This window comes from Aerococcaceae bacterium DSM 111021 (assembly GCA_020112395.1).
Classification (GTDB): Bacteria; Bacillota; Bacilli; order Lactobacillales; family Aerococcaceae; genus Ruoffia.
This window is the reverse complement of the sequence record JACCEK010000002.1, coordinates 519,045-634,387: the sequence shown is the minus strand read 5'-3', so window position 1 is coordinate 634,387 and position 115,343 is coordinate 519,045. Positions and strand designations below refer to the sequence as shown.

At 35.4% G+C, this 115,343-nt stretch carries 113 protein-coding genes, 2 tRNA genes, 3 pseudogenes and 1 other annotated feature (2 of these 119 cut by a window edge); of the genes and pseudogenes, 74 read left to right on the top strand and 44 right to left on the bottom strand.

From position 1 onward, the window contains the following. Positions 1–694, bottom strand: partial view of a trehalose operon repressor gene (gene treR / locus HYQ40_09255; GenBank protein ID MBZ6527964.1) — the 5' portion only. It extends 32 nt beyond the left edge of the window; 694 of the gene's 726 nt are visible here — the first part of the coding sequence; its start codon is at positions 692–694; its stop codon lies beyond the left edge, outside the window. A 589-nt stretch (positions 695–1,283) separates the two neighbouring features. Between treR and mnmE the strand changes: the two genes are divergently transcribed. The 4 genes from mnmE to lepB all read left to right on the top strand — a co-directional run bounded on the left by mnmE (position 1,284) and on the right by lepB (position 5,751). Next, positions 1,284–2,663, top strand: a complete 1,380-nt coding sequence (gene mnmE, locus HYQ40_09250) for a tRNA uridine-5-carboxymethylaminomethyl(34) synthesis GTPase MnmE (GenBank protein MBZ6527963.1) — start codon at positions 1,284–1,286, stop codon at positions 2,661–2,663. Positions 2,664–2,685: 22 nt separating this feature from the next. Beyond that, positions 2,686–3,174 (top strand): 8-oxo-dGTP diphosphatase, encoded by a 489-nt coding sequence (locus HYQ40_09245; GenBank protein ID MBZ6527962.1) that lies wholly within the window; start codon positions 2,686–2,688, stop codon positions 3,172–3,174. A 13-nt stretch (positions 3,175–3,187) separates the two neighbouring features. Beyond that, complete coding sequence (mnmG, locus tag HYQ40_09240; protein ID MBZ6527961.1) at positions 3,188–5,098, top strand: tRNA uridine-5-carboxymethylaminomethyl(34) synthesis enzyme MnmG; 1,911 nt, start codon at positions 3,188–3,190, stop codon at positions 5,096–5,098. A 143-nt stretch (positions 5,099–5,241) separates the two neighbouring features. Next, entirely contained in the window at positions 5,242–5,751 is a 510-nt protein-coding gene (gene lepB / locus HYQ40_09235) for a signal peptidase I (GenBank protein ID MBZ6527960.1), read from the top strand. 90 nt (positions 5,752–5,841) lie between these two features. Here the strand turns inward: lepB and HYQ40_09230 are convergent, their stop codons facing one another. From HYQ40_09230 to HYQ40_09215, 4 genes are all read right to left on the bottom strand, one after another. Next, positions 5,842–6,792: a LysR family transcriptional regulator gene (locus HYQ40_09230; GenBank protein MBZ6527959.1), complete on the bottom strand. Its 951-nt coding sequence runs from the start codon at positions 6,790–6,792 to the stop codon at positions 5,842–5,844. 299 nt (positions 6,793–7,091) lie between these two features. Continuing rightward, on the bottom strand, positions 7,092–8,894 hold the full coding sequence (locus HYQ40_09225; GenBank protein ID MBZ6527958.1) for a hypothetical protein: 1,803 nt from the start codon (positions 8,892–8,894) through the stop codon (positions 7,092–7,094). A gap of 106 nt (positions 8,895–9,000) precedes the next feature. Beyond that, a complete protein-coding gene (locus HYQ40_09220) occupies positions 9,001–10,452 on the bottom strand; it encodes an ABC transporter permease (GenBank protein ID MBZ6527957.1) in 1,452 nt (483 codons plus the stop codon). A 24-nt stretch (positions 10,453–10,476) separates the two neighbouring features. After that, positions 10,477–11,877, bottom strand: coding sequence for an ABC transporter permease (locus tag HYQ40_09215; protein MBZ6527956.1), 1,401 nt, complete (start codon positions 11,875–11,877; stop codon positions 10,477–10,479). A 246-nt stretch (positions 11,878–12,123) separates the two neighbouring features. On the opposite strand from HYQ40_09215, the gene HYQ40_09210 reads away from it, so the two are divergent. The 3 genes from HYQ40_09210 to HYQ40_09200 all read left to right on the top strand — a co-directional run bounded on the left by HYQ40_09210 (position 12,124) and on the right by HYQ40_09200 (position 15,294). Next, entirely contained in the window at positions 12,124–13,827 is a 1,704-nt protein-coding gene (locus tag HYQ40_09210; GenBank protein ID MBZ6527955.1) for an ABC transporter ATP-binding protein, read from the top strand. A gap of 113 nt (positions 13,828–13,940) precedes the next feature. After that, positions 13,941–14,492, top strand: coding sequence for a hypothetical protein (locus HYQ40_09205; protein MBZ6527954.1), 552 nt, complete (start codon positions 13,941–13,943; stop codon positions 14,490–14,492). Positions 14,493–14,601: 109 nt separating this feature from the next. Further along, positions 14,602–15,294, top strand: a complete 693-nt coding sequence (locus tag HYQ40_09200; GenBank protein ID MBZ6527953.1) for a DNA alkylation repair protein — start codon at positions 14,602–14,604, stop codon at positions 15,292–15,294. Between the two features lie 40 nt (positions 15,295–15,334). Here the strand turns inward: HYQ40_09200 and HYQ40_09195 are convergent, their stop codons facing one another. Further along, entirely contained in the window at positions 15,335–16,081 is a 747-nt protein-coding gene (locus HYQ40_09195; protein MBZ6527952.1) for an NAD(P)-dependent oxidoreductase, read from the bottom strand. 276 nt (positions 16,082–16,357) lie between these two features. Continuing rightward, positions 16,358–17,464 carry an IS4 family transposase gene (locus HYQ40_09190; protein ID MBZ6527951.1) on the bottom strand — a complete coding sequence of 369 codons (1,107 nt, stop codon included), beginning with the start codon at positions 17,462–17,464 and terminating at the stop codon, positions 16,358–16,360. A 641-nt stretch (positions 17,465–18,105) separates the two neighbouring features. Between HYQ40_09190 and HYQ40_09185 the strand changes: the two genes are divergently transcribed. Then, positions 18,106–20,289 (top strand): PTS transporter subunit EIIC, encoded by a 2,184-nt coding sequence (locus HYQ40_09185; protein ID MBZ6527950.1) that lies wholly within the window; start codon positions 18,106–18,108, stop codon positions 20,287–20,289. A gap of 14 nt (positions 20,290–20,303) precedes the next feature. Further along, positions 20,304–21,143 carry an endonuclease/exonuclease/phosphatase family protein gene (locus tag HYQ40_09180; GenBank protein MBZ6527949.1) on the top strand — a complete coding sequence of 280 codons (840 nt, stop codon included), beginning with the start codon at positions 20,304–20,306 and terminating at the stop codon, positions 21,141–21,143. A gap of 346 nt (positions 21,144–21,489) precedes the next feature. Here HYQ40_09180 and HYQ40_09175 read toward each other — a convergent pair. After that, positions 21,490–22,596, bottom strand: a pseudogene (locus HYQ40_09175) (IS4 family transposase). Positions 22,597–22,843: 247 nt separating this feature from the next. Here HYQ40_09175 and HYQ40_09170 point away from each other — a divergent pair. After that, entirely contained in the window at positions 22,844–23,656 is an 813-nt protein-coding gene (locus HYQ40_09170; GenBank protein ID MBZ6527948.1) for an aminoglycoside 3'-phosphotransferase, read from the top strand. A 102-nt stretch (positions 23,657–23,758) separates the two neighbouring features. Here HYQ40_09170 and HYQ40_09165 read toward each other — a convergent pair whose 3' ends face one another. The 3 genes from HYQ40_09165 to HYQ40_09155 all read right to left on the bottom strand — a co-directional run bounded on the left by HYQ40_09165 (position 23,759) and on the right by HYQ40_09155 (position 26,675). Further along, on the bottom strand, positions 23,759–24,103 hold the full coding sequence (locus HYQ40_09165) for a hypothetical protein (GenBank protein MBZ6527947.1): 345 nt from the start codon (positions 24,101–24,103) through the stop codon (positions 23,759–23,761). Positions 24,104–24,657: 554 nt separating this feature from the next. Further along, complete coding sequence (locus HYQ40_09160; GenBank protein MBZ6527946.1) at positions 24,658–25,371, bottom strand: response regulator transcription factor; 714 nt, start codon at positions 25,369–25,371, stop codon at positions 24,658–24,660. A gap of 23 nt (positions 25,372–25,394) precedes the next feature. Beyond that, positions 25,395–26,675: a GHKL domain-containing protein gene (locus HYQ40_09155; GenBank protein MBZ6527945.1), complete on the bottom strand. Its 1,281-nt coding sequence runs from the start codon at positions 26,673–26,675 to the stop codon at positions 25,395–25,397. Between the two features lie 328 nt (positions 26,676–27,003). Here HYQ40_09155 and HYQ40_09150 point away from each other — a divergent pair, with 328 nt between their 5' ends. The 7 genes from HYQ40_09150 to HYQ40_09120 all read left to right on the top strand — a co-directional run bounded on the left by HYQ40_09150 (position 27,004) and on the right by HYQ40_09120 (position 32,978). Beyond that, the gene (locus tag HYQ40_09150) at positions 27,004–27,606 is read left to right on the top strand and encodes an accessory gene regulator B family protein (GenBank protein ID MBZ6527944.1); all 603 of its coding nucleotides are present in this window, start codon (positions 27,004–27,006) and stop codon (positions 27,604–27,606) included. 351 nt (positions 27,607–27,957) lie between these two features. Further along, on the top strand, positions 27,958–28,470 hold the full coding sequence (locus HYQ40_09145; protein MBZ6527943.1) for a hypothetical protein: 513 nt from the start codon (positions 27,958–27,960) through the stop codon (positions 28,468–28,470). Positions 28,471–28,484: 14 nt separating this feature from the next. Next, positions 28,485–29,048 carry a hypothetical protein gene (locus HYQ40_09140; protein ID MBZ6527942.1) on the top strand — a complete coding sequence of 188 codons (564 nt, stop codon included), beginning with the start codon at positions 28,485–28,487 and terminating at the stop codon, positions 29,046–29,048. A gap of 100 nt (positions 29,049–29,148) precedes the next feature. After that, positions 29,149–29,553, top strand: a complete 405-nt coding sequence (locus HYQ40_09135) for a hypothetical protein (GenBank protein MBZ6527941.1) — start codon at positions 29,149–29,151, stop codon at positions 29,551–29,553. A gap of 98 nt (positions 29,554–29,651) precedes the next feature. Beyond that, positions 29,652–30,674 (top strand): hypothetical protein, encoded by a 1,023-nt coding sequence (locus HYQ40_09130; protein ID MBZ6527940.1) that lies wholly within the window; start codon positions 29,652–29,654, stop codon positions 30,672–30,674. Beyond that, a complete protein-coding gene (locus tag HYQ40_09125) occupies positions 30,671–31,498 on the top strand; it encodes a hypothetical protein (GenBank protein ID MBZ6527939.1) in 828 nt (275 codons plus the stop codon). The genes HYQ40_09130 and HYQ40_09125 overlap by 4 nt, the downstream gene beginning before the upstream one ends. An 841-nt stretch (positions 31,499–32,339) precedes the next feature. After that, positions 32,340–32,978 (top strand): ATP-binding cassette domain-containing protein, encoded by a 639-nt coding sequence (locus HYQ40_09120; GenBank protein ID MBZ6527938.1) that lies wholly within the window; start codon positions 32,340–32,342, stop codon positions 32,976–32,978. Between the two features lie 113 nt (positions 32,979–33,091). Here the strand turns inward: HYQ40_09120 and HYQ40_09115 are convergent, their stop codons facing one another. The 5 genes from HYQ40_09115 to HYQ40_09095 form a co-directional block, all read right to left on the bottom strand. Further along, positions 33,092–34,234 (bottom strand): bifunctional metallophosphatase/5'-nucleotidase, encoded by a 1,143-nt coding sequence (locus HYQ40_09115; protein ID MBZ6527937.1) that lies wholly within the window; start codon positions 34,232–34,234, stop codon positions 33,092–33,094. A 14-nt stretch (positions 34,235–34,248) separates the two neighbouring features. Beyond that, positions 34,249–35,025 (bottom strand): phosphonate ABC transporter, permease protein PhnE, encoded by a 777-nt coding sequence (phnE, locus tag HYQ40_09110; protein MBZ6527936.1) that lies wholly within the window; start codon positions 35,023–35,025, stop codon positions 34,249–34,251. Beyond that, positions 35,025–35,804: a phosphonate ABC transporter, permease protein PhnE gene (gene phnE / locus HYQ40_09105; GenBank protein MBZ6527935.1), complete on the bottom strand. Its 780-nt coding sequence runs from the start codon at positions 35,802–35,804 to the stop codon at positions 35,025–35,027. Before phnE (HYQ40_09105) ends, phnE (HYQ40_09110) begins: the two co-directional genes overlap by 1 nt. Positions 35,805–35,818: 14 nt before the next feature. Then, positions 35,819–36,649, bottom strand: coding sequence for a phosphonate ABC transporter ATP-binding protein (phnC, locus tag HYQ40_09100; GenBank protein ID MBZ6527934.1), 831 nt, complete (start codon positions 36,647–36,649; stop codon positions 35,819–35,821). Between the two features lie 97 nt (positions 36,650–36,746). Continuing rightward, entirely contained in the window at positions 36,747–37,667 is a 921-nt protein-coding gene (locus tag HYQ40_09095; protein ID MBZ6527933.1) for a phosphate/phosphite/phosphonate ABC transporter substrate-binding protein, read from the bottom strand. A gap of 208 nt (positions 37,668–37,875) precedes the next feature. On the opposite strand from HYQ40_09095, the gene HYQ40_09090 reads away from it, so the two are divergent. The 7 genes from HYQ40_09090 to HYQ40_09060 all read left to right on the top strand — a co-directional run bounded on the left by HYQ40_09090 (position 37,876) and on the right by HYQ40_09060 (position 45,970). Continuing rightward, a complete protein-coding gene (locus HYQ40_09090) occupies positions 37,876–38,619 on the top strand; it encodes a TIM barrel protein (protein ID MBZ6527932.1) in 744 nt (247 codons plus the stop codon). Between the two features lie 430 nt (positions 38,620–39,049). After that, on the top strand, positions 39,050–40,222 hold the full coding sequence (locus HYQ40_09085) for a Gfo/Idh/MocA family oxidoreductase (protein MBZ6527931.1): 1,173 nt from the start codon (positions 39,050–39,052) through the stop codon (positions 40,220–40,222). Positions 40,223–40,234: 12 nt separating this feature from the next. Next, complete coding sequence (locus tag HYQ40_09080) at positions 40,235–41,236, top strand: Gfo/Idh/MocA family oxidoreductase (protein MBZ6527930.1); 1,002 nt, start codon at positions 40,235–40,237, stop codon at positions 41,234–41,236. Then, positions 41,233–42,093 carry a sugar phosphate isomerase/epimerase gene (locus HYQ40_09075; protein MBZ6527929.1) on the top strand — a complete coding sequence of 287 codons (861 nt, stop codon included), beginning with the start codon at positions 41,233–41,235 and terminating at the stop codon, positions 42,091–42,093. The genes HYQ40_09080 and HYQ40_09075 overlap by 4 nt, the downstream gene beginning before the upstream one ends. Positions 42,094–42,134: 41 nt before the next feature. After that, positions 42,135–43,217, top strand: coding sequence for a Gfo/Idh/MocA family oxidoreductase (locus HYQ40_09070; protein MBZ6527928.1), 1,083 nt, complete (start codon positions 42,135–42,137; stop codon positions 43,215–43,217). Between the two features lie 82 nt (positions 43,218–43,299). Then, positions 43,300–44,718, top strand: a complete 1,419-nt coding sequence (locus HYQ40_09065; protein MBZ6527927.1) for an MFS transporter — start codon at positions 43,300–43,302, stop codon at positions 44,716–44,718. 244 nt (positions 44,719–44,962) lie between these two features. Beyond that, positions 44,963–45,970, top strand: a complete 1,008-nt coding sequence (locus HYQ40_09060) for a sugar kinase (protein MBZ6527926.1) — start codon at positions 44,963–44,965, stop codon at positions 45,968–45,970. Between the two features lie 79 nt (positions 45,971–46,049). Here the strand turns inward: HYQ40_09060 and HYQ40_09055 are convergent, their stop codons facing one another. Beyond that, positions 46,050–47,129, bottom strand: coding sequence for an FUSC family protein (locus HYQ40_09055; protein MBZ6527925.1), 1,080 nt, complete (start codon positions 47,127–47,129; stop codon positions 46,050–46,052). Positions 47,130–47,324: 195 nt separating this feature from the next. On the opposite strand from HYQ40_09055, the gene HYQ40_09050 reads away from it, so the two are divergent. From HYQ40_09050 to HYQ40_09030, 5 genes are all read left to right on the top strand, one after another. After that, the gene (locus tag HYQ40_09050; protein ID MBZ6527924.1) at positions 47,325–48,983 is read left to right on the top strand and encodes a DUF2075 domain-containing protein; all 1,659 of its coding nucleotides are present in this window, start codon (positions 47,325–47,327) and stop codon (positions 48,981–48,983) included. Next, positions 48,976–49,299, top strand: coding sequence for a nucleotide pyrophosphohydrolase (locus HYQ40_09045; GenBank protein ID MBZ6527923.1), 324 nt, complete (start codon positions 48,976–48,978; stop codon positions 49,297–49,299). The genes HYQ40_09050 and HYQ40_09045 overlap by 8 nt, the downstream gene beginning before the upstream one ends. A 41-nt stretch (positions 49,300–49,340) precedes the next feature. Next, on the top strand, positions 49,341–49,634 hold the full coding sequence (locus tag HYQ40_09040; GenBank protein ID MBZ6527922.1) for an ATP-binding cassette domain-containing protein: 294 nt from the start codon (positions 49,341–49,343) through the stop codon (positions 49,632–49,634). A 111-nt stretch (positions 49,635–49,745) separates the two neighbouring features. Further along, the gene (locus HYQ40_09035; protein MBZ6527921.1) at positions 49,746–50,561 is read left to right on the top strand and encodes a metallophosphoesterase; all 816 of its coding nucleotides are present in this window, start codon (positions 49,746–49,748) and stop codon (positions 50,559–50,561) included. Between the two features lie 108 nt (positions 50,562–50,669). Beyond that, entirely contained in the window at positions 50,670–51,107 is a 438-nt protein-coding gene (locus tag HYQ40_09030) for a hypothetical protein (GenBank protein MBZ6527920.1), read from the top strand. Positions 51,108–51,797: 690 nt separating this feature from the next. Here HYQ40_09030 and HYQ40_09025 read toward each other — a convergent pair. Then, on the bottom strand, positions 51,798–52,538 hold the full coding sequence (locus HYQ40_09025; GenBank protein MBZ6527919.1) for a superoxide dismutase family protein: 741 nt from the start codon (positions 52,536–52,538) through the stop codon (positions 51,798–51,800). 165 nt (positions 52,539–52,703) lie between these two features. Then, a complete protein-coding gene (locus HYQ40_09020; protein ID MBZ6527918.1) occupies positions 52,704–53,330 on the bottom strand; it encodes an HD domain-containing protein in 627 nt (208 codons plus the stop codon). 91 nt (positions 53,331–53,421) lie between these two features. Between HYQ40_09020 and HYQ40_09015 the strand changes: the two genes are divergently transcribed. From HYQ40_09015 to HYQ40_09005, 3 genes are all read left to right on the top strand, one after another. Continuing rightward, the gene (locus tag HYQ40_09015) at positions 53,422–54,279 is read left to right on the top strand and encodes a GNAT family N-acetyltransferase (GenBank protein MBZ6527917.1); all 858 of its coding nucleotides are present in this window, start codon (positions 53,422–53,424) and stop codon (positions 54,277–54,279) included. A 12-nt stretch (positions 54,280–54,291) separates the two neighbouring features. Beyond that, a complete protein-coding gene (locus HYQ40_09010) occupies positions 54,292–54,798 on the top strand; it encodes an NUDIX hydrolase (GenBank protein ID MBZ6527916.1) in 507 nt (168 codons plus the stop codon). 124 nt (positions 54,799–54,922) lie between these two features. Continuing rightward, on the top strand, positions 54,923–55,834 hold the full coding sequence (locus HYQ40_09005; protein MBZ6527915.1) for a hypothetical protein: 912 nt from the start codon (positions 54,923–54,925) through the stop codon (positions 55,832–55,834). 58 nt (positions 55,835–55,892) lie between these two features. Here HYQ40_09005 and HYQ40_09000 read toward each other — a convergent pair whose 3' ends face one another. Both HYQ40_09000 and HYQ40_08995 read right to left on the bottom strand, forming a co-directional pair. Next, the gene (locus tag HYQ40_09000; protein ID MBZ6527914.1) at positions 55,893–56,549 is read right to left on the bottom strand and encodes a hypothetical protein; all 657 of its coding nucleotides are present in this window, start codon (positions 56,547–56,549) and stop codon (positions 55,893–55,895) included. After that, complete coding sequence (locus HYQ40_08995) at positions 56,542–57,174, bottom strand: hypothetical protein (protein MBZ6527913.1); 633 nt, start codon at positions 57,172–57,174, stop codon at positions 56,542–56,544. Before HYQ40_08995 ends, HYQ40_09000 begins: the two co-directional genes overlap by 8 nt. A 179-nt stretch (positions 57,175–57,353) precedes the next feature. On the opposite strand from HYQ40_08995, the gene HYQ40_08990 reads away from it, so the two are divergent. Then, positions 57,354–58,613: a GHKL domain-containing protein gene (locus tag HYQ40_08990; protein ID MBZ6527912.1), complete on the top strand. Its 1,260-nt coding sequence runs from the start codon at positions 57,354–57,356 to the stop codon at positions 58,611–58,613. Then, positions 58,613–59,362, top strand: coding sequence for a response regulator transcription factor (locus HYQ40_08985; GenBank protein ID MBZ6527911.1), 750 nt, complete (start codon positions 58,613–58,615; stop codon positions 59,360–59,362). The genes HYQ40_08990 and HYQ40_08985 overlap by 1 nt, the downstream gene beginning before the upstream one ends. 104 nt (positions 59,363–59,466) lie before the next feature. On the opposite strand, the gene HYQ40_08980 is transcribed toward HYQ40_08985, so the two are convergent. Further along, positions 59,467–59,991, bottom strand: coding sequence for a methylated-DNA--[protein]-cysteine S-methyltransferase (locus HYQ40_08980; GenBank protein ID MBZ6527910.1), 525 nt, complete (start codon positions 59,989–59,991; stop codon positions 59,467–59,469). A gap of 208 nt (positions 59,992–60,199) precedes the next feature. Here HYQ40_08980 and rsmG point away from each other — a divergent pair, with 208 nt between their 5' ends. The 13 genes from rsmG (at position 60,200) to HYQ40_08915 (ending at position 72,227) form a co-directional block, all read left to right on the top strand. Continuing rightward, the gene (gene rsmG / locus HYQ40_08975; protein ID MBZ6527909.1) at positions 60,200–60,919 is read left to right on the top strand and encodes a 16S rRNA (guanine(527)-N(7))-methyltransferase RsmG; all 720 of its coding nucleotides are present in this window, start codon (positions 60,200–60,202) and stop codon (positions 60,917–60,919) included. A 15-nt stretch (positions 60,920–60,934) separates the two neighbouring features. Continuing rightward, positions 60,935–61,699: a ParA family protein gene (locus HYQ40_08970; GenBank protein MBZ6527908.1), complete on the top strand. Its 765-nt coding sequence runs from the start codon at positions 60,935–60,937 to the stop codon at positions 61,697–61,699. Then, complete coding sequence (locus tag HYQ40_08965; protein MBZ6527907.1) at positions 61,689–62,579, top strand: ParB/RepB/Spo0J family partition protein; 891 nt, start codon at positions 61,689–61,691, stop codon at positions 62,577–62,579. The genes HYQ40_08970 and HYQ40_08965 overlap by 11 nt, the downstream gene beginning before the upstream one ends. A 12-nt stretch (positions 62,580–62,591) precedes the next feature. Continuing rightward, on the top strand, positions 62,592–62,786 hold the full coding sequence (locus HYQ40_08960) for a DUF951 domain-containing protein (protein ID MBZ6527906.1): 195 nt from the start codon (positions 62,592–62,594) through the stop codon (positions 62,784–62,786). Between the two features lie 28 nt (positions 62,787–62,814). Next, a complete protein-coding gene (gene ychF / locus HYQ40_08955) occupies positions 62,815–63,915 on the top strand; it encodes a redox-regulated ATPase YchF (protein ID MBZ6527905.1) in 1,101 nt (366 codons plus the stop codon). Between the two features lie 23 nt (positions 63,916–63,938). Then, the gene (locus tag HYQ40_08950; GenBank protein ID MBZ6527904.1) at positions 63,939–64,730 is read left to right on the top strand and encodes a DUF1129 family protein; all 792 of its coding nucleotides are present in this window, start codon (positions 63,939–63,941) and stop codon (positions 64,728–64,730) included. 172 nt (positions 64,731–64,902) lie between these two features. After that, on the top strand, positions 64,903–66,381 hold the full coding sequence (gene guaB, locus HYQ40_08945) for an IMP dehydrogenase (protein MBZ6527903.1): 1,479 nt from the start codon (positions 64,903–64,905) through the stop codon (positions 66,379–66,381). Between the two features lie 211 nt (positions 66,382–66,592). After that, on the top strand, positions 66,593–67,432 hold the full coding sequence (locus HYQ40_08940) for a LysM peptidoglycan-binding domain-containing protein (GenBank protein ID MBZ6527902.1): 840 nt from the start codon (positions 66,593–66,595) through the stop codon (positions 67,430–67,432). 473 nt (positions 67,433–67,905) lie between these two features. Then, positions 67,906–68,598: a response regulator transcription factor gene (locus tag HYQ40_08935; GenBank protein ID MBZ6527901.1), complete on the top strand. Its 693-nt coding sequence runs from the start codon at positions 67,906–67,908 to the stop codon at positions 68,596–68,598. Next, positions 68,588–69,739, top strand: a complete 1,152-nt coding sequence (locus HYQ40_08930; protein MBZ6527900.1) for a two-component sensor histidine kinase — start codon at positions 68,588–68,590, stop codon at positions 69,737–69,739. Before HYQ40_08935 ends, HYQ40_08930 begins: the two co-directional genes overlap by 11 nt. Further along, entirely contained in the window at positions 69,739–71,034 is a 1,296-nt protein-coding gene (locus tag HYQ40_08925) for a D-alanyl-D-alanine carboxypeptidase (GenBank protein MBZ6527899.1), read from the top strand. Before HYQ40_08930 ends, HYQ40_08925 begins: the two co-directional genes overlap by 1 nt. 27 nt (positions 71,035–71,061) lie before the next feature. After that, positions 71,062–71,586, top strand: coding sequence for a peptide-methionine (S)-S-oxide reductase MsrA (gene msrA, locus HYQ40_08920; GenBank protein MBZ6527898.1), 525 nt, complete (start codon positions 71,062–71,064; stop codon positions 71,584–71,586). A 131-nt stretch (positions 71,587–71,717) separates the two neighbouring features. Next, a complete protein-coding gene (locus tag HYQ40_08915) occupies positions 71,718–72,227 on the top strand; it encodes a GNAT family N-acetyltransferase (GenBank protein ID MBZ6527897.1) in 510 nt (169 codons plus the stop codon). Positions 72,228–72,281: 54 nt separating this feature from the next. Here HYQ40_08915 and HYQ40_08910 read toward each other — a convergent pair whose 3' ends face one another. Together HYQ40_08910 and HYQ40_08905 are read right to left on the bottom strand one after the other, a co-directional pair. Further along, on the bottom strand, positions 72,282–75,179 hold the full coding sequence (locus tag HYQ40_08910) for an insulinase family protein (protein ID MBZ6527896.1): 2,898 nt from the start codon (positions 75,177–75,179) through the stop codon (positions 72,282–72,284). 157 nt (positions 75,180–75,336) lie between these two features. After that, positions 75,337–77,097: a DUF2207 domain-containing protein gene (locus HYQ40_08905; GenBank protein MBZ6527895.1), complete on the bottom strand. Its 1,761-nt coding sequence runs from the start codon at positions 77,095–77,097 to the stop codon at positions 75,337–75,339. 156 nt (positions 77,098–77,253) lie between these two features. On the opposite strand from HYQ40_08905, the gene HYQ40_08900 reads away from it, so the two are divergent. From HYQ40_08900 to HYQ40_08890, 3 genes are all read left to right on the top strand, one after another. Further along, a tRNA-Lys gene (locus HYQ40_08900) sits at positions 77,254–77,326 on the top strand. Between the two features lie 41 nt (positions 77,327–77,367). After that, a tRNA-Thr gene (locus HYQ40_08895) sits at positions 77,368–77,440 on the top strand. Between the two features lie 432 nt (positions 77,441–77,872). Continuing rightward, on the top strand, positions 77,873–78,037 hold the full coding sequence (locus HYQ40_08890) for a hypothetical protein (protein ID MBZ6527894.1): 165 nt from the start codon (positions 77,873–77,875) through the stop codon (positions 78,035–78,037). A gap of 96 nt (positions 78,038–78,133) precedes the next feature. On the opposite strand, the gene HYQ40_08885 is transcribed toward HYQ40_08890, so the two are convergent. The 12 genes and pseudogenes from HYQ40_08885 to HYQ40_08830 form a co-directional block, all read right to left on the bottom strand. Continuing rightward, entirely contained in the window at positions 78,134–78,613 is a 480-nt protein-coding gene (locus tag HYQ40_08885) for a hypothetical protein (GenBank protein MBZ6527893.1), read from the bottom strand. A 226-nt stretch (positions 78,614–78,839) separates the two neighbouring features. After that, positions 78,840–79,379: a hypothetical protein gene (locus HYQ40_08880; protein ID MBZ6527892.1), complete on the bottom strand. Its 540-nt coding sequence runs from the start codon at positions 79,377–79,379 to the stop codon at positions 78,840–78,842. 760 nt (positions 79,380–80,139) lie between these two features. Further along, positions 80,140–80,337, bottom strand: a pseudogene (locus HYQ40_08875) (LysM peptidoglycan-binding domain-containing protein). Next, positions 80,311–80,454: pseudogene (locus HYQ40_08870) on the bottom strand (LysM peptidoglycan-binding domain-containing protein). Before HYQ40_08870 ends, HYQ40_08875 begins: the two co-directional pseudogenes overlap by 27 nt. Further along, positions 80,427–80,684 carry a LysM peptidoglycan-binding domain-containing protein gene (locus tag HYQ40_08865; GenBank protein MBZ6527891.1) on the bottom strand — a complete coding sequence of 86 codons (258 nt, stop codon included), beginning with the start codon at positions 80,682–80,684 and terminating at the stop codon, positions 80,427–80,429. Before HYQ40_08865 ends, HYQ40_08870 begins: the two are co-directional and overlap by 28 nt. Before the next feature lie 701 nt (positions 80,685–81,385). Further along, positions 81,386–82,078 carry a hypothetical protein gene (locus tag HYQ40_08860; GenBank protein ID MBZ6527890.1) on the bottom strand — a complete coding sequence of 231 codons (693 nt, stop codon included), beginning with the start codon at positions 82,076–82,078 and terminating at the stop codon, positions 81,386–81,388. A gap of 584 nt (positions 82,079–82,662) precedes the next feature. Next, positions 82,663–83,142 carry a hypothetical protein gene (locus HYQ40_08855; GenBank protein MBZ6527889.1) on the bottom strand — a complete coding sequence of 160 codons (480 nt, stop codon included), beginning with the start codon at positions 83,140–83,142 and terminating at the stop codon, positions 82,663–82,665. A gap of 17 nt (positions 83,143–83,159) precedes the next feature. Beyond that, positions 83,160–83,309, bottom strand: coding sequence for a hypothetical protein (locus HYQ40_08850; protein ID MBZ6527888.1), 150 nt, complete (start codon positions 83,307–83,309; stop codon positions 83,160–83,162). A 208-nt stretch (positions 83,310–83,517) separates the two neighbouring features. After that, positions 83,518–84,207, bottom strand: coding sequence for a hypothetical protein (locus HYQ40_08845; GenBank protein MBZ6527887.1), 690 nt, complete (start codon positions 84,205–84,207; stop codon positions 83,518–83,520). 167 nt (positions 84,208–84,374) lie between these two features. Then, positions 84,375–85,043 (bottom strand): hypothetical protein, encoded by a 669-nt coding sequence (locus HYQ40_08840; protein MBZ6527886.1) that lies wholly within the window; start codon positions 85,041–85,043, stop codon positions 84,375–84,377. Positions 85,044–85,081: 38 nt separating this feature from the next. Further along, a complete protein-coding gene (locus HYQ40_08835) occupies positions 85,082–85,240 on the bottom strand; it encodes a hypothetical protein (protein ID MBZ6527885.1) in 159 nt (52 codons plus the stop codon). Beyond that, a complete protein-coding gene (locus HYQ40_08830) occupies positions 85,221–85,622 on the bottom strand; it encodes a hypothetical protein (protein MBZ6527884.1) in 402 nt (133 codons plus the stop codon). The genes HYQ40_08835 and HYQ40_08830 overlap by 20 nt, the downstream gene beginning before the upstream one ends. A gap of 257 nt (positions 85,623–85,879) precedes the next feature. Continuing rightward, positions 85,880–86,116, top strand: a binding site (T-box leader). Positions 86,117–86,162: 46 nt separating this feature from the next. Here HYQ40_08830 and HYQ40_08825 point away from each other — a divergent pair. From HYQ40_08825 to HYQ40_08815, 3 genes are all read left to right on the top strand, one after another. Then, on the top strand, positions 86,163–87,404 hold the full coding sequence (locus HYQ40_08825; protein MBZ6527883.1) for an MFS transporter: 1,242 nt from the start codon (positions 86,163–86,165) through the stop codon (positions 87,402–87,404). 123 nt (positions 87,405–87,527) lie between these two features. After that, positions 87,528–88,172 (top strand): DUF937 domain-containing protein, encoded by a 645-nt coding sequence (locus tag HYQ40_08820; GenBank protein ID MBZ6527882.1) that lies wholly within the window; start codon positions 87,528–87,530, stop codon positions 88,170–88,172. Between the two features lie 449 nt (positions 88,173–88,621). Next, entirely contained in the window at positions 88,622–89,392 is a 771-nt protein-coding gene (locus tag HYQ40_08815) for a hypothetical protein (protein ID MBZ6527881.1), read from the top strand. 78 nt (positions 89,393–89,470) lie between these two features. On the opposite strand, the gene brnQ is transcribed toward HYQ40_08815, so the two are convergent. Next, entirely contained in the window at positions 89,471–90,829 is a 1,359-nt protein-coding gene (gene brnQ / locus HYQ40_08810; protein MBZ6527880.1) for a branched-chain amino acid transport system II carrier protein, read from the bottom strand. A gap of 283 nt (positions 90,830–91,112) precedes the next feature. Between brnQ and HYQ40_08805 the strand changes: the two genes are divergently transcribed. The 7 genes from HYQ40_08805 (at position 91,113) to HYQ40_08775 (ending at position 98,152) form a co-directional block, all read left to right on the top strand. Continuing rightward, the gene (locus tag HYQ40_08805) at positions 91,113–91,562 is read left to right on the top strand and encodes a hypothetical protein (protein MBZ6527879.1); all 450 of its coding nucleotides are present in this window, start codon (positions 91,113–91,115) and stop codon (positions 91,560–91,562) included. Continuing rightward, positions 91,559–92,572, top strand: a complete 1,014-nt coding sequence (locus HYQ40_08800) for a CehA/McbA family metallohydrolase (GenBank protein MBZ6527878.1) — start codon at positions 91,559–91,561, stop codon at positions 92,570–92,572. Before HYQ40_08805 ends, HYQ40_08800 begins: the two co-directional genes overlap by 4 nt. A 508-nt stretch (positions 92,573–93,080) precedes the next feature. Further along, the gene (locus tag HYQ40_08795; GenBank protein MBZ6527877.1) at positions 93,081–94,943 is read left to right on the top strand and encodes a PTS glucose transporter subunit IIA; all 1,863 of its coding nucleotides are present in this window, start codon (positions 93,081–93,083) and stop codon (positions 94,941–94,943) included. Continuing rightward, positions 94,940–96,391 carry a glycoside hydrolase family 1 protein gene (locus HYQ40_08790; GenBank protein ID MBZ6527876.1) on the top strand — a complete coding sequence of 484 codons (1,452 nt, stop codon included), beginning with the start codon at positions 94,940–94,942 and terminating at the stop codon, positions 96,389–96,391. The genes HYQ40_08795 and HYQ40_08790 overlap by 4 nt, the downstream gene beginning before the upstream one ends. A gap of 24 nt (positions 96,392–96,415) precedes the next feature. Then, complete coding sequence (locus tag HYQ40_08785) at positions 96,416–97,261, top strand: PRD domain-containing protein (GenBank protein ID MBZ6527875.1); 846 nt, start codon at positions 96,416–96,418, stop codon at positions 97,259–97,261. A gap of 184 nt (positions 97,262–97,445) precedes the next feature. Further along, on the top strand, positions 97,446–97,616 hold the full coding sequence (locus tag HYQ40_08780; protein MBZ6527874.1) for a hypothetical protein: 171 nt from the start codon (positions 97,446–97,448) through the stop codon (positions 97,614–97,616). Between the two features lie 353 nt (positions 97,617–97,969). After that, positions 97,970–98,152, top strand: coding sequence for an IS3 family transposase (locus HYQ40_08775; GenBank protein ID MBZ6527873.1), 183 nt, complete (start codon positions 97,970–97,972; stop codon positions 98,150–98,152). A 58-nt stretch (positions 98,153–98,210) separates the two neighbouring features. Here the strand turns inward: HYQ40_08775 and HYQ40_08770 are convergent, their stop codons facing one another. Continuing rightward, positions 98,211–99,626, bottom strand: coding sequence for a sodium:alanine symporter family protein (locus tag HYQ40_08770; protein MBZ6527872.1), 1,416 nt, complete (start codon positions 99,624–99,626; stop codon positions 98,211–98,213). Between the two features lie 189 nt (positions 99,627–99,815). On the opposite strand from HYQ40_08770, the gene HYQ40_08765 reads away from it, so the two are divergent. Beyond that, positions 99,816–100,097 carry a hypothetical protein gene (locus HYQ40_08765; protein ID MBZ6527871.1) on the top strand — a complete coding sequence of 94 codons (282 nt, stop codon included), beginning with the start codon at positions 99,816–99,818 and terminating at the stop codon, positions 100,095–100,097. Positions 100,098–100,253: 156 nt separating this feature from the next. Here HYQ40_08765 and HYQ40_08760 read toward each other — a convergent pair whose 3' ends face one another. Then, positions 100,254–100,577 carry a rhodanese-like domain-containing protein gene (locus HYQ40_08760; protein MBZ6527870.1) on the bottom strand — a complete coding sequence of 108 codons (324 nt, stop codon included), beginning with the start codon at positions 100,575–100,577 and terminating at the stop codon, positions 100,254–100,256. A gap of 144 nt (positions 100,578–100,721) precedes the next feature. Between HYQ40_08760 and HYQ40_08755 the strand changes: the two genes are divergently transcribed. The 8 genes from HYQ40_08755 (at position 100,722) to HYQ40_08720 (ending at position 107,527) form a co-directional block, all read left to right on the top strand. Then, positions 100,722–101,075 (top strand): hypothetical protein, encoded by a 354-nt coding sequence (locus tag HYQ40_08755; GenBank protein ID MBZ6527869.1) that lies wholly within the window; start codon positions 100,722–100,724, stop codon positions 101,073–101,075. Between the two features lie 186 nt (positions 101,076–101,261). Continuing rightward, entirely contained in the window at positions 101,262–101,777 is a 516-nt protein-coding gene (locus HYQ40_08750; protein ID MBZ6527868.1) for a GNAT family N-acetyltransferase, read from the top strand. Between the two features lie 78 nt (positions 101,778–101,855). Beyond that, positions 101,856–102,419, top strand: a complete 564-nt coding sequence (locus tag HYQ40_08745; protein MBZ6527867.1) for a GNAT family N-acetyltransferase — start codon at positions 101,856–101,858, stop codon at positions 102,417–102,419. Positions 102,420–102,429: 10 nt separating this feature from the next. Continuing rightward, positions 102,430–102,987 (top strand): GNAT family N-acetyltransferase, encoded by a 558-nt coding sequence (locus tag HYQ40_08740; GenBank protein ID MBZ6527866.1) that lies wholly within the window; start codon positions 102,430–102,432, stop codon positions 102,985–102,987. After that, positions 102,984–103,931 (top strand): nucleoside hydrolase, encoded by a 948-nt coding sequence (locus HYQ40_08735; GenBank protein ID MBZ6527865.1) that lies wholly within the window; start codon positions 102,984–102,986, stop codon positions 103,929–103,931. The genes HYQ40_08740 and HYQ40_08735 overlap by 4 nt, the downstream gene beginning before the upstream one ends. A gap of 362 nt (positions 103,932–104,293) precedes the next feature. Next, positions 104,294–105,238 (top strand): homoserine O-succinyltransferase, encoded by a 945-nt coding sequence (gene metA / locus HYQ40_08730; protein ID MBZ6527864.1) that lies wholly within the window; start codon positions 104,294–104,296, stop codon positions 105,236–105,238. After that, positions 105,222–106,313, top strand: a complete 1,092-nt coding sequence (locus HYQ40_08725; protein ID MBZ6527863.1) for an aminotransferase class I/II-fold pyridoxal phosphate-dependent enzyme — start codon at positions 105,222–105,224, stop codon at positions 106,311–106,313. The genes metA and HYQ40_08725 overlap by 17 nt, the downstream gene beginning before the upstream one ends. 38 nt (positions 106,314–106,351) lie before the next feature. Further along, the gene (locus HYQ40_08720; GenBank protein ID MBZ6527862.1) at positions 106,352–107,527 is read left to right on the top strand and encodes a pyridoxal phosphate-dependent aminotransferase; all 1,176 of its coding nucleotides are present in this window, start codon (positions 106,352–106,354) and stop codon (positions 107,525–107,527) included. A gap of 637 nt (positions 107,528–108,164) precedes the next feature. Here the strand turns inward: HYQ40_08720 and HYQ40_08715 are convergent. Continuing rightward, on the bottom strand, positions 108,165–109,064 hold the full coding sequence (locus HYQ40_08715; GenBank protein ID MBZ6527861.1) for a diacylglycerol kinase family lipid kinase: 900 nt from the start codon (positions 109,062–109,064) through the stop codon (positions 108,165–108,167). 93 nt (positions 109,065–109,157) lie between these two features. Between HYQ40_08715 and HYQ40_08710 the strand changes: the two genes are divergently transcribed. Next, positions 109,158–109,778 (top strand): sugar O-acetyltransferase, encoded by a 621-nt coding sequence (locus tag HYQ40_08710; protein ID MBZ6527860.1) that lies wholly within the window; start codon positions 109,158–109,160, stop codon positions 109,776–109,778. A 93-nt stretch (positions 109,779–109,871) separates the two neighbouring features. Here the strand turns inward: HYQ40_08710 and HYQ40_08705 are convergent, their stop codons facing one another. Further along, positions 109,872–110,516: a phosphatase PAP2 family protein gene (locus HYQ40_08705; GenBank protein ID MBZ6527859.1), complete on the bottom strand. Its 645-nt coding sequence runs from the start codon at positions 110,514–110,516 to the stop codon at positions 109,872–109,874. 17 nt (positions 110,517–110,533) lie between these two features. Then, positions 110,534–111,076 (bottom strand): GNAT family N-acetyltransferase, encoded by a 543-nt coding sequence (locus HYQ40_08700; GenBank protein ID MBZ6527858.1) that lies wholly within the window; start codon positions 111,074–111,076, stop codon positions 110,534–110,536. A gap of 148 nt (positions 111,077–111,224) precedes the next feature. On the opposite strand from HYQ40_08700, the gene HYQ40_08695 reads away from it, so the two are divergent. The 4 genes from HYQ40_08695 (at position 111,225) to HYQ40_08680 (ending at position 113,955) form a co-directional block, all read left to right on the top strand. After that, complete coding sequence (locus HYQ40_08695) at positions 111,225–111,905, top strand: DUF969 domain-containing protein (protein ID MBZ6527857.1); 681 nt, start codon at positions 111,225–111,227, stop codon at positions 111,903–111,905. Positions 111,906–111,917: 12 nt separating this feature from the next. Further along, positions 111,918–112,844, top strand: coding sequence for a DUF979 domain-containing protein (locus tag HYQ40_08690; GenBank protein ID MBZ6527856.1), 927 nt, complete (start codon positions 111,918–111,920; stop codon positions 112,842–112,844). Between the two features lie 18 nt (positions 112,845–112,862). After that, positions 112,863–113,510 carry a pyroglutamyl-peptidase I gene (pcp, locus tag HYQ40_08685; protein MBZ6527855.1) on the top strand — a complete coding sequence of 216 codons (648 nt, stop codon included), beginning with the start codon at positions 112,863–112,865 and terminating at the stop codon, positions 113,508–113,510. A 64-nt stretch (positions 113,511–113,574) separates the two neighbouring features. Further along, on the top strand, positions 113,575–113,955 hold the full coding sequence (locus HYQ40_08680) for a PH domain-containing protein (protein ID MBZ6527854.1): 381 nt from the start codon (positions 113,575–113,577) through the stop codon (positions 113,953–113,955). 95 nt (positions 113,956–114,050) lie between these two features. Here HYQ40_08680 and HYQ40_08675 read toward each other — a convergent pair whose 3' ends face one another. Further along, positions 114,051–114,995 carry a magnesium transporter CorA family protein gene (locus HYQ40_08675; GenBank protein MBZ6527853.1) on the bottom strand — a complete coding sequence of 315 codons (945 nt, stop codon included), beginning with the start codon at positions 114,993–114,995 and terminating at the stop codon, positions 114,051–114,053. A 208-nt stretch (positions 114,996–115,203) separates the two neighbouring features. After that, on the bottom strand, positions 115,204–115,343 hold the end of the coding sequence (locus HYQ40_08670) for a N(5)-(carboxyethyl)ornithine synthase (protein ID MBZ6527852.1). Its footprint extends 820 nt past the window's final position; 140 of the gene's 960 nt are visible here — the last part of the coding sequence; its start codon lies beyond the right edge, outside the window; the stop codon is at positions 115,204–115,206.

The following is a 115,343-nucleotide window of genomic DNA, read 5'->3' as shown; positions in this document are numbered from 1 at the left end:
CGAATTCTTGGAAACGAAAACGATCGATACGATGATGCGAAATGGTATATTGAAAGAAAGTTGCGTCTTTCAAAAATACTTGGCTTCTGACTGTAATCGTATATTCTTCTGGTTTAAGCTTTAAGAACTCTATATCTAAAGCATCCGCAGGCTCGCCGATAAACTCTTTTGATGCAAATCCGATGTTTAATCCCAGCTCACCTTCAATATATTGGTAGATTGAATCTTCAGCAAACTCATTTGGGATTTCGCGCACAACACTTCGACGTATATAATCTTCATCAATAATAACAACTTCCCCATCTATCGAACGCGTTCGAATCAGATGAATGAAAGTCTCCTTTGTACTCATCTTCACATCTTTCATTATAAAGTCTGGTACTGAGACAATATCATTTTTTATGACTTGAGTGGTGCTTGAAAAATTATTTTCCTCGCTTAATTCTTTATAACTTACTAAACCACTGATAGGTAAAGCGAAACGGCGATAGTCTAAAACAATGGAACCGTGACCTTGTTTTTTAAAGATATATCCACTATCTGATAACATCCGTTGCGCTTTACGAATAGTTTCACGAGAAACATTGTATTCGGTCGCCAACGAAATTTCACCTGGAAGGAGTGAACCTACCGGATAAATGTTTTCTTTAATTTTCTTTTCAATATCTAAGTATATATATTCAAACTTATTCATAAAACTCACCTCTTCTCTATTCATCCTTATTCTATCACGCTATTGATAGGAAGGTAAATGATATTCAGCTGAGAGATAGGTAAGACTTTATGAAAATCAATAATGAAAATTGACATTTTCTACGTATCTCTATATTGGAGGTGTATTATGGAATATTTAACACTAAAAATCTTTATCCACTTAATAGAAAAGTATCATCGGAACTTATTGTTATCAAACGAAGACCAGATTACTTTATCGGTGAAAAAGGTGCGCTTGCTGAAGTTATTTTAGAAATCACTCTATAGAAAGTGGCTAACACACAGTAGTCACCGAGGTGTCTACTATCATAATTTTAGTTTGCCATATAAAAAATCAAACATAATGATTAAAATGATGCCAGCTGGAGGAATATAAAACTATTCATCTATTTTCACTTTATCCATTCAAAACTATTTGCAATATTCAAATGAATCTTGTATAATGCTTAAGAAATTGAATGTAGTAGCAGTCAAAGTGCTTACGAACCGTATATTAACATGGACAAATCATGCATATAGGGGGAGTTTAGGCATTTTTTTTGTGAGCATAATTAGAAAGGAGTTATTCAATGTATACAACAGATACAATTGCAGCAATCGCGACAGCACTAGGTGAAAGTGCTATTGGGATTGTCAGATTAAGTGGAGATGAAGCAGTCGAAATTGCTAATAAAATCTTCAAAGGTAAGAATTTAACTAAAGTTGATTCGCATACAATAAACTACGGACACATCATAGATCCTCAGACAAATAAAATCATCGATGAAGTCATGGTGAGTGTATTAAAGGCGCCAAGGTCTTACACGACAGAAGACAGCGTTGAGATAAACTCACATGGTGGGATTATGGCAATCCAAAGAGTACTTGAAGCTGTTCTAGCAAATGGTGCAAGACTCGCAGAACCAGGAGAGTTTTCAAAACGTGCTTTCCTCAATGGAAGAATTGACTTATCACAAGCCGAAGCTGTTATGGATTTAATCCAAGCGAAAACAGATAAAGCAATGGATGCGTCGATGAACCAATTACAAGGAAGTTTATCAACGAAAATCCGTTCATTACGCCAAGACATGTTGAATACACTAGCGCAAGTCGAAGTAACAATTGATTATCCAGAATATGATGATGTTGAAGAAATGTCGTTGAAACAATTAAACGAAACAGCACAACATGTTAAAGAACAAATTCAAAAAATATTACATCAAGCTCAACATGGACGCTTGTTCCGAGACGGGATAAACACAGCGATTATTGGACGACCGAACGTCGGTAAATCAAGTTTACTCAACCGTTTAACAGGGTTAGAAAAAGCAATCGTAACCGATATTGAAGGAACAACACGTGATACGATTGAAGAATATGTTAACGTTCGCGGTGTACCACTGCGCTTGATTGATACAGCCGGGATTCGTCAAACTGATGAAGTTGTTGAACGAATTGGTGTCGAACGTAGCCGTAAAGTTATGGAAGAAGCAGATCTTGTTATCTTAATCTTGAACCAAGCTCAATCATTACAACCTGTTGACATTGAACTCCTTGACTTAACTAAGGATCAAAACCGTATCATCTTACTTAACAAGCAAGATTTGGATCCAGTATTAACTCACGAAAACTTAGCACCTTACATTCAAAATGCCGATCTTATAGCGACATCGATGCTTGAGGAATCAGGAATCGATGAGTTAGAAGCACAAATTGAACAGCGTTTCTTTAGTGGTGAGATTAAATCAGGTGATGTGAATTACCTACTAAATACACGACATACTGAACTACTTCGCCAAGCAATCAGCTCACTTGATGAAGTACTTGATTCCACAGACATGATGTTACCAGTTGATTTAATTCAAATGGACTTTACACGAGCGTGGGATTTACTTGGTGAAATTACTGGCGATTCAGTTCAAGACGAATTATTAACTAAATTATTCAGTCAATTCTGTTTAGGTAAGTAAACATAGAGAGGACAACGATATCATGACCAAACTATCAACAATTTGTTACATTGATAATGGATCAGACATCTTATTACTGCATCGAAATAAGAAACCCAATGACATCCATGAAGGAAAATGGATTAGTGTCGGGGGCAAATTCGAAGCAGGTGAAACACCTGAGGAATGTGCGATCCGTGAGATTAAAGAAGAGACAGGATTAACAGCAACGAAGCTTGATTTAAGAGGCTTTCTTACGTTTCCGGATTTCAAACACGATGGGGAAGATTGGTATAGTTTTGTCTATGTCGTTACAGAATTCGAAGGTGAATTACTTGAAGAGTGTGATGAAGGAACCCTGGAATGGGTACCTTATGACAAAGTAATGTCAAAACCAACGTGGGAAGGCGATTATATCTATTTAGATTGGTTAGTCAAACACACACCTTATTTTTCAGCGAAATTTACTTATGATACAAACGGAGAATTGGTAGACCATACAGTCGAATTTAAAGAAGAGAAGAATCATTAGAAAGGAGTTATTTATGCAAATTTATGAAGCAGGACAATACGATGTTATCGTTGTTGGAGCAGGACATGCCGGATCAGAGGCAGCTTTAGCAGCAGCACGTATGGGAAGTAAAACCTTATTATTAACATTAAACTTAGAAATGATTGCATTTATGCCATGTAACCCATCAATTGGTGGGCCAGCCAAAGGGGTCGTTGTTCGAGAGATTGATGCTTTAGGTGGCGAGATGGGTCGAAATATCGATAAAACTTACATTCAAATGCGTCTATTAAACACAAGTAAAGGACCAGCTGTTCAAGCTTTACGCGCGCAAGCAGACAAAGAAACATATGCTAAAAGTATTCGTGAAGTACTTGAAGAAACTGAAAATTTAACTTTACAACAAGGAATGGTTAATGAGTTATTTGTAGAAGATGGGCAAGTTAAAGGTGTTATCACAAACTCAGGTGCGAAATATTTAGCTAATGCAGTTGTTTTAACAGCTGGAACATCATCGAGAGGTAAGATTATCATTGGTGATTTAAACTATTCATCTGGACCAAATAATACATTACCATCAATTAAACTATCAGAAAACTTACTTGAATTAGGTGTAGAATTAGCACGATTCAAAACGGGAACACCACCACGTATTCATGCAGATTCAGTCAACTTTGAAGAAACTGAAGAACAACCTGGAGATACAATGCCGAATCACTTTTCATTCCTAACACCGGATGAAGATTTTAAAGAAGAAAGTGTTTCATGCTGGCTAACGCACACAAACGCTCAAACACATGAAATTATTCAAGCAAACTTACACCGTGCCCCAATGTTTAGTGGTATGGTTGAAGGTGTTGGAGCGCGTTACTGTCCTTCGATCGAAGATAAAATCGTTCGATTCAGTGATAAACCACGCCACCAAATCTTTATTGAACCAGAAGGCGCTAATACGAAAGAAATGTACGTTCAAGGACTTTCAACATCATTGCCGGAAGAAGTACAAGTTGAGATGTTACGTACTGTAAAAGGTATGGAAAATGCTAAATTAATGCGTCCAGGCTATGCAATTGAGTATGATGTTGTCGTTCCGCATCAATTAGACTTAACGCTTGAAGTAAAATCATTACCTGGTTTATTTACAGCGGGTCAAATGAACGGAACAAGTGGTTACGAAGAAGCCGCAGGGCAAGGTATTATTGCTGGAATTAACGCAGCTCTTAAAGTTCAAGGAAAAGAACCACTAATCTTAAAACGTAACGAAGCTTATATCGGTGTGATGATTGATGACTTGGTGACTAAAGGAACGACTGAACCGTATCGTTTACTTACGTCACGTGCAGAGTACCGCTTATTATTACGTCATGATAATGCGGACATGCGTCTAACTGAAATTGGCCACGAGATTGGTTTAGTCGACGAAGAACATTACGATCGATTCAAAGAAAAACAAGAACTCGTTGAATTAGAGTTAAAGCGCCTAAGTAAAGTGCGTTTGACACCTAATACAGATGGATTAGATGAGTTATTCGAACGTGTCGGATCAACGCCATTAAAAGATGGTATCTTAGCAAGTGATTTACTTAAACGACCTGAGATTCGTTACCACGACTTAATAACGTTGGTTCCACGTGAAGAAGGACCACTTAGCCGTCAAGTTGGTGAACAAGTAGAAATTCAAATTAAATACGAAGGCTACATCAATAAAGCGGTACGTAAAGTAGACAAAATGCGATCAATGGAAGAGAAACAAATTCCAGAAAATATTGATTGGGACGCGATTGGTAACCTTGCAACAGAAGCTAGAGACCGATTAAAATTAATTAACCCGTCTACATTAGGACAAGCAAGCCGTGTAAGTGGTGTAAACCCAGCGGATATTGCTATTCTGTCTGTATATATTCAACAAGGGAAAATTAAACGCGTTGGCGAACAAACTGCATAGAGATAAACGAAATACACCGACCTTTAGGGGACGGTGTATTTTTTAAGAAAACTTTAGCTTTAAGTGGAATGGTTGTTAAGTCATTTTATGAAATGTATACTATCTATACTATATATATGCGCTAGGAGATTGTCATGAATACAATAAAAAGTTTTTTAAAAGAAAATGGTTTGTTCTTATTAGTTATTATTGGGATGGTTCTACTGAGACTATTTGTTTTTACTCCCTTTAAAGTTGATGGACCTTCTATGGATTATACCTTGGATCATGAAGATCGTTTGATAGGGGCGAATATCTTTGATATTGACCGCTTTGATATTGTAATCCTCGATTCGCCTACGGAAGAAGGCAAGCAATATATCAAGCGTGTAATTGGTTTACCAGGAGATACGATATCATCCCAAGATGATATTATCTATATTAATGGTGATTCACTGGAAGAGACATATTTATCGGAAGAAACACTACAAAATAATACTGGTACAGTAGATTTTGAACCACTTACAATTCCTGACGGCGAGTACTTTGTAATGGGAGATAATCGAAATCATTCATTCGATAGTACAGAGTTTGGTCCAATCCTAGGAGAATCCATTAATGCGGAGATATTATTCAGATTTTGGCCACTAAATAGTTTTGGAACACTTGAATAAACTGATTAAAACAATTAACCACCTTCACCAGACGTGTTTAAACTGTCTAATGAAGGTGGTTAATTGTTGTTTTGTATAGATTCTAACTGATCAAATCGAGTAAATGTCCGGAGAGTGAACACTATGTAGGTTCTCGACACGGTCACATAACGATTCTTCAGCGAGTTTAAGATAAGTTTGTGCATTTTGTGATAACTCTTGGTTCTTAGGAGCAATCCAACAAATATGATGACTTTCAGAACTTTCCAGTGGGATAGAAGTGACATAAGAATCTGTAATTCGATTGGTCATAATACCAGAACCGGTTAAGTAAGCATTTGAGCCAGTGATGATATTGATTGCACTCATTCGGTCACTTACCACAACTTTTCGATTATTCGCTTGGACTTCAAGTGGATGTTCTGTTAAAAAGTCGTTTTGGTTTTCAGTTTGTTCGAATGTAATCGCAGGAAAATCCATTAAATCTTTATGTTTGATACTTTTAAATTCTGTTAATGGATGATCCTTTCGGATAAAGACGTGAGGCTGGAATTCCCACATTACATGGAATTGCAAATTTTCTTGTTCGAATAGACGTGTCAGCATCCGGCGGTTAAATTCACTTAAGTAGACAAAACCAATTTCACTTATATTTTGTGAGACATTTTTAATCACTGTGTAAGTGTCAACTTCAAAGAAGCGATAAACAAAGCGTTCACTAGGCTTATTATTAATAAACTTACTGAATGCTTCAGAAGCAAAATCATAATGCTGACTGGAAACGGAGAAGAATTGTCGTTCTGATCCGTTATTAACAAATAAATCTCGCATCACATCTAATTGACTTAATACTTGTCGAGCTTGTGTGATGAATTCATGTCCTTCATGCGTTGTTGTCATTCCACTGCTTGAACGAGTGAATAATTTCTGACCGACTTCAGATTCTAATTCTTTAAGCGAGACAGAAATCGTTGAGGGGGAGACAAATAATAATTCAGCGGCTCGGTTAATCGATCCGGTTTTTTCAATATAGTCTAAGTACTTCAATTGCTGTATATTCAATTCATCCGATCCTTTCTGAACGTTAGTATACCTTTGGTAAGTTGGTTATATATAATACGAAAAAAACACTCAGTGATTGATATAATACCGCACTTTGGAGTAAATGTTAAATGAGTTTATGAAAAATTGGATAAATAGTGAGAAATGAGCTGTTATAAACAAAACAAGCATTCGCAAGAAATGACGAATGCGTGATTAGTCTCAAACGAGCACTCGTACAAATTTCGAATAAACATTTATTTATTAAAAACCCCCGATTATTGCATATTTGCAATAATCGGGGGTTCATTTGTTATTTTCTATTCAGCTACTGAATTTAAGTAGTTAGTTCTAAATTCTTCAACTTTTGCTGGGTCTGCTACTAAAGTATTTCCAGTTTCAACTAACGGTGAGACAGTTGAGTAAGCTGGTAATTTAAGTCCTTGATATGCTGCGTTCATTTCTTCTTGATTAATTGAATATAGAATCGCTTTTCTTAAGTCTGAACTGTCACTTACAGGTCTTCCAGGTGTATTCACGTTGAATAACATGTAACTTACAGCGTTACTTGGAATTGATTGTAAGGCTAAGCTAGGTTCATTCTCAACAATTGGATAATCTACTTCACCTAATCCGTAGTATAAATCTACTTCACCGGCACGTAATGCAGATAGAGCACTACTTGAATCAGCGATGAATCGAACCGTCACTTGTTCAATATTTGCATCCGCTTCTGTATCAGGACGGTAAGCTGGGTTCTTTACAAAGTTAGCTTGGTAGTCATTTTTATCAACCATAATGTACGGACCACTTGCCCATAAGTGGTTATCATATGTTCCATCTTCTGTAACAGCACGTTGGTCTCCATAAGCGATATCTGAATTAACATCATAGGATTCGACATTGTAAGTATTAATTGCTTGAACCTGTTGCTCAGATACGATACCAGCGGATTGGTGTCCTAAGTAATTTAATACTTGAGGGAAAGGCTGAGTTGTCGTCAATTTAACAACTTGGTATTGACCTGATGCATTGTCGACTTCGTCTTCTGAAGCGACAACAGAAGCAATCGGTTGGTCTAAGCCTTCTTCTAAAGCTTCTTTAACTGATAAATCACTACCAGAAACAACTGCCTCTTCTAATTCAGCCATATCTTCAACAACCGTTACTTCACTAATATGCTCATGTAGACTGTAAGTACGGTGGTCAGGTACTGAATTAGGATCTTTAGCACGGTTTAATGAGAAGATAACATCTTCAGCTGACACTAAATCACCAGTATCAACAGCAGCACCATCTTCGATTTGAGAAAAGTTGATATCATCACGTAAGATGAAGTAATACTCAGAATTACCATCGGCAATCGCATGATTATAACTTAATGAATTCTCTGAAGTAATTTGGTCATCATCCGTTAGGTTGATTAAACGCACATACATATTCGTATTCAATTGGTTGATACTTCCGTCGTTCCCTTTAATTGGGTCTAATGAAGTCAATTGTGATGATGCTTGTGTTAAAAGTAGTGGACGTTCAGCATGTTGACTGTCATCAACATAAGAAACGGGTTCCCAAGCAAATGCACGAGACTTAGATAGACGAATTGAATCCGGGTTTAAAACTTCTTGGTTAAAAGCTTGTGCTTTTAATGATGTATATAAAGGAACAATATAAGCATTTTCAGTGACTAATTGATTTTCGAATTCTGTATAAGTTTCAACATACTCTTCGGGTGTTTGTGTTGCAGCTAATTCAATTAGTTCGTCTACTTCAGGGTTACTCATAATACTGTTGTCACCATCTGTAATAAATAGTGAACGAACGGCATAGTCAGGATTCCCTGTTACAGTTGTCCAGCTTGAGATAGCTAAGTCATAGTTACCAGCTTCTTTTTGAGCGTTGTAACTAGCATAATCAGGTTGTAGACTTGTCTCCACTTGGAAACCAGCACGCGTTAATTGATCACGTACGATATTGACATCTTGCTCTGATGAGGACTGAGCTAAGATTGTTACTGGAATTGCTTGTTGTGCGTTAACTGTTTGAACAGTTGTTGCTGCTGGAACAATGACTCCTGCTAGTAATGAACTAGCTAATAATACTTTACTTAAAAATTTCTTCATGTTAAATCTCCTTTTATTTGGGTTTGAATTTGATATTTTCATACAACAATCTTCATCTGTATTCATCGATAAACGTCACCTACTTTCGTTGTGAAATGCTTACGTGTTATTGAGTCATCTTAGGATCTAAAGCGTCACGTAAGCCGTCGCCTAAGAAGTTAAATGATAAAACTAATGCAATAATCGCTAGACCAGGGTAAATAGCTAAGTAAGGTTGTGTCTCTAAGTAATCACTACCAATACGCAAGATATTACCCCATTCAGGAATATGACTCTCGACACCTAGACCTAAGTAACTCAAACTACTCGTCGAGATAACTGCTGTTGCAACTGTTAGCGATGACCGAATAATCATCGGTGCGCTCGCATTCGGGATAACATGTTTAAGAATAATTTTTACATCATTCACACCAACGGCATGAGCTGCTTCAACATATTCTAGTTGTTTAACTTGTAGAACATTGGCACGCATTGTTCTGGCGTATCCTGGAATGCCACCAATACTTAGAGCTAAGATTAAGTTCTGAGTAGATGTACCAAAGGCTGTCACGATTGTAATCGCCAGTAAAATACCTGGAATAGCATAAAGAACATCAAGTAACCGCATAATTGTCTGATCAACGCGGTGTGAGTAATAGCCTGAGACTGCTCCAAGAAATCCACCGATTAATAATGGGGATAGGGTTGCAAGCACACCTACTAGTAAGGAGATTCGACCTCCAAAGACCATGCGTGAAAAGACGTCGCGGCCAAAATTATCCGTACCTAAAGGATACGTCATACTTGGTGACTGTAAGATGGCTGTATAATTATTTTCAACTGCATAACTATACTCGAAAGTTAAATAGCTTGTGATTGCCATGGCTAGTATGAATGTGATGACATAAAGTCCAAACACCGCAACCTCATGTCGCGCGATATTAGCAAAAATACTACGTCGTCTCTCATACGATTCACTCGTATTCTCACGCCAAAGTAACCAGGCGGCGATGAGACTGAGTAAGTTACCGCTCAAAGCTGTCAAAACGAGTAAGACTAAAACAAAATAAAGTGGTCCATTAGATAAGTTCGTTAAACGAGAACTAAACAATACAAGCGACCAATGGATAATAAGGCTCACACCAAGCAAGACAAGCCCTAGTATAAAAGTTGGGCTGACCGTTGGTTTAAAGAAGTTTAAACTTGTTGTTACAATAAGAGTTAAATCAACAAGAACAGCAAATATTAAATAAATCTGATACGATGCGATTTTCTTTAAAATTAGAAACATTCCACTAATAAAATTGAAGGGATTACCTAATAAAACAGAAAGCATCAATACATATCCAAACCAGCTATGGTAAGGATAAGCCAATTGGTTATGCTGAATTTGACGTGAGACAAAATAGCTCACTAAACTTAAAAGAACGTGAACAAGCGTGAATCCAATACTTAATGAACTCCAATTTGTTCCTAGTCTTAAGTAATTAATTAAAATAATCGCAATAGTAAAAATGAGCGATAATGATGAAGCAAAACGTAAATAGCGTTTCACAACGGATGAATATGATGGAATCAAGGTTAAACTCCTTTCTATCTATCGTTAATTTTTTAAGGTTGTTCGAATACGTGGATCAAGGATGGCATAAAGCAAGTCAACGACTAAGTTTACTAAAGAAACGATAATCGCTATATAGATGACCCCGCCTAAGACAGCTGGAATATCGGGTACAAATTGCTTTTCGACAATATAACTACCGACACCATTAATATTGAAAACTTGTTCGGTAACGGCTGAACCACCTAACATCCCACCGAATTGTAATCCAACAACAGTCACTACAGGAATCAAAGCGTTAGGAATAATATGACGCCATACGATACGCCAATTAGACATACCTTTTGACCGAGCAGTTAATAAGTAATCTTCATGAATAACTTCCAACGTCGATGCCCGCGTCATTCGCGCGACAGAAGCAGCTAAACTTGTACCTAAGACCACCGCTGGCATAAGTAATGACCAAGGGTTCTCTGGATTAAATGTTGCTGGTAACCACCTGTTACGAATCGAAAAGTTTAAAATAAAGATTAATCCTAACCAGAAAGTTGGAATGGATAAACCAATTAATGCAAGAAACATAAAGAACTGATCAAATAATGAATTCACTTTAACTGCTGCATAAATACCTGCAGGAATTGCTATAGCTAAAGAAATAGCTAGAGAGAAGAAAGTGACTTGCAGTGTAATAGGGAAACGGCGTAGCAATGCGTCTACCACCAATTCATTCCCCACATAAGTAAATCCAAGATCAAATGTAACGATACCTTTTAGCGTTCTAAAGAGCTGTACCCAATAGGAATCATCTAAACCATGAAGTACATTGAAATTCTGAATTTGTTCAGGGGTGGCTTGTACACCTAAGATGTTTTGAGCAGGGTCTGATGGTGAAAAATGCAATAACGTAAATACAATCCAAGTTACACCAAAGATAACGAAGACCATCAAGAATAACCTTTCAACAATGTACCTTAAGATTGGCATACGATAGACAATCATTAAAATATACATGGGCCAAGCTAGAATAATACTCGTTATAAACCCAACAGGTGTCATAGTCCAATCCGCGAAAATATCAGAAAGGTGAATCCTCTCTGACATATCATTGTTTTCAATAATTAATGATTGAACATAATGATTTAACCGTTGATTAACTCGTTTTTCGGTCTGTTCAGCGCTAACACTTTGCTTGAAGTAGGCTTGTTTATTTTGTTCTTCTTCTATTAGTTTCTGTCTTAACACTGTTTTTTCATCATCAGAGATTCGTTCAGCGGCTGGTTGAGATTTATATTTTGTGAAGCGTATGAGTTGAATCACGAAGAATATAATATGTAAGGGTAAACCAAGTACCCAAAGAGCTATTTTATAAGTCCATTGACGTTGCATTTGTTGATAGATTAAAGACCATCCTTTAGTTAAGGAACTATTTTGTTGAATGTGTTCCAAAAATCTCACCTCCTAAGTAAAAATTAACTTATCGAATACATGCATAAATTGTACCCATGAATTCATACTCATTTATTATAACGTTTCCACCTCAAAACGAGGTATGCGGATTTTCGAAGGCTAGCATTCGGATTTTTGAATGACGGTTGTCTAATCTACTCGCCTTTTTCAGATAGTTGCTATGTTATAATAATCGCTGTGTATTAACAGATATCAACGTATATAAAGAAGTATAGGAGTGAGTAAATGTCTGATATTTTAAAGGTCAACCAATTAGGGTTAAGTTTTGAGAGCGAAGACCAACAGCAAGAAGTATTAAATAATATCTCCTTTTCAGTAGAAGAAGGTGAAATTGTTGGAATTATAGGCGAGTCAGGTAGTGGGAAAAGTATGACGGCCCGTTCAATTACCCAACTATTACCCGATAATGCCATTATTCATTCTGATAGTGAGATTGAATTCAAAGGGCACAAACTCCTAGATATTAAACCAAAAGCCTTACGTAAAATATTGGGTGAAGATATTGGAATGATTTTCCAAGATCCATTAAGTTCATTGAACCCAACAATGACTGTTGGTGATCAAGTGGTTGAAGTGATTCGATTACATCAACGTATGAGTAAAAAACAAGCTAAGGCAAGAACAGTTGAATTGATGACCTCAATTGGAATTAAAGATGCTGATATGAGGTTTAGTCATTACCCGCATGAGTTCTCTGGGGGAATGCGTCAAAGAATTATGATTGCTATTGCCTTAGCAGCTAATCCAAGTTTACTTATTGCAGATGAGCCAACGACAGCATTAGATGTTACGATTCAAGCTCAAATTCTATCCCTTATAAAGCAATTACAAAAAGATTTAAACTTATCTGTCTTACTGATTACTCACGACTTTGGTGTGGTTGCTCAAATTTGTACACGAGTTATCGTCATGCAAGAAGGTAAAATTGTTGAACAAGGACCGATTGATGAGATATTTGCTAACCCTCAACATCCTTATACAAGATTACTACTTGAAGCTGTACCAAGAATTGAAGAAGAGAAAATCACTCAAGAAAAAGCGCAAGTTCAACCGCTAATCTCAGTAGAGCAACTAGAACAAGTCTTCGATATTGGCAAAGGGAAGCAGCTTAAAGCAGTTAATCAGGTTAATTTAGATATTTATAAAGGGGAAACCTTAGGACTTGTAGGTGAATCTGGTTCGGGAAAATCAACTTTAGGGCGCGCTATCCTTCAATTGTATAAACCAACGAGCGGACGTATTATGTTCCAAGGCTTTGATTTGCATCAATTGACTAAATCAGAGATGTTAAAAGTCCGAAAAGATATGCAGATTATCTTCCAAGACCCTTATGCTTCATTAAATCCTCGTATGAAGATTGAAGATATTATCGGAGAGGCACTCGACACGCATCAATTAGTGAAGAATGCGAAAGAACGTCGGGCGCGAGTTGAAGAATTGCTAAGTTTAGTTGAATTAGACCCAAGTTTTGCCTCACGTTTCCCCCATGAGTTCTCTGGTGGACAACGTCAACGTATAGGAATTGCACGTGCGTTAGCCGTTGAACCTGATTTTATTGTTGCGGATGAGCCTTTATCTGCCTTGGATGTTTCGATTCAAAAGCAAATTATTGAACTCTTAAAGAAACTGCAAGATAAACTAGGGTTAACGTATCTATTCATTGCTCATGATTTGGCAGTCGTGAAACAAATTAGTGACCGAGTAGCAGTCATGCAACAAGGACAAATTGTAGAAGTAGCAGAAACGAACGAATTATACTCGAATCCACTACACCCCTACACACAACAATTACTCCAAGCTGTTCCAAGCTTAGATGCACAGATGAAGTCGAAGGTGATAGACTCTAATCCGCTAAAAGCGTGGCAACCAAATAAAGAAGTTGTAACATTAAAAGAAGTCACTTCCGGACACTATGTAGCTAACTATTAACATATGGCATCCTTACTTATGAAGTAGGGATGTTTTTTATTAGGTGAATTAAACATAATCAGGTAGGATTAAGTCATAGAGACGTTGTTTAAAGTTAGAAAGGAGCTAAAGTTATGATTGAATTGTTGGAAGAGCTTGCTAGAGTAAATTACTCAGGTGCCCCTTTTCTGGTCGCTTATGGTATAACATGGTTAGTATGCGGAGTATTATGGCAAAAAATCAAATTAAACTATGCAGCCATTGCCACTCTGTTTCAGGGAATGGTTGCTTTACCAATCGCTTTACTCATTTTATATATTGTTGGAGCGTTTACCTTACGACCGGATACGGGCATTTTAAATTCATTAAGTATTATCATTGCGATGAGTCAATTGTTAGCAATACCATTGTTGATTGCTATGTTCCAAAGAGAGCACTATACTATCATTCCTTTTATATTTAGCATCGTAGGTGCGGTTCATTTTCTAATGTACGCTTGGCTTTATCAAGAAGTTGCTTATATTATTATGCCGATTGTTCTATCAGTATTATTAGCCGTTATTTATGGTAAAGGTAAAGACAATCAATTAATAATATCCGCTAAAAGTGCTGGGCTAGCTTGTTATGCGACTGGAGGACTCTTATTGATTAATGCATTATACTTACTATCAGGATACATCATTTAACTTGAGGAAGAGCAAGAAAGTGATGAGATGTGGATTTAAAAGAAAGTTCAAATCCATCCTCCAAGATTGAGAATATATCAAAAATTTGTTGAAAGGAGTACGAATCACAATGGATACTGAACAATTAATCACAGAGATGAAAGGCCACCGAACAGACGATGCCCAAGCAATGTCAGCGTACTTAAGAAATCAGTTTCCTTTTATAGGTCTTAAAAGCGTGGCACGTCGGAATATAATAAAGCCGTATTTCAAAGATGCTAAACAAGAAGCACGAGCACTGTCTAAAGTGAATCCAGATACACCTATTATCGATTGGAATTTCGTCCAAGAATGTTGGCAACAGGAGGAACGTGAATTCCAATATGTTGCCACTGACTATTTAAATGATATGCAAACGTATTTGAAAAAAGACGATATCAATCATTTGAAAAAACTTATTACAACAAAGTCCTGGTGGGATTCTGTGGATGCTTTAGTGAAAAGAGTGGGCTATCTTCAAACACAGTATCCAGAGTTAAAAGAAACAATCATTGAATGGAGTGTATCAGATGATTTATGGTTGCGACGCGTAGCGATTGTTCATCAATTAAGTATGAAGGAAGCAACCGATACTCAATTACTGACTCGAACGATTATGAATAATTTAGGAAGCGACGAATTCTTTGTTAATAAAGCCATTGGTTGGGCATTACGTGATTATGCGCGAATAAATGAAGAATGGGTCAAGAATTTTCTTAGGCAGTATCAGACTGAACTAGCTCCTTTATCAATTCGAGAAGCATCAAAACATATAAATATGTAGACAACAAAAGACGTAGATTTTCATCTACGTCTTTTGTTGATTAAAAAATATTCTTCTTCTCGAACGCATTATCTTGAGGGTCATAGCCCAAATTGACTTTTGCTTCTTCATTGGATAGACGAGTGAACGTATTATTAGAGACACCATTAACAATTAAGAAGGGTTCTTTTAATTCTGCTTCGATACAGCCATCTATAAGACGATTCATATCCTCTTTAGATAAGTACATCGCCATGCCGTACTCATCAACTTCTTCGTCTAATTCATCGTCGCTCACTTTATAATCTGCGATCCGAATCGCAATAGACTCAATGCCATTTGAATAAGCATGGTAAGCAGCTAACCCTTCTAAGTATGCTTTAGATACGCCGTATAAGTTAGCAGGACGGATTGGATCCGTGGTCTTGACTTCAACACCGTCTGGATAACCATCAACGATATGGATAGAACTAGCGACAATGATGCGCTTCAAGTCTTTCGCTTTAGTCGCTTCATTATATAAGTTATGTGGGATTTTGTAGTTTAAATCTAATAAACTGTCATAAAAATCAGCATCTTGGTCAGCTTCTCCAGCTAATTGAATGACATATTCGATGCCATCTAGTAAGCCGTTCCAATTGTCAGGATCAAGTAAATCGCGTTTAACAATGGTTGCTTTAGCTTGAATATCGTCAGGAAGGTCAGAAAAATCACGTCCGACTAAAGTAAGCGCGTGTTTAGTAATAAGATGCTTTGCTAATTCGACACCAATGGTACCTGTTGCTCCAGTTATGAGTATCTTTGCCATAGTATTGTCTCCTTTTATCATATTGTTCCTTAAGATTACGTTTATAGTGCAAAAAATACAATTAAAAACACTTGAGAAGAAAAGAATATTGTACAATTTGTTTCACTAGTGTTGCATAAAACTGAAAATCACTGTTACTTGTTTATTGTTAATTAAATCACATGTAGTTTTCGTTAAAAATTTCAAAAAAGTCAAATGCTGGCGCAGCGGATGACTTTTTCCAGAATTTTTTTGACTTATTTAGTTGTAGATAAATCGATTTGCGGCTTCTTTCACTTAGTCAGGTTCGAATATTTCCTTAAATAATTCGAACGATTCATACTGTAACGCTCGTAAATGCCTTAAAACGTGGAAAACTGTTTGTTTTAAGTCTAATTCAAGCTTGATGAGTAAGGTCAGTAAGTAGACAATCAGTGCCAGTATGACTTGATTTTCCACACCTTCTTCTGACTTTGAAAAGTAGTTTTTAATCGTCATGTGTTGCTTGATATGCTTGAAAAAGAGCTCGATTTGCCATCGTGATTGATACATTTTACTAATCTCTTCAGCTGATACATCCATGCGGTTGGTGATAATTCTTAAATTGGCTTGCTGCTTTCTTTCTATCGTCACAAGTCGAAAGAGACTCGTCAAGTAGACTTGACTGCCCAATTGAACCAACTGGTCACTGATAATACCCGTTCCTTTAGGAACGTCTAGATGGCCTTGCACATGTACCTTCGTATTCTTCTTAATCCGAGAAACGAAGAAATACCCATCCCAATGCATTTGATCGAATTGAGCGAAATCAAGATACCCACGATCAAAAACGTATGTAGCCAATGGCTCATTGATAAAGACCTCTAAGTGCTCATGATCATGTTCAGAAGCAGGAGATACTTCAAATTGTTCAGGGTGCACCCAACGTTCATTCATGAAGCAGACTTTTAAATGTAACTTTATGCTAGCTTTTGTCGGTCTAAAATGCGCCCATGGATAGGATTTCTTGCTAAATGAAAAGGTTGTGGAATCAATCAGATAGAGTTTTTCTTTCGACTTTACCTTCGTCTTTTTATGCACAAGAGAAAGTGAATGATTAAAAACCTCCAGTAATACACTTGGTTCAAGTGCCCGTAGGGCACGAGAAAGCTGAGAGTAACTGATAGAGTCTATCCCCATTACTTTTTTCAAATTCGGATTGACAAGTTGTTGGTCTAGGTGTCGTAAACTTTCGGTTTCATCGTTAATGGCATACAGAAAGAGCTTTATTGCTTTCTTAAATGTCAATTTCTTTGCATAACGATCAAATTGTTCGATGGCTTGACGAGAATCTAAGCTTAATTGTTCTAATTTAATATACGAAAACCATTTATTTATTGTCATTTTTGTTTTATACTTATCCATGCATAGATCCTTTGTATTGGTCTTGGATAAGTCATCCAAGTACTAGTATAAAGGATTTTTTTATGCCATGGAACAGGTTAATATTTTAATGCAACACTAGTGAAAAGATAGTTTCTTTATTAATTATACTGAGAAAGTATTTCTTAATGCACTGATTACGTCGCAGAATCTGAAAAAATATATTTAAAATAAATGCAACCGTTTGCGCTATTTTATAGGGTTTTAACTTACAAATACGAAAAATTGAAAGAGTATTTTTAAATTAACTTATTTTTTTAATAGAATATTTATGTAATTCATGTTATATTTCAAAGACATAAAGAGTGTTGCTAAACGTTTATAAGATGGCATCATTCTTTAAAACATTGTGGTTATACGGTAGAATAGAATTATTAATATCTTGAATAGATCTAAGAAGAACCCATCATTTATCTTACGCTATAAGTTTTATACATTACTACTAAAATGAACTATTTTATGAAAACGGTTGTCTAAAAAGTATAATAAATTGAAATCGTTTTTACTGTTTATAGTGTAGTAGTCATTATGATGGGAATAAATGAATAAGATGGAAGGTGACAATACCAGATTCACAATTTTTTTAGAAATATAAAAAATAAAAGAAGACAAGGAGAAGAAAGATGAAAAAAATATTTAATTTTGAATTTTGGCAAAAATTCGGGAAAGCCTTAATGGGCGTTATTGCTGTTATGCCAGCTGCAGGATTAATGATTAGTATTGGTGGATCACTTCCTCTAATTAATCCAGATATGCAAGCTTTGATTTCGATTGGTAGTGTGATTGAGAATATTGGTTGGGCAATTATTGGAAACTTACATATCTTATTTGCATTAGCAATCGGTGGAAGTTGGGCAAAAGATAGAGCTGGGGGTGCCTTTGCTGCCGGGATCAGTTTTATTCTAATTAACCGAATTACAGGAGCGATTTTTGGCGTAACCAGTGAAATGTTAGCTGACCCAAATGCAGTAACACAAACATTATTTGGAGCAGAAATACCAATTGATGGTTATTTTGTTAGTATTTTAGAGGCACCAGCTTTAAATATGGGGGTTTTCGTCGGTATTATTGCGGGATTTATGGGAGCGGTTGCTTACAATAAATATTATAATTTTAGAAAACTACCCGATGCCTTATCCTTCTTTAACGGAAAACGATTTGTACCATTTGTTGTTATCTTATGGTCTTTAATTGCTTCAATTGTATTAGCGATTGTTTGGCCATTTATTCAAAGTGGTATTAATAGTTTCGGTGTATGGATTGCTGGATCACAAGAATCAGCTCCAGTCTTAGCTCCATTCTTATTTGGTACATTAGAGCGTCTATTATTACCATTTGGTTTACACCACATGTTAACTATTCCAATTAACTACACACCTCTTGGAGGAACCTATGAAGTATTAACTGGTGCACAGCAGGGTGCTATGGTATTCGGTCAAGACCCGCTATGGTTAGCATGGGTAAGAGATTTAATTAACTTAGATGCTGCTGGTGATACAGCAACTTATCAAGCATTATTAAATAATGTAGTCCCTGCTCGTTTTAAAGTCGGACAAATGATTGGATCATCAGGTATCTTAATGGGTCTATCTTATGCCATGTATAAAAATGTCGATAAAGACAAACGAAAAACACATAAATCAATGTATGTATCAGCTGCTTTAGCTGTATTTTTAACAGGTGTTACAGAACCACTTGAGTTTATGTTTATGTTCGCAGCTATGCCTTTGTATATCGTTTATGCGGTAATCCAAGGAGCAGCATTTGCGATGGCTGATATCGTAAACTTACGTGTTCACTCGTTTGGTAATATTGAATTGCTTACACGTACGCCATTAGCGATTCGTGCGGGACTAGGTATGGACTTAATTAACTTTGTTTGGGTAACCCTTCTATTCGGAATATTGACTTACTTTATTGCAAACTTCTTAATTAAGAAATTCAATTATGCAACACCAGGACGTAATGGAAATTACGAAGGTGGAGAAGTAGCATCTGAAAATGGAGAGCCTGTAGATGCTACACAACAAGTGTATGATATTATTCACTTATTAGGTGGTAAAGAAAACATTGCAGATGTAGATGCTTGTATGACTCGCTTACGTGTTTCTGTTAATGATATTGATTCTGTTGGAGACGAAAACGCTTGGAAAAAAGCAGGCGCAATGGGGCTTGTGAAGAAAAATAAAGGAGTTCAAGCAGTTTATGGACCGAAAGCAGATGTCTTAAAATCTGATATTATGGATGTATTGAGCTCTAATGCACCTATTCCAGAATCTAAACTTGATGAAACACCTGAAATGGATGAAAAGGAAGTAGTGGCTACAGATTCAAAAGGACTCGCAACAGCAATTTTCCCTGTAGCAAAAGGTGACGTGCTTCCGATTACTGAAGTAAATGATGAAGTATTTGCTCAGAAAATGATGGGTGACGGCTATGCAGTGAACCCTTCATCAAATACAGTCGTCTCTCCAGTAGATGGTACAATTCAAAGTGTCTTCCCAACCAAACATGCAATTGGTATTGAAACAGCAAGTGGAATTGAAGTACTTATTCATTTAGGAATAGATACAGTTGAATTAGAAGGTGAAGGTTTTGAAATCTTTGTTGAAGAAGGTCAAGAAGTCATTGCAGGAGATAAAATAGCTGAAATGGACTTGGCTTCGATTAAAAAAGCAGAAAAAGATACCACTATCATGGTTGTTTTTACGAACTTGACAGAAAATCAAGACTTTGAGTTCATTCAAACGAATGATATCTCCGAAGATACAGAGATTGGTCGAGTGAATGAAAGAAACATTGGTTAGAATGGAGAAATAAATTGAACGTTTTAACACTGAATACGCATTCATGGATGGAAGAGGATCCAGAATTAAAATTAAGACAAATCGTTGATTATATTGCCAAAGAAGATTTTCAAATTATCGCTCTTCAGGAAATTAATCAAACGATGGAAGCGAAAGAAATTGTGGACGATTTATTTATCCAAGCTTCTGGAGAAATGTATCCTGTTGCTATAAAGGAAGATAACTTTGCATATCTCATCGTTCAGTTGCTAAAAGAGCGTGGACTTCATTACTATTGGAGTTGGACAGCCAATCATATTGGCTATGATGTGTACGATGAAGGTGTGGCTATTTTATCCAAAACACCTTTCAGTCCAGAAAGTTTCTTAGTGTCTGAAATATCGGATTATGCGAATCTCTACACCAGAAGAGTTCTAAAAGGTAATGTAAGCCTTGAAGGTAAAGAATGGGTAGTCTTTTCATGCCACTACTCTTGGTGGTTAGATCCATCAGGTGATCATTTATTCAAGTATGAATGGGATAATACGCTTCCTCATATTGAAAAAGAGAGTCAGAAGATTCATCTTTTTATGGGTGATTTTAATAACGAGGCGAGGCTTAGAGATGAAGGTTATGACTATATAAAAACGACGGCTCCTCAATTAAAAGATGCCTATGTTCAGGCAGAAGAAAAGATTGGATCTGCAACCGTTTTGAGTGCTATTGACGGATGGGAAGGCCATACGGATGAAAAAAGAATCGATTATATCTTTACGGATTACCCGGGAGAAGTTAAAAATTGCCGAGTTGTTTTTGATGGCAAAAAAGAACCCGTCGTGAGCGATCACTTTGGAGTAGCAGTTGAATTTAATTAAGTGTAATGAAGAAACCCGCCAGCAAATTTCTGCTAGCGGGTTTTTGAGTATCTATTAACTTCACTAATTATTAAATATCTAGCCAGGCACCTATAAAGAAAGTAAGGATAAGTGGGATTGGTATTAAAATTGAGTTATTAATTATAGTTAAAAAAGTTATTTATCATTTGTTTCACTAGTGTTGCATAAAACTGAAAATCACTGTTACTTGTTTATTGTTAATTAAATCACATGTAGTTTTCGTTAAAAATTTCAAAAAAGTCAAATGCTGGCGCAGCGGATGACTTTTTCCAGAATTTTTTTGACTTATTTAGTTGTAGATAAATCGATTTGCGGCTTCTTTCACTTAGTCAGGTTCGAATATTTCCTTAAATAATTCGAACGATTCATACTGTAACGCTCGTAAATGCCTTAAAACGTGGAAAACTGTTTGTTTTAAGTCTAATTCAAGCTTGATGAGTAAGGTCAGTAAGTAGACAATCAGTGCCAGTATGACTTGATTTTCCACACCTTCTTCTGACTTTGAAAAGTAGTTTTTAATCGTCATGTGTTGCTTGATATGCTTGAAAAAGAGCTCGATTTGCCATCGTGATTGATACATTTTACTAATCTCTTCAGCTGATACATCCATGCGGTTGGTGATAATTCTTAAATTGGCTTGCTGCTTTCTTTCTATCGTCACAAGTCGAAAGAGACTCGTCAAGTAGACTTGACTGCCCAATTGAACCAACTGGTCACTGATAATACCCGTTCCTTTAGGAACGTCTAGATGGCCTTGCACATGTACCTTCGTATTCTTCTTAATCCGAGAAACGAAGAAATACCCATCCCAATGCATTTGATCGAATTGAGCGAAATCAAGATACCCACGATCAAAAACGTATGTAGCCAATGGCTCATTGATAAAGACCTCTAAGTGCTCATGATCATGTTCAGAAGCAGGAGATACTTCAAATTGTTCAGGGTGCACCCAACGTTCATTCATGAAGCAGACTTTTAAATGTAACTTTATGCTAGCTTTTGTCGGTCTAAAATGCGCCCATGGATAGGATTTCTTGCTAAATGAAAAGGTTGTGGAATCAATCAGATAGAGTTTTTCTTTCGACTTTACCTTCGTCTTTTTATGCACAAGAGAAAGTAAATGATTAAAAACCTCCAGTAATACACTTGGTTCAAGTGCCCATAGGGCACGAGAAAGCTGAGAGTAACTGATAGAGTCTATCCCCATTACTTTTTTCAAATTCGGATTGACAAGTTGTTGGTCTAGGTGTCGTAAACTTTCGGTTTCATCGTTAATGGCATACAGAAAGAGCTTTATTACTTTCTTAAATGTCAATTTATTTGCATAACGATCAAATTGTTCGATGGCTTGACGAGAATCTAAGCTTAATTGTTCTAATTTAATATACGAAAACTATTTATTTATTGTCATTTTTGTTTTATACTTATCCATGCATAGATCCTTTGTATTGGTCTTGGATAAGTCATCCAAGTACTAGTATAAAGGATTTTTTTATGCCATGGAACAGGTTAATATTTTAATGCAACACTAGTGAATTTGTTTATAAAAAAGTAATGAAAGATTCGAATCCATTTGCAAAATGACTTTCATGGTGTAAAATCAAGAGTAATACAAAATGATATCGCTTTCCTATTACATGTATATAATAGAGTATTGAATAGAATTGAGGAGTGATGAGATGAATCTAGTAATACCCAAAGAAATCCGAAAATATATTGATAACCAGAATTTTCAAATTGATTTGATAGGTAAATCGAAGGCAAAGAAAATGATTTTAGATGATTGCGTTCTTAAGATAGAATCATCTTCTGATGAAGTTAAAAACGAAGTGCTAATGCTTAATTGGTGGAATAATTATCATCTACCAGTACCTGAAATTTTAGAAAATATTCAAGTAGAAGGAATAAACTACTTATTAATGGAAAAATTAAAAGGAGATCCGTCATATGAAGTCATTGTCAGACGATCAACTGAGGATTTAATTGAGTTGTTAGCTGATAGTTTAAAGTTACTTTGGAAAGTGGATATAACACATTGCCCCAGTTCACAATTGTTAGAAGACAAGTTAGCAGCAGCAAAAGAGCGAGTAGAAAAGAACTTGGTTGATGTGAATGATGCTGAGGAAGGAACGTTTGGTGAAGATGGATTCAATAGCCCAGAGGCATTATGGGATTGGTTGGATAATAATCGTCCTGAAGAAGAGAAATTAGTATTGTCTCATGGAGATTTTAGTTTACCTAATCTAATTGCTAGTGGTTCCTACTTAACAGGCTTTATTGACCTTGGGCAAAGTGGTATATCAGATATCTACCAAGATATAGCTTTATGTTACCGAAGCTTATTGGATAATCTTCGTGGTAAATTCGGTGTACTAAGAACCTATACTGAATACGAAGTTGAAAATTACGGGAAGTTGTTCTTCCAAAAAATAGGGATAGAGCCTGATTGGGATAAGATTAAGTATTATATCTTGTTGGATGAGTTGTTTTAATTAAGTTTGATAATGATGAAAATTAGTATCGGCCTAGTTTTCATCATTATACAATAAGAGTTAAAAAAGGGGCTAGTTCATCAGTACTGGCCCCTTTTTAAGTTATTTCTTAATCTTGAAGTGATCAAAATAACCTTCCTGCCATAGAATGAGTAATCCACCTAAAATCATAATGGTAAATGACGTTTGATAAAGCACAAAACTAATTGCCAAAGTAATTAAGAACCATTTTATATCTTTCTTGAAGGGATAAAAGCCCAAGTATTTAACGGTGACATTTGTTAAATAATTCAAAGTGATGTAGCGAACTGTGATGACAACAAACGGGAATAAAATTGCTTGAAAAAAATTGTGTGGCGCAATAAGAAAAAAGATAAGAGCGACAATACTATTGTAAAGCCAGAATTTTCGAGGCGTTTTTGCAATAAATTTATTAATCTTTTCCATCTGAATCACTCCTTATAATACCATTTTAGTCAATTCAAACGTGTACGACATTGGTCTAAAGTATGAAGAATGGATAAACAGGAAAAATAATACTGCATCATCTGCCATACTAAAACTAGCGAAAATTTAAAACTACTTTGGAATGTATTCATTGGGAAAAAATTAGAGTCGGATTAGGATGAGTTGTTTTTAGTAGACGAATGACTAAGCTGGTTTGAGGGGATTATAATGAGTAAAATAAGAGACTTGATAAATAAGGATATTGCTCAGAATCCGCATTTTAAAAGAAGAGTATAGAAAAGAAAGTATCAGATTAGATATCGCCGTTAAAGTTATGCAACTAAGAGAGTCACAGCATATGACACAAAAAGAATTTGCTGAAAAGACGGGGAAGATCCAATCGGTTATTGCATGAATTGAAAATGGAAACTTAAATGTCACGATTCAAACTCTCGATGAATTAGCAAAAAAGAGTGGTAAAGAGTTAGTAATTGGCTTTAAATAAAGAAAAGAAGGAAAACGAGTCATCAGTTTTCCTTCTTTTTGTCTTGGTGCTATATAAATTGCAACAAAGCTTTTTCAACCAAGTCTTTTTTATTATTGCTAATGGGAATAGACTTATTATCGGTCATTATAAGACGGGATCCTTCTCTTCTTATAATCTTATTAACATTGATAGTAAAAGATCGATGGCAAGAGACAAAGTGAGGATAATCAACAAGTCTGTTGTTTAGTGTAGTCATTTTTTCGTAAAATGAATCAGTGTGGTTTGTACTTACTAACTTAATTTTCCGATTCATGCTCTCAAAATAGAGGATGTCATCTAAGCGAATTGATTTCTTTATTCCATGTTGAGAGTACTGGAAATATACATGTTCAGAGTTCAGAAGGTTATAAACTCTTGTGAGCGTGTTGTAAAGAGCATCAAAATTAATCGGCTTAGAAATAAACCCAGAAGGACGAACTTCAAACAAATCACGTTCATAACCATTTGTACCTGTTACAAAAATAATTTCAGTTGTATAATCATTTAAAGCATTACGAATATACTTTGCTACTGATAAGCCGTCCATAGGAATCATTTCAATATCTAATAAGATAATCCGTTTTTTTGGTTGAGCATATTGCAAGTATTCGATTAGGCTTTCGCCTGTCAAAAAACTTTTAACTGTAATATTTAAGTCTTTAATAATAATTTGATCCAGTATATATTTACTTAAGCACTCTGTAATAAATTCCTGATCATCACAAATTAATATTTCGACCATAAACACCCTCCTAATTTTCAAATCTATTCAACAACAGGTTCGAATAAAAGTATTTTAATTGAAAACGAATCATGTGTGTAGTGAATATCATGCATTCCATCATATTTATTAACAATTTTTTGAACACTCGATAAGCCAAATCCATGTATATTATTATTTCTTTTCCGTGACAAAATTCGCTCGCCCTGCTTATCGACCTCACCATCAAAAGAATTGGAGATCCTTAATTTAAGCTGATTTGATTCAAATAGTAGTTTGATATCAATGAATCGATTTTCTTGGATAGTCAAGCAGCCTTCTATTGCATTATCAAGTAAATTACCTAATAGCACAGCTAAATCAATGCTATCAATTTTAATTTTCTTCGGTATCCATATTTCAGTTGTTAAATTGATACTTTCAGTAGATGCAGGTTGAAGTTTAGTGTTAATAATACTGTCTATGGCAATATGCCCTGTCTTGCTTATTGGTTCTTTAAGTGGTTCTGGAACGATATCGAAAATAATATCTTGTAATTCTCTGTTAGGGTATTGATCAACAAACCCATACAGAGGCGTTAATCGGTTAGCCAAATCATGACGAAATTCACGCCATTCTTCATCATGAGACTTTATCATCTTTAATTGATTAGCGTAATCTAATTGTTCTTGTTTGAAATTTTGTTGTTCGCTTAATAAATTAAAACTTCTTGAAAGAGCATCATATAATTCAAATAAAATGACATTAATTAATATAAAAAATAGAGCTAAGGTAATGAATTGAAATTCGGAAATAGAGGAATCTTTAATAAAGATAAGGAAAACAATAGTTGTTAATAATGGAATGACTAATTGGCTAAAAGAAAGTAAACGATTATTATAAATTGAAATAAAATTATATTTTCTTCGAATTAAGTATTTTACTAATACGTATTCTATTAAGTAGCTTAAGACTAGAGATGTGATATTTTGAAAATTATACTGTTTTATTAAAGTAGGTGTTGGATTATTAAAAAGTGAAACAACTAATATTTCGATGCTTAATAAACAAGACACCAAAATAAAAACAGATAATATTTTTTTTGATAAAACACCCTTAAACAAACTCAAAATTAAGCTAAAACTAGCTAGATTAGTTATAAGAGTGATATACGGTATTTGAATAAATAAGAAAGAAAAAGTAATAGCTAAATATGAAATCAACCAAATTAATAACTTATTGCTTATTGTCGCACTACTTTTACCGAACCATACAGTAAAGTATAACCATAATATGTAAAGATAAAAGGGATTAACAATTGCATAAAAAATATTAAAAAAATCCAAGTAGCACCACCTAATTAGTTTATGAATTCAACTCTCATTAGAATAAAATTAAGTATAACATTTAAAATTCAAAAAATGATATTAAATATGATAAGACACAATAAAACTTTTCTATTACAATTTATAGGGTTTTCATTACAACTTTACTGATTATTGATAAAAGTATTATATAGTGAAATAGAGGGAGGAATGATAGTTGGTTAATTTCAAAAAAAATTCGGTAAGTTATTGTATAACTCACTAATAGGATTAGTGAGTTGGAATGTAGTGAGTCAAAGAAGTTTGATGTTTATTTATCAATTCAAAGCGAGTCAGGATATAAGAGACTATGTTAAAAAGAAAAATTATCAACAAGACAATATTAATGATTGAGAATGCTTATAGGTTATCAGATATTGAAAAAGAATGTATTGATTTTGGAATGAATGTAGTAATACATCAAATTATATGCTTCATAATAGCTGGGTTAATTGCTATTGTGTTTGGCGTATTAATAGAATTAATGTTTGTTATTACCTTTTTCATTCCTCTAAGAATTTATGGTGGTGGATATCATGCAAGCAGACCAAGTTATTGTTTGTTTTATTCAGGAGTGATGTTTACATTAATGTCGATTTGTCTAAAGTTTTTCGAATTGGATTACTCAACCCTTCATTGGATTTTTATTATATCTTTCTTAGTAGTGTTTGGAATTGTACATCAATGGATAAAAATATTTGTTAAGAATCTCGTTTTTATCGAGAATACTAATCAAATTAAAATCATTCTATTAGTTATGTTAATTATTTATGTAATTGCTTTTTTTATAGGTAAGAAACATATCATGCAATATATAACATTAGCACTGAATGCCAATGTAATATTACTAGTTATGGGAATTAGAAATCAAATTCTGAATTTATTTAAGGAAAAGCGGACTGCTAGATTTTAAAGTTAAGTTAATATATAAAATTAAATTTAGTGATCAGAATTATTCTTCCATAAGTGAATTATCTCAAACGTATTTAATTAGGAATCATGGGAGTCAAACAGTTATATCAAATAAAAATTTAATAACCTCTTTGATGGAATTTAAGTTTATTGAAACTTCTTTCAAAAGCGTAAGAGCGAATTGACTGTTTAGAAGTAACGTTTATATTACGTTGGATTTTGTGCTATGATAATAGTTTATTTTTTGAATTGTTGAGAAAATATAATTAAATATCCCCTAAATAAATAACTGTTTAGATTTCTATAACTAATTTTAGCTAAAATAAAGTAAAAAAACGAGAGGACAAAATATATGTATAATAAGCAAAATTTTATAAAAGGAACTTTTTTTCTTTCGCTCTTGATCTTTTTATTAGGTACATTGATTACATCGCAGAAAGTACATGCACATGATATTGCTCATGATTTTGAGCATTTAGAGTCTACAAGTGAATTTATAGAAGCGAGAAGTACAACACAAGATTACTTTGGAGATAACTTTACGATATTATATGACGATGGTTCTGATATTACACCATTTGCGATTGGAGCTTGTCCGTATGGTAATGGAATTTGTGATGCAATAAAAAGAGGAGCTGCTAAGGTATACAATAGTGCAGGAACATTTTTATTTCATGGATCTGCATGGCAATGTACAAAATGTGGACAAGCTTATATAACTGAATTTGATCTTGGTCTTCCAGTAGGGAGATGGGGTTCTACACCTGCCCAAGGTACTCTTTCATTAATGACAATCTATTATACAGATTCACCAGGATATACAAGTGCCTATGAAATACCAGGTATCCAAAGACGGTATCAGTAAATGAGGTGTTAGTAGTGAAAAGTAAAAAAATAGTTAGTGTAGTCATTCTTTTGATAGCAATGGCAATACCTCTAACAAATAGTACAGTAAAAACAATTGAAAAAGATTTTATTGAAGCAACGTATAACATTACATATAAAGAAGCTAAAGAATTTGCTCAAATTCTAGAATTAGAAGCGATTGCTATGAATGAAAGCCAACAAGATTCTGAAGGTGAGAACTCACCAACTTCATATTCTTATGATAGTGAACAACTAATTAAATTAATGAATGAAAAGTACATTGAATTAGTCGAAAGTAACTATTTAGAAAAAATGTTAATAAATGGAGACCTAACTGAGATGTATTACTTATCTTTAGAAAGCGAAAAAGATTATTTGGTTGAAAATCTAGAGTTAGTAAAAGAAGAAGAAAATAAAGATACTATTAAACAGAATTGGATATTTACTCTCATAGAAAAAAAGCCAGACAATGATTTAAAGTATAATGATTGGAAAGTAAAAGCAACAATATACAAATCAAAATCGATAAATAAAATTACATATTTTAATTTACAAGATAAATCATATTATGATTAATAGCACTACACTAAAACGATGTGTAAGTATGTTGTTTTTTATTAACTAATATTATAGCCACATAATATAAAAAATATAAGACGAGAAGGAAGATTTTATTATGAAAAACAAATCAAAATTAATTTTTCTATTTATATTATCTTTAACAGGCATATTTATGCCTGGAGAAGAAGTATTAGCTCAAGATAGAACGCCATTTACGGTTAATGTTACTGCGGGAGGTTATAGAGATAGTGGTGGATATAGAAAAAAATACGATTATGCTTCAGCAGCAGTTACACCAAACTCTGGTATTTATGGTGGAATATACGTAACTTTTAGAGTGAGATTCGCAACAGGCGGAGGGATAGCGACTGATTATAGGGACTATTCTGGGCACTATCGTCAATATCTTCCATATTATAGTGGATTAGGAACGGCTGGAACTGACTACTATTTAGCAGCTTCAATGGATGCTGGTCAACCTAGAAGTAGTGCAACAGTTAAAGGATTTTGGGCACCTTAATAAAGTATTATGAAATCTTATTTGCTACATAGCGATTTTTTCTGAGAGATTAGACTGCTATGTAGTTTTTTTCATATCATAAGATAAGGAGAAAGTTTATGAATAAATTGTTGAAGTTATTTACTAGTTTGTTAGGATTGATGATTATGGTGAATATTAACTTAAGCACTGTCACTGCACAAGGTGAGTATTCAGTTAGTGATGAACTTATACATGATGAATATCCTGAAGAAAGTTTTAAATATGAAATAATACAACAAGATGTGAATGACTTTTTAGAAGGAGTGGCGGAATATCATAATCTGGAAGTTGCAGATTTTGAACATAGTTCAATACCAGAACTAACAATGGAACGGTATTCTTTCGAGAATGAGTCTTATATATTGAGCGTTGCTCAAGTGGAGAACAGCATTGCTTATGGATATACCAGAAGTGAAGGTTTTGTGTATTATGATGTTCAGAATGTAGTTAAAGAGAATGGACTTGAAGTGTCGACGGAGGATGATTTATCTTTTGCGACTAGAGAGGAAATTACGCAAGAAATTGATACTTTAATACATAGTTTAGGTATTGAATTAGACTATTCAATTGAGTTACAAAGTATTACAGCGAATGAGATGAGTGTATTATTAAAAGAATACTTTAACGTTGAAGGTGGCGATGAGGAGATTAGTCAGACTGCGACTGATTTATACATGGCTTCAGTTAAATTTTTTATAGAAGATATCCCTATTAATGATTTTGCAATGGGAGATTATGAAGCAGGTATTGTTGCTGAAGATACTGTGTTTCAATTAACTTTTTCTGAAAATGGTCTAGAAAATTCAGATCTTAGGGGTTATAACAAAGTTGGTGAAAGATTAAATCAAATTAATTTGAATGCTGAAGAAATAATTTCATTAATTGAAAATAAATATGAGAATATAATTATTCTTAACGATACTAAATTATCATCCTTGGAACTAGTGTATCTGCATTTGTTAGGCTCTAAAACGAGTGAAGAATCAGACATATATATCCCTGTGTGGTTAGGAGTTATTGAACAGGAAGTAGATGGAGTGACTTATCCTACATATATATTTATTGATGCTGAAACTAAAAAGGAGTTAACATTACATTGATTAAGTATATTACTTCTGAACTAAGGAACAATATTCTAACTTCATATTTTTTGTTGATAATATTAGGTTATATTTTATTTTTGATTATACCGTTCTATCAAGAGTTACTTTTTGAGCGTACACATGAAGTAAATATAGCCTATATATGGACCGTTAGTACTAATCATACGTCGATATCATTGGCATTATCGACGATTGTAAATCTATTTGTCGCTGACTTTATTGCACGAGACATAAGACAAGGCGTTTTACAATATACCTTACCCAGGATGGGGAAAAGTAAGTACTTTTTGAGTAAAATATTTATATGTATTTCTTGTTCATTCTTAATTGTTGGACTAAGCAATGCGATAGTAATATATCTTTTATCTTTGAACTTTCCTTTGATTACAAATCCTATTGAAAGTAATTCTAACATTCTATATGGACTATCCAATGGTTTCTTAATAAGAGAACACTCGGCTATATGGTTTTATGGATGGTTAATATTTAAACAATCAGCTGAGATGACCTGCATGTCTTTAATCAGTTTAGTTGTTAGTTTTTTTAGCCAGAACAAACTTGTTCTATTTACTGTCCCCTTAACATCAAATGTTGTGATTATCTTTTTAGATAAAGTAAAAATATTGCCATTTCTATTAGATCCTCGCAAAGTTTTTTCAATGTATAATTCTCTAGGTTTGTACTTTGGAGAAGGGGATATTGAAAATAATATTGGGATATCAACAATCTATCCTATTTTATATCTAATAACAGTAGTAGTTATTATTTTTCTACTCATTATATTTTTATATAAAAAGAAGTTTGAAGGAGGATATCGATGAGGCAAATCTTTCAAATGATCTGGATTCATCTCGTTACAAATTATACTCAAAAAAGAGTTCTATTTGCTTTAATACTGCAATGGTTATATATGTATTCAATTTTAAATCCAATTCTTGCTTTTGCTGATGAATTTAATTTAGATTTACACATATCTCTTTATCCTTTTTTACACACAGATCCAATTTTTATAATTGTCATAACACTATCTTTTTTGCTTATACTATCGAATATTCCTATGAATAATGAGATGCAGTCCTATCTGATTCACAGAACTTCTACGAGTAAATGGATTACATCACAAATATTGTATATAATCTTTAGTATTTTTATATATATAATAAATATTATGCTTAGTTATATTATTATTTCGCTTTCATATATTACTTTTCATTCTAATGACTGGGGAAAGTTGATAGGATCACTTAATTATTATCCAGATATTATTAATCAATACGAAATTGCTATAAATATTCCTTCGACATTAATGGTTAATTACACACCCCTGCAACTTTTTATAATGACTGTAATAATGATGATTTTAATATTCTTCTTTTCAGGATTAATGTTGATGCTATTCAATATAATTAGACCAGGACTTGGACTGGTATTATACTCTGTATTCATATTCTTATATCTGGCAATCAGACACTTTAATAAATTTTATGGCTTTTATATTTCTGTCTTTTCTTGGATTTCTTTGTCAAATATTTCGACATCTCAACTTGACGGATACCCTACACTGAGCTTTGCCATAACAATTTTAGTTGTAGGAATAATAATAATGATTACTGCAATTTATTATATTGCTTATAACGACAAATTAAGGAGAAAACTAATTTTATGGAACAACTAATAGTTAAGAATGTGAGTCAGAAATTTAAAGATAAAGAGTTATTTTCAGATGTTAATTTAGAACTTTCCTCCGGACATATATATGGGTTAGTTGGGGATAATGGTAGCGGAAAAACAATTTTAATGAAATCGATTCTAGGTCTTATACCATTAAATACCGGTGAAATATGGATGGATTCCGATAGAATTGGAAAAGACATTGAATTCTCTTTAAACACTGGTTTTTTAATCGAGATACCTTCTTTTATTCTAGATTATAATCAATATCAGAACTTAAAATTACTCTCAGATATAAATGGGAAGATTGAAAAACAAGGTATTCTTAATGCGATAGAATCTGTTGGCTTAGATCCAAATAATAAAGAGAAAGTTAGAAACTTTTCTTTAGGAATGAAGCAGAGGCTAGGTGTGGCACAAGCAATTATGGAAAATCCAGAATTACTGATTTTAGATGAGCCCATGAATAGCCTTGATAAAAGCGGTGTTATTTTAATTAGGGAACTTATTATGAGTTTAAAGCAAGAAGGTAGAATAATTTTAATAACATCACATAATTCAGAAGATATTGATTACTTATGTGATTATGTCTTTGAAATAAAAGAGGGAAGTATTCAACAATCATTTTAATCTACAATTATATTACGAGGATAAAGGATTCCATTTTGTATTGTATATAATCATTTAATAAAGATAATAAAAGAAGCCAGTACTGATGTGAGCATATCAGTACTGGCTTCTTATTAATACGCTTGATATTTAACAATTTCATCAAACAATGGAATTAAATACTGCTCTCGAATACGATAATCAGGTAATATTCCTGGAGAGGCTATGACGTTATAATTTTTAGAAGTATCAATGATACCTTCTAAATCCAAGTGATCAGCTAATTCTTCTCCTGATAAATAATAACGACTTAATGGGAAAGGACCTTGAGTATCAGCGATTAAATCATCTAAAGTTTGAGCTGTATAATTTAAAATATGAAAGTCAGCTGGAAAATTTTCCGTAATATATTCAGCCACTTTTGCTAAATCCACTGGTGTCTCTATCCAATCTTCATAATCAGAGCGGGTATCAAAAGACATCTTCTGAGCATTCAGTTGAATGATTTTATTATCTACAATTGTCACTGATTTTTCGTCAGCAAAGCTAAATTCTTGATAACCAGCCACTTTACCTTGTGTACCAGGTTGAATCAATGCAATATTACTTGGGTGGATACCAACATTTACAAAATGTTGATGGCCACAAATTAAACTATTGATATCTGGAAATTGTTCCATAAGCTGATACGCTTCATCTTCTCGAGAAGGATAAGTCCAAAGGTCTCCGGTCGACGGATGATTCGTTAATCCGCCATGATAAGCAACAATAATAAGATCAGACTCTTGTTTAACTTGGGTGATTAAACTATTCAATTCATTGATCGGTGGTTTAACCACCACATCTAATACTGACGAATGTGTAGCTAATTGACTGCATGCACCAGTAAGAAGTCCTATGACAGCAATCTTTACACCGTTAATCGTCTTGGTTGTATAGGGTTTAAATATTAACTGACCTTGATTATCATATAAATTAGCACATACATATTCAGCATCAAGTTTACTCACTTGTTTAAGCAGCCATTCTAAACCAAAATCTAAATCATGATTACCTGGAATCATAATGTCATAACCTATCTCATTAGCTAGTTCTACTAAAGGAGTATATTCACTTTGCCTGTAGCCATAAGTAGCTAAAGAACTACCAATAAGAAAGTCTCCATTATCGATGAGTAAGCTTGCTTTCAAATCTTCCCTAACTTGTTTAAGATTCGCTAAGCCTTCATCAACATATCCATGTACATCCGTTGTTGCGAGTATTGATACATTCTTCATTACTCCACCACTTTCTAACGTAATTTCTTTCGAATAGCTGTACTGAATAAATCAATCAATACGACAACCATTATAATTCCAATTAATATAATACTAACACGTGCCCAATTACGTTGTTGTAGGGCGAATATAATTGGGGCTCCGATACCTCCGGCACCAACTAATCCAAGTGTCGTAGCGCTTCGAACATTGATTTCAAAGTGGTTGAGAATATGAGAAGCTGCGATTGGTACGACTTGTGGCAGTCTTGCATATTGAAAGGACTGCATATTCGTCGAACCAGCAGCTACAACCGCTTCAACAGGAGTTTCGTCTACTCGGTCTAATTCTTCACTCACTAATTTACCAAGCATACCAATTAATTGAACACCTAAAGCCAACGCTCCAGCAAATGGACCTGGTCCAACTACTCTTACGAATAGGATAGCATAGATTAAAGCTGGAATTGAGCGGAGTAAATTCAATAATCCTCGACTCAACGTTGGAATTATTTGGAATCGCCCCCAAATAGACTTGGCACTCAGTAAGATAAATGGTAGAGATAGAACCGATCCTAAAATGGTTCCATAAAAAGCAATCACAACGGTTTCAAACATTAGATGGATTAAATCTTCGCTTGAGCCATCATATACATAGCTTATATCTGGTTGCAGTAAACTAATAAAGATATTCCAAACATGATTAAACTGTAAGTTAACAATATTTGAGTAGTCTAAACGTATGAATGAGTAAACGACCAGGAGAACAAGGATAATCAGTAGACTATAATTAATCAGTTTCTTTTTAGTCATTAGATAACCTCCCGTCGAATATATTCACTAATCCAATTTGTTGCTGACACTAAAACTAGAATAATAATGATGATTAAACTCACTCGACCAAACTGCATAAAGCTTAAAGCAGTATTTAACATCACACCAATACCTCCAGCACCAACGTAACCCAAGACAACAGAAGCGCGTATATTCACTTCAAAGGCATACAAGGCGTATGCATAGACACTTTGTGATACTTGGGGCCAAATAGAGTTCACGGCGATTTGGAAACGCGTTGCACCAATAGATTCATCTGCTTCAATCGGTCCATCATCAATGGTTTCAATATTTGCAAAAATCAATTGGGACACCATCCCAAATGTAAACACCGCAATCGTTAAGACCCCAGTTAATTCACCTATACCAATAATCGCAACAAATAAAGCGGCTAAAAGTAAGTTGGGTACCGTTCGGATGAGACTAAAGAATGAACGGAAGATATAAGTAATAATATAGTTTCGTGTGACAATATAAGTGCCTAAAAAGGCTGCAGGAATCGCAAAGACAACGCCTAAGAATGTCCCTGAAACTGACATTAATATAGTCTCAATCATCGGTTCAACCAACTGATTAATGTAACTCCACTCAGGTTGTAAGAACCCCTGAAGAAAAATCGTTGCTTGTCGGTGATTCTCCATCACTTCAGTCCAATCAGCATCAATGACTGTTCCAGCACCTAAAAAGAGAATAATAATCAAGAATGTTAAGCCCATGTGTTTGAACAAATTATCATGAATGGTTTGTTTTAATTTCATGTTCGACCTCCATTCTATATGTTTGTTTCTTCTTGAATTTCTTGTTGAACGTCGCTTTCAATACGTGCCTCTATTGCTTCTTGACGAGCTTCTTTTTCAGTTTCAAAGATAGCTTTACCATAGATTTCACTAAGTTTAGCATCGGTAGCTTCTGAAGCGGGTCCATCAAAGACAATCTCGCCGTCTCGCATCCCAATAATACGTGAAGCATATTTACGAGCTAAGGGCACTGAGTGGATATTAATAATGATTGTGCGATTTGATTCTTCGTTTAAGCGCTTGAAGTCATTCATGACTGTTTCAGACGTAACAGGATCTAAGGCAGATACAGGTTCATCTGCTAGAATTAGTTCAGCTTCTTGGACAATTGTTCTAGCGATGGATACACGTTGTTGTTGCCCTCCACTTAAGGAATCGCTACGAACTTTTAGTTTATCAGCTAACCCGACTTTTTCTAAAGCTTTCTCAGTTCGATCATAATCTTCTTTAGAGAAGAGACCAAGTAGAGTTTGCCAGTTATTGTAGTAGCCCAATCTACCTGAAATAACATTCTTTTGAACGGTATTTTTACGTACTAAGTTAAATTGTTGGAAAATCATACCGATATTCCTGCGCATCTTACGTAAATCTTTTGCATTGGCTTGTGTGATGGATTCTCCATTAATAGAGATATCACCTTGAGTAATGTTGTTTAACCGATTTAAACTCCGCAGTAAAGTGCTTTTCCCTGCGCCACTTAAACCAATAATACAAACAAATTCTCCACTATCAATTGTTAGATTAATAGTGTTTAATCCAACAACACCATTGTCGAATACTTTTGACACATTTTTAAATTCTATCATCGAATACCTCCGTTATTATAAAAATTAAAAACAGCTACCTTTCAACAATAACGCAACGTGTGAAAGGTAGCTATCTTAAATGTAAGGTTTAGAAAAATTATTGAGCAGCAATTTCAGTGTATTCTGCGATTTGATCATAGACTGACTCATCCACTTCAGTATAGCCTTGGTGGCCCCATAGTGACATAATTTCAAGACCTTCTTCTGAATCTGCCATTGTTAAGAAAGCTTCTTTGATTGCTTCGCGTAGTTCTTCATCCATATCGGGTTGAACAGCGATTGCATCGTTAGGAATCTCACCGTCAGTTAAGTAAAGAACTTTTAATTCTTCCATTAAGTCGTTATCTGGGAAAGCACCACCGAATACAACACGCGCACCTTCGAATACGAATGCGGCATCTTGTTGGCCATTTAATACAGCTGTAATTTCACTTGGGATGTCATTAACTGTTGTTAGTGTCACGTCACTTGTTACATCAATACCAGCTTCAATCATTTCTGCTACTGGATAGATATAGCCGGATGCTGAGTTAGGGCTTAATGTTGCGATGTTTTTACCAACTAAGTCAGTTAATTCTTCCATATCGCTATCAGCACGAACTAGAATCTCACCTTGGAATGAACCTGACGTCTCACCTTCAACTGGTAAACCTGTTTCATTATCGAAGGCCCCTAATACAGATGTTAATATTGCTTCAGCTGAACCTAGGCTACGTGCTTGAACATAAGCAGCAGGTGGCATAATGCCTAAGTCTACTTGCCCCGATGCCATCGCTTGTACAATCGTAGTATAGTCAGTTGCTAAAGTAACATTTACTTCACGACCTAATTGCTCTGATAATAAATCAGCAAGAGGTTGTGCACGAGCTTCCATTGAGCCATCGTTATTTGTCGGAACGAATTGAACTTCTAGAGCCTCTTCTTCTTGAGCAACAACAGCTTGATTAGGTTGAACAGCACCCACTAAGCCCCCTAATACTAAACTACTTAATAAAAGTGTTTTGATTTTCTTAAACATTGTATGAATCTCTCCCATTCTATTAATCTAGATTCATTATACTTTATAATTGTAAAGATTATGTAAATTATATATATTAATTATGTAAAGAGAGCTAAAATGTTCGCGAATTCATTATTAATGCTATAATAGTTTCAAGATTTCTACAAATCGTGGCACTTGCTTGTCATCAATTAATATTTGACTCAATGAAGGAGAGATACATCATATGGAAGATAAAAATTTAATTATGAATACTTATGTATTCGAAGAGCTCATGAAACAAGGACAATTCCAGATTGAATGGTTAGAAAAAATAAAAAATTTAGGTATTCAAACAGTTGAGATTCGTCGCGAGTATTTACGTGATACAGAAGAATTAACTGAATTAAAAGAAAAAGCTGAAGAATTGGATATGACTTTATTCTTTGCTGTACCTGATGTTTTATTCCCAGGCGTGTTAATGAGCAAAGAAACTTTGCGTCAGTACTTTGAAGAATATAGCACACTAGGTGCTAAACAATTCAAAATCGTTGCCGGTTATGATGAAGATTTAAATGATGTGGATATTGAAATACTTAAATCTCTAATGACAGAATACGGTATCCTACACCTTACATTAGAGAACGATCAAGAAGACTACTCAACACCAGAGAAGATAAAAGGGATTCTTGGTAAACTTAAAGACGCAGGTATTAATGCTGGAATGACTTTTGATACAGGAAACTTCTTAGCAACAGGCCAGTCCCCATTAGAAAGTGCGAAAGCATTAAAAGATGATGTCACGTTCATCCATATGAAAAATATTAAAACCGATACTAAAGAGATGACTTTGATTGATGAAGGGGATATCAATATGTTCGACCTACTAGCTGTGTTTTCAGAAGATGTAAAACGAGCAATCGAGTATCCATGTGGAGATAATCCTTTTGAGACTGTAAAAGGTGAGATTGAGAAATTGAAAAAGAAATAATCAGAATTAAATAGTACTTTAAACTGCAATTATTCTATTAATTGCAGTTTTTTTGTTAGAAAAATCAAAGAAACACAAAAAAAACTAAAAATAAATCATCCGATGACTTAGGCGGAAAAGAGTTAATTTAGGAATATAATATATTCACACATGTCTTTGAAAAGGCTTAATTTTAACCGAAAACAATTGTGAAAAAAAGGACAAACTAGATTAAATATATAAAAAAGTTTCCTTATAAGAAACAGTGATTCTTAAAAACTAAAGAAAATGGGCTTTTTTTTTCAATTATTAGTTGAAAGCGCTCTGATTTTCCATTATAATCACTTTAAAGGTTTCGGATTGCATTGTTTACTTTCTAAAAAAGAAAGTTTGAAGTGAGCTATCTTAAACAAATGGTTAGAAAAAAAGATTATTAGAAGGAGACGTGGAAATGGAACAAGTTAAGTTAGGTATTATTGGATACGGACAACAAGGTGGATTCTACGGAAGTTTAGTTGCTGAAGGTAAAGTTGAAAACATGACAGTGGTAGCGGTTACGGATATCGATGAGGCTAAAGACGAGAAGATTAAGGCTGACTTCCCTGACGCTAAAATCTATCGTGACTATAAAGAAATGGTTAATAGTGGAGATGTTGACGCAGTATTGACAGCGGTGCCACATTACCTACACCCTGAGATGGCTATTTATGCATTAGAGAATGGTTTACACGTTCTAAATGAAAAACCAGCAGGTGTTTATACAGAACAAGTTAAAAAGTTAAATGAAGTTGCAGAATCTAAAAAAGACGAATTAACTTATGCAATTATGTTCAATCAACGTAATAATCCGCTTTACCAAAAGATTAAAGCAATTGTAGAGAACGGCGAAATCGGAAATATTCGTCGGACGAATTGGATTATTACAACATGGTGGAGACCACAAGCGTATTATGATATGAGTGCATGGCGTGCAACGTGGGGAGCTGAAGGTGGGGGAGTCTTAGTAAACCAAGCACCTCACCAACTAGACTTATTACAATGGATTGCTGGAGTTCCTAAATCTGTATTTAGTAACGTAAAATACGGATACCAACGTGATATCCCTGTAGAAGATGAAGTAACAGCAATGATTGATTACGGTAATGGTGCATCAGGTGTATTCGTTACATGTACGCATGATATTATCGGAACAGACCGTTTAGAAATTCTTGGAGACAAAGGTAAAATTGTTGTAGAAGATAGTAAAACGGCATACATTACACGTATGAAGAAATCAGAAAATGAATTAAACAAAGAAATGGACTTTGAAGGTGTTAAAGATTTATTCATGGGTAAATTAGATGTATCTGAACTTTGGGAAACAGAAACATTTACTGAAGAATCACCATGGGGAGAGCAACATGCTGGCGTATTAAGAAACTTCGCAGCAAACATCTTAGAAAACGAGCCATTATTAGCACCAGGATCTGAAGGAATTAACGGCGTTCGTCTAGCGAATGCAATTCATTTATCAGACTGGTTAGGTAAAGAAGTAACATTAGATGACTTTGATGATGCATTATACTTAGAAGAATTAAACAAACGCATCGCAAACGAAGGGAAATTCGAACAACGCGAAGCATAAGGGGTGAGTCCAATTTTAAGAGTTGGCATAGTAGGGTTAGGAACAATTTCTTATATACATCAAATAGCAATTCAGCAAAGTGACTTAGGAGAATTGGTTGCTGTATGTGATATTAATCCAGCAACACAACAGGATTATGCCGACTTTGCCTTTTATTCTGACTTAGATGAGATGCTAGAGCAAGAACAACTTGATGTAGTTCACGTTTGTTTGCCGCATGATTTACACAAACCTGCGACAGAAGTAATTGTGAAACATGGCGTCCATGTGTTTTTAGAGAAGCCAATTGGGACTTCATATAAAGAAGCATTTCAGCTTTCAGAATCAATTAAGCAGAGTCCAGCTAAAGTAGGTGTAAGTTTTCAGAATCGGTATAACAATACTAGTCAAAAGTTATATGAATTAATTCAAGATGAAGAAGTTGTATCAGTAAAAGGTGTAGTAACTTGGTTTAGACCTGAGAGCTACTATCAAGCACAGCCTTGGCGCGGTCAACAAGATCGTGCCGGAGGTGGTGTGATTATTAATCAAGCCATTCATACACTCGACTTAATGCAATATTACGCAGGTAATATTGAGTCAGGACGAGCATTCTTATCTCAATTGCTCGATTATGATGTTGAAGTAGAAGATACTGCATCTGCAACATTCAAGTTTGAAAATAATGCGAGTGGATTATTCATGGCAACAAATGCCCATGTTGAAAATTCACCTGTAGAAGTTCAAGTGATTACTAAACATAACAAGTATATCATTAAAGGGACGCGTCTATATACATACGACCGAGACGATGTATTGACATTATTAGCAGAAGATGAAAAGTTAGAGGGTTATAAATCTTACTACGGACAGGGTCATAAGTTATGTGTCAAACATTTCTATAAAGCGATTATAGAAGATACGAATGATTTTATTAGTATTGACGGCGCATTAGAAACAATGTTGATGGTAAGTTTAATGCAAAAATCTTCGCAAGAAGATAGAGAAGTAAAAGCAAAGGAGCTAAAAAAATGACTACAGCAAAAATTGGTGTACAAGCCATGATGTTAAAAGAGAAATTTGAAGAGCTAGGACCTTATGAAACTTTAAAGAAAGTATCAGAATTAGGTTACAACTCAGTTGAAATTTCTCAAATTCCAATGACAGATGAAAACGTTACAGAAATTAAACGTGCTAGAGATAAATTCAACTTAGAGGTTGCTTCATTGTCTGCAAATGTTAAACCTGCTCCAGGTAACGATGACTTAGAAACAAACTTCGATAAAATCGTCGATAACTGTAAAACATTAGATGTAGACTTAGTTCGTATTGGTATGTTGCCATTTGAATCAATGAAGAGTCTAGAAACTGTTCTAGATTTCTGTCGTGAAGCAAACGAGTACGCAATCAAGTTAAAAGAGCATGGAATCAAATTATACTACCATAACCACCATGTTGAGTTTAAAAAATACGACGGTAAATTCTTATTAGATATTATAGCTGAAGAATGTCCAGACTTAGGCTTTGAACTAGATTTACACTGGGTACAACGTGCGGGAGCGAGTCCAATAGAAACGTTAAAACGTTTTGCAGGTAAAGTTGATTTAATTCACTTGAAAGACTACCGTGTAGGAGATATTCCTGAGGAAGCGTTCGCTTCATTAGATGAAGGAGATGTAATGACTTTCTATAACGCATTCACGAATATTATCGAGTTTGCTGAATTAGGACAAGGATCAATGGATTATAAACCAATCATTGAACAAGCTTTAGAATCAGGTGTGCGTTACATGTTAGTTGAGCAAGATATGCTTTACGGACGCGATCCATTCGATTGTCTAGCTGATTCAAGAGATCACTTAATCGAACTAGGCTACGAAGACTTATTCTAATAGTTAATTAAGAACAAATAAATAAGAATGGAGCTGAGTAAATGGCACATCAGAAAAAAGATGGCATGAATTATGCACCAAAAGGCATTGAGAATAAAGTAGTTGAGCCAGGTGAATTTAACGTAGGTATTACTGCTTTGGACCATGGACACATCTATGGGATGAGTAATGGTTTACTTGAATCTGGAGCAACATTGAAATATGTTTATGATCCAGATCCTGAGAAGGTAGCTGAGTATACGGAACAATTCCCAATGGTTGAAGTGGTGGATTCACTTGATACTATCTTAAATGATGAATCAATTAAATTAGTCGCAGCAGCTGCTATACCTAACAAACGTAGTGCATTAGGTAACAAAGTAATGAAAGCGGGTAAAGATTACTTTACAGATAAAACAGGGTTCACTACATTAGAACAATTGAATGAAACAAAAGAAGTTGTTAAAGAAACAGGACGTAAATATTTCGTCTACTTTAGCGAGCGTCTTCATGTTGAGGGAGCAGTTTATGCTGGTCAATTAATTAAAGAAGGACGCATTGGTGATGTGATTCAAGTAACTGGATTCGGCCCACACCGTCTTGATAAAGAAAAACGTCCAGACTGGTTCTTTAATAAAGAGGAATATGGTGGAATTCTAGCCGATATCGGAAGCCACCAGATTGAACAATTCCTATACTTTACAGGTAACGAGAACGCTAAAGTATTACATAGCAAGGTTGCAAATTATGCAAACCCTAGTACACCAGAATTAGAAGATTATGGTGATGCAACGTTAGTGGGTGATAACGGAGCGACTTTCTTCTTTAAAGTTCACTGGTTTACACCAGATGGATTACCTACTTGGGGAGACGGCCGTACGTTCATTACTGGAACGGATGGTTACATCGAGATTCGTAAATACGTTAACTTAGGTGAAGAAGAAGTATCTGGAGACCATGTGTACGTTGTTACACATGATGGTGTTGAAGAACATCATGTAGCTGGTAAAGTTGGGTTCCCATTCTTTGGTGAATTAATCCTTGATTCGATTAACCGTACAGAGAACGCAATGACACAAGAGCATATCTTTAAAGCACAAGAGTTGTGTTTAGTAGCTCAAGAAGAAGCACAAGTAATTAGATAGACGTAATTAAGCATTTTATGGCACTCTATTTTAATTAAATAAAATAGAGTCTGCCATTTATTATTTTTGGGGGGCAAAAAAGATGGGAAATAATGCTGTAAGTAAACATAACTTACCGAAATTTGGTATTAGAGATAAAATAGGATACGCTGCGGGGGATTTAGCTAATAATCTAACCTTTACAATGGCAAGTAGCTTCCTAATGGTTTTTTACACAGAAGTGTTAGCGATTCCAGCCGCAATGGTAGGAACGTTGTTCGTTGTTTCTAGAATTATAGATGCATTTACTGATGTTGGTATGGGGACCATCGTTGACCGTATGCCAGCGACAAAGAATGGTAAATTTAGACCATGGATTCGTCGTGTTGCGGGGCCAATTGCTATCGCGAGTTTCTTAATGTATCAAGCTGGTATGGCTGATGCATCATTAACTGCAAAAATTATTTATATGTATGCGACTTATATTTTATGGGGAAGTATTGGGTATACAGCAATTAATATACCTTATGGATCGATGGCATCTGCTATTACACCTGATCCAGCAGAACGTACAGAATTATCTGCATTTAGAACGATTGGAGCAACACTTGCACAATTATTTATTGGTGTTCTAGTTCCACTAATTATCTTTACACAGGATGCAAATGGTAACCAAGTTGTTCAAGATGGGTCAAGATTTACAATTATTGCAGGAGTATTTGCATTATTAGCAGTTGTGTTCTATATGATTTGTTATAACTTTACAACAGAACGTGTTCAGATTGACAAGCCAATTGTTGAAGGCGAGAGTAGAGTATCATTAGTAACAACTTTGAAGAGTATTTTGACAAGTCGTTCATTGTTAGCGATTACTGGATCATCTATCTTCTTATTGATGACGATGATTTTAATGCAATCAATGTATAACTACTTATTCCCAAATTATTTTAGAAGTTCAACTGCGATTTCAATGATTAACTTTATTAATCCAATTGGAACAATTATCTTAGTGACACCTATTGCGTCGTATTTGGGTCGTAAGATTGGTAAAAAAGAAGCTGCAATTATTGGTATGACTATCGGGTCGGCTCTAAACTTAGTGTTATTCTTTATGAAAACCGATAGTGTTGTAGTATTTATTGCTCTATCTTCATTAGCATTTATGTCATTAAATATCTTTAACGTATTAGTTTGGGCAACAATTACTGATGTTATTGATGACTTAGAAGTAAAAAATCATAACCGTGATGATGGAACAGTATATGCTGTAAACTCATTTGCGCGTAAGATTGGTCAAGCTTTAGCAGGAGGATTAGCTGGTTGGGCATTAACATTTGTTGGATATGAATCAGGTGCAGCTCAACAAACTCCAGAAGTGTTAACAGGTATCTATAATATTTCAACCTTAGCACCTGCTCTAGGATTCTTCGCATGTGCAATGATTTTACTGTTCGTTTATCCGTTATCTAAACAAAGAACATTAGATAACCAACAAACGTTAAGCGAAAGAAGAAATGGTTAATTCAATTTAATAAATTTGTAAACGATTAAATATATAAGATAAAATGGCAACTTTTTTGAAAAGTTGCTATTTTATTAAATAAAATATGGGTTAATTTTCCTATTAGGAAAGCATTAAGCTGTTGTATGATTAAATACAGAAGAAATAAGAATGTTCAGTTCATTTAATGATGTTGTTACGATATAATAAAATAGGAAGTTTCTTTTTAAGTTATATTGTTTCTAATTAAGAAAGTAGGGGTAAAATGGGGAAAGTGTTAGGGATTGGCGAATGTATGATCCGTCTATCATCACAACGAGGGCAACGACTATTGAATTCAACACAGTTAGATTTGACATATGGTGGTGCAGAAGCAAATGTGATGGCCAATTTAGCACAACTGAATCATAAAACAAAATTCGCTTCAAAGATTCCTGACAATAGTATGTCACATAATCTAGTCCGCCACTTTAGAGGTATGGGTGTAGATTGTGATGATATTGTCTATGGTGGACATCGCTTAGGAAGTTATTTTGTTGAAGTAGGAACAGGGTTACGTCCATCTTCAGTGATTTATGATCGTGCTTATTCTTCTATATCAATGATGGAAGATATTGAATGGGAAATGGATGAATTATTCGAAGACATAACGTTGCTTCATATTACAGGAGTTACGCTAGGATTATCGGAGAGATGGCATACTCTAGGCGTAGAGATAATCAAAGCTGCTAAAGAACGTGGTATTATTATAAGCTTTGATATGAATTATCGCCAGAAGATGTGGTCCCATGACGAAGCACGTGGGGTATACGAAGAAGTGTTGCCTTATGTAGATTTTTTAAATGCTGGAAAATTAGATGCGATTCATTTTATGGATATTGCTGAAGTAGAAGAAGAGCCGGGTTGCTGGCAATATTATATGAAACAAATTGCTGAGAAATATCCAAACATTAAATACTTATACGGAACGAATCGTCATATGACGACGCCGAATAGTTATGAAATGACTGGTTACATATGGGATACAGTGAATCAAGATGCTTATGAGTCTAAAGAATATAGAATGGATACAGTTGTGGATCGAATTGGTGCAGGGGATAGTTATGCTGCAGGTATTCTTCACGGGTTTATTCATCAAAATGACTTACAATCTGTGGTTGAATTTGGAATGGCAGCTTCTGTGTTAAAACATACGGTAAGTGGCGACGTCAATCTATTCTCGTTATCAGAGATTGAAGCATTCATGGTAAATACATCCAACGTTGTACGTTAGAGGCAATATAAGTAAAAAATTAACCAGAGTATAAAGGCGATTCAATGCCCTTATACTCTGGTTTTTTAGTATTTATTCGTTACTCAACCTCATCAATAGGGTGTGTAAAGAGATCTCCATCATAGGTTCGCTCATTAATGATTGATTGGCTATAAAAGTGATAGAAACGGTACTGTATAACCGCTGCTACAACGCCTAACAAGCTACCAATAATAATACCAAGAAAGCGTACTTTGAGTAATTCTGGCCAGATATAAGGATCGTTTAAAGTCATCTGTAATAAGACCATGTTAGTAACAAAAAAAATCGCAATTGAATAGTTCCGAGGCATAAAATATTCAACAATCATGTAAAATATTACAACAATGGTTATCTTTGTTAAAGCATTTATCGGAATCGATAGTAATAAGACTGCTGAGATTAACCCGCAGATTGTTCCAATAATACGTTGAAAGTTTCGACTAACAATTTGTAATAACGTATTGCCCTGTAAAATCGCAGAACAAGAGACAACAATCCAACTATATGCTCCAAGACCTAAAGCGATGTTGACATAACTAGCGAAGAACAATGCGGCTGCATAATAGAAACTATCGACAATAACCCGAGGATCTTGGCGAATTTTACTCATAATATTAGTGTTGAATCGTAGAGATTGTTTTGGCATGCCTTCTACTTTTAGTGTGACGTAGCCCATGATGACAGATATCACAACACCAAAGGTAACATACAAACTGAGCATAGGCATTTCTTCGAGTGGTAAAGGATTCGTTGAACCGGCAGCAGCTACTAGTATAATAAAAATATCGCCAGGTTTATCAATTTGAAATATCCTAAATAGCAATCGACTTCCGAAAGCTATCACACCGATAGTTAAAGGCGGTAGCCAAATAGATAAAGTGGAAATCATACCTAAAGCGTGACTCAATATAATACACATACCAACGAAAATTAGTCGCTTCATAATCCGATTTTTTTCGTTAGGTGAATAATGTAAAAAAGTAAAGACGCCGAGAGTACCTAAGCTATTAATAGAATAATTACCTAACATATACCCGGTAATATTAATCACTAAGATACATATTCCAGCTGAAATTAATCGCATTTTACTATCTTTAGGACGATTATAGTGGACAATACTATGTAACAACTCTTGCACTTGAAACAACTCCTTTATTTTCAGTTTCGCACACCCGGTGAGCATATATGATATATATTTTGTGTACTTATATACAATATGTCTATTATAACATGCGCCGTGAGGGGATATGGTAATATGAGAAAAAGAAATGTTGAATTATCAAGCTATAATTGATACATTCTAAGGACTATAACTATGTGAGAAAGGTATATTATGAACGATATTATTATTGAACATTCAAAGTTTGCTTATGAGGATATAAAAGGAATAGAATCAGTTTTCATTAATAATTACCCTGTCGTTTATATCCTATATAATAAAAGTGAAAATAAAACCCGACCGAAAGCTTATATAGGTCAAACAGTGCATGCACACCGGCGAATGAAGCAACATCTTGAAGACAAAAAGCGTAAACAATTAACCGATACGTTGCTCATTGGTCATGCGCACTTTAACCAGTCTGCTACGTATAATATTGAAACAAATTTAATTAATTACTTTATAGCTGATGAGCAGTTTAGTCTACAGAATATCAGCCAAACAACCCAAACTCAAATGCATAATTATTACCAAAAAGAATATTATAATGAAGAACTATTTGAAAATCTGTGGGAAGCTTTAAGAGTCAATGGCATAGCCAAAAGCTCGACAGATGTCCTGAAAAATAAGGATATCTATAAGCTTTCACCTTTCAAAGAGTTATCACAGGAACAATTGGAGTTAAAGCAGGAAATATTAGATTTTTGTAGAAAGAATTTAAGTACAAAGGATCATCAGGTTTTTGTTATTCATGGGGAAGCTGGGACGGGTAAAAGCGTTGTACTCTCTTCACTTTTTAATACAATTCAAGAATTATCAAAGGATAAATCATCCATATTATATAAGACCGATAATTATTTGTTGGTTAATCATGGTGAGATGATTAAAACGTATCAAAATATCGCAAATAGTCTTCCTCACTTGGCTAAGAACCGCTTTGAAAAGCCGACGACCTTTGTAAATAAATACACGGAAAAGCAAGCGGATATTGTCTTAGTAGATGAAGCTCATCTTCTATTATCAAACAAAGATGCCTTCAATAACTTTAATTATCAAAATCACCTTGAAGAAATTATCAAACGGTCCAAAATTACCATTGTGATATTCGATGATAAACAAGTTTTGCGAATGAAGAACCATTGGGATCGTGATCGGTTAAGTGAGATGTTGGATGGCTATCAATCTCACGAGTATAATCTCACGAATCAATTCCGTATGCTAGCTTCCCCGGAAATCATTCATTGGATAGACAGTTTTGTTCAAAAACAAGTTTTACACTTACCAGCGAATACGGAGAACTTTGACTTGAGAATCATGAAGAGTGCCAATGAATTGAAAGAATATATAAGAGAAGCGAATATAATGATGGGCTTGTCCCGCATTGTCTCGACCTTCGATTACTTACATAAAAAAGATGGATCGACTTATTATGTCGATGAAGAAGGGTTAAATATGCCTTGGAATACGACAGATTCCAGTATTACATGGGCAGAGCGACCGGAGACGATTGATGAAGTGGGATCAATCTATACTGTGCAAGGCTTTGATTTAAATTTTGTCGGTGTAGTACTTGGCCCTTCTGTTGATTATGATGAGGAAAAGAAAGAACTCGTTATTGCTGTCGAAAAATATAAAGATACAGGCGCTTTTAGTGGTGGTAATCGTTTTAGCGATATAAATGAGAGAAATAACCATAAAGAACACATTATCCTAAATTCGATTAATGTCTTAATGAAGCGTGGAGTGTATGGTTTGGCAATATATGCAGTCAATGAAAAGCTTCGAAATAAACTACTAAAACTACAAGAAGAAAGAGATGAATTAAATGAATAGTATAGACCGAGTCAATCAATTTCGTGATGAGCGCAACTGGCGTCAGTTTCACAATGAGAAAGATTTAGCTTTATCAATTACCTTAGAAGCGTCTGAGTTGTTAGAAGTATTCCAATGGAAAACAGCCGAAGAAGGTATTAAAGATATCGAGCAGATCAAAGATGAATTAGCGGATGTTTTAATCTACAGTTATATGTTAGCTGATAACCTTAATTTAGACATTGATGAATTAATTGAGCGAAAGTTAATTAAGAATAATGAAAAATACCCAGTAGCTAAGAGTAAAGATAAGAAGGATAAGTATACTGAATTGTAGTTAATGGATAAACTGATTTTGATGAAGCATTTGTTCGTTCGGTGTTAAGTAACTTGGGGTTTAATAAAATTCAACTTCAGACCCCATTAAAACAATTAAGTGGAGGAGAAGCGACTCGTGTCGCGATGGCAGAGATGTTTATTAAACCAACAAATGTCTTGGTCTTAGACGAACCTACGAACTTTATAGATGTCTTTACAATTGAGGCACTTGAGGTATTTCTTAAAAACTATCCTGGAACGGTTATATTCACATCACATGATGACGAATTTGTTAATCGTGTGGCTCAACAAATCTATAAAATTGACAATCAAACACTTCATCATATACTTTAAATGAGGTTCCATTGAGTAAACGAAAAGATTATGACTACTTTATAAGTGAAATATAATCTAAATGAGAAGGTTTTCGTAGTAAAATAGTAAGTTATAGGGGAGTGGGTGAAGATGATGAAAATGAAGACATTAACTAAATTAGCTTTAACTTTTTCTGGCATCGCTGTCGCAAGTAAAGCCTTTGATACGTCGATTCAGATTAAAAAATATCATGTAAAGAGCAGTAAAGTACATGATAATATTCGGATTCTATTCTTGAGTGACTTACATAATAATCAGTTTGGTGAAAAGCAAACAACATTAATTGAACACATTGCTGAACAAAAACCCGATATTGTGCTTTTAGGCGGAGATATCTATGATTATGTTGGTGATGTTCATCCAGCAACAGTGTTATTAGACTGGTTAGGGCGTCATTATCCGACATTCTATGTAACGGGTAACCATGAATTACGAATGAAGCACCTTGCAGGCTTTAAACGCTTAATCCGAGGGATGAATATTCAAGTGCTTGAAGGTGATAGTGTAGAAGTGCCAATTGGAAAGACAAGTGTAATTATTAACGGTGTGGATGATGCGCAAAATAAACGCTTATTCAGCAAGCAATTGAAGCGAGTTGGTAAGAATCTGGACACTAGATACGTTAATGTATTAATTAGTCATCGCCCTGAACAAGTTGAACGTTATGAAAAATATCCATTTGATCTCATTTTATCAGGACACGCACACGGTGGACAATTCCGTGTACCTGGTTTAATTAATGGTCTATATTCACCACAACAAGGCATCTTTCCAAAGTATGCTGGTGGAGAATATGAGTTAGCGAATGGGTCAAAAATGATTGTGAGCCGTGGTTTAATGGTTCAAAATCAACAATTTCCAAGAATCTTCAACCCACCTGAAATTGTAGTTGTCGATTTACATTGATAATAACGTCTAAAGCTTAGCCATATACAAAATGGCTAAGCTTTTTTATGTTTTACTATGGTAAACTATAAGTAAGACTGACGCATTTATTATATAAAGGAGATCAATATGAATTGGAAAAATGTTGGCGTGAGTATTCTACTGAGATCACTGACTTTACTTCCTATACTTTATTACTATTTGTATGCAAATCTACGATTAAATGAAATGGATAATGCGTATCGAATTATTGTTATGATTCTGGGGTTTTTTCTGATTATTCACTCAGCTATCTTGAATCAACTACGTCCATATTTGCCAAAAGCATTATTTACTCGACAAACATTAGTCACAACTGAAGATGTAGAAGGCTTCTTTACAAGACTTCTAAAGAGCTATTTAGGTAAAGCTTTAATTTGGGGAGGAATTTCCGGGTTATTACTGTCCTACCTTAGCCCGATTAATTATACATTTATTTTCGTCACAATAACTGTAATGCTCATTGACCGAACAATTGACGGAGAACAGAATATACGTCGTTATAATCAAGGGGAATTTAGAGAGTAGCTATAGTTAAATGAGGCAGGTTAAACATTTATAAACCAAACGAAAAAGCATGATTGAATAGGTAGTAGGTTATAAACCTTATCCTTTCGACCATGCTTTTTATGTTTTGGGGTTAGCTGGTAGAATGAGTAATAAGGCACTGTTACCTATCATATGAAAACTGGTATGGAAGTTAAGGCTCTGTTAGCTATCATATGAAAACTGGTACGGTAGTTAAGGCTCTGTTACCTCTCATATGAAAACTGGTATAGTAGTTAAGGCACTGTTACCTATCATATGGAAACTGGTATGGTAGGCAAGCCTTCGTTACCTATCATATGAAAACTGGTATGGTAGTTAAGGCTCCGTTACCTATCATATGAATTCTGGTATGGTAGTCAAGGCCTTGTTACCTCTCATATGAAAACTGGTATGGTAGTTAAGACCTTGTTACCTCTCATATGAAAACTGGTATGGTAGTCAATCCACCGTTACCCAATCATTTCGATATATTTGATACTGGTAGGATGATAAAGCCAATTCTTCTAGCAAAAACGATTAACCGGAAGAATGTAAAATATGGTTTCAGTTAACTTTATGCAATCCGATAACGCTGCTACATTCAAAAAAGGCATGACCAAGTTGGAGGGAGAGTCCCGCGCTAACTTGGTCATGCCTTAAATTATGTCATACTTTTACCGAAAGGTTCTATTATTCGCTTGATTCTTCAGAAGACTCTTCTGGTGCTTCTTCTGAATCAATTGAACTTTCTTCATCTGATGATTGGTCAGATTCTGCTTCATAAAATTCACTATCTTCTAATGGTGCAAAGATAACTGCTGCAGCTTGACGATCTCCAGCATCACCTGTTGGTTGAGTCTCATAATCATCTGCTTCTGTATGGATAATTAAAGTTGTTCCATCCGTTGAATTCAATGTGTTTTCACCTTCAGGATCTAGGGTTACATCAGGAATTTCAATGGTTTCACTCACGGTTCCATCTTCTCCAACCATTAAGTTTGGTAAGTCTCCAGCATGAGGACCTGTTTCTGAGTCGGTTCCATGTTCAACATCAGTAGGGTTGAAGTGGCTTCCTGCATCTTCAAATGTTGGAGCTGTTGCTAAACCAACTTCGTGAATATGCATACCAAATTCACCTTCTTCAAGACCTTCTAACTCTAATTCTACAGTAACTAATCCTTCTTGGTCTTCTCTGAACGTTGCTGTACCGATCACTTCTTCGTCTGAATTAATTACGTCTGTTTCAACTTCAAATGCATATTCTTCAGTTGACTCAGCTGATTCTTCAGTTGTTGCTTCTGACTCTGTTCCTTCAGTCGTTTCAACACTATCTGAGCTTTCTTCTGCAAAAATTGTCATAGTAGAAGGGTTGAATGCACTTAATAGTAAACCTGCACTTGTTAGTGTCACTAGTTTTTTAAAATTTTTCATGATATCAATCTCCCTTTTCTTATCTTATACACATGCTAACACGTTAAAAAATCACTGTCACTTAATATGCATTTGTATATTAAGTGGCAGTAAAATGACCTTTGCTGCAAATAAATAACATTACTTAGGGACAAAAAGTATCCTTAAATAATGTTGGGTAATCGATTAATTATTCTTATACTTAGTATATAAAAGTTCAAAGGCTTTTCGAAAAGCTGTTTCATCAGCGAGTATCTCATGAACTATTTTTAAGTTTTGGACGTTAGGTTCATAGCCTAACCATAATTTGATTCGACCAGAAGGGCCATACTTTTCCTTCATATGGGCGTATACTTGTTCGTAAGTAGCTTCTTTAACAAAATCAGGGTAATGATCCAAACTATATAGAATTGTTCGGCTAAGAAGACGTTCAAAATCTATATCACGGTCAGCTTCCGAGATAATCTTTCCATAAAGAGAACGAGGTTCATAAGGAAGGGAAGCACGGTGGTCCTCTGCAGCTTGCCCAATAATTTTAATCTCATTATCATTAAAAAATGTTCTTAAGACAAAATCAGATTCAATAATCTTCCGAGATGATGATTCATGTCCTTGGCGTCCAAACTTTAAGCCAATATCATGATAGGCAGCAACAGCATATACCATATTTAAACTCACCGCATAATTCTTCGCGATATCCAAGCTATTTTCGATAACTTGATAGACGTGATCTGGCTGGTGAGCACCATCATAGGCTTTGTATTGAGGAATTATATTTGCTTCAATATATTCAACTAATTTAGGATTTATCATATTAACACCTCAATTGATTTTTTGATAGTATACCATAGTTAGAATTAAATGTGCTAAAATTGGATTTAAGTAAAAATATTAGGGGAATAAGATGAGAATAGAAGAAAAAATAACTTTAGATGAGTCACTCATTGCTAGCGTGACAGAGTTAGAGGCGGTTATTCAAGAACATGACCAAACGTATCGGGATATTTATTTAGACAGTCGGTTTAACTTTGATCAATCAATGCCAGCTTTTCAGTTTGCTTGGCAGGAGGATGTATTAGTCGGATTTTTATCAATTTATGCAGATAATTCCGAAGAAGCAGAATTATCTGTTATCGTTCATCCAGAGTATAGACGACAAGGTATCGCAAAGGTGTTAATTGAAAATGCTAAAAGTATAGTACAAGCCTACGATATAGATAACATTGTTTATATTAGTGAAAGACGTTTTATAGAAGAAACAGCTTACTTACAAGATGCTTATCAAATTAATTGGGATGAGACTGAATATATTATGCAAGCTGATGAGAGGCTGGATAAATCGTTTGTAGAAGGTCAGATAAGTGTGCGAGAAGCGGTTATGAATGATGCGCATAATATTGCCTCGTTTCAATCAGAAGCATTCGATAGTTCATTCAAAGAGGCTATGACTTATGCAGAAGGTAGTATTGGTGACGCTGAACATGCTATCTATGTATTTTTGAATGAGGACGAGAAGATTGTAGGGTCGAGTTCTGTGAATATAACAGATGATTACTATTATCTATTTGGCTTAGCTGTAGATACTAAGTATCAAGGACAAGGCGTTGGTACGCAAGGAATCTATATAATGATGGAACAATTATCTAAACAATCGAAAAGACCGTTTCGTTTGTCTGTTGAGAAAGAGAATGAACATGCCAAGTATTTATATCAGAAAAATGGCTTTGAAGTTATATCAGAAGTAATCTATTTAAGTGAATAGAGGAGGTGCTTTATGGAATTGTGGGATTTATATAATCGCAGTGGCGTAATGTTGAAGACGGATCACGTTCGAGGAGAATTGCTTCCTCAAGGAGCGTATCACAAAATTATTAATATTATTGTGCAACACACTGATGGTGATTATTTAGTTATGAAGCGTTCAGAGGACAAGGCGAGTTGCGCGGGTGAATATGAACTGAGCGCAGGGGGAAGCACAATTAAAGGTGAAGACTTTGAAGAAGGTGCTAGGCGCGAGTTATGGGAAGAAACAGGCATACAAGCCGATGTCTTATATGAGATTAGTCCTGTGAATGTGTTGGAAGAGAAACATTATTTACAACGCGACTACTATTGTATAACTGATATTAAAAAAGACGCGATTCAGCTTCAAGAAGGCGAGACGCAAGGTTACCAGTGGATGAGTGAAGCCCAAGTGTTAGAAATTGCACACAAAGATAGCTTGGTACGCTTATCAGCTGAAGTCATCGATAAAATTAACGACATTAAGCAGAATAGATAAATACCGAGTCATGTAGCATATCTTAATTAATGTCACAATATCGTCATAATCTTCAAGTAAACTTCACACCATTCCCTTTGAATGATTGCTATAATTGGTATAACAAGCAATAGGGAGGGATTAGATGAGACGTATTCGTGATATTGTTTTAGCTTTATTATGTACGATAGCTATTATCAATGTAACAGCCCATGATCAATCGATGATGCTAGAGCAACCGGAATTAATATTGGCCCAAGAGTTGAATGAGTTTGAAGGAATCCCAGAAGAGATTCAAGGTGTCTGGTCGTATGAAGGTGACATGACGAGTCAGTCGGCTATCTTGCGTGGTAACCAAATGATAATAACTGATGATTACAATGGCTCAGTCTACTATACTATTGATATGACTCAAGTTGAAGAGAACTTTGAAGTGGATGGTATTGACGATAATTCAGAGAGAACACTTTATATTCTTAACACAAATATTAATGATTATTCAATGCGTTATGGTGAAGAAGAAGCAGCCATGACGACTGAAACCTTCTACTTTGTCTATGATGAGAATGAAGATATCTTAATCCCTCAGCCAGAAGTGACGTTTAACCGCAATGCTGAAGAAGAGCTTGCTTATATAATCCACGACAATATGATTACAGAACAACCAATTAACCGTGAACAATTACGTGAGGTCGATAGTCAATTTTTAGTCAATCGATATCACACTCATCAAGAAGCCGGTAGCGAAGATATATACTTAGAATTGTACCGAGATATTGCGAATGAATACCCTGATTTAAATCTATTGCGTAATGAGAACTATGAAACATACAGTGCAATTAGTTCGATTATTATCGCTAATTCAGAATTAACTTATGGAAGACTGAATCAAGCAGGACCCGATAAAGTCCTGTCACTATATCAAGAAGCTCAAAATAGTGCTAGCAGTGAAGATGTTGTAGTAAAAGAAATTTACCCAAGTATTGAAGCAGAAATCCAGGCATTCCATGACCGCCAATTAACGTATGAGAATTCATTGAGATATAGCGGAGAATAAGTTAAATATCCCCATCAGCAACAAAGCTGATGGGGATATTTGTATTTTATGATGAGGCTTAATCAAACAAAAGAAAATCGAGATCGTCAGGAACATCAGTTTCTAAATTGTAGACAACACCGTAGTCATCCTTAATATAAGTTGTATTAGTATTAGCTTCAAAACGTAATAGGGGAGTAGAAATATCATACATTGATACTTCCCATAAATTTCGATTGAACTTAATATTAGGCTCGTTGATATATATGACGTGTGGCGTCCTACCTTGTGCTGAATTGGATGAAAAATTGAAAGAAGCTAAATTTAGAATGCCTGGATTTTGTAAATCAAAGATAAAACGCCAAGTCTCCCCACCACTATTTGCTACGATATCTGCTGTTGCTCGATAAGCTTCAGCATAGTCAATACCATGTTTTTCATTGAATGAGCTCACTTCTGCATCGGTCATAGAGTTAAAATCAATATGATCATCTATATAAGTTTGGATATTACTTAGACGTGTCCGATTACTCAAATTAGTTGGATTCATGGTGGGTGAATTTTGGGTAATAACAACGACAGTATTATTTTTTTGATCAAAGTGAAAACCTGAAATAACTTGTGTTTCATCATCAGTTAGATAAGTCCCATCATAATCAAAGATTTGGGCTGAAACGATTTGAACCTGCGTAACGATTAAACTTAAAAGAATAATTAATTTTATTAACTTATTCATTTTGATTACCTTCTTCTAAGGTATAAACGATTCCGTACTCATCTGTGATACTATCGGTACTCTCGTTCATCTCAAAACGAAGAATCCGTGGGTCTCCCATAATGCCAACAATCCATAAATCTTGGGATTGTAGAATTTCAGGTTTTGAAATCAAAATATCACTATTGAAGTCAGAATCAATGTCCGATAAAGAATGCACTCCCGGAATTTCTTGAAAAGCGAGTTTCATTGCATCCTTACGAGTCATCCAAGGCTCTACTTTATCTGCTGCTTCTAGGAATAATTTTGAATAATCTATATCGTCTAATCCCCATTTTTCGCGCATATCATTTATTTCTTCAGCTGAGATAAATGGATCGATTAAAGCAGTATGATTTCCACTGTTTCTAATCTCTGATAAACGGCGAATATCTTCATTTTGACTCGACTGTTGAGTAAGAATAGTAATTGACTGCGACTCAGTATCGAAAGTAAACCCTCGTATCGCTTGGTCTTCATCGGTGAGATAAGTCCCTTCATACGGAAAATCTCCAAAACCATCATGTGCTTCAACTAATGAAATTGTAAAGAAATTTATCAAAAATATAACGGCTAACGTAACTACAGTACTGCGTGAAAATTTCATTTAAACCATCCTCCTTGGAATATATTGTTGACGAAATACTTTAGCAAATCTATACTTTCAGTAACAAAACAATTTTCAACTTCTTACTTATAGTATAATAGATATGATGATAGTAAAGTTAATTTATTCATAAACGATGTTTTTTCACTCATAATCAGCCTAAAGTAAAGGAGTGCACAATGAATTTCAATATTTTTCAATATATTGTACCAACTTATATTTTATACTCATTTTTCATTCAAAAGCCAAAAATAAATAAAGTAGTTTCAGGTTTTATATGTATCATCGTTGTTATAATCACAGCGCAATTAAATTTGAATTACCGTGAAGCTTTACAAACATTTTTAATATTTATGGTCTTTTTCGTATCGACTTACTGGCAGTACAGAACTGTTTCTATTAGTACTATATATAGTGCTTTACCTTTAATTATTTATTACATAGCTACAGAATCAATGAGCTATGTTCAACTACCTCATTTTTGGATGACAATTATAATTACTTTAGCTTTTATTAGTATTCTGACTTTCCTTACTCGACAACTTATAAAGTGGTTCTACAGATATTATATCAATGCAAAAACATTCATTTATATTATTATTTTGTGCATTTTCTTTGTTGTTTATTATGCTCAACTGATGAATCTTTTCGAGTATTTCTTACTCAATGATTCAATGCTTACTATATTTAGAAGTGTTTATTTATTCGCGAGTGTATTATTTGTTCTAGTACTTATATTCTTTCACAATAGCAGTGAGCAAATTCGAATGATTGAACAAGAAAAGGCTCAAGAAGAAGTTAATCAACAATATAATCAGTTGATTACAAGGCAATATGATGATGTTCGTCAGTTTCGTCATGATTATCAAAATATATTGCTTAGTCTTGATGGATTCATAAAAGCTGAAGAGTGGGATCAATTACGGGATTATTTTAAACGAGTCTTAGATAAACATGACATTCAAACAGATGATACCAATCGGCAATTAGGTAAACTAATTTACTTACAAAATGCTGACTTACGAAACTTAATCTATACTAAACTATTATATGCCAAGTCACGAGGGATTGTTGTGAACATTGAAGTGTCAGAAAGTATGTTTATTGAAACAGATGAAACATTATCATTGCCACGTATGTTAGGCATTATTTTAGATAATGCCATCGAAGAAGCGGCAGAAATTCAACATGGAGAGCTATCGGTTTCGTTAATCCAAGAAGAATTGGAGTCCCTAATAATTGTAGAAAACTCTTGCCGAGTAAATATTGAAAGTTTAGTTACATTAAAAGAAAACGGATATTCAACCAAAGGGGCAGAACGAGGGATTGGACTCTTTAACTTAGATAGACTAGTAGATAAGTCTATGATACTGCTTAATACTCAAATTAATGATCAGGTGTTTACTCAAGAGCTGATCATTCCAAGAGAGGTGATTTGATGCAATCTATTTATATTTGCGAAGATGACAAGAAGCAATTAGCCTATATGAGTGAAGTCATTGCTAATTACATTATGATTGAATCACTTGATATGGAACTCAGCCTGGCATCTGTGAACCCACTCATTCTTTTAGAAGCAATTAGGTCTGAAAAAGCTTCGAATGCAATCTATTTTCTTGATATTGATTTAAACCATGATATGAATGGTTTAGACTTAGCTAAAGAGATAAGAAAGGTTGATGACTTAGGTAAAATTGTATTTATAACTACACACGCAGAATTAGCTCCGGTTACTTTTCGTTATAAAGTTGAAGCTATTGATTACATAGTAAAAAAGACACCTGAAGAATTACAAAACCGAATAATAGAAATTTTGAATGTGATTGGTGAGAGACAACATTTAAATTCAGAAGTAAAAAGACAATATACATTTAAAGTAGGTAGTAAAATGCGCTCAATCGCTTTAGATAATATTATATATTTCGAAAGTTTATCTCAGCCGCATAAAGTGGCAATCATTACTACAAATGGACGTTATCAGTTCTATGAAAGTTTAAAGGCAATTGAAAAATCACATGAGGAATTTATCCGCGTTCACAAATCATTTATTGCGAATATAATGATGATTGAAAGTGTTAATCAAAAAGAAAAAATCATTACTTTTAAAAATGGTTTAACTTGTGATTTATCAGTAGCAAGAGCCAAAGAAGTACGTAAGCGACTAGAAGAAATGAGTATCAGACCATAAATAAGCACCGATAAATGCAGTTCTCCTGCATTTATCGGTGCTTTATTCTTTTATTCTTTAATTAAAAGCAGTGTTTAAAAGAGTGTTTAAAGTGATTAAAGTGTTTAACCAGTGTATTGAATACCTTCGATATCTAACAATTTCATCTTTACATTAATCCCACCATTATAGCCTGTTAACGAACCATTCTTTCCGATGATACGGTGACACGGAATAATAATAGAAATTGGATTTTGGCCAACAGCGCCTCCAACTGCACGAACTGCTTTAGGATTGTTTATATTTTCAGCCAACGCTCCATAATGAATAGTTCGACCGTAAGGAACATCAAGTAATGCTTTCCAAATTGACTGCTGAAAAGGTGTTCCATTTTGGATGTCTAACACTAAATCAAACTCATTACGTGATCCTTGTGTGTATTCTTGAAGTTGTTTAATCGATTCTGCATTTATAGATTCATCTTCTTGGATAGTAAACCCCTTAAATAGCTTTTCCAAAATCGTTATATCTCCATCATCTGGACTGACGTACGTTAAGCCGTTTTCTGTGGAAGCGACGGTATATAATCGGTCGAGCATTGGGAGAAAAGTATAATATAATATTTGACTCAAAGTAATTTTCCTTTCCATATAATACTCAGGTTATTTGTATCTCTATTATAACTCTATAATAATCATAATGAAATGAATGATAATTAAGTGGTGTATATGTTAAAATGATAATTCAAGCAAATTTCTGACGAGTTATCATTGCATAGAACAACCATTTAAGTTAAAGTAGAAATGGCGTGAAACACAAGTTTGTTTCACAAGACGACGTATTTAAAAGGAGACGGTTATGACAGTCGAAGAATTTATTCAATCCCTTAGTGATAAGGGTATTCAACTAAGTGAAAAACAAATTAATCAGTTTGAACAGTATTACCACCTGTTAGTCGAGTGGAATGAAAAAATTAATTTAACAGCAATCACAGCTAAGCCAGATGTATATTTAAAGCATTTCTATGATTCATTGATGCCACTTTGGATGGCGCCAGATTATTTCAAAGAGAATGCATCTTTATGTGATGTCGGAGCAGGGGCAGGTTTTCCAAGTATTCCAATGAAAATTGTGCGCCCGGACTTAGACATTACAATCGTAGATTCATTAAATAAACGCATCACATTTCTTAATCTGCTTGCAGAAGAATTGGAATTGACTGATGTGAAAGCTGTCCATGGACGAGCAGAAGAAGTAGGTCAAGATAAAGAGTATCGTGAGCAGTTTAATCTTGTGACAGCGAGAGCGGTTGCTTCACTAAACATCTTGAGCGAGCTTTGTTTACCTCTTGTTCAAAAGGGTGGTTACTTTATTGCACTGAAAGCACAAAGAGCTGACGAAGAGGTAGTTAAAGCGAAGAAAGCTATCGCATTACTTGGAGCGAAGTTTGAAGAACAAATAAGTGAAATGCTTCCGATTGAGGATAGTGAACGTGAAATTTTAGTGATAAGAAAAACACTAGAAACACCTAAGAAATATCCAAGACGTCCAGGTAAACCAGCAAAACAACCGTTATAACAAGGAGGAAAGCGCATGAGTAAAATGATTGCAGTCGGTAATCAAAAAGGTGGTGTTGGTAAAACAACAACTACAGTCAACCTAGGAGCTGCTTTAGCTACACTAGGTAAAAAAGTATTAATAATTGATTCTGATTCGCAAGGAAATGCGACGAGTGGTCTTGGTGTAGAAAGAAGTGCGCTGGATGCAAGTTTATATGAAGTACTTATTGATCAAGTTCCAATTAAAGATGTCATTGTTGAAACCAGTCAAGAAAACTTATCGATCGTACCCTCAAACATTCAACTTGCAGCAGCAGAATTAGAATTGGTTAACATAGAGAACCGTGAATCACGCATGAAAGAAGCAGTTGCTTCGATTCGCCTAAACTATGATTATATCTTGATTGATTGTCCGCCATCATTGGGTCAATTATCAATTAATGCATTCACTGCAAGTGATACAATTTTAATTCCAGTACAGGCTGAATACTATGCCTTAGAAGGACTAACGCAATTGTTAAACACAATTCGTTTGGTTCAAAAGACTTACAATCGTAATTTCCGCATCGAAGGGGTATTAATTACAATGCTTGATGCAAGAACGAATCTAGGTTTTGAAGTGATGGAAGAAGTGCGTAAATACTTCCATGAGAAAGTTTATAAAACAGTTATTCCACGTAATATCCGCTTATCTGAAGCACCTTCTTATGGACAATCGGTGATTGAATATGATCCACGTTCTAGAGGTGCCGAGATGTATGTCGAATTGGCAAAGGAAGTGATTAGTAATGACGAATAACAATCAACCACGTAAACGGGGCGGTTTAGGCCGAGGTATGGAAGCCTTATTCTCTTCATATGAAGAGACACCCGGTGAGAATGAAATTGTTGAAGAAATTCCATTAGATCAAATTCGTGCTAACCCTTATCAACCACGTAAAACATTCAATGAAAAAGCTTTAAACGAGTTAGCTGACTCGATTAAACAGTCAGGTGTATTTCAACCGGTCATTCTGAGACAATCCACAATCAAAGGATATGAATTAATTGCTGGTGAACGTCGTGTTCGTGCGAGTCGATTAGCTGGTAAAGATACGATCCCCGGTATTGTTCGTCAACTTAATGAAGAGCAGATGATTGAAATTGCTGTTGTCGAGAACTTACAACGTGAGGACTTAAGTCCTTTAGAAGAAGCTGAGGCTTATAACGTTTTAATGGAAAATCTTAACCTAACCCAAGCTCAAGTAGCTGAACGAATTGGTAAAAGTCGTCCGTATATCGCAAATTATCTCCGTTTATTATCATTGCCAGAAGAAATTAAGACAATGGTTGGAGAACAATTATCAATGGGTCAAGCGCGTACTATCTTAGGACTTAAAGATAAAAACCAACTCATTCCAGTCGCAAAGCGCGTAGTGAATGAGGGGATGACTGTTCGTCAACTTGAGGAATTAGTTCAATCTTTAAATGATACAGCGCCGCAAGAAGACGAAGATAAGGATAAGAAAGAAAAAGCAAAAAAACCATCGCATTTCGTTGCACTTGAACAAGAAATGCAAGAGTACTTCGGTACTGCTACGACGATTAATCAACGTGGTGAACGTGGTAAAATTGAGATTGAATTTTTATCCGAGTCAGACTTGATTCGAATACTAGATTTATTAAATATACATTTATAAGGAGTGGATAAGATGAATCGTAAAGAATTTGATAAACTCGATATTGTCGAAATGAAGAAACCACACGCATGCCAAACGAACCGTTGGCAGATTATCCGTATGGGTATGGATATTCGTATACAATGTATGAATTGTAATCATATTGTGACGATGACTCGTCGTGATTTTGAAAAGAAATTGAAACGTATCTTAGAAAAAGCAGAATAATTTTGAATAAAAGAAAGAGAGTGACTATATGGCTTTAACAGCTGGTATTGTTGGTTTACCTAACGTAGGTAAATCAACACTTTTTAACGCAATTACGAAGGCAGGAGTCGAAGCAGCAAACTATCCGTTCGCGACAATCGACCCGAACGTTGGAGTGGTAGAAGTACCTGATCAACGTTTAGTAGATATTACAGAAGTAGTAAAACCTAAGAAAACTATTCCAACAACTTTCGAGTTTACGGATATTGCTGGAATCGTAAAGGGTGCTAGTAAAGGTGAAGGTTTAGGGAACAAGTTTTTAAGTAATATTCGTCAAGTAGACGCAATTTGTCACGTTGTACGTTGTTTTGAAGATGAGAACATTACTCACGTTGACGGTAAAGTTGATCCACTTTCGGATATTGAAACGATCAACTTAGAGTTAATCTTAGCCGACTTAGAATCGATTGAAAAACGTTTAACACGTGTTCAAAAATTAGCGAGAACAAAAGATAAAGATGCTTTAATTGAAGCAGATATTCTAGTGCGTTTAAAAGATGCATTGGAAAATGATCAACTAGCTAATTCAGTTGAATTTACTAAAGAGGAAGAACCATTTGTTAAAGGTTTATTCTTATTGACTAGAAAAGACATGTTATATGTCGCAAACATTGGTGAAGAAGAAGTAAGTGATCCAAGTTCAAACCCTCATTTAGCGAAAGTAATCGAATTTGCTTCTGCTCAAGGAGCAGAGGTTGTTCCAGTATGTGCAAGTCTTGAAGAAGAAATTGCCATCTTAGATGACGAAGAGAAAGCTGTATTCTTAGAAGATTTTGGTCTTGAAGAATCAGGTTTAGACCGCTTAATTCAAAAAGCGTATACTTTATTAGGTTTAGGAACTTACTTTACAGCTGGAGAGCAAGAAGTACGTGCTTGGACGTTCAAAAAAGGCATGAAAGCACCTCAAGCTGCTGGAGTGATTCATACAGACTTCGAGCGTGGATTCATTCGTGCTGAGACAGTTTCTTATGATCATTTGATGGAATCACAAAGCATGGCTCGAGCGCGTGAATTAGGTTACTACCGTTCAGAAGGTAAAGAATATGTCGTTAAAGACGGCGACATCATGTTATTTAGATTTAACGTTTAGAATAGATAGTTAGGGGGGAAATTATGTCAGAAGATAACAAAAAAGAACTAGAAGAAAAAGACGTTGAAGTAACGGAAGTGATTAATGAAGAAATCGTTGAAGATACGGATGCGCCAATTGTAGAGGAATTGGATGAAAGAACTATTATTGCTGGCGTTGAGGCAAGTAAATTCGCGCAATTGACGAATAAAAACAAGCAATTCATGTTAAGTATTGATAAGAAATTATCGAATCAATTACACTATGAAGTACAGGAACGTGTCTATGTTGAGATGGTTGATACATTATTAGATGGACAAGCAACAGGGCAAACGGCTCGTCAAATCTATGGTACGCCAACTGAGACAGCGGAAGTCATTCTGGAACAAGAGTTTCCGAATCCTGAAAATGCTCCCGTTGAAAAATCACCAGACTGGCAAATTGCTTTAGACGGCGGACTGATGTTAGGTTCATTATTCACATTCATCACTGGTATTTCGATGTTGAATGCTGATGCGGGGACAGCGTCTGCTTTTATGGGATTAACAACACTAATTATTAATTATATTGTTGCCGGAATTGCGATGTTAATTACATCAAAAGTGATGCCTGATTTAGATGCACCAAAAGGTGAACGTCGATTATGGCGTTACTTCGGTGTGTCAATCGCAGCGATGTTTGGATGGTTCTTAGTCGTAAGTATGAGCGCTGTATTACTTCCATCTGTGATGAACCCAGTGTTTACACCAATAACTTATATCGTCATTGCAGCCGTAACATTTGGAGTGCGTTTCTTATTGAAGAGACAATTAAACATTCAAGGTGGCGTATTCTAGTCCATATTCGACCAATCAAGTTTAACTTGGTTGGTTTTTTTGAATAATCAATTATAATTTACGAACATTCAAGATGATTAAAAGAATTATGTTGGTGATTCGGTTGATAATACAAATAGAAAGTGGTAACTTAGTAAAAATATACAAAAGACAAATTTATAGGAGGATTTTAATGGACGCATGGAACACTAAATTTCAACGTGAAGGATATACATTCGATGATGTGATCTTAGTACCAGCCGAAAGTCATGTATTACCTAACGATGTTGATTTATCAGTAGAATTAGCCCCTAATTTAAAGTTAAATGTCCCAATTTTATCAGCGAGTATGGATACAGTAACCGAATCAGATATGGCCATTGCAATGGCACGTCAAGGTGGATTAGGGGTTATTCATAAGAATATGTCAATTGAAGCACAAGCTGACGAAGTTCGACGTGTAAAGCGTTCAGAAAATGGCGTAATTTTAGATCCATTTTACTTAACACCTCAACATATTGTTAAGGATGCAGAAGAGCTAATGTCACATTACCGTATTAGCGGTGTTCCGATTGTAAAATCTGAAATGGATTTAACCTTAGTAGGAATTATAACTAACCGTGATACTCGCTTCATCAATGATGATCAGGCTCAAATTGATACAGTGATGACGAAAGACGGATTAGTGACGGCATCTATCGGTACATCTTTAGAAGAAGCAGAACGTATTTTATTCGATCACCGTATTGAAAAATTACCGTTAGTAAACGACAAAGGCCACTTATCTGGCTTAATTACAATTAAAGATATTGAAAAAGTCATTCAATATCCAAATGCAGCTAAAGATAGCCATGGTCGTCTGTTAGTAGCAGCTGCGATTGGTGTAACGAATGATACATTTGAACGTGCTGAAGCGTTAATCAATCAACAAATTGATGCATTAGTTGTCGATACAGCACATGGACATAGTGCCGGTGTGATTCGTAAGATTAAAGAAATTCGTGATAAATACCCAGATGTTACAATTATTGCTGGTAACGTTGCGACTGCAGAAGGCACTCGCGCTTTATTTGATGTTGGTGTTGATGTTGTTAAAGTAGGTATTGGTCCAGGATCAATCTGTACAACACGAGTGGTTGCTGGTGTAGGCGTACCTCAATTAACAGCTATTTATGAAGCTGCAACTGCAGCCCGTGAATATGGTAAAGCAATCATTGCCGATGGTGGAATCAAGTATTCTGGTGACATTGTCAAAGCAATTGCTGCCGGAGGACACGCTGTTATGCTAGGAAGTATGTTAGCAGGAACGGACGAATCACCTGGAAACTTTGAAATTTACCAAGGACGTCGCTTTAAGACATACCGTGGTATGGGAAGTTTAGCTGCGATGGAAAAAGGTTCAAGCGATCGTTACTTCCAATCGAAAAACGAAGCGAACAAATTAGTTCCAGAAGGAATCGAAGGACGTGTAGCTTATAAAGGAAGCGCGCAAGATATTGTCTTCCAAATGCTTGGAGGCATGCGAGCTGGTATGGGTTATACTGGGTCCGCTAACTTGAAAGCTTTACGCGAAGAAGCACAATTCATCCGTATGAGTGGAGCAGGACTAATCGAGTCTCACCCACATGATGTTAATATTACAAAAGAAGCACCAAACTATTCTCGTGCTTAATACTTAAAGTTAATCAACAAGCATATAACTGACTTTGCTTCAGTTATGTGCTTGTTTTGTTTTATATGAATAATTTATTATCAGACTATGAACATTGTTTGACCTTTATATGAACATGTAAGCTATTACATGACATCAAATAGCATCATGTTATAATGAAGTTGTAGTTAAGAAAAAAGAAACCGACACGTAAAGAAGGGATTCGATAAAAATGATTCACAAAAAACGTCGGAACTTAAAATTTACAGCCACGTTATTAGCATCAATGATGGCACTCGGCTTTGGTCAAGTTCAAGCAAATGCACAAGATTTTGTTGGTCCTGAGCCAGGAGACGAAGCATACTTACCAGGATATTCACTTGTGGAGCAATATTTCCCAAGTGTTGATGCAGCGGTTGAATATGCTAACGCTAACTTCAATATTGATATTCATGCTGATTTTTATGTCACTATGGATGAGAATGGTGCCTATGTCTACTATGAACTATTAGATGATGTAGAGGAACCAGAAGAACCAGAAATTCCTGAAGATAATATGTATGTTGTTCAACCGGGTGATTATCTATACCGTATCGCTAATGAGTTTAATATTACGGTTCAAGATATTATCGATTGGAACAATTTAGAAAGTGAGTTTTTAAACGTAGGACAAGTATTAATCATCGCTGACCCAGATGGCGGTGAAGTTCCAGAAGAACCAGACCCCGAACCTGAAGAGCTAGAAGATAACATCTACGTAGTTCAAGCCGGTGATTATTTATATCGAATAGCAAGTGAATTTGGTATAACTGTAGATGAGCTAATCACATGGAACAGCTTAGAAAGTAATAGTTTATACATAGGACAAGAATTAATTGTTGTTAATCCAGATGGTGAGGTAGAGGAGCCAAACCCTGAGGACCCAGAAGATATTATCTATGTGGTTCAATCAGGCGATTACTTATACCGTATCGCTTCTGAGTTTGACGTCACTGTTCAAGATATTATTGAATGGAACAATTTAGAAAATGATTCCTTACAAGTTGGAGACGAATTAGTCATCAGACAATAAATGTTCATACCGAAGAAGTGAATAAACAGTGATTAACCACTAGTGGGATGTGCTCAATGTGGACCTACCTAAGGATAGAGATATCCTGCAGGTTCAAAGAGTCATCATTACCGCTAGTGGTTTTAGCTTACAATTAAAAATAGGGTAGGATTCTGTAAAAGCGAAGAAGATACTCACATTTTTTGTGACAGTGGCGAATTGAGTGTAGTTCTGTATATAAATACGATCGTAATTTATACAGGAGTTTCCGAGTTGTCTATCTATTTAATCTGTAGCTCACTGGAATAAGCGGTTAAATCTCGCTTTTAAACAGCGATTTACGTCGTTCTAATCTTGTGTATTTCGGGGATTATGAGATTAATTTGTGAAAATTGTAGGCATTTTAATATGATTAATCGTAAGCACTATTTTTTGTGTATAAAAAAGGTATAATAGTAAATAAGGACAATTTATTGTAAAGAAGGAGGATTATGATGCGTATATTAGTAGCAGACGATGATCGCGAAATCGTAGACCTTTTGAATATTTATTTAAAAAATGAAGGTTATGAAGTAGTTAAAGCCTTTAATGGCGAAGAAGCATTAAATCACTTACAAAAGGATCAAAGTTTTGATTTAGTTATTTTGGATGTGATGATGCCCATTGTAACAGGGTTAGAAGTTGTAGAAGTCATGCGTGATAAGGATATGAGCATTCCAGTGATTATGGTGAGTGCAAAATCAGCAGATCATGAAAAAATTGAAGGTTTATTTGCTGGAGCAGATGATTATGTCACTAAGCCGTTTAATCCCTTAGAGGTTATGGCGCGTGTGAAGTCAATTTTACGTCGTCAGCACAGTTATTCAGGGATGGACGCTTCGAATGATACGATTGAAGTGGGTCCATTAATTATACGTCGAGATTCTCATGAAGTGAGAACTGAGAGTGGGACAGAGATTCAATTAACTGCTCTTGAGTTCGGTATATTATATTTATTATCAAGTAATCCAAATCGTGTATTTAGTGCTGATGAGATATTTGAAGAAGTTTGGAATCAAGAAAGTGTTGTGAGTGCAAAAACAGTCATGGTTCATGTGAGTCATTTACGTGATAAGATTGCTCAGGCAACAGGAGGAGAGAAAGTAGTCCAAACCGTATGGGGAGTAGGATATAAGGTTGAAAGATGATATAAATCCAATATTATCAACTCAATTGAGTCGCTCGCAACAAATCGATTTAATTCGTTATGCATCGAGTATTTTATCAATAGTATTCTTTGTCTACTTAGGAATTATCCTAGGATTTGGTGTCGTGATTAATACACGTATGGAATTCTTGCGTGGGGGAAACTTATTTCAATTTTTCCAACTATGGAATATTCCATATAACCAAATTATCACCATTATTACCTTGAGTATTGGTGGGATAATTACTTACCGACGTGTAATAAGACAACGTAATATGATGAAGTTAGCTCGTGCTTTAGAACATTTGAATTATATTTCTGAAAACAGTAAATACGATTACCGAATAGAGAGTGCGGATATCGGGGAATTGACCGGTATTATTGATAGTATTAACCGACTTGTTGAAAGTACTGAACATTCACTTGTAGAAGAACGTCGTGCTGAAGAAACGAAAGACGAGTTGATAGCGAATGTCAGTCATGATATTCGAACGCCATTAACATCTACGATTGGATATTTGGATGCAGTGATTCACCACCAGTATCAATCTGAGGAAGAGAAAGATAACTATATAGCCATTGCGTACGACAAAGCGAAACTGATGCGTACGTTAGTGAATGACTTGTTCTTGTATATTGAATCAGGACAGGCAACTTATACGATTGAAACTCAATCGATTCCAATTAAATTTTTCTTTGAGCAATTAGCTGCTGAGTTTGAGCTGATTGGGAATGAACAAAATGTAGACATCGTTGTGGAGGTGTACCCTGAGGATTTGTTTGTCCAGATTGATGTGGACAAAATGGCACGTGTATTTAGTAATCTTATCTCTAATGCATTCAAATATGGTTTTGGTAATGTGATTCGCCTTCGCGCTTATACATCAACGGATGAAGCGAGTGTTTTTTTAGAAACGCGTAATAATGGTGAGATTTTAGAAGAGTCGGAGTATAAAAGCATTTTTGAACGAAGCTATCGGACTGAAAAGTCAAGAACATCAGAAATACCTGGGAGTGGTTTGGGTCTTTCGATTGTTAAAAACATCGTGGGTCTACACGGTGGAATAGTATTTGCGACAGTTGAAGAGAATGAAACGGTCTTTCGTATTAAGCTGAATAATAGAGAAGTTGGTGATGACTAATGACATTAAAATATATTTTAACAATCTTATTAGTCACAATGCTCGTGTTACCCCTACAAAGTGGTCGAGCACAATCGACTGTTCCTACAATTAATGCGACTTCAGCGATTTCAGTTGATAGTGAAAATGGACAAGTATTAATGAGCCAAAATGCAGATGAAGTTTTAGAAGTGGGATCAGTGAGTAAATTACTATCTGTCTATGTTGCTTTAAAGGCCATCGAACAAGATGATGAATGGACACGTGAATCAATTGTACCTGTTTCAGATGAAGCATATTATTTGAGTCAAAATTACGATATTGGTAATGTACCTCTAAGACAAGATAATAACTATACGGTCAATGAATTGGTTGAAGCGATTTCGATTAATTTGGCGAACGGTGCAACGCTTGCTTTAAGTGAGATGATTGGTGAAAGCGAAGCAAATTTTGTAAGGATGATGGAAGTACAATTAACTGAGTGGGGCATCGAGGAATTTAATCTCATAAACTCGACGGGATTAGCTGTTGATGGTGAGGCTGGTGAGACGAATGCTTTTTCTGCAGAAGCGGCAGCAATTATCGCATACCATCTCGTGAATGATTTTCCAGATTATTTAGAATATAGTGTTCAATCAAAAGCGGTCTTTAAACCAAATACGGACGATGCGATTGACATGAATAACTATAATCAGATGTTAAAAGGGAAGCCTTATGAGCGTGATGATGTATCTGGGCTGATGCCAGGTTCTTCTGATGCAGATGGAAGTAGCTTTGTCGGATATGCTCATCAAGATGAATTCGGTCTTATTACAGTTGTTTTAGGTGCCGAAGATGAAGATGCTCGTTATGAAGAGACTGAGGCCTTAATGGATTATAGTTTTAGAGCGTATATGAAAGAATTGGTCGTGAGTGAGGGGCAACCAACCACTCAAGTCAACACAATCAGAGTTGAAGGTAGTTCAGAAACAGAAGCAGAGTTAGCTTATGGAAAAGACATGTCCCTTGTTGTTCCAATTATTGATACAGCTCCTCGTCTTGAGTATGAATTTTCAATGAATGAGTCTTTGTTTGAAGGCAGAAGTTATCTAATTGCGCCAGTTGAACAAGGTGAAGTGATTGGGCAGATGGCTATCTACGGCGTAGGGACGGAATTTGTTTATTTACCTTCAACAAAAGGGAATTATGTTCCGGTTGTTCAAGCTGAACCGATTGAAGAGGCAGCTTGGTATGTGACTGGGTGGCGTTCTTTCTCTGATGGAATTGGTAATACATGGGAATCAACGAGACGATTTTTTGTTGAATTATTTAACTAGTTATTATAAAAGAAAGGATTGAATTATATGAGTCAATTTGATAAAGCGATATTTGCTGGAGGATGTTTCTGGTGCATGGTTCATCCTTTTGATGAGATGGATGGTGTTGAGGCTGTTATCTCAGGGTATACAGGTGGAGAAACCGAAAACCCAACGTATGAAGATGTAAAAACAGGTATGACGGGTCATACTGAAGCGGTTGAGATTACGTTTGATCCAGAAAAGATTTCTTACCAACAATTATTAGATATTTATTGGTCAAGCATGGATCCAACCGATGCGACGGGGCAATTTTTTGACCGCGGGACATCGTATCGTCCAGTTGTTTTTGTGAATTCAGATGAGCAACGTGAGTTAGCTGAATCGTCAAAAGAAACATTGGATAAGAGTGGTCGCTTTAATAAGCCGGTAGTCGTACCTATTGAAGATGCGAAGCCATTTTATGATGCGGAAGAACATCATCAAGACTTCTATAAAAAGAACCCTGAGCATTATAACCGTTATTCTACAGGCTCAGGTCGTGTAGCGTTTGTAGAAAATCACAAAGAATAAATTTATTTCAATAACTAGGGTTTCTGACATATAATATGTGTCAGAAACTCTTTTTTTTATGACGTAAGTTACGGGGATGCTATAATATTTATAGAGAGAATCCAAATAAATCATCAAAGGAAGAGGTTAATATGATAATTAGAGCATTAGAGAAGAATGACTTATCTTCGATTCATGTCATTAATAATGAGCGCGAGATGATGGCGTATTGGTTCGAGGAGCCATATGAGTCACTCGATGAATTAGAGCGGTTATATGATAAGCATCTTTTTGATTCCACTGAAAGACGGTTTGTGATTGAAGTAGATGGCGAATTTGTTGGCGTCGTGGAATTAATGGAGATTGATTATATTCATCGTAATTGTGAAATTCAGATTATCGTGATTAAACGATTCCGCGGACAAGGTTTGGCACAAAAAGCGTTACGTAAAGGAATAGAGTATGCCTTCTCGATTCTCAATATGCATAAAGTGTATTTAATTGTTGATGTGAATAATCATCCAGCTGTACATATCTACAAAAAATTAGGCTTCCAAATTGAAGGAACGATGAAGGATCATTTCTATACGAATGGGAGATACCGTGATGCTTACTTTATGGGAATATTAAAAAAAGAAGTTAAGTTTGATTATATAAAATAATAAAAAGCCACGACTGATTTTTTCAGTCGTGGCTATAATTATATCTTTATGTGTTTAATATAGTTCATGTATTTCATCAAAGTGATCACGATCTTGCTCGATTTGAGCTTTATTACCAATTACCGCAATCGTTCCTTTATTAAGGACTGTCTTGAATCCTTCACTTAAAGCGGTTAAATTCGCTTCAGTTGTTGCTAATACTTCTTCTTTCAGCTGAATGACATCAGCAGTTGTACGTCCTACTTGATGACGAGAGAAAGCACGTTTCCCTTTATGATAAGCTGACAATGGTTGGTCTAAATTACTTAGAGTACCAATGATTGATTTCAATAAGCTGGCTTCATCAAGTTCTAGCGTTTCGATGAACTCTGGAATGCCATGGTATGCATCAATGGTTTTTCGAATATTAGGGTCTCGGTATGAACTTAATTGGAAGTCACCATTTAAGTTGTGACGGAACATTGAACCATAAGCGCCACCTTTAACACGAATATTATTCCATAAGTAATCATAACGCAAGAATGTTGATAAAACGAGTGATGACCCACTGTAAGCCAATTCGCCAGTTGCATCAGAAGCAAATCCGACATAGTTTACATCTTGTGCTGTGACGAAGGCTTCATTCATTTTCTCACCTGCTTGATAAATAACAGGCTCGCCTAATGGCTCACTTGATAATGAATCAAAAGTTGTTGTTAACGCAGATGTTACTTCTTCTAATCGACTTGCTTCACCGATATAAAGTGCATTGATACGTTGCTTGTTCAATAAACGGTTCAGCATCGCTTCTAGCTTCTCGCTTAATTCAGTCACATCTTTTACTTTTAGTTTTTCTAATATCTCTTTTGTAAAGTTAAATTGGTCGATACCATTAATCATCTCACCTAATTTACTTACCGGTTTCACTTGGCTTAATGCACGTGCTGCAGCAAGAACGTGTGCGCCATGGTTAATATCATCTTCAAAGTCTGAAATATGACGTTGTGTAATATTCAGTAATTCAGTATTGTCTGTGAATTGTGTCGATGTCATAATCTCATGGATTAGATCAACTAACTTACTGAATGATTCTTCAAGTGCTTTTCCACGAAGTGTGAAGTAAGGCTTCAACTCACCCGTTACTGTTTCGAATACAATCACTCCACCGTTAATGCCACCGGTGTGTAAGTCGATTTGAGTTTGTAATTCTGCAACAGAATAATTCTCAGTAGGTAAATCCCCTAATAATTGACTCAAGTAGCTTAGTAATAAGTAATCATCTGCTTCAAAGTCAGATACATCAAAGTAGAAATCGAGATAATCAATGCCTGAAGTGAATTGATCAGCGTGATAGAGAGTTGTTCCTTCGAATAAAGAACTTTCCTCAAGTGGGTAATCTTCCGTTTCAGTTGATAAATCTGATTTGTCTAGCGTTGGGATAGTAGCTAAATCCTCTGGTTTATCAGGTGCTTCTTGGCGAGCGATTAATGATTGAGTTTGCTCAACTAAAGCGTCAATTTCTGTGTCAGAAAGGCTTGCTTTGTATTCTTGTAACTTCGCTAGCGTTTCTTTCTCGATAGCATCATTCTTACCGGGATCTGCTTTAAGTTTGATGTTAACACGCTTTGTATTGTTTAATAACTTATCTTGAATCAGTTGTTCAAAGTAACCTTCCTCAGATAGTTTCGCCAGTAAATCAAGCTTATCCGAGAATTCTAATGATTCAAAAGGTGATAAATCATATAACCATGTATTCAATGAACTGATGGCATATAGAACACCACGTGGGTTACTTTCAGAAATTACAGATTCTTTTAAACGGAATGTAATTTTGTTTAAAGCAGCTTTGATTAATTCTTTTGAAATGCCGTCTTCAACAAGTTGCGTTAAAGTTGTTTCAACGACTTCTTTGAAACGATCCATATTTGCTGTATCACTGTATTTTGCATCGATTGAGAAGACTGCAGGGAAACCAGCTTGGAAGAAGTCTCCATCAATGTCTCCGCCGATTTGGGCATCTAATAAAGCTTTCTTCAGTGGCGCTTGGTTGTTTCCAAATAAAATCTCAGCTAATACGCGAAGACCATGTTGTTCTAATGAATCCGACGCTGTTGCGGTATGCCAAGCGATGGCTAAGTAATCTTTATCTTTAGGGTCATCCCCATCTGTAATTGAATAAGTTAACTCAACATCTTGTTCTTCCGGTTGAGTGGCTTCAAACGTTAAATCAGTCGATGACTCATCTAATGTTCCTTTACCATCAAAGTAAGAAGCTAATAAATCAAATGCATGATCCGTATCTAAGTCTCCGTATAGAATCGTTAGAGAACTACTTGGATGATAATATTTTTTATGAAAATCAATAAAATCTTCTTGTGTTAGCGATGGGATGGCTGATGGTAAACCACCTGATTCGAATTCATAAGGCGTCCCTTTGTATAGATATTTTTGAATGGCTGTATACAATTGACTGTCTGGTGACGCAGTGGCCCCTTTCATCTCGTTGTATACAACACCTTTATATATCAAGTCATCTTCAGCATTTTCAAGATGATAATGCCAACCTTCTTGTTCAAGAATTTGAGAATTTGTATAGATAAGAGGTTGGAAAACCGCATCTAAATAAACGCTCATTAAGTTTGAGAAGTCTTTTTGATTGGTTGATGCAACAGGGTAAATCGTCTTGTCTGAGAATGTCATCGCATTGACAAACGTATTAAGAGACCCTTTGATTAATTCAACGAAAGGTTCTTTAGATGGGAATTTCTTTGACCCGTTTAAGACCGAGTGTTCTAAGATGTGAGCAATCCCATTATCATCGTAGGGTGGTGTTTTGAAAGCAATCGTAAATGCTTTGTTTGTATCATCATTATCTAAATGTAATACTTGAGCGCCAGTTTCCTCGTGCTCATATAACTTACCGACTGAGTGAATATCGTTTAATTGTTTGGTTTCGATTAATTTAAAAGTCATACAATCCTCCAGTTTGAAATTTACATACTATTAGCATATTTTATATTTAATTGTTAGGGAATACAAGGAAAGTAGCTTTATGACAACAGTAAAAGAGCGAACGGACTCATGAAGAATCTGTTCGCTTAAAATTTAAGTATAAGTTGGAGAGAGCAAACTATCTTGCTCCACCTCCTCCGCCCCCGCCGGCTCCACCACCGCCACCAGACGACGTAGAACCACCAGAACCGCCGCTACTATCTCCGATGACTGTTGAGTTGAATCCACCGCTTGAGAGCCCAGAGGACCAATTTTGGCGGAAATGCATCGTACTATGCCAGTAATGAGGTGTCGTGTATGTTGTTGTACCATCATACGCACCTTTCATCGGAAGAATACTTTCAAACTGTTGGGCTAACTTTGTTGCAGAACCACCAATAAGTGCCCAAATTAGAATAGGTGCCATATTGTTATCGTCCATATCTAATTTATCGATTTCAACTTTGTCGACGTAAGCAATATAATGACCTATCTGGTCAAAAAATTCATCGCCTTCAGGTGCTGCTTGTGCAATCACGACAGGACGATTCCAAACTTCTTTTGTGACAAAGTTTATATATCCTTGGTCAGATAAATATTTCATTGAACGTTCTTTGAGTAGTTTCTCAAACTCAGTCATCTCATCTGCATGTTTTTGCCCCCATGTTTGCATGACCACAGAATCAATCTCTCCATGATTGTCCGAAGCATCTAACAACATCAACCACATACCTTCTTCAATTGTTGAGTCTGTTGGTGGATTCGCAATCCATTGGTCAAAAGTCATAGGAGTTGTTTGGTGCTCAAAATCTTTAATGCGAATATAAGTGGTGTATTTTTCACTAAACGTCTTTTTAGTCGCAAAAGTTTCCATCTCAATGCGCTCCTCATCCAACCACTTGGTTAAGTAAGCAGCAAAATAGTCTTCAAAGTGACCTGCTTGAATTTCTTGAAGAAGGTAGGCTACATTCGCTATATCATCACCGTATTCAGGAATAACATCCGTTGGATGGTTTTGAAACTGCTTAATTCGTTGAGGCCCTGTGATCATCGCATTGTTTTCGCGTTTTACTTTACGAACTTTTTGGTAGTATGCTAAAACTGCAGTGGAGATACCCAAACCTGGAATTAGGGTAAGGCCAATAATAAGAAAAGGAATCCAATTATTCTCTGATGATGAAGATTCATTGTAAGATGAGCCTTCATTTGCCATATCACGTTGTTCCTCAAGTGTCATATCGATACTTGCTGTTGTATTAAATAAATTTTCGGGGAACTGTAGTAAGACAGTCACATTGTTTCCATCGTCTAGAGATTCTTCAGAGATCCAGACAATTTGATCACCATTCATCTGTATATCGCCATCGAAACCATATCCCCAAAAGTTTGTGTTCTCTTGAGATAAACCAATGGGAGAATCAACCGTTAATTCTAACTCGTCGGTGGGAATGCCTAAGAAAGTATCGAAGTTCCAGAGTAGTCCTTGCCCGTCATCTAAATTTCGAACAACATTCGATAGTGTATAAGTTAGACGATATGTCTTTTCTCCATGTTCGCCCATTCCCCAAACCAGTTCGACGTCATCACCGTCTCGAATCACACCGTAGTATCCCTCTTTTTCTTCTAAGGAATCATCTGAATCCCAGACAGGGTTGAATTGAAATCCTTCGACAGAGAAATTCGAAACCTCTAAATCTTGTAAATTATTCAACTCAATATAAAGCTCTGTTCCGTCATCCGCTGTCATGTTCCGCGTTTCTTCAATGATAGCGGAACCATCTTCTTGAAGTTCAACTGAAATATCAATGGAATGAATATTATTATCAGCGAACACTTTTTCCCCTTGCAAAGTGAGGGCACTTCCGAGTATAATACTAAGAGTAATAAAAATTCGTTTCATACTTAATCACTTCCTTTTGTTTGTATGATTATTTTACCACATATCAAAAGACCGTCATATCAATAACAAACAAGGTTAAAAAGTTTTTAAAAAAACTTTCATAAAAGTGTTGACAAAAGGTATGGAAATATCGTATTATATATAGGTCGTCAAAACGACTCGCTAGCTCAGTCGGTAGAGCAACTGACTTTTAATCAGTGGGTCGCAGGTTCGATTCCTGCGCGGGTCATACTAATCTTATTATTATAATGGTTAGTCAATATGTAACACGCCGGCTTAGCTCAGTTGGTAGAGCATCTGATTTGTAATCAGAGGGTCGAGGGTTCAACTCCTTTAGCCGGCATTACATACACTACATCCTTACTTCGGTAGGGATGTTTTTTTGTGGAGAATTTTAAAATATAATTTAGTTTTTAGTATTTAAAGATTGACCCACGGATTAAAAGTCGCCTTACCTTTATTATCAAATCTTGATGAACATCTAAAGAATGATAAACGCATTGCACTTGGAATCAACACACTCCAAAAAAAAAGTAGGACTGATTCGAGCATATGACTTAAGGCAAGTAGGATTTATTGTTAACCAATTGGCCAAAGAATGAAGCACAGATGTGAGCAAATATTCAGTACGCTCATTTGCACAGGCAATTGATAATTCAATATCTGACTCTAAAGATAAGGCTTTCGATAATGTGAAAAGAACTTTTTATGTTAGAATAAATTCAAATCTAATGATTGAGAGATAATAATATTCAAATAATGAGAAGGGGATTTTTTGAGACAAGAAAAAAACAAACGCTTAAAGATATTTCTTTTTGTTATCATCACTATCATAAGCTATAAGACTGTCGAAACAATTATGGATGGTATTTTCTTAGCCTTCTTTGGGCAAGACTTATCTGAAATGGTTGCGAATTTCATAAAGGATTTTTTGAACTAAAAAATTTATAAAAAACACAAGCGTAACTTTGGTTAGATAACCTCGTTATGCTTGTGTTTTTAAATACGACTATTTATATAGATAGCATTAAAAATTTCAATCCTCTTCAGTTAGATACTCATATAAATCCTGGTTATGAGGGAATTCTTTTCTATAAGAATCAATTAGCTGAGGGTTTTTACTCTTCATTAAAACTAATGATGCATCCCATGGGATAATCTCAGTATCACCTAAAGGATGTAATATATGTATATCTAGGTCCCACATTTCTTTGTTGCCATCTGAAAGAGGAAAAGGATGACTTGATATTTCCTCGTAGCTGATTCGTTTGTCAAAACTTGTAAATACACCCCATATGAAGAATAAGCCTGTTTCACTCAAGATTCTTTTTAATTCATATCCACTAAAGAAAGCATTTACCCCATTATATGGTATAGCACCAAATTCTTCGCCAGTATGTATATAATCACTAATTAGCCAATTTTTTTCGAGTTCTTCCTCCGGAAGAAGATTAAAAATTTCTGACATTTTTGGTAAACCATCATGCTTCGAGTGATTTATTATTAATCCTTTCATTATCTTGTTCCTTTCTGATAATACCAATATCCTATTACTACCTCTTACTACCTCGAAACAAGCCGTCTCTATCTTATCGAAGCAAGGATAATAGTATCATTCGAGTTTATTAATGATAAATCACAAATTAATCGTCAAAGGTTTGTAGTGTTTCGTAGTAAACTTGAAGTACGCTTTTTGAATATACACGCTTATGGTTAAGTTTTTTTGAAACATTCTAAATTATTTAATCGTCACTATCATATTCTTCTTCCATATCATCTTCACTCTCAATATATGGAGAAGTTCGATTTTCAATAAATAAACCATGTTTTTCTGGAATTGATTTAGCTTCGACCAACTTTTCGATCACACCGATATACATATAGTAGTCATAACCAAAGTGAATTTCTAATCTTTCACTAACGAGTTTTGCCCAAAAAGCTCCTCTAAGAAGCAAACGTAAAATCTCATCGAATAAACCAAATTCTATTTCTTTGTCATTTTTTAAATCTATATCTGGATGCATCCCAAAAAAATTACCCAGTTCTTCATCATTGTGTCTCTCTACCATTTTTAATTGAAGAGTCTTAACATTTAAAATTCTTGCTGTATCTAAAGCAACATTTACATAAGCAGACTCAGTTTCAATATATTTTTCCATTGTTAATAACTCACCAGAGTTACTGTGTCCAACGTCACTAAAATCTAACCAATCGTCCTTTAAATAATAACCCTCTTCATTTCGATATATTGGATTATATTTTGATACTCTAAAGTATATCATTTTAATCTCCTATTCTTTCCTTTAAATCTTTTGAGTAAGTCCCTTTTCTTCTATCCCTATTCTGCAGATCATTAATTTTATCAGCACCTTTCCAGTAACCTCCGCTATGAATATCTTTATCAGGTGAAATATATTTTGGTTTCCCTTTTTTGTTCTCGTACACAGGGTTTCCATGAGATATCTCTTTTGTTTTTCTATAGCCTAATTCCTTCGCAATTTTTGTCGCTTCTGGATTTGAAATGACAGATCCGATGATTACTTGCCCAGGATGGATTGTATAATTTTCAATACCATTCCATAGTATAACTTCACTCATGGTTACAGCAAACATTTCTGCTAGTCCCCAGACAGAATCACCTGCTTTAACAGTATAACTTTCAAACACTCTTCTGTTGACTAACGGCGTATCAGGTATTATTAAAGTCTGTCCTACAAGAATCAAGTTATTTTTAATATCATTAGCTGCGATTAATTCAGACATTGTTACACCAAAAAAGTTAGCAATTCGATAAACTGTATCATGTGCTCTTGTCACGTATTTAGTAGAAGTGACAATTTGTTCTATTTGGCGAATTGATGGCTTTGAAACAGTTAATATATCACCAGGATGAATCGTATTATTAATAATATTGTTCCATTCAATTAATTCATCCATTGAAATGTCATTATCAAAAGCTATTCTCCAAATTGAATCATTTGATTTAACTACATATTTATCAGCAACATCTGATAAATTTATAGGTGTGGTCATAGGTTCTCTAACAGTTAAAATATCACCAGGATGAATTGTATTATTAGTTATATTATTCCATTTGACTAAGTCATCCATCGTGATACCAAAGTTATGTGCTATTCTCCAAATTGAATCATTTAACTTTACTGTATAAGTTGAATTAGAATGATTGTTACTGATTCCATTTTCAGTTGTCTTAACTACAAGTGGTTGCCCTGGAAAAATATAAGAAGTTGTTAGATTGTTCCATTCTTGTAATTTTTCGAGGGTTGTCGCATATTTTAAAGCAAGACTATATAGAGTGTCACCGGTTGCTACTGTATGAATTGTCTGACAATTAATGTTTCCCCAGGGTGAATAAAATTATTTATAATATTATTCCAATTAATGAGGTCATCCGTTGAAATACCATATTTGTTAGCAATCCCATAGACTGAATCACCACTTTGAACAGAGTGAACAGCAGTAGGAATTCGCACAACAACATTTTCAGTCGCATTAATTGGGGTATAATAACTCGTCCCTCCGCCAGTGTTCGTTGCAGTATGTTGTATTCTCCCTTTTTCTAGCATTCTTTTTTCTGCAAGTTTGTTAGCAATATCTTGAGCGATAGAGACAGCTTGACTTACAATTTGAGTTCGAGATCGACTTTGTTGTTCTTGTCTTGCTTGTGCTATAACATTTTTTTGTGCTTGTCTTAGAAAAGACAAAGCATGAGCAGTAAGAGATGGAACTTTATTAATTACTGTTCTAATTGTGTTATTCTTAGCTTGTTTACTGGAATATGCCTGTGCTTGATAAGAATTAGATAGAGTTACTCGTTTCTGAGCTGTTTGTTTGGCTGTAAGAGCATGACCAACTCTATTGCCTAAATAGTACGCACCAGCTGCACTAAGTCCAGTTAATATAGCCTTTCCTGCCGTAGCAAGACCACTCCATATCACTGGAGCTGCGATTGCAAATCTAAAAGGAGAATTATGTGAAATATTCCCATTCGTATATTTATTATAAAGTTTCGATAATTCTATTACTAACTCTTCATCGGTTTCAACATTGAATAATTTTTCAAGATCTTCATCACTGCTATTTAAAATGATCGCATCTAATAATTCAAAGTCTTCAAAGTTTTGATTCACTGCATCAAATATTTCAACTAGTAACGCTTGGAGTTTTTCAGGTGAAGATTCATTTTTCAATACTTCTGCTTGTTTCGGTGAAATTATACTCGAATATATTTTAAATCAACGAAATTAGAAATAGTCTTAGTAATACTTTAAATATTGTAGTCCAATTCACTAGTATAAGTAACATGAATTTTATTTTTCAAGGAGATAATAGCTAGTGCTTTATCCTTGCGATAAATAATTAACATATTTTCATCTCGTCTTAAGCTTGAAACATTATTCATCGTGCTCGATAACAAGATATAATCTTTTTCAGATACTTTAATATCAACTGTATTTTTTAAGATATCGAATTGAAAGTATATAGTTATTTCATCGATAGTTCTTGAATAATGAACAATATGGTGAGATTCGTTTTTCTGAATCGTCTCTTCTTCCATCCAAAATAATTCCAACATATCGTATGAGTCATACTTTATGGGATAATTTACTTCTTTCACTAATGTATTATGATACGTCCTTACTGAAAAAAGCTCATCAAATATTAATTCCATTCTTAAATTGTCACTTGTATTGTTTGAAAATTGAAGAAACTTTAAGGAATTGTTTTCCTTTTTTATTTCTTTAATTCTAGAAAAACTCAAATATAGAAATTCTGATTTATTTTTATTGCGATATATTTTTATATAATCTTCAAAAATATCAATAAATAATAACATGCTTAGTGAATCTTTTGTCAAAAAATAATTTGTTTGAACAGGTATACCTGTTTCACCGTTTGAAAGCTTATGAATAAAATCATCAAAAAAAGTGAGTATTTCATCATGTTTTAATAAAACCATTTCAAATTCTCCTTTAAAAAATCTAGATTATATATTCAGTTAATGACTTAACTAAAAAAAACATAAAAATTATTTCAAGCTGGTAGTAAAATTTTAATCTAATCAATGTTTATTTAAATCCGTGTTATTTATAGTGGGAAGGATTACCTATTTTAATATTTCCAACCCACCAGCCGATTCAATTAGCCACATAATAGCCACGATAATACTAATACTCACTATTGGTCTTGAAATACTTATTAAATAAGGTGTTGTGAGCACCTCTTTAATAAAAGCTAAAAACATTGGATATTTCACTTACTTATTGATTCTCGTACTTTTATTAGTCCTATCAATTTAATAGCTATTAATATTAGAATTATTCCCCCCAAATCCTAGGGTGTGTTGTTAATCAAAGCGAGATGCTATTATGAGGCTAAAAAATTTTAAAACTACTTCTTTTGTTGTTGTCATTATTGTGAGTTTCATAAGAGTTTTTTAAAACTAATAAACTTTAATAAAAACACAAGTGTACCTTTGGTTTGATAACCTAGATATACTTGTGTTTTGAAATACGACTATTTATATAGATAGCATTAAAAATTTCATTCTTCTTCAGTTAAATACTCATATAAATCTTGATTATGAGGGAATTCTTTTCTATAAGAATCAATAAGCTGAGGATTTTTACTCTTCATTAAAACTAATGATGCATCCCAAGGGATAATCTCAGTATCACCTAAAGGATGTAATATGTGTATATCTAGGTCCCACATTTCTTTATTGCCATCTGAAAGAGGAAAAGGATGACTTGATATTTCCTCGTAGCTGATTCGTTTGTCAAAACTTGTAAATACACCCCATACAAATTGAAGCTCTGTTTCGTTCAATATTCTTTTTAACTCATGTCCGTTAAAAAAAACATATTCTTGATAATAGGGTATGATTTTATTTTCTTCACTTGTATGGACATAATCACTGATTAACCAATTTTTATCCAGTTCTTCCTTTGGAAGCAAGTTAAAGATTTCCGACATATTGGTGAAATAATTGTGCTTAAATTTATTTATTATTATACCTTTCATTATCTTGTTCCTTTCTGTTAATACCAATCTCCCATATTAGGTTTATTCGGATTAGACCAGTCCCAATCATGTTCATGAGGAACTTTAGGATGGTTTTTGGCATTACCGTGGTCACTATAATGTTTGTCATGTAAAGCTTTACCTTCACTATCAAAAGTACGTTCCAATATTGTATTTCCTTCACCATTGGCTGATGATATCTCAATAAAAGAAGATAAAAATTGGCACCAACTCATAAACTAGCTAATTATTAGAAGATAATATGTCTATTATATTTATTTAAAGTCAAAAAGATATGATAACAACTTATATAGATGATTAGGCACTAAAGTCCACTTTAAAAAATATCGTTTTTCTATTGGTACATACTTAAATCTAATCGTAATAAAACTCATTCTCAAATAGAATATAAACTTTATCGTTCAAGAAAATTTTGGCAATTGCTCTCTCCTGGCGGTAAATAGTAAGCATATTATCTTCTGTAGTAAGCTTTGAAATATTATTTATAAAACTGGTTAAATAGACATGCTGTTGATCAAATATTTCTATTTCAACTGTATTTTGTAAAATATCAAATCGAAAGTTTATAGTCACTTCATTGATTGTTCTTGTATATTGGACGATATGATGAGACTCCGTCTTTTTAATCGTGTCTTCTTCCATCCAAAATAGTTCGAGCATGTCATATGTATCATACTGTATTGGTTTATCTACTTGCTTAACACGTTCTTGATTATAGATTCTTACAGAAACTGATTCTTCGAATATAAATTCCATCTTCAACGCTTCCGTCGAAGTATCGGAATTATTTAAAAAAATTAGTGAATTATTTTCTTTTTTTATTATACTTACTTTGGTGTTGCTCATATCAAGTAATGGCTTATCATTTTTAGTGTGATATAGTCTCAATTTATCTTCAAAAACATCAAGATGTAATAACATACTAATTGAGTCTTTTATTAAATAATAATCTGTATAAACAGGTGTACCTGAGTCTCTGTTTGAGAGTGTATGAGTGAAACGGTCAAAGAAAGTAAGTAATTCGTTATGTTTATAAAGAACCATAACATAAACCTCCTTATCATAATTGTGATTCAAAAAATGAAAAAAATTATTTTATGCAATCAAAGAGGCCACTAATTGTTATTTAATACGATGAGTAATTTTTTTATGGCATTACCATATATATATTAATCATTTTTTTGAAATTCGTTTAAAATTCACTTGATAATTTAAAACGATCCATAAATTGTATTTGTATCGTTGACGCTGACTGAAATGAAATCATTCATATCAACTTTAATATAATTTTCACAATTTCTATTGACGATTAATGCAGTATCTTTCTTTATCAAATGAGTGATCTGATTAATATGTCCATTCATCATAAAAATATCATTATTGATGACCTCGAAGGAAATTCTGTTACTATCTTTAAATATCTCTAAAAATACTTTCTGATTTTTAATTGCCCTTGAATATACTAAAGATTTACCAGTTTGAGTTTGACGAATCTCACCCTCCATCCAAAATAATTCCAACATATCAAGATCATCTATTTTTAATACTTCGTAAAGATTAGTTTCTTTCTTTGAATCAACAAGAGTTAAAACAATTTTATCTGATAGCGTTAATTTGAATTTTAATAAATTATCATGATAAAAGTAAATTGTTTCTTTTTCTTTAACAACTTCTGTAATATTTTCAAAATTAATTCTACAGATTACATTATTCTTCTCAATGACCCTTAAAAAGATTGATTTTTCGTACACATAAATACTAAGAAGTAGTTTGATACCGTTTAATTTATAAGAAAAAATGACATCCGTTGGTATATTTTCACCATTTATATAGCGACTATAATCAAATAGTGTACCTACTTTTTCTTTATTAAATATCATTAGAGACACACCTTTCCTGTATATTACTGTATTGGAATTTAATTACTAAAAAGAAAGTGAAGAATTTTTTTATCTTGTAAGTCTACAACTAATTCCCAGATTCCTTTACTACCTCGAAACGAGCCTTCTACATCCCATCGAAGCGCAGCATCTTTGTACAAATCTTTTTGCGGTGTATTAGCTTTCATTACTATCATCTTCATTATCAATATATGGAGAAGTTCGATTTTCAATAAATAAACCATGTTTTTCTGGAATTGATTTAGCTTCGACCAACTTTTCGATCACACCGATATACATATAGTAGTCATAACCAAAGTGAATTTCTAATCTTTCACTAACGAGTTTTGCCCAAAAAGCTCCTCTAAGAAGCAAACGTAAAATCTCATCGAATAAACCAAATTCTATTTCTTTGTCATTTTTTAAATCTATATCTGGATGCATCCCAAAAAAATTACCCAGTTCTTCATCATTGTGTCTCTCTACCATTTTTAATTGAAGAGTCTTAACATTTAAAATTCTTGCTGTATCTAAAGCAACATTTACATAAGCAGACTCAGTTTCAATATATTTTTCCATTGTTAATAACTCACCAGAGTTACTGTGTCCAACGTCACTAAAATCTAACCAATCGTCCTTTAAATAATAACCCTCTTCATTTCAATATATTGGATTATATTTTGATACTCTAAAGTATATCATTCTAAGCTATTTTTTTCGTTTAAAACTTTAATCTTATCAGCGCCTTTCAAGTAACCCCTCATTATCAAAGACAAAATATTTTCACTATTCATGTAGATTAATTTTTTTGATTATGATAAAGTAACGTAAATATTATAAATGCATTAGAATAAGAAGAGTAATTACTTTAATTGTTTAAGAGAGCCTATGTTACTGGGATTAGGTACATGAGAAGTGATGAAACAAGTCTTACTAGCTGCTGTTTGGATGTATAAGAAGCTGATAAACAGACGGTCGCCTCCGTTTACAGGCTAGGTATTATGTTGGTACCGAAACAAGAGGAAGCAATGTGCTTCAATAAGGATGGTACCGTGATAAAAGTCACTCCTAAGAATTTATTTCTTAGGAGTGGCTTTTTTTTATGAGGAGGGATGAGTAATGAAAACTAACAAAAAGGATATAGAAATATTTTATTTACTTACAAGTGTTGGTCTAGCTAACGTCGGGGAGTGGATCTATTTCATAGCATTAAATATGATGATTCTAAATCAAGGAGGGAATGCATTCACTGTAGGACTATTGTATGTCATACGTCCCATTGCTGATATACTTACCAGTATGATTTCAAGTCCATATATTGATAGACTATCTAAAAAGAAATGGATGATTTCACTCAGTTTATTGAGAGCGTCACTGGTTGGAATGTTAGTTTTGAGTCAAAATTTGGTGTACATTTATGTAATTGTATTTTTTATTCAAGTTTGTATTTCAATTTATGAACCTTTGAGTATTAGCTACATTACTTTGGCTATACCAAAAAAGAAGATAAAGAAATTTAATTCCTGGAATAGCCTTGTGAGTTCAGGAGGATTTCTGATTGGTCCAGGTATAGCTGGGTTTCTTTTATCTATAGGTACTCCGTTGCTTGCGATATTGATTAATTCTATTGCGCTTTTAGGATCTGGTTTTCTACTATTTTTCTTAACTGATTATACTATTCCTGAAATGACTACTAATAAAAACTCAATTTTAGAGGAAAGCAGAGCAGCAGTTCGATATTTGAAAGAATATTATAAAACAAATCGTATGATAGTGTTCTTTTATTTGTTAGTTTCTTCTTTGTTCATTCTTGCCGCTGGATTAGATTCTGTTGAAGCGGCATTCTCTAAGCAAGTTTTATTGATGAGTGATGGACAATATGGTTTGTTAGTAAGTATATCTGGAGCAGGTTTTTTGATTGGCTCAATTTTAAATAGTTTAGTTGTAGAGAGATTGAGTATTAGGCAATTAATTATATTTGGAGGGTTTACCTATATAATGGGTTATCTGATATTCAGTACCTCATCTAACTTTGAAGTAGCAAGTATAGGTTTTTTCTTAATTTCTTTTGCTCTGGCCTATATCAATACAGGGTTTAGAACATTTATTCAACTAGTATTCCCGCTGAACAAGATAGGACAATTGACTACGGCTTTAAATATATTAAATTCATTATTTGAGATGATTATTGTTCTGACTGTGAGTGGTTTGTCGATGTTAATACCATTACGAATTACTCTAATCTTGACTGAACTTCTGATGGTTGTAATATTCCTTTCAATTGTACAGTATTCGAGAAAACTAAAGATAAATCAATTAGAGAACAGTTGGAAAGACTCTGGCCTAGTTGATGAGTTATAAGATAATAATTTTCATATAAATCAGGTTTTCGGTTTAATATAAAATGGCTAACAATCGAGATATTAGCCTCTCCTCTCTATTTATAATATAATTGATACAAATTAGTAGAAGAGGAGAATTCATATGAGTTTATTCGATAATGCAACAAATTTATTTGATATGTTTGTCTCAAATGACAAAAGTGAAGAGCAAGAAACGCTGGCGAATCGCGCAGGTTTAAGTACTTCTGACTTTAGTAAAATCGCGGCACTTGGTCTCCCGGCTATTCTACAAGGAATCAATCGTAATACGAATGATGAAGCAGGGAGTGAATCATTTAACTCTGCTTTGAAGCAACATGAAGATGTTGAGCAATACAGTTCTATCAATCAACTTTCTAGTACTGTAGATACAAATGATGGGGATAATATCTTAAGTCATGTGTTTGGTAATAAGGATGGCGTGGTTAACCGCATCTCTAACACTGTCGGATTATCTTCCGGAAGCGTTAAGAAAGTTTTAGTTCTATTAGCACCGATTGTGATGAAATATTTTGCAGACCGTAAAAAGAAGAATAACTTGGATAAGACAGGTGTTCAACAAGAGACAGGTAATGTAATAGGACAATTAACTGAATCAGTTCAAAGCTATAATAAAAACAATTCAAGTCCACTAGATATTGGTGGAATGTTAGGTGGCTTATTCGGCAATGATTCGAATAAGGACACAGCAAGTTCAACAAAAGAGGATGATAGTTTGTTGGATAATGTATTCGATATGTTTAAATAATTATAAGACTACAAAAAGCATTGGATCTGCACCGAGTTTAAGCAGATTCAATGCTTTTATCTGTTTACTGTGTGACTTGTGGATTTGAACTCAACCTCAAATCCATATTTATGCGTTTTTTGGATTTGAACTCAATCTCAAATCCATATTTATGCGTTTTTTGGATTTGAACTCAACCTCAAATCCATATTTATGCGTTTTTGGATTTGAACTCAATCTCAAATCCATAATTTTGCGTTTTTTGGATTTGAACTCAATCTCAAATCCATATTTATATGTGTTGTGGATTTGAACTCAACCTCAAATCCATATTTATGCGTGTTGTGGATTTGAACTCAATCTCAAATCCATCTCGATTCATTTTATTAGTTAAATCAGAACTCCCAGTAGTTATTGTTAGTACTTCTGTCATAGAAGGAGTACAATATTCTCATAGGAGGCGAACTGTGATGAAACGATTTTTTAAATCTGTCGTGTTATTATCGACATTAGCACTACCACAATTAATTCTGCCGAATGCCAAGTTAGATATGATTCCTTTTGCACCAGCAGGTCAAACGGTTCAAGCTGAATCAATCTCACCTAAAGGTCATGCGCAAGAAATCGTTGATACGTTAGATGAGATGTATCCTGAAGATGTATTGCCAACCTATGTTCTGACACCAGATATGCCAGAATATGTGACAGCCGCAACAACGGGAGCTGAAGATCAAGATAACTTTAATATCTTTTACTATGCTGAGGATACACCTTATGAAGTTAATGATCCCGCTGTGAATAAATTAACACCAGTGGCGTCTTTAAGTAAAATGACGTATCAAACTGAAGAGGAAGCAATCCAAGCAGTGAATCAAGTTCTGGATCTTCAAGGTGAGGAAGTAGATCTAGGGTATGGTATAACAGGTTATATGCAAGGCGCAGCCGGTTCTACTTACTTGAATTGGCAAGAAGGCAATTGGAGCCTGTTAGTTCAAGCAAACAATATGAATGAAGAAGACCCTGTTCCTCTAGCTCAATCTGTCGTTGAGTATTTAGAAGAAGTGTATCTCCCAGAACCATCTAATGTAGGACAAATTACATTGAGGACATCTGGTAAGGAGACTTATGAAGACAATGCTGTTGTATGGCAAGATGGCAACGTTGTTTACCAAGTGAAACACATTGACCCAATGCATGCGATTATTATGACAGGTTCAATCTCAGAGCCAACTCAACAGTAATAGATTGAATCATATATGAACAAATTAAAAACCCTGTGCTTACCGTTTTTAGCGGTAGGCACAGGGTTTTTATGTGACTTAGTTTGCTGGTTCTGGATGTACTTTAGTTAAAATTAAGCCAACAACAAAACCGATTAAAGCTGGAACAACCCAACCGAATCCAATGCTGTAGAAAGGTAAGAATGATTTAGCAAAACTACCAAGCATATCACCTTGTAACCATTGGTATAAAGGTTGTGGTAAGGCTGCGATCATATCGAATAGGGCAGCAATCATTGTAAAGAATGTCACGCTACGATAGATAGCACGGCTCTTAACAATTGGCTCAAGTAGATGTAGTAAGATCAACGTGATAGCTAATGGATAAAGTAACATCAACACAGGTAAAGAATACGAAATAATTAAGTTTAACCCAATATTCGCAACTAAAAACGAAATGATTGTTGCAATAAACGTCCATACACGTTTAGAAAGGAACTGCGGGAATAAATCTGCAAAGGTCTCAGCTAAAGCCACTACAAGCCCGATAGCAGTCTTTAAACACGCAACAGCCATGACTCCAGCAAGTAGAATTTGACCGAACAGACCAAAGTAATGTTGAGTCACAATAGACATTGCAACCCCCCCGTTAGGTGCGACATCTGTAAAGTTAAGACTTTGAGTACCTAAAAGGGCAAGACACAGGTAGATTAAGGCCATGACCGCTAAACTCAGTACCCCACTTTTAACAGTCTGAGAAGCTAATCGCTTAGGCTCAGTTACACCGATATTTCGAATAGATTTAATAATAATAATACCAAAAGCCAATCCAGCTAGCCCATCCATCGTATTATATCCTTCAAGTAACCCCGTTGAGAAAGGCGTATTTTGGTAGGATTCAACCGATGCTTCACCACCAATTAAAGCATCACCAGAAGTGAACGCTCTAATTAAAATAACTGTTAGTAATACTAAGAAAAGCGGGTTTAAATAACGTCCAATCCAATCCAAGATTCCACTAGGTCGCAGTGAAAAATACAAAACAATTAGATAGAAGATAAATGAATAGATGAAGAGTGACATCGCACCGAATTCTTGTGGGATTAACGTAGACAGGCCTACTTCATACGATACCGTCGCCAAACGCGGTGTCGCAAAGAAAGGACCAATTGTTAGATATAAAGCGACCGTGAAGAAATAACTGTATTTCTTAGATATCTTCTGTGTCATATCAATAACTGATTCACTTTGCGATAAGCCCATTGAGATAACTGCCAGTAAAGGTAGCCCGACAGCTGTAATGTTGAATCCAAGAATTGCAGGCCAAACATTTCCACCTGAAGATTGTCCTAGTGAGACTGGGAAAATAATATTACCAGCACCAAAAAACAATCCGAATAATAAGGAAGCAACAACAAGTATTTCCTTAAATGTTAGTTTAAATTTAGGTTGTTTCATAATATACCTACTTTTTTATGTATTTGTGTTCATAAATATACAGTGTAACGGCATATTGCCGAATTATCAACCGCTATTAGGAATATATCGACGTATTGTATTAGAAAGTCAAAACAAAAGAAAATTTACATAAAGTTTACATAATCTAGACAATAGATTTACATTCATATGATAATCTAAAACTTGTTTAGGAAAGAAAATTAATTAAGCAGTGGCTATCCAAACATATCTTGACTGAAACCAACTGCTAGATTGTTATTATTGAAATAACCAGGAGGAGAACATGAAGATTTTCGAATTAGATTTAAAACTAGGTGAATACGATACACAAACAAATGTGAAGATACCTTTAGGGATTAGAAATAAATACTCTGAGCTAGTCATTTATTTCACTTACTCACCGAATAATAGTAAAGATGATATAGCGAGAAGGCAAGTTGAAGATGCATTAATAAAGTATGATGTGGCTAATTACGCAAGTGCTAAGCTTCTAGCCAGTAATTATCTACCTGTCGACAACTTAATTACGTTATCTTTATCAAAGAACGGAACGTATTTAGGAGCACATCATAATAAGAGTAACAAACAAGAAATTACAATCAATAATAAGAAAGCGAGCTTTGGATTTTGGCCCGTTGAGATCGAACCCGCTGATTGGGAACTGCAACTGAATTGCCATTGTATAGCGAGTAGAGTCGTAGAGGCGAACATTAGAATCGAGGCGACACTATGAAAAGATATCAATACCCAGTAGAAGTTCATGCGCATACGATTCATAGTGACGGGCAATTTACTGTTGAAGAGTTGATAGAATCAGCCGTGTCTTTTGGTTATAAAGGGCTCATTCTAACAGACCATAACACCTCAGCAGGCTACTTAGAGATGCCCAGTGTACAAGCTGTGAAAGACGAAGATATTATTACGCTTCACGGAATTGAATGGACGACATATTTTGGTCACATGCTTGTTCATGATGCGGATTATGATGTTGATTGGCGTGAAGCGACACCGACTACAATAGATAAATACATGTTAGAGGTTCAATTAGCGAATGGATTAGTCGGTATCGCTCATCCTTTTGATATTGGAAGTCCAATTTGTACTGGTTGTCATTGGGACTATCAAGTTGAAAACTATGACCTTGTTGATTACATCGAAATTTGGAATAGTAACCAGCCTCAAGAAAAATCAGAATCGATTCTCGCTTATGAATTTTGGTTGGATAAATTGAATAAAGGTTACGAAATATCTTGTTCTGCAGGAAGAGATTGGCATCGTCCAGACAGGGAAGAAGCTAATATGGGCGTGACTTATTTAGAGCTCAATGAAGAGGAACTAACACAAGAAAACTTTAAAGAAGCTCTTAGAAAGGGTCGCTATTATATTACATTGGGTCCTACGGCTCACTTTAATATCGAAAATAAGAACATCATCTTTCAGATGGGAGACCGTGTACATCATTCAATGCTTGAGCAAGGTAGTGTGTCGGTGAATTTAAAATCAACTGAATTAGAAGCATTAAAAGGATTTGAGTTGAATAACATTTATCTGTCTCTTTGGAATAACGATCAGTTAATCTACAAAAGTGAAGTAAATAAAGAATTGAGTGAAGAACTGGCTTTGCGTTTCACTTTACCTGACAATCTATCAGCAGGTTATCTACGTTTTGAAGTCCGTGGAGACTTTAGAGGAGTTAAAGACACACCGATTATAGTAGGTAATCCGATTTACCTTAGAAAGTAGAATGATTTACGAAAGCTACTTGTCCAATCTTATAGGTTTGATGGGTAGTTGGTAGTTCAAGTTAAATAATTTTGGAGATATTCCTACAGCATCCATGGATAATTTTAGACAGATACCGATAGATTTATTTAAAGAAGCAAAAAATTAGAAAAAAGGTTACTTGATCATGAAGTTCAAAGTAGGCTTGATAGAACAGATTTAACCATCTTCTCTGATGAAGAATGGAGAGGAAACATCTCATATGATACTCAAGTAGATAATTATGATAATACACTTAATATAAATGGTGTTTCTAATCTGATTATTACTTAACATCAAAAAAACAGATAAAAGAGTTGTCAAATAAAAAAGTGTATGCTATGATAGCGGTAACATAAAAAAGAGGCATGTGACTGGTTATGCAGGCAGGACCTAAACAAATTTTTCTCCTAATATTAGGGGGAGTTTGTTTGGGTCCTTTTTTGTTAAAATTTATTCAACTGACTCTTAGATAGAAAGGATGAAAAATATGGATTATAACGAGACAGCAAGTGAAGTCATTAAAGGAATCGGTGGGAAAGATAATATAAATTACCTTGAGCATTGTTCAACGCGTTTACGATTTACCTTAAATGATGACGATAAAGCGGATATTAAATTTTTAGAGTCTATCCCAGGAGTTGCGGGAGTCAGACAAAATGTTCAGACACAAATTATTATCGGTAATGATGTGAACGAAGTTTATGCAGAAATACGAAAAATTGTAGGTAGTGTAGGTAATAAAAGTCAATCAGGAAATAACAAAAAAAATCAAAAAATTGGCGCCATTTTTATGGATTTCCTTATTGGAATTTTCCAACCACTAGTTCCGGCTATTGCAGGGGGTGGGGTACTTAAATCTATCCTTCTATTATTATCAATGTTTGGTTTAATTGATGCGACGGGTACGACGTATCAACTACTTAATTTTATTGGGGATGCGCCTTTATACTTCTTACCACTACTTGTGGCCATGACAACGGCTAGAAAGCTAGATGTAAATCAAATTGTTGCAGTTGCGACTGCAGGAAGTTTGATTCTCCCAGGTATTACGACATTGATGGCTGATGGGGCAACGCTTTTTACATTAGATGTACAAAACGTCGCCTACACGTATCAAGTTTTTCCAGCCATCCTTTTAGTTCTATTCTATGCATTAATGGAGAAGTTCTTTACAAAGTATTCACCTAAAGCAATTCGAATCTTTTTTGTTCCAATGATGTCAATGGTTATCACTGTGCCAGTTACCTTGCTTTTCTTAGGGCCATTAGGCTTCCAAGTTGGTGAGATTATTTCAAGTCTTATTATGTTCCTGTATTCAAACTTTGGTTGGGTAGCGACAGGATTATTGGCAGCGATACTACCATTTATGGTGTCTACCGGAATGCATAAAGCTATGTTACCTTATGCTGTATCATCAATGACTTCATTAGGTCGAGAAGTATTATATTTACCAGCTTCGCTTGCGCATAACATTGCAGAGTCTGGGGCGTGTTTTGCGGTTGCTATACGAACAAAGGACAGTAAGTTGAGATCCACAGCTATCTCAGCCGGTGTTTCTGCTTTATTTGGTATTACAGAACCTGCTTTATACGGTGTAACTTTACAAAATCCGCGTGTATTATCAAGTGTTGTTATTGGTAGTTTGGTTGGTGGGCTATTCATTGGAGTTATGGCAGTAGAAGCTTTCGCTCTTGTTGGACCAGGTCTAGCAAGTATTACAATGTATGCAGATGTGGATAATTCTATGAATATCGTCTGGGCAATTGTAACGTTTGCTATCTCATTTGTGGTGGCCTTTGTTGCTGTATTATTCTTATATAAAGAAGAACTAGAGATTACGGTAGAAGAAGAAATGACTACAACAAATTCAGTCGAAATAGATGAGGTGACTTTAACGAGTCCAGTTGAAGGAAATGTTATGGCTTTAGCAGATGTCAATGATGATGTATTTTCGAGTGGTTTAATGGGAGATGGGATTGCCATTAAGCCAACAGAAGGAATATTATACGCTCCTTCAAAAGGAATTGTGAAAATGATTTTTAATACTAACCATGCTGTAGGCATGATAACTGATTCGGGAGTTGAATTATTATTCCATATAGGTATTGATACGGTTCAATTGAAAGGCGATCATTTCAAATCACTCGTTAAAGAAGGTGAGGAAGTGATTGCTGGGCAAGCATTAATTGAATTTGATCTGAGAGCGATTGAAGCAGCAGGTTATGACACAACTGTGATTGTAGTCATTCAAAATGCCCCAAATTATTCGTTAAGAACAATAAACAAAAATGCAAAAGTAAATTCAAATGACGTTGTAGTATTACTAGAAAAAGGAGCATCATTAATATGATAAAACAATTTCCAGATAATTTCTTATGGGGTGGAGCTATTGCAGCCAACCAAGCAGAAGGAGCTTGGAATGTAGGTGGTAAAGGACTTTCAGTGGCTGATATGGCGATTTTTAGACCTGATGTTGATATTAAAGATTACGCCAAACATATGGAGATAACGAGTGAGTCCATTGAAAAAGCAAGTAACGATTTGGATGACAAATGGTATCCAAAACGACGAGGAATCGACTTTTATCATCACTATAAAGAAGATTTGGCGCTATTTTCGGAGATGGGCTTTAAAACCTTGAGATTATCAATTGCATGGAGTCGACTATTCCCTACAGGCGAAGAACGTGAGCCGAATGAAGAAGGACTGCAGTTCTATGAAGATGTCTTTAAAGAAATGAAACGCTTAAATATTGAGCCAATAGTCACTCTATCACATTATGAGATGCCTCTTGCTTTGAGTGTTAAGTATAACGGTTGGGCAGATAGAAAGGTTATCGATGATTTTGTACGTTTCTCTACAGCGTGTTTTAAACGCTACAAGAATTATGTGAAATATTGGTTAACCTTTAATGAAATTGATAGTATTCACCGTCATCCTTTCACAACCGCAGGGATTGTACCTGATAAGTGTGAAGAGGGTAAAGAAACTGAAATAGTCTATCAGGCTTTACATCATCAATTTGTTGCCTCAGCTATGGTAACGAAATTATGTCATGAAATTATACCGAATAGTGAAGTAGGATGTATGATTACCAAATTGACTACATATCCACTAACACCTAAACCTGAAGATGTTGAAGCGACGTTGAAAAAGAACTTAAATAATTACTTTTATTCAGACGTGCAAGTGTTTGGCGAATACCCAAGACTGATACTTAAACAACTAGAGAACAACGGTATTCATCTTGAAATGACATCAGAAGATCTAGATATATTGAAAGAGAATACAGTAGATTTTGTTTCTTTTAGTTATTATATGTCCATGACAGAGTCAACCGACCCTAATGCAGATCGAACGCCTGGTAACACAGTTATCGGTGTTAAAAATCCTTATCTACCATCAACAGATTGGGGTTGGCAGATCGATCCTAAGGGCTTAAAAATTTCTTTAATCGAACTGTATGATCGCTATAAGAAACCCTTAATCATTGTTGAAAATGGGATGGGCGCAAAAGATGTCGTTGAAGATGGTAGAATTCACGATCCATACCGTGTAAAATACTTTAAAGAGCATTTTGAACAAATGTGGGAAGCCATCAATGAAGGCGTTGAATTGTTCGGCTACACTTCATGGGGTGCTATTGACTTAGTCAGCGCCGGTACGTCACAAATGTCTAAGCGTTACGGCTTCATATATGTAGATCAAGATGATGAGGGGAACGGGTCATTGGAGAGAATTCGAAAAGATTCTTTCTACTGGTATAAGGATGTCATCGAGTCAAACTCAATTGAGTAATTAACGATAGATGGGAGGAATCATATGATTGAGATAATTAAAGTTTTGAATACGAGTGTTGTGCTGGTAAATTTTAATGGTCAAGAAATGATTGCTCTAGGTAAAGGAATCGGCTTTAATCAGAAAGCCGGCAACTCAATAGATAGTAAAAAAATAGACCGTATGTTCTATTCAGTAAGCAATGATAAAGTATCAACTTATATTAAATATGCGGAGACAATACCATCTATTTTCTTTGAGTTAACTCAAGAAACGGTTAGTTATGCGGAGAACTTACTGAGTGTAAAATTGAACAACAGTGTTTACTTTATGTTGGCGGATCATTTACACTTTGCCATCGAACGTTATGAAAAAGGAATCCAAATAACCAATCGAGTCGTATGGGAGATTCGAGCTTATTATCTACAAGAGTTTCAAGTGGGATTAAAATTATTGGAAAAGTTAAAAGAAGAATTCGATATTGAATTACCTGAAGAAGAGGCAGCTAATATAGCCTTCCATATTATCAACGCGCAACAGGAACAAAATAATCGCTTAGACAGTGTTAAATCAGCTAAGATTATTAATAATATCGTCAATATTGTAAAGTATTCAGTCGGATTGGATGAAGCTGATGAATCGGTTCATTTTCAACGATTTATAACGCATGTTCGTTTTTTTGTCGAAAGAATTTTGACGGATAATATGCTACATGATGAGGATGATTTTTTGTTCGAACAAGTCTATCAACACTACTCCGAAGCGGTCTCCATCTCAAATAAGATTGATGATTATTTGAGAGGTAAACACGGAGTTGTTATTACGAATGAAGAAGTGATGTATATCATCATACATGTGGATCGATTGCTGAAAAGTAAACAGAAGAAGTAAAAAAATCATTGCCCTAGTACTCACTAATGGACTAACCCAAATTATTGAGACACTATAAAACACCTTCGAAGTGGTACACTTGTAAAAAGTACTTACATCGGAGGTGTTTTGCATGGGCAAAAACGTGTATTCATGTGAAGTTTAATGGGCAGTTGTTAAAGATAAATTAAGCGGTGAATTTACGATGAAAGAAATTATGGAGAAACATAGAATCAAAAATAAATCACAGGTTTCAACTTGGATGAGGTGGTATCGCGCAAATAAAATTTACCGATTTGATCAGCCGATAGGCAAACAATATACCTTCTGTCATGGTCCGGAATTCGCCAGTGAAAATGATAAGCAGGAACGCTAACTGTCATATTAAAAAATGGAGAATGACATTTTTAAAAAAATACATGGAAATCGAAGAGGATGTGACAGCGATCTTAAGTGCTTTAGGTATCCCACGAGCCAACTATTATCGACCAACATGGTTTTATTCAATAATGAAATTGTCGCTTACAAATTATATAATCATCAACAGACGTCACTCGTCATTGACACATTGAAAGCAGCGCTGTGCACTCGCAATTATCCTGAAGGCATCATCTCATCATACACTCGGATCAAGGAAGTGTTTACACGTCGTATGCGTACCAGGGCTTGGTTAAGAAGAATGATCTCGTTAGCAGCGTGTCCCGACGTGAAAACTGTTGGGATAACGCGGTGATTGAATCATTCCATTCAAGTTTAAAATCGGAGGAATTTCAATATACTAAATTCAATTCGCTCAGTAATCAAGAAACGATCGAACGAGTGATAACTTATTTAAATTATTATAACAAAGAATGTATCCAAGAAAAATTAGGCTACCTGACACCGATAAAATACAGTGTCAGAGCAGCCTAATAAGGTGTTTTATGTGTGTCTCATTTCGCTATGTCAGTCTACTAAGACAATGAGTTTTTTATTTTGTGTAGATATTTTGGTATTCTTGCTCAGAAAGTGGTTTTTCATAATCTTTCGTTATCTTCACAACGACATTTGTTAAGAGAAAAATACTAATAATATTCGGTAACACCATTAGCCCATTGAACAAATCAGCTAATGACCACACTAGATCCACGTGTAAGCCACTTCCAATTGCGATAAATATTGCCACTAGAAGGCTGTAGATGGGAATAGCTCCTTTACCGAATAAGTATTTAACGTTCGCTTGTCCGAAAAAGTACCACCCGATAATGGTTGCAAAAGCAAAGAAGAAAACACTAATGGCTACAATGATATAACCCCAGTTACCAAATACTTGGGCATAGGCTAATTGTGTTAATTCAATTCCGGTTGTAGCACCGTCGAGAACACCAGTAGTTAATATAACTAAGACAGTCATCGGAAGAAGCACAATCGTATCAATAAACACACCCATCATAGCAACTAATCCTTGTTCACTTGGGTGTTTAACACGTGCAAGTGCATGTGCATGAGGTGTTGAACCCATACCTGCTTCATGAGTGAATAAGCCGCGGGATACACCAAAGCGAATCGCTTGTTGAATCGACACACCTAATATTCCCCCTAAGACTGCATCGGGATTAAAAGCTCCAACGAAGATCATCTCGAAACTAGCCGGAACATTTTCAACGTTCATAATAATCACAATAAATGATGCGATAGTAAAGAATAAAGCCATCAGTGGGACAATCTTTTCAGTAACAGATGCGATTCGTTCAACTCCACCTATAAAGACCATGAGAGCCATGATTGCCATCACAATACCAGTAATCCATGGACTAATTCCGAAAGCTGTGCTGACTGCATGACCTACTGAATTTGCCTGAACCATATTTCCCATAAAGCCTAGAGCAAATATGAGTAAGACTGAGAATAAGGCTGCGATCACTTTTCCTAGACGCCCTTGGAAGGCAGCTTGGATGTAGTAAACGGGTCCTCCTACAAGATGTCCTTTTTCCGTTGTACGATAATATTGAGCTAAAGTTGCTTCTGCGTAAATAATGGCCATACCTAAAATAGCGCTCAGCCACATCCAAAAGACAGCTCCGGGTCCACCTGAAACCATTGCAGTCGCAACTCCAGCTAAGTTACCCGTTCCAATCTGAGCAGAGATTGATGTTGCGAGCGATTGAAAAGAAGTCATCCCATCCTCGGCACTTGCCTTGTCTCCTTTTAATGAGATTGAACCAAAGGTTTTTTTGAAACTTTCACCAAACTTACGAAACTGTATAAAGTTCAATCTTATTGATAAGTAAATACCCATTCCACTTAGTACGACAATCAGCAATACATCCCACAAAGCACCATTAATCCAGTCAATTAAGTCAATCATCATTCGCTCCTCGAAATCTATTTTTATTATAGACCTCATTATTATTAAATTAAGGTTAGAAATCAAGACAAATAATGGAAGTATATTAAGCAATATTTTGTTTGTTCGTCTCTTAAAATCAAAACATAAAAAAATTACTGCTTGCTACGTATCGATTGGTTCTGTAAGATTTGAATTGAGGCTTAGAAAAGACGTTTTTTATAACGATAAATGTTGGGAGTAACAAAAATGGACATCAAAAACTTTGATAACTTGTACAACAAACTACTATCAGTTGCTAGTTGGACAATCGTAATTTATACAATTCTTCTTGAGGTGTTTAACCTACTTAATGAAAATATCTATATAAGCTTTGTGATTCAGTTTCTTATACCCGTTTCGATCGTATTGTTTTTAATTTATCAATATCGCAAGTTAAATGTTTCTGATAATAAAAAATTAATCATGCTGTTATTAATACTTGTTGTGTTGGTATTAATGTTATTTGTTAAATTTATCCCACAGTTTTAAACAGCAGATCGTTGTTTTCATCCAAAAAGACCGTAGTGAGCATTTTAATTCATGACGATCTCTTTACACACTGAATGCTCGCTTATCTAATTTGTGTTCGATACAAAGAAACACCCTGCCAAATATAGTAGGGTGTTTTGTTATATATGAATAATTTTACAGTAAGACTGTAAAATCATTGGAATGCTCGAGTTGACCGGGCCAACTTTGAGTTCCATCTTCCACACGAATAGCATTGAAACCGTGCTCACTTAGATACTCACAGGCTTTTTCTGCACGTTTACCGGTTTTACAAATGACATAGTAAGTTTCATCATCATTCAAAGCTGCAGTGTGCTTAGGCAGCGCGTCTAATGGTATATTGACAGCATTAGGCACATGTTCCATCTCATATTCATCTGTATCACGAACGTCTAAAATAATTAACGGTTCAGAATTCGCTTTTTGATAAAATGATTTGATATCAATATTTTTATGCATTGTTATAAGATGCCTCCATATGTTTAAATTAATACATTAAATCCTAACATATACACTTTGAAATAACAATTTAAGTTTTTCTTAGGAATGTGCTTTTAAATTGATAGAATAGACCTGACTGAAAAACAGATAGGAGAATGTATAATGAATCAATTGAATGTTGAATTAACACGCTTTCGAGTAAAAGCTGGGAAAAGTAAGCAAGTTGATGAATGGATGGCTTTTCTTAACAAACATATGGACGATGTCCTCGTTACTTTAGAAGGTGAGAAAATGTATATTGAATCCATCTTGCGAGAGAAAGTAGATGGACATGAATATTTATATTGGTATTCAATCCAAGGCGAAGGTGGGATTGAAGTTGAAGAATCCAACCATTATATAGATAAAAAACATTTAGAATATTGGGAAGAGTGTATCGATGAAGAGTACAAACCGGTCGACTTAACAACTGAAGTAGTCATGATACCTAATAGAATCCAGCAACAGATGAATTAAAATATAAAGATGTAGCGTTCCTCATAGTAAATGAATGAGACGCTACTTTTTTTTGTAATTTTTTGTTTTTTTAGGTATGTGTTTCATTTTGTCCGGAAATTTTTATATTATTTAGCTATGAAAACGTTATGATATATTAAATGAATTAGTTAATATGTAATGAAGTAAGCGAATGAGGTGAGAACTATGCAAGTAACTGTTAGAAAAGCACGAATAAATGATGCGATGAGTATTGGAAAGATTCAAGTGAGTAGTTGGCAGTCCACTTATCAAGGTATCGTATCGGAAGAAGTGTTAAACAATATGAGTTTGAATCACAGTATCGAACGTTGGGTGAATATACTCGAAGGTGATGCGTTGACTTATGTTTTAGAGAAGGATAATGAAGTCGTAGGTTATATCAGCGGAGGATTACAGCGGAAAGATAGTTACCCAACTTATGAAGGTGAACTTTATTCAATTTATTTGATGAAGTCAGCCCAAGGGTCAGGAGGAGGCCGTTTATTAGTTGATACACTAGTGAAAAAATTTAAAACCATAGGAATCAGATCAATGATGGTCATTGTGTTTATTGATAACGATCGAGCTATTCGCTTTTATAAGAATTTGGGTGGGGAATTTATTGGTATAGAAACAATTAAAATAGAAAATCAAATACTCGAAGAACAGGTGTATGGCTTTAAATTTACGAACATTCAATAAGTGAGTGACTATTATCATTCGCATTTGTTTGCGCAATCTGTAAGAAGTATTTATGATAAGTTTTTAGGAGATGAGACGATGAAGCATATTGGTACAAAAGAAATTGAAACAGACCGTCTGGTATTAAGACGATTTGTTAATGAAGATGCAAAAATAATATTTAAGAATTATGCAAATGATGATGAGACCACTAAATATCTCACATGGTCAAGCCACCGAGAAGTGTCAGTCACTCAGGCGATTCTTGCTACATGGGTAGAAGGCTACGGAGACTTATCTCAATATAAATGGGCCATTACTTTAAAAGAAAACCCCAGTGAAGCTATTGGAGACATTACCGCAAGCATGAGTCCTAACTATGCCAGCATTGATGCCTGTGAAATCGGCTATGTCCTTAGCCGTAAACATTGGGGAAAAGGGTATATGAGTGAGGCGATGGAGGCCGTGACAAATTATTTATTAAAAGAGGCAGGATTCAACAGAGTCATAGCACGCCATGATGTAGCTAATCCTGCGTCTGGTAAAGTTATGCAAAAGGCTGGTTTGCAATTTGAAGGCATTCATCGTCAAGGAAGTTTGAATAATACAGGGATTATAGATACAGCGCAGTATGCGATATTGCGAGAAGATTTAGAAAAATGAGGTAGCAAGAATGAATCATTTTGGAACAGCTCGTTTGTTATTAAGACGCTTTGTTAATGAAGATGCGAAAGCGATGTATGATAATTGGGCGAGTGACGATCAAGTGACAAAGTATTTAACTTGGCCATCGCATACAGATGTATCGATGACTCAGTCATCAGTGAAAAACTGGGTAGAAGGTTATGAAGACGCATCTCAGTATAAATGGGCAATCACATTAAAAGGCAACCCAGGTGAAGTCATTGGCGACATTAGTGTCGTCGCAATCAGTGAACATCGTCAAGAATGTGAGGTTGGTTATGTTCTTGGTCACAAGTTTTGGAGTCAAGGATACATGAGTGAAGCGATGAAAGCTGTATCGCATTACTTATTAATAGAGGCAGATTTCAACCGAGTTGAGGCTCTACATGATGTAGCTAACCCGGCTTCTGGGAAAGTCATACAGAAAGCGGGGCTACAATATGAGGGCACTCACCGCCAATATAGTCTGAATAATACAGGGCTTGTTGATTCTGCACGCTATGCCATTCTAAAAGAGGATTTAATAAAGGAGTTTACTAAAAAATGAGACGTGTAATTATTGATACAGATACTGCTGGAGACGATACAACTGCGATACTGATGGCTTTACATCATTTTAAAGTAGAAGGGATTACGATCGCTTCAGGGAACGTCGAGTTTAATCAGCAAGTTGAGAATGCTTTAGTGACGGTTGAAACCTTTGACCCTCAAGAGAAAGTACCTGTATTTAAAGGACATGAAAGTCCGATGATTTCATTGCCTTTAAAAAAACATTTAACGGTTGAAGAAATTCAAGGTGGCAATGGGATGGGGGACGCAGTCTTTCCTAAGCCAAACCAAGTTGCGGAAGATGAGCATGCGGTCGACTTTATGATTCGAACAATTAAAGAGAATCCTGGTGAGATTGAAATCATCGCTCTCGCTCCTTTGACAAATATTGCGATGGCTATCAAGCGTGATCCAACTATCTTAGCGGATATTAAGCACATTTGGATTATGGGCGGAATTAATAATGCTTTAGGGAATGTTGCGGCAGTGGCAGAATACAATTTCTATGTTGATCCTGAAGCAGCGCGAATTGTACTTCATTCGGGTGTCCCACAGACTTTGGTAACTTGGGATGCAAGTTTATACTATGGTGTCATCTATGATGACGACATTGCGATTATTGAAGCCTTGGACACAAAAGGATCGAAGTTCTTCCTAGATGTAAATTTATTCGTAAAAGCATTTGAGTTTGCTAAACGTGGTGTAGATGGGATTACGTGTACTGATTCTTTACTTGCAGCTGTAGCAGCAGATGAGTCAATTGTGCTTAAAGCCACAGATTATTATGTAGATATTGAAACAGGTGGAAACTTAACTCGAGGATTCAACTTAGTTGACCGAGAAAAAGAGTTAGGTCAAGCACCAAACATACGTATTATTGAAAATATTGATAGCGACAGATTCAAAGCAATGTTAGGCGATGTGTTAGCCAATATGAATTAATTGTGGTGGCTATTTTATTTATCATGTTGACTTTAAGATAGGTCTTCGATAGAATATTAATAAATAATGAGAATTTAATGATAAAAACGACGAAGAGAAGAGTAACGAATTGGATTTGGCACAGAGAGCCCGGATGGTGTGAAAGGGTACAATGAAGAAGCGTGAAGATGAACTCTGAGTATTAGACAAGTGGAAGCTTTTCTAACGGGGGCAACCGATATATTGCAGACGTTTATATAGACGTTTTGAGGCATTTATTGAAAGATAAGTGCGAATTTGGGTGGTAACACGATATAGTCGTCCCTAATCAGGTAAAACTGATTAGGGACTTTTTTTATTTTATCAAAGGAAGGAAGTTAAGTATGCCAATTAAAGTTGTCCAAGGATTACCTATACGTAAAGAATTAGAAAGAGAACAGATTGTAACGATGGATGAAAGTCGAGCTCGTACTCAAGATATTCGACCGTTAAAAATATTAATATTAAACTTAATGCCTAAAAAAGAAGCGACAGAACTCCAACTGTTGCGCTTATTAGGTAACACACCTTTACAAATTGAAGTTGATTTGATGTATACAACAACGCATGATGCAGCAAATACACCGGTCAGTCATTTGAATCAGTTTTACAAAACCTTTTATCAAGTTAAAGACAATCAATATGATGGATTAATCATAACTGGAGCGCCCGTTGAGCAATTAAAATACAATCAAGTTGATTATATTGATGAGTTGAAGATGATTTTGAAGTGGTCTGAGCGTAATGTCTTCTCACGTCTATTCATATGTTGGGGTGCGCAATTTGCGTTGCATTATGATTACGGTATTGAAAACTATAAACTGGACCACAAGTTATTTGGAATTTATGAATACGATGTGAAAGAGGAGCGACACCCTTTAATTCGAGGGTTTAATGATACTTATTGTGTACCGCAATCGCGTCATACATCAATTAACTTGAATGATATAAAGGCAGAAAAAAACTTAACTGTCGTCACCTCGCATCCTGAATTTGGACCTGACATTATTACGACAACAGATTTTCGAAATATCTTCTTATTAGGCCATTTGGAATATGACCGAGATACGTTAGAACAAGAGTACCAGCGAGATAAAGAAGCTGGTTATAAGATTCAACCACCAGAAAATTATTATCCAAACGATGATGATACGAAAAAACCGCTATTCAGTTGGCGAAGCTATGCGTTTATTTTATACAATAATTGGCTAAATAACGTATATCAACATACTTATTATGACTTGAAAGATATTTTGAAGGAGGACAAACACAATGAGCACACATCTTAACACTAAGCTTGTTCAATTAGGTAATCGTCAGGACCCAACAACTGGAGCTGTTGTAGCGCCAATCCACTTGGCCACAACTTACGCCCACCCTGGTTTAGGCCAGAGTACAGGCTATGATTATACACGAACGAAAAACCCAACACGTGAGATTTTGGAACATGGATTAGCGGATCTAGAGGGTGGAGTGAAAGCTGTTGTGACGAGTTCAGGAATGAGTGCTGTGCAACTCGCTTTTCAAGTATTTAATCCTGGGAGTCACTTTTTAGTGTCTCGTGACTTGTATGGAGGCAGTTTTCGTTATTTTGAGCATCTTGAAGCTCAAGGTTACTCACGATTTAGTTATTTTGAATCGGAGGAAGATTTAGAAAAAATTATAACAGATGAAGTAGATGGTATATTTATTGAGACGCCAACCAATCCATTAATGAAAGAAGTTGATATCCAGCGGATAGCTGATTTGAGTCATCGACATGATGCGCTACTACTGGTAGATAATACTTTGTTGACGCCACTTCGTCAAAGACCTTTAGATTTGGGAGCGGATATTGTTATTCATTCCGGTACCAAGTATTTAACGGGACATAATGACATTTTAGCTGGTGTGGTTGTGACGAATAATCAAAAGATAGGTGAGAAACTAAGTTGGCTGTCGAATACAACTGGTCCCACTTTATCTCCGTTTGACTGTTGGTTATTTATCCGAAGCTTGAAGACATTACCGGTTCGCATTGATCGTCAAGAAAAGACAGCGAGAGAAATTGTCACATGGTTAAAACAACAAACTCAAATTAAAGAAGTTCTTTATGCGGGTAAAGGGGCGATGATAAGTATTCGCTTAAAAAATGAACAGGCAGTTGGTCCGTTCTTAGAAAGATTAGCTCTCTTTACTTACGCTGAAAGTTTAGGCGGAGTAGAAAGTCTAATTACATATCCAACAACGCAGACGCATGCTGATATTCCAAAATCACTGCGAGAATCATACGGTTTAACACCTGATTTATTAAGATTATCTGTTGGTTTGGAAGATGTTGATGATTTAATCCAAGACTTGAAAGTTGCTTTAAAAGTTAAATAATGTTTAGATATTTGTTGTAGAAAGAAGGTAGATTTTTGGTGGAAATAGAAGAATTTGTGGATAAATATTATGTTGAACGCCGACATACGAACTCCCTTAAATGGGACTTGCTGGAGCAACGTTTTGGCCAGCCAGATTTACTCCCATTATGGGTAGCGGATATGGACTTTAAAGTGAGCGAAGCAATCACTAAATCATTAAAGGACCGTGTATTACATGGAGTTTATGGGTATACATTTGCTGATAAATCATATTACTCAGCTTACAGTAGCTGGATGGAGGCACATTTTTCTTTTCCAATCAAAGAAGAGTGGGTTCGGTTTTCAACCGGAGCTGTCCAAGCTATTTACCACTTATTATACGCTTTTACCAAAGAAAACGATTCAGTTATTATTCAACCACCTGTTTACTATCCTTTTAGTGAAGCCGTTCGTGATACAAAACGTCAATTAGTGAGTGTTGATTTAGTGAATAATGATGGTTACTATACAATCGATTTTGACCAGTTTGAACAGGCTGTTATTGATCACTCTGTTAAGTTGTATATTCATTGCTCACCACATAATCCAGTTGGCCGTGTTTGGACTGAAGAAGAGCAAGCCAAATTGTTCGCAATCTGTCGTAAATACGATGTTTTAATTATATCTGATGAAATTCATCAAGATTTTACATTTGAACGAGAACATATCCCCGCAGCAAATGTTTCAGAAAGTGCTCACCGTGACCGCTTAATTACTGTGAATTCAGCATCCAAATCCTTTAACATTGCTGGATTAACACATTGTAATATAGTGATTACTGATGATAAACTACGAGAGCAGTATGATACTTTTGCAAATAGGATGGTTAAATCAGAAGCGAATATTATGGGTCTATTGGCAACAGAAGCGGCTTATGTTGACGGTGTTGACTGGATGGATTCATTAAAGAAAGTAATCTATCACAATTACGAAATAATTCGTGATTACTTTGGTAAATTCGCCCCTAAAATTGTCGTATCTCCACTGGAAGGAACTTACTTAATCTTTGTTGACCTAAGAGCCGTAGTGGATAATAATCAGATGGTCGAATTTATTCAAGAAAAATGTGGAATTGCTGTTGATTATGGTGAGTGGTTTGGTGAGGGTTACGAAGGATTCATTCGCTTAAACCTAGCAACAAAACCGGAGAATATTGAAAAAGCTGTTCAAGCAATCGTTGAAAATTTAGGGTAATTAAGTATGAGGCTTTCATTGACTGAAGGCCTTTTTGTTTGGGATGAGTAAAGTAAAATCTAACTCACCTTGTCACCGTATGACACGCCGCTTAAAGCGTCTAACTCACCTTGTCACCGTATGACACGTCGCTTAAAGCGTCTAACTCACCTTGTCACCGTATGACCCGGCGCTTAAGAGGTCTAACTCCCCTTGTCATCGCATGACCCGGCGCTTAAGGTGTCTAACTCCCCTTGTCATCGCATGACCCGGCGCTTAAGGTGTCTAACTGACCTTGTCAGCGCATGACACGGTGCTTAAGGTGTCTAACTCCCCTTGTCATCGCATGACCCGGCGCTTAAGACGTCTAACTCACCTTGTCACCGTATGACACGCCGCTTAAAGCGTCTAACTCACCTTGTCACCGTATGACCCGGCGCTTAAAGCGTCTAACTCACCTTGTCACCGTATGACCCGGCGCTTAAGGTGTCTAACTCCCCTTGTCATCGCATGACCCGGCGCTTAAGGGTTCTAACTCGCCTTGTCAGCACATGACCGGATGCTTAAGACGCCTAACTGACCTTGTCAGCACATGATAAGGGCAGTTAGGCGTATAAATAAAAAATCCTAACAATCCTCATTGTTAGGATTAACAATACTATTCATCAGGGGTTAAAACAGTTAAGTAATTTGGTAATATGCTTATTTCTACTGGGAAGGAAGGGCCTTCGTCGCCATCAACGGCAACTTGTGCGCTGACATCTTGGTTCAATAATTCAATCTTAATTTTTTCCGCATCTACAGTGAATACACCATTATTTTGGACATTTTCTGCATTGAATATCCAATTAGCGATACTACCGACTCTATCACCTAGTGTAGTTTTCTTTAACCCAAAGACATGCAACTTACCATCATCATAGCTAGCGCCTTTAAAAAAATGTTTTAAACCGACCACGCTACTAGAAACTCCAATCATCAAGAGGTCCAGTTCAAACTCATCGACTTTGTTATCAATATTAATACTAAGGCGGTAACTCTTTTGTTCATTTAATGCTTGAAGCCCTTTGACTAAGTAAGCTACAGGTCCCAAACGTTCTTTTTCTTCTTCGTTGACATCAAAGACACTTTCAGGAATCGTACCAGCTGAAACCAAACTCAAGAAAACTTGGTTATTAATTTGACCTGCATCGATTGTTTTTGGTGTGAGTAGAGGAAGTGCTTTGACGGCTTCATCTAGGTTTACTTCAATATTCAATGCACGAGCGACATTATTCACGGTTCCTGTTGGAAGAATTGCAATCTCTGGACGATAAGTCGCGTCTTTTAAACTCGTTGCCATCAGCGATACCGTACCATCACCGCCTAAAATAACAATAGTATTGTATCTTTCATGCGCGGCTTTTTTAGCAAACTTTGTAACATCTTCACCTGATTCAGTTAAGTTTATTTTTACATGACGTCCATTGGCTTCAAGTATGTCTTTTGCTTGATGTGCATATTTTTCTGCTTGACGCTGCCCTGAAGAAGGGTTCGCAATAATCATGACATCTTTCATATTATCTCTTCCTTTAAAAAAATTTATGAGTTCACTATACCGCTAGCTTTTATTAATGACAAATATTATGATAGCAATAAAGGGGATTTATACATGAGAACTCAAAAAGAGAGAATGGAAGCTGGCGATTTGTTCCTACCAGATGATCCTGAATTTGCAAGAATGAATCGTCGAAACCGACTTCTCGTTAAAGAGTTTAATCAGACAACCGTCGATGAATTAGATCAACGGTCCGAATTATTATGTAACTTAATACCAAACATAGGTAAACAAGCATATATTGAGCCGCCTTTTTATTGTGAATATGGTAATTATATAAAGACAGGCGATAATTTTTTTGCGAATTTAGATTGTATCTTTATGGATATTGCACCTATAACTATTGGCCATAATGTTTTGATTGGTCCTCGAGTTGGAATTTATACGGCCAATCATCCACTCGACGTCGATGTAAGAAGCAAGGGTGTGGAATATGGACAAGCTGTAACCATTGGTGATAATGTCTGGATTGGAGCTGGAGCAATCTTAAACCCGGGTGTGACTATTGGAAGTAATACTGTGATTGGTTCTGGCGCAGTAGTGACAAAGGATATCCCAGATAACGTATTAGCAGCAGGCAATCCTTGCCAAGTCATTCGGACGATTGGTGAGGAAGATCACATCAAATGGCAAAGACGTTTGGATGATTATTTAGAAGAGATGGGTCCACTATAGAATATAAAAACCCCTTGGATAAAACTAGTTCTAACTAGCATTGTTCAAGGGGTTTAGGGTCTTGTCAAAATAAATGAGACAACGTTGTCCCATTTACTCCTTAACCCGAATTTTAGGTGTCTTTGGAATAAAGATACTCAGTGATATGAATAGCCAGAATAAGCCTAGTGAGAACCCAGCCACAACATCACTTAAATAGTGAACTCCTAAGAATATACGACTGAAACCGATTAATAAAATAGTAACAAAAGATAACACAATCAACACGCCACGAAACGCACTTGGCTTCAAAAATAGTAACAACAACAGAATCACACAGCCAAAGGCCACCATCGATGCAAAGGCATGACCACTTGGAAAAGAGTAACTCGCTTCTTGCACTAACCTCAGCTCTTCATCAGGTCGACTGCGTTGGATGATATTCTTTACTAAAGGATTCAAGCCTAAACTACCAATTGAATTTGTTAATATAATCCATAATGGTAAGTGGAATCGCTTAGTTAGGACATAGGCAATAATTGTTAAGATTAAAACAGTTGCCACCACACTAGTTGGATTTGCCAGAATCGTAACAGCACTAAAAAAGGAACTTAGCTGAGGAGTACGCCAAGAAATTATCGACAGTGTGACGCGATTATCAATGTGCTGAATAGTATTCATATTGAATGTAATGATGACAATGATAATCAGAAAAGGTATAAGAGCAAGCAATGAGTAATTCAAATATCTTTTATTCAAAAAATCACCTCTATATATTATTTAATTAAATAAAGAACTTCTTTGATGGCTTCACCGTGAATTTGTTGGTAAAGCAAAGCGTAATCTTCAAAACGAATATCAGAACTTGTACCTAATAATTCAAATTCTACACCAAACAAATTGACTACGATATTCAACTGTTGAAACCCGTTGTTCTCGTAAAATTGTAAACGCCGTACGCGCTCATCTTGAATGCCTGCTTCGGTGTTTACAACTTCAATCTCTAAACAAATAGGAACATCCTTGTATTTATTATGAAGCAACGACAGAACTTTAGATCCGTAACCAAGACCTCGATATTCTGGCGCAATCGCGAAGTACTCAACAAACATTAATTGAGGTCGTTTTAGCGTAGTGATCATGCCTACAAAGGAATTATCTTCCTCTAGGATAACAAAGACATCCGAAAAACCTGCTTCTTGATGGGCATAAAGAGCGTCGATAGGTTTGCGTTCATTCTCTGGGAAAGCTTCTAAATATAGTTTATGTAAATCCTCGGAAAAAAGCGATTGATTATTTGTAATACGTTGTATTTTCATTTTAAAAACTCATTTCTAACTTATTTCTTCTATTGTATCTGTATTTGAAAATGATTAAAAGTATCTTCTATTGTTATATCATTATTTCATTTATGGTAGAATTAGATATTATTTTGGTAAGTTATAAATATTACGAGGAGGTAATAAAGTGGAATGGATTAAATTAATAGGTATTGTCATTATCGTTTTAGGGTTTATATTAAAATTCGATACAATAGCAACGGTTGTTATAGCAGGATTAGTAACAGCGTTAGTGTCAGGTATTTCATTCACAGAGTTTTTAACTATATTAGGCGAGGCATTTACAAATCAGCGTTTTGTGACGTTGTTCTTCTTAACGCTACCTATGATTGGTTTATCAGAGACTTTTGGATTAAAGGAGCAAGCAGTGCGTGTAATTGAAAAGATTAAAGGACTTTCAACAGGTGGGTTATTTACAGTGTATCAAGCCATTCGTGAATTATCAGGCTTCTTTTCAATACGATTAGGAGGGCACCCACAATTTGTTCGCCCACTGATCTACCCAATGGCAGAGGCAGCAGCACAAACAGATACAGCTGATAATTTAAGTGAAGCAGATCTGGAAAAAATTAAAGCACGTGCTTCAGCAGCTGATAACTATGGAAACTTTTTTGCTCAGAACACATTCGCAGGTTCAGCAGGAATTCAGTTAATTAGTGCAACGCTTTTTGATTTAGGTTTGAACGGTAACCAAAGTTCATTAGCGATTGCGTCAATCCCAATTGCAATTATTGCACTTGTGTTAGGTGCGATTTTCAATTGGCGTTTTGACCGTCAATTACGTAATAAAACAAAAACGAGAAAGTAGGAGGGGAAATCAATGGAACAATTCGCAAGTACAATTTTAGAAATTATGTATATCGTCATCGGTTTACAATTACTTTATACAGCTTACCGTGTATTCAATGATGCAACGAATCCTACACGTATAGGAACAACGTTATTTTGGGGCATACTTGGCGTGTTATTCGTTGGAGGAAGTTATATTCCGAATATGATTAACGGATTGTTAGTCCTTATAATTGGAGCAATTACATTATTTAAACAAGTATCTATTGGGCAAATCAAAGCGACGCCAGAAGAGGTTGTGCAAAAGAATGCAGATCGAACTGGAAATCGAATCTTTGTGCCTGTAATGATTTTGGCGATATCTTCACTAGTTATTGCTCAAGTTTTCCCAGCCTTAAGTCAATCAGTTTTAGGACTAGGAGCTTTACTAGGAACATTGACCTTATTATTCACGATTCGTCGTGGTCCACAAACGTTATTACCAGAAAGTGATCGAATGATTCAACAAGTATCAACAACAGGTATTTTACCTCAATTACTAGGAGCTTTAGGAACAGTATTTACAGCTGCTGGAGTTGGAGATGTTGTTTCAGGTATGGTTCAAGGAATTATCCCTGCTGAGAGTCGGTTCTGGGGTGTATTAGTTTACGTTTTAGGAATGGTTCTATTCACAATGGTGATGGGGAATGCCTTCGCAGCCTTTACAGTGATTACATTAGGAATTGGAGTACCGTTCGTATTCTCACTAGGTGCGGATCCGATTATTGCTGGAGCTTTAGCAATGACAGCTGGATTCTGTGGGACGTTAATGACCCCTATGGCTGGTAATTTTAATGCATTACCTGTAGCATTATTAGAGATGAAAAGTGAATTTGGCGTCATAAAAGACCAAGTGCCATTCGCACTTATTATGATTGTAGTTCATGTTGTATTAATGTACTACTTACCATTCATGTAACAAGGAGGAGTATATATTATGAAAATTTTAGTAACAGGTTTTGATCCATTTGGCGGAGAAGCGATTAACCCTGCTATCGAAGCAGTAAAATTATTGCCAGACACAATAAGTGGAGCGCAAATTGAAAAGTTAGAAATACCAACTGTTTTTCACACGTCAGCCGATGTGGTTCGTGAGAAAATGAATGAATTCAAACCAGATATCGTCTTAAATATCGGTCAAGCCGGTGGACGTATGGGCTTGACGCCTGAACGTGTAGCGATTAATCAAGACGATGCGCGTATTCCTGATAATGAAGGAAACCAACCCATTGATGTGGCAATTCAAGAAGACGGCCAACCGGCTTACTTTACTAAATTACCCATCAAAGCGATGGTTGAGGCGATGAAGAACGCTGGGATTCCTGCATCAGTTTCCAATACTGCTGGAACGTTTGTATGTAATCACATTATGTACCAAACACTTTACTTAGTAGACAAAGAGTTCCCAGAAGTAAAAGCTGGGTTCATGCATATTCCATTTATGACAGAACAAGTGCTTGATAAACCTAATCAACCTGCGATGTCATTAACTGATATGGCACGTGGAATTGAAGCAGCCATTGAAGCTATCGTTGAATATAATGACAAGGGCGATATCCAAGCTGTAGGTGGGGCGACGCATTAGTTTTTAGCTAAGAGATGCAATCTGATATAATTAGAGAAACAAACTTACGAAAAGAGGAATTGAGATGTCACTATTTGATCGATTAACCGGAAAAGCTGGTAAAGTTGATAACGCAAGTGCTATGAATATTGTACAAGACATTCTAACATCGACAGAAGAAGTTGTTTCAACTTATAAACTCATTCGCGATTTTATTGTTTTTACAAACAAACGACTGATATTAATTGACGTTCAAGGAGTTGGAACGAAGCGTGATATCCAAAGTATTCCATACAAATCTATCAGCCGTTTTACAATTGAGACGGCCGGAACAGCAGATATGGATGCAGAGATTGACATTTTCATCTCAAGTGCGACAGAGCCTATCATTCGCCTAGAATTAGGTCGTAACCGCGACAATTTAAATGAAATTGCTCGTACCTTAGCAGAAGAAATCTTAGGTTAGTTACAAAATATAAAACACCTCTTGGCCCAATGAAAGTTGGGCCAAGAGGTGTTTTATATAGTTTAACCAGTTTGATCACTTTAACCAGTGTGGTTTTATAGCCATTTATTCCGTTTAAATAGCCAGTAACCGATGAACATTAAAGCTAAAGTTATAATTCCAATTAAGAACATCGCAGGAGGCGCTTCTTCTCCAGGAACAGGGACGTTCATTCCCCAGGCACCAGTTATAATCGTTGGTATAGTTAGTATGATTGACCAAACTGTTAGTATGCGCATAATCTGATTCATATTATTGTTCACGACACTTGATAAGATATCACTGACTTTTTCGTTGAGCTGTTTCAGTTCATGCACCATACCATTTGCTTGATGGAGTTCAACGTTCACATCACGTAAATGACGGAAATCATTATCATCTACTTGTAAGTGTTTAAACTGTTCTTTTAAACGTTCAAGTACTTCACGGTCGTTAGTTATCCCGGAATTAAAGAAAACGAGTGCTTTATTCAGTTTCATTAAGCGGTAGAAAACATCATTTTTGGTTGTTTCTGTGACGTCGACCTCTAAAGCACGAATTTCCTGATCAATTTCTTCCAGAAGTACAATGAACAATCTAGAGACAAACCAAAGTATACTCAGCATTAAACCGAGTTCATCTAAACCATCAAAGGAATTAAGTCTTTCATGCGTCATGAGATCTAAGGATTTTAGTGAATCAACACTGGTTACTATGACCAAGCCGGGTTTAAATACAATCGCGATTGGAGCCGTCCGATAAACATCACGGAAATCATGAGTTTGTTCTTTGAACGGGTAATTAAAGAGCGATAATGTATAGACTTCACCTTCCTCATTAGTAAAAGATTCCCACCGCGCCACTTCATATGAGTCTAACCCACTCGTGATAAAATCCTTAGGAATATTAAACTGATCGATTAAATATTGAATTTCGTTTTGGTTAGCTTGCCATAGATGATAAAATTCATAAGAATATTCTTTTTGTTCTTTTATATAAGTCATTTGGCGGTGCTCAAGCATAATGATTCCTCCTTAATGTCCTTTTATTATCTTCACTTTATCACGTATTCATCTGAAAGACGATTGTGAGGACTCTAATTGATTATACAAAAAAAGAGATGAGATAAACACTCAGCTCTTTTTGAATAGGCTATCACACTTGTAATGAATTGCCTTAATTATTAATTTAGAAAAACTGAATACCGAAACGTTACTCAGTTTGATAACATTATTTTGTTGTATAGCCGTGTTCTTTAGCTAAATCGATGTAGTCTTTTAAATTACGTTTAAACACCCAGTCACTAAATGACTCCGATAAGACATCGCTCGCCGTACGGTAGACTAAAGAAGGAATATTACGAATACAGT

Coding starts and splice junctions, on each gene's coding strand:
- HYQ40_08760 (MBZ6527870.1), bottom strand. CDS start 100,577: ATGCATAAAAATATTGATATCAAATCATTTTATCAAAAAGCGAATTCT.
- HYQ40_08735 (MBZ6527865.1), top strand. CDS start 102,984: ATGAGACGTGTAATTATTGATACAGATACTGCTGGAGACGATACAACT.
- HYQ40_08970 (MBZ6527908.1), top strand. CDS start 60,935: ATGAGTAAAATGATTGCAGTCGGTAATCAAAAAGGTGGTGTTGGTAAA.
- HYQ40_08985 (MBZ6527911.1), top strand. CDS start 58,613: ATGCAATCTATTTATATTTGCGAAGATGACAAGAAGCAATTAGCCTAT.
- HYQ40_09035 (MBZ6527921.1), top strand. CDS start 49,746: ATGATGAAAATGAAGACATTAACTAAATTAGCTTTAACTTTTTCTGGC.
- HYQ40_09020 (MBZ6527918.1), bottom strand. CDS start 53,330: ATGATAAATCCTAAATTAGTTGAATATATTGAAGCAAATATAATTCCT.
- HYQ40_08950 (MBZ6527904.1), top strand. CDS start 63,939: ATGTCAGAAGATAACAAAAAAGAACTAGAAGAAAAAGACGTTGAAGTA.
- HYQ40_09065 (MBZ6527927.1), top strand. CDS start 43,300: ATGGGAAATAATGCTGTAAGTAAACATAACTTACCGAAATTTGGTATT.
- HYQ40_08855 (MBZ6527889.1), bottom strand. CDS start 83,142: ATGAAAGGTATAATAATAAATAAATTTAAGCACAATTATTTCACCAAT.
- mnmG (MBZ6527961.1), top strand. CDS start 3,188: ATGCAAATTTATGAAGCAGGACAATACGATGTTATCGTTGTTGGAGCA.
- HYQ40_09000 (MBZ6527914.1), bottom strand. CDS start 56,549: ATGAATAAGTTAATAAAATTAATTATTCTTTTAAGTTTAATCGTTACG.
- HYQ40_08745 (MBZ6527867.1), top strand. CDS start 101,856: ATGAAGCATATTGGTACAAAAGAAATTGAAACAGACCGTCTGGTATTA.
- guaB (MBZ6527903.1), top strand. CDS start 64,903: ATGGACGCATGGAACACTAAATTTCAACGTGAAGGATATACATTCGAT.
- HYQ40_08980 (MBZ6527910.1), bottom strand. CDS start 59,991: ATGGAAAGGAAAATTACTTTGAGTCAAATATTATATTATACTTTTCTC.
- HYQ40_08790 (MBZ6527876.1), top strand. CDS start 94,940: ATGATAAAACAATTTCCAGATAATTTCTTATGGGGTGGAGCTATTGCA.
- HYQ40_08835 (MBZ6527885.1), bottom strand. CDS start 85,240: ATGATAGTAATGAAAGCTAATACACCGCAAAAAGATTTGTACAAAGAT.
- brnQ (MBZ6527880.1), bottom strand. CDS start 90,829: ATGAAACAACCTAAATTTAAACTAACATTTAAGGAAATACTTGTTGTT.
- phnE (MBZ6527935.1), bottom strand. CDS start 35,804: ATGAAATTAAAACAAACCATTCATGATAATTTGTTCAAACACATGGGC.
- HYQ40_08915 (MBZ6527897.1), top strand. CDS start 71,718: ATGATAATTAGAGCATTAGAGAAGAATGACTTATCTTCGATTCATGTC.
- HYQ40_08905 (MBZ6527895.1), bottom strand. CDS start 77,097: ATGAAACGAATTTTTATTACTCTTAGTATTATACTCGGAAGTGCCCTC.
- HYQ40_08755 (MBZ6527869.1), top strand. CDS start 100,722: ATGAATCAATTGAATGTTGAATTAACACGCTTTCGAGTAAAAGCTGGG.
- HYQ40_09165 (MBZ6527947.1), bottom strand. CDS start 24,103: ATGGAAAAGATTAATAAATTTATTGCAAAAACGCCTCGAAAATTCTGG.
- HYQ40_09045 (MBZ6527923.1), top strand. CDS start 48,976: ATGAATAGTATAGACCGAGTCAATCAATTTCGTGATGAGCGCAACTGG.
- HYQ40_08770 (MBZ6527872.1), bottom strand. CDS start 99,626: ATGAGGTCTATAATAAAAATAGATTTCGAGGAGCGAATGATGATTGAC.
- HYQ40_09225 (MBZ6527958.1), bottom strand. CDS start 8,894: ATGAAGAAATTTTTAAGTAAAGTATTATTAGCTAGTTCATTACTAGCA.
- HYQ40_09195 (MBZ6527952.1), bottom strand. CDS start 16,081: ATGGCAAAGATACTCATAACTGGAGCAACAGGTACCATTGGTGTCGAA.
- HYQ40_08785 (MBZ6527875.1), top strand. CDS start 96,416: ATGATTGAGATAATTAAAGTTTTGAATACGAGTGTTGTGCTGGTAAAT.
- HYQ40_08740 (MBZ6527866.1), top strand. CDS start 102,430: ATGAATCATTTTGGAACAGCTCGTTTGTTATTAAGACGCTTTGTTAAT.
- HYQ40_08820 (MBZ6527882.1), top strand. CDS start 87,528: ATGAGTTTATTCGATAATGCAACAAATTTATTTGATATGTTTGTCTCA.
- HYQ40_08965 (MBZ6527907.1), top strand. CDS start 61,689: ATGACGAATAACAATCAACCACGTAAACGGGGCGGTTTAGGCCGAGGT.
- HYQ40_08680 (MBZ6527854.1), top strand. CDS start 113,575: ATGTCACTATTTGATCGATTAACCGGAAAAGCTGGTAAAGTTGATAAC.
- HYQ40_09185 (MBZ6527950.1), top strand. CDS start 18,106: ATGAAAAAAATATTTAATTTTGAATTTTGGCAAAAATTCGGGAAAGCC.
- HYQ40_08845 (MBZ6527887.1), bottom strand. CDS start 84,207: ATGGTTCTTTATAAACATAACGAATTACTTACTTTCTTTGACCGTTTC.
- HYQ40_08830 (MBZ6527884.1), bottom strand. CDS start 85,622: ATGGAAAAATATATTGAAACTGAGTCTGCTTATGTAAATGTTGCTTTA.
- mnmE (MBZ6527963.1), top strand. CDS start 1,284: ATGTATACAACAGATACAATTGCAGCAATCGCGACAGCACTAGGTGAA.
- HYQ40_08880 (MBZ6527892.1), bottom strand. CDS start 79,379: ATGATATACTTTAGAGTATCAAAATATAATCCAATATATCGAAATGAA.
- HYQ40_08825 (MBZ6527883.1), top strand. CDS start 86,163: ATGAAAACTAACAAAAAGGATATAGAAATATTTTATTTACTTACAAGT.
- phnC (MBZ6527934.1), bottom strand. CDS start 36,649: ATGATAGAATTTAAAAATGTGTCAAAAGTATTCGACAATGGTGTTGTT.
- HYQ40_08675 (MBZ6527853.1), bottom strand. CDS start 114,995: ATGCTTGAGCACCGCCAAATGACTTATATAAAAGAACAAAAAGAATAT.
- HYQ40_08910 (MBZ6527896.1), bottom strand. CDS start 75,179: ATGACTTTTAAATTAATCGAAACCAAACAATTAAACGATATTCACTCA.
- HYQ40_09200 (MBZ6527953.1), top strand. CDS start 14,602: ATGGATACTGAACAATTAATCACAGAGATGAAAGGCCACCGAACAGAC.
- HYQ40_09075 (MBZ6527929.1), top strand. CDS start 41,233: ATGACTACAGCAAAAATTGGTGTACAAGCCATGATGTTAAAAGAGAAA.
- HYQ40_09090 (MBZ6527932.1), top strand. CDS start 37,876: ATGGAAGATAAAAATTTAATTATGAATACTTATGTATTCGAAGAGCTC.
- HYQ40_09150 (MBZ6527944.1), top strand. CDS start 27,004: ATGTTAAAAAGAAAAATTATCAACAAGACAATATTAATGATTGAGAAT.
- HYQ40_08960 (MBZ6527906.1), top strand. CDS start 62,592: ATGAATCGTAAAGAATTTGATAAACTCGATATTGTCGAAATGAAGAAA.
- HYQ40_09015 (MBZ6527917.1), top strand. CDS start 53,422: ATGAGAATAGAAGAAAAAATAACTTTAGATGAGTCACTCATTGCTAGC.
- HYQ40_08940 (MBZ6527902.1), top strand. CDS start 66,593: ATGATTCACAAAAAACGTCGGAACTTAAAATTTACAGCCACGTTATTA.
- HYQ40_08715 (MBZ6527861.1), bottom strand. CDS start 109,064: ATGAAAGATGTCATGATTATTGCGAACCCTTCTTCAGGGCAGCGTCAA.
- HYQ40_08690 (MBZ6527856.1), top strand. CDS start 111,918: ATGGAACAATTCGCAAGTACAATTTTAGAAATTATGTATATCGTCATC.
- HYQ40_08865 (MBZ6527891.1), bottom strand. CDS start 80,684: ATGCTAGAAAAAGGGAGAATACAACATACTGCAACGAACACTGGCGGA.
- HYQ40_09085 (MBZ6527931.1), top strand. CDS start 39,050: ATGGAACAAGTTAAGTTAGGTATTATTGGATACGGACAACAAGGTGGA.
- HYQ40_08805 (MBZ6527879.1), top strand. CDS start 91,113: ATGAAGATTTTCGAATTAGATTTAAAACTAGGTGAATACGATACACAA.
- HYQ40_09070 (MBZ6527928.1), top strand. CDS start 42,135: ATGGCACATCAGAAAAAAGATGGCATGAATTATGCACCAAAAGGCATT.
- HYQ40_09050 (MBZ6527924.1), top strand. CDS start 47,325: ATGAACGATATTATTATTGAACATTCAAAGTTTGCTTATGAGGATATA.
- HYQ40_09190 (MBZ6527951.1), bottom strand. CDS start 17,464: ATGGATAAGTATAAAACAAAAATGACAATAAATAAATGGTTTTCGTAT.
- ychF (MBZ6527905.1), top strand. CDS start 62,815: ATGGCTTTAACAGCTGGTATTGTTGGTTTACCTAACGTAGGTAAATCA.
- HYQ40_09120 (MBZ6527938.1), top strand. CDS start 32,340: ATGGAACAACTAATAGTTAAGAATGTGAGTCAGAAATTTAAAGATAAA.
- HYQ40_08995 (MBZ6527913.1), bottom strand. CDS start 57,174: ATGAAATTTTCACGCAGTACTGTAGTTACGTTAGCCGTTATATTTTTG.
- HYQ40_09245 (MBZ6527962.1), top strand. CDS start 2,686: ATGACCAAACTATCAACAATTTGTTACATTGATAATGGATCAGACATC.
- HYQ40_09210 (MBZ6527955.1), top strand. CDS start 12,124: ATGTCTGATATTTTAAAGGTCAACCAATTAGGGTTAAGTTTTGAGAGC.
- HYQ40_08750 (MBZ6527868.1), top strand. CDS start 101,262: ATGCAAGTAACTGTTAGAAAAGCACGAATAAATGATGCGATGAGTATT.
- HYQ40_08840 (MBZ6527886.1), bottom strand. CDS start 85,043: ATGATATTTAATAAAGAAAAAGTAGGTACACTATTTGATTATAGTCGC.
- metA (MBZ6527864.1), top strand. CDS start 104,294: ATGCCAATTAAAGTTGTCCAAGGATTACCTATACGTAAAGAATTAGAA.
- HYQ40_09005 (MBZ6527915.1), top strand. CDS start 54,923: ATGAGACGTATTCGTGATATTGTTTTAGCTTTATTATGTACGATAGCT.
- HYQ40_09095 (MBZ6527933.1), bottom strand. CDS start 37,667: ATGTTTAAGAAAATCAAAACACTTTTATTAAGTAGTTTAGTATTAGGG.
- HYQ40_08725 (MBZ6527863.1), top strand. CDS start 105,222: ATGAGCACACATCTTAACACTAAGCTTGTTCAATTAGGTAATCGTCAG.
- HYQ40_09170 (MBZ6527948.1), top strand. CDS start 22,844: ATGAATCTAGTAATACCCAAAGAAATCCGAAAATATATTGATAACCAG.
- pcp (MBZ6527855.1), top strand. CDS start 112,863: ATGAAAATTTTAGTAACAGGTTTTGATCCATTTGGCGGAGAAGCGATT.
- HYQ40_08700 (MBZ6527858.1), bottom strand. CDS start 111,076: ATGAAAATACAACGTATTACAAATAATCAATCGCTTTTTTCCGAGGAT.
- HYQ40_08710 (MBZ6527860.1), top strand. CDS start 109,158: ATGAGAACTCAAAAAGAGAGAATGGAAGCTGGCGATTTGTTCCTACCA.
- HYQ40_08815 (MBZ6527881.1), top strand. CDS start 88,622: ATGAAACGATTTTTTAAATCTGTCGTGTTATTATCGACATTAGCACTA.
- HYQ40_09205 (MBZ6527954.1), top strand. CDS start 13,941: ATGATTGAATTGTTGGAAGAGCTTGCTAGAGTAAATTACTCAGGTGCC.
- HYQ40_08885 (MBZ6527893.1), bottom strand. CDS start 78,613: ATGAAAGGATTAATAATAAATCACTCGAAGCATGATGGTTTACCAAAA.
- HYQ40_09025 (MBZ6527919.1), bottom strand. CDS start 52,538: ATGAAAAATTTTAAAAAACTAGTGACACTAACAAGTGCAGGTTTACTA.
- HYQ40_08800 (MBZ6527878.1), top strand. CDS start 91,559: ATGAAAAGATATCAATACCCAGTAGAAGTTCATGCGCATACGATTCAT.
- HYQ40_09060 (MBZ6527926.1), top strand. CDS start 44,963: ATGGGGAAAGTGTTAGGGATTGGCGAATGTATGATCCGTCTATCATCA.
- HYQ40_09135 (MBZ6527941.1), top strand. CDS start 29,149: ATGAAAAACAAATCAAAATTAATTTTTCTATTTATATTATCTTTAACA.
- HYQ40_09160 (MBZ6527946.1), bottom strand. CDS start 25,371: ATGGTCGAAATATTAATTTGTGATGATCAGGAATTTATTACAGAGTGC.
- HYQ40_08935 (MBZ6527901.1), top strand. CDS start 67,906: ATGCGTATATTAGTAGCAGACGATGATCGCGAAATCGTAGACCTTTTG.
- HYQ40_09145 (MBZ6527943.1), top strand. CDS start 27,958: ATGTATAATAAGCAAAATTTTATAAAAGGAACTTTTTTTCTTTCGCTC.
- HYQ40_08860 (MBZ6527890.1), bottom strand. CDS start 82,078: ATGGTTTTATTAAAACATGATGAAATACTCACTTTTTTTGATGATTTT.
- msrA (MBZ6527898.1), top strand. CDS start 71,062: ATGAGTCAATTTGATAAAGCGATATTTGCTGGAGGATGTTTCTGGTGC.
- HYQ40_09115 (MBZ6527937.1), bottom strand. CDS start 34,234: ATGAAGAATGTATCAATACTCGCAACAACGGATGTACATGGATATGTT.
- HYQ40_09010 (MBZ6527916.1), top strand. CDS start 54,292: ATGGAATTGTGGGATTTATATAATCGCAGTGGCGTAATGTTGAAGACG.
- phnE (MBZ6527936.1), bottom strand. CDS start 35,025: ATGACTAAAAAGAAACTGATTAATTATAGTCTACTGATTATCCTTGTT.
- HYQ40_08795 (MBZ6527877.1), top strand. CDS start 93,081: ATGGATTATAACGAGACAGCAAGTGAAGTCATTAAAGGAATCGGTGGG.
- HYQ40_08780 (MBZ6527874.1), top strand. CDS start 97,446: ATGAAAGAAATTATGGAGAAACATAGAATCAAAAATAAATCACAGGTT.
- HYQ40_08765 (MBZ6527871.1), top strand. CDS start 99,816: ATGGACATCAAAAACTTTGATAACTTGTACAACAAACTACTATCAGTT.
- HYQ40_08990 (MBZ6527912.1), top strand. CDS start 57,354: ATGAATTTCAATATTTTTCAATATATTGTACCAACTTATATTTTATAC.
- rsmG (MBZ6527909.1), top strand. CDS start 60,200: ATGACAGTCGAAGAATTTATTCAATCCCTTAGTGATAAGGGTATTCAA.
- HYQ40_08925 (MBZ6527899.1), top strand. CDS start 69,739: ATGACATTAAAATATATTTTAACAATCTTATTAGTCACAATGCTCGTG.
- HYQ40_09030 (MBZ6527920.1), top strand. CDS start 50,670: ATGAATTGGAAAAATGTTGGCGTGAGTATTCTACTGAGATCACTGACT.
- HYQ40_09130 (MBZ6527940.1), top strand. CDS start 29,652: ATGAATAAATTGTTGAAGTTATTTACTAGTTTGTTAGGATTGATGATT.